The sequence below is a fragment of the Brevibacillus sp. AF8 genome (assembly GCF_021270385.1).
In the GTDB taxonomy this organism is placed as follows: domain Bacteria; phylum Bacillota; class Bacilli; order Brevibacillales; family Brevibacillaceae; genus Brevibacillus.
Window position 1 is genome coordinate 517,654 of sequence record NZ_JAGQDN010000002.1, and the last position, 101,790, is coordinate 619,443.

Annotated in this window: 85 protein-coding genes and 1 pseudogene (1 of these 86 only partly in view); 66 read left to right on the plus strand and 20 right to left on the minus strand. The window is 47.6% G+C overall.

The window, feature by feature from the left end; translation table 11 throughout:
• Together KB186_RS05745 and KB186_RS05750 are read left to right on the plus strand one after the other, a co-directional pair.
• Window positions 1–287: the 3' portion of a winged helix-turn-helix transcriptional regulator gene (locus tag KB186_RS05745; RefSeq protein WP_173609384.1), read on the plus strand. The gene continues 43 nt to the left of window position 1, outside the view; the window shows 287 of its 330 coding nt (coding positions 44–330); its start codon lies off the left edge, out of view; the stop codon is at window positions 285–287.
• A 14-nt stretch (window positions 288–301) separates the two neighbouring features.
• Window positions 302–1,255 carry an NADP-dependent oxidoreductase gene (locus KB186_RS05750; protein WP_232773216.1) on the plus strand — a complete coding sequence of 318 codons (954 nt, stop codon included), beginning with the start codon at window positions 302–304 and terminating at the stop codon, window positions 1,253–1,255.
• Between the two features lie 143 nt (window positions 1,256–1,398).
• Here KB186_RS05750 and KB186_RS05755 read toward each other — a convergent pair whose 3' ends face one another.
• The 3 genes from KB186_RS05755 to KB186_RS05765 form a co-directional block, all read right to left on the minus strand.
• On the minus strand, window positions 1,399–1,554 hold the full coding sequence (locus tag KB186_RS05755) for a hypothetical protein (protein ID WP_173609382.1): 156 nt from the start codon (window positions 1,552–1,554) through the stop codon (window positions 1,399–1,401).
• A 208-nt stretch (window positions 1,555–1,762) separates the two neighbouring features.
• The gene (locus KB186_RS05760; RefSeq protein ID WP_173609381.1) at window positions 1,763–2,992 is read right to left on the minus strand and encodes an MFS transporter; all 1,230 of its coding nucleotides are present in this window, start codon (window positions 2,990–2,992) and stop codon (window positions 1,763–1,765) included.
• Between the two features lie 249 nt (window positions 2,993–3,241).
• Entirely contained in the window at window positions 3,242–3,442 is a 201-nt protein-coding gene (locus KB186_RS05765) for an STAS domain-containing protein (RefSeq protein ID WP_229088048.1), read from the minus strand.
• Between KB186_RS05765 and KB186_RS05770 the strand changes: the two genes are divergently transcribed.
• From KB186_RS05770 to KB186_RS05790, 6 genes are all read left to right on the plus strand, one after another.
• Entirely contained in the window at window positions 3,441–3,842 is a 402-nt protein-coding gene (locus tag KB186_RS05770; RefSeq protein WP_232773217.1) for a S1 family peptidase, read from the plus strand. The two genes, KB186_RS05765 and KB186_RS05770, sit on opposite strands and share 2 nt — an antisense overlap.
• Window positions 3,839–4,066, plus strand: a complete 228-nt coding sequence (locus KB186_RS28410; protein WP_370646651.1) for a trypsin-like serine protease — start codon at window positions 3,839–3,841, stop codon at window positions 4,064–4,066. The genes KB186_RS05770 and KB186_RS28410 overlap by 4 nt, the downstream gene beginning before the upstream one ends.
• Before the next feature lie 54 nt (window positions 4,067–4,120).
• Entirely contained in the window at window positions 4,121–4,687 is a 567-nt protein-coding gene (locus KB186_RS05775) for a DUF3221 domain-containing protein (RefSeq protein WP_232773218.1), read from the plus strand.
• Window positions 4,688–5,185: 498 nt separating this feature from the next.
• Entirely contained in the window at window positions 5,186–6,931 is a 1,746-nt protein-coding gene (locus tag KB186_RS05780) for an ABC transporter ATP-binding protein (protein WP_232773219.1), read from the plus strand.
• Window positions 6,932–6,955: 24 nt separating this feature from the next.
• Window positions 6,956–7,738 carry a Fe-S oxidoreductase gene (locus KB186_RS05785; RefSeq protein ID WP_232773220.1) on the plus strand — a complete coding sequence of 261 codons (783 nt, stop codon included), beginning with the start codon at window positions 6,956–6,958 and terminating at the stop codon, window positions 7,736–7,738.
• 123 nt (window positions 7,739–7,861) lie between these two features.
• Entirely contained in the window at window positions 7,862–9,820 is a 1,959-nt protein-coding gene (locus KB186_RS05790; protein WP_232773221.1) for an EAL domain-containing protein, read from the plus strand.
• Between the two features lie 27 nt (window positions 9,821–9,847).
• On the opposite strand, the gene KB186_RS05795 is transcribed toward KB186_RS05790, so the two are convergent.
• The 3 genes from KB186_RS05795 to KB186_RS05805 are packed head-to-tail and all read right to left on the minus strand — an operon-like array spanning window position 9,848 to window position 14,452.
• Window positions 9,848–9,985, minus strand: a complete 138-nt coding sequence (locus KB186_RS05795; protein WP_173609375.1) for a hypothetical protein — start codon at window positions 9,983–9,985, stop codon at window positions 9,848–9,850.
• Between the two features lie 7 nt (window positions 9,986–9,992).
• A complete protein-coding gene (locus KB186_RS05800) occupies window positions 9,993–12,851 on the minus strand; it encodes a DEAD/DEAH box helicase (RefSeq protein WP_232773222.1) in 2,859 nt (952 codons plus the stop codon).
• Window positions 12,848–14,452, minus strand: a complete 1,605-nt coding sequence (locus tag KB186_RS05805; protein ID WP_173609373.1) for an SWIM zinc finger family protein — start codon at window positions 14,450–14,452, stop codon at window positions 12,848–12,850. The genes KB186_RS05800 and KB186_RS05805 overlap by 4 nt, the downstream gene beginning before the upstream one ends.
• Before the next feature lie 238 nt (window positions 14,453–14,690).
• Between KB186_RS05805 and KB186_RS05810 the strand changes: the two genes are divergently transcribed.
• From KB186_RS05810 to KB186_RS05840, 7 genes are all read left to right on the plus strand, one after another.
• Window positions 14,691–15,545, plus strand: coding sequence for a DMT family transporter (locus tag KB186_RS05810; protein WP_232773223.1), 855 nt, complete (start codon window positions 14,691–14,693; stop codon window positions 15,543–15,545).
• A gap of 100 nt (window positions 15,546–15,645) precedes the next feature.
• On the plus strand, window positions 15,646–16,530 hold the full coding sequence (locus tag KB186_RS05815; RefSeq protein WP_232773224.1) for a YitT family protein: 885 nt from the start codon (window positions 15,646–15,648) through the stop codon (window positions 16,528–16,530).
• A 152-nt stretch (window positions 16,531–16,682) separates the two neighbouring features.
• Window positions 16,683–17,465: an IclR family transcriptional regulator gene (locus KB186_RS05820; RefSeq protein WP_232773225.1), complete on the plus strand. Its 783-nt coding sequence runs from the start codon at window positions 16,683–16,685 to the stop codon at window positions 17,463–17,465.
• Window positions 17,466–17,477: 12 nt separating this feature from the next.
• On the plus strand, window positions 17,478–18,125 hold the full coding sequence (pcp, locus tag KB186_RS05825) for a pyroglutamyl-peptidase I (protein WP_232773226.1): 648 nt from the start codon (window positions 17,478–17,480) through the stop codon (window positions 18,123–18,125).
• Window positions 18,126–18,141: 16 nt separating this feature from the next.
• The gene (gene pxpB, locus KB186_RS05830) at window positions 18,142–18,858 is read left to right on the plus strand and encodes a 5-oxoprolinase subunit PxpB (protein ID WP_232773227.1); all 717 of its coding nucleotides are present in this window, start codon (window positions 18,142–18,144) and stop codon (window positions 18,856–18,858) included.
• Complete coding sequence (locus KB186_RS05835) at window positions 18,855–19,862, plus strand: 5-oxoprolinase subunit C family protein (protein ID WP_232773228.1); 1,008 nt, start codon at window positions 18,855–18,857, stop codon at window positions 19,860–19,862. The genes pxpB and KB186_RS05835 overlap by 4 nt, the downstream gene beginning before the upstream one ends.
• A gap of 3 nt (window positions 19,863–19,865) precedes the next feature.
• A complete protein-coding gene (locus tag KB186_RS05840; RefSeq protein WP_232773229.1) occupies window positions 19,866–20,630 on the plus strand; it encodes a LamB/YcsF family protein in 765 nt (254 codons plus the stop codon).
• 4 nt (window positions 20,631–20,634) lie between these two features.
• Here KB186_RS05840 and KB186_RS05845 read toward each other — a convergent pair whose 3' ends face one another.
• Genes KB186_RS05845 through KB186_RS05855 form a run of 3 tightly spaced genes read right to left on the minus strand, consistent with a single transcriptional unit; the run spans window position 20,635 to window position 24,359 of the window.
• Complete coding sequence (locus tag KB186_RS05845; protein ID WP_232773230.1) at window positions 20,635–21,768, minus strand: GerAB/ArcD/ProY family transporter; 1,134 nt, start codon at window positions 21,766–21,768, stop codon at window positions 20,635–20,637.
• A 21-nt stretch (window positions 21,769–21,789) separates the two neighbouring features.
• Window positions 21,790–22,833 carry a Ger(x)C family spore germination protein gene (locus KB186_RS05850; protein ID WP_232773231.1) on the minus strand — a complete coding sequence of 348 codons (1,044 nt, stop codon included), beginning with the start codon at window positions 22,831–22,833 and terminating at the stop codon, window positions 21,790–21,792.
• Window positions 22,834–22,883: 50 nt separating this feature from the next.
• Window positions 22,884–24,359 carry a spore germination protein gene (locus tag KB186_RS05855; RefSeq protein ID WP_173609363.1) on the minus strand — a complete coding sequence of 492 codons (1,476 nt, stop codon included), beginning with the start codon at window positions 24,357–24,359 and terminating at the stop codon, window positions 22,884–22,886.
• Window positions 24,360–24,514: 155 nt separating this feature from the next.
• Here KB186_RS05855 and cdaS point away from each other — a divergent pair, with 155 nt between their 5' ends.
• Window positions 24,515–25,129, plus strand: a complete 615-nt coding sequence (gene cdaS, locus KB186_RS05860; protein WP_173609362.1) for a sporulation-specific diadenylate cyclase CdaS — start codon at window positions 24,515–24,517, stop codon at window positions 25,127–25,129.
• Between the two features lie 100 nt (window positions 25,130–25,229).
• Here cdaS and KB186_RS05865 read toward each other — a convergent pair whose 3' ends face one another.
• Window positions 25,230–26,456, minus strand: coding sequence for an aminopeptidase (locus KB186_RS05865; protein ID WP_173609361.1), 1,227 nt, complete (start codon window positions 26,454–26,456; stop codon window positions 25,230–25,232).
• A 247-nt stretch (window positions 26,457–26,703) separates the two neighbouring features.
• On the opposite strand from KB186_RS05865, the gene pepF reads away from it, so the two are divergent.
• Complete coding sequence (gene pepF / locus KB186_RS05870) at window positions 26,704–28,503, plus strand: oligoendopeptidase F (protein ID WP_173609360.1); 1,800 nt, start codon at window positions 26,704–26,706, stop codon at window positions 28,501–28,503.
• 81 nt (window positions 28,504–28,584) lie between these two features.
• On the plus strand, window positions 28,585–28,914 hold the full coding sequence (locus KB186_RS05875; protein WP_173609359.1) for an MGMT family protein: 330 nt from the start codon (window positions 28,585–28,587) through the stop codon (window positions 28,912–28,914).
• Here the strand turns inward: KB186_RS05875 and KB186_RS05880 are convergent.
• The gene (locus KB186_RS05880; protein ID WP_173609358.1) at window positions 28,911–29,270 is read right to left on the minus strand and encodes a Lin0512 family protein; all 360 of its coding nucleotides are present in this window, start codon (window positions 29,268–29,270) and stop codon (window positions 28,911–28,913) included. The genes KB186_RS05875 and KB186_RS05880 overlap by 4 nt on opposite strands.
• A 167-nt stretch (window positions 29,271–29,437) precedes the next feature.
• Between KB186_RS05880 and KB186_RS05885 the strand changes: the two genes are divergently transcribed.
• Complete coding sequence (locus KB186_RS05885; protein WP_232773232.1) at window positions 29,438–31,402, plus strand: ATP-dependent DNA helicase; 1,965 nt, start codon at window positions 29,438–29,440, stop codon at window positions 31,400–31,402.
• Window positions 31,403–31,444: 42 nt separating this feature from the next.
• Here KB186_RS05885 and KB186_RS05890 read toward each other — a convergent pair whose 3' ends face one another.
• Window positions 31,445–33,061: a multicopper oxidase family protein gene (locus KB186_RS05890; RefSeq protein WP_232773233.1), complete on the minus strand. Its 1,617-nt coding sequence runs from the start codon at window positions 33,059–33,061 to the stop codon at window positions 31,445–31,447.
• A gap of 608 nt (window positions 33,062–33,669) precedes the next feature.
• Here KB186_RS05890 and KB186_RS05895 point away from each other — a divergent pair.
• From KB186_RS05895 to KB186_RS05905, 3 genes and pseudogenes are all read left to right on the plus strand, one after another.
• Window positions 33,670–33,771, plus strand: a pseudogene (locus tag KB186_RS05895) (DUF1697 domain-containing protein); the annotation flags it as partial.
• A 658-nt stretch (window positions 33,772–34,429) separates the two neighbouring features.
• Entirely contained in the window at window positions 34,430–36,499 is a 2,070-nt protein-coding gene (locus KB186_RS05900; RefSeq protein WP_173609355.1) for an acyltransferase family protein, read from the plus strand.
• A gap of 173 nt (window positions 36,500–36,672) precedes the next feature.
• Window positions 36,673–37,560 (plus strand): DMT family transporter, encoded by an 888-nt coding sequence (locus KB186_RS05905; RefSeq protein ID WP_232773234.1) that lies wholly within the window; start codon window positions 36,673–36,675, stop codon window positions 37,558–37,560.
• Window positions 37,561–37,632: 72 nt separating this feature from the next.
• On the opposite strand, the gene KB186_RS05910 is transcribed toward KB186_RS05905, so the two are convergent.
• Genes KB186_RS05910 through KB186_RS05920 form a run of 3 tightly spaced genes read right to left on the minus strand, consistent with a single transcriptional unit; the run spans window position 37,633 to window position 40,513 of the window.
• Complete coding sequence (locus KB186_RS05910) at window positions 37,633–38,160, minus strand: GNAT family N-acetyltransferase (RefSeq protein ID WP_173609353.1); 528 nt, start codon at window positions 38,158–38,160, stop codon at window positions 37,633–37,635.
• 47 nt (window positions 38,161–38,207) lie between these two features.
• Window positions 38,208–39,146, minus strand: a complete 939-nt coding sequence (locus KB186_RS05915) for an alpha/beta hydrolase (RefSeq protein ID WP_232773235.1) — start codon at window positions 39,144–39,146, stop codon at window positions 38,208–38,210.
• A gap of 56 nt (window positions 39,147–39,202) precedes the next feature.
• The gene (locus KB186_RS05920; RefSeq protein WP_173609351.1) at window positions 39,203–40,513 is read right to left on the minus strand and encodes a helix-turn-helix domain-containing protein; all 1,311 of its coding nucleotides are present in this window, start codon (window positions 40,511–40,513) and stop codon (window positions 39,203–39,205) included.
• Between the two features lie 397 nt (window positions 40,514–40,910).
• Between KB186_RS05920 and KB186_RS05925 the strand changes: the two genes are divergently transcribed.
• From KB186_RS05925 to KB186_RS06025, 21 genes are all read left to right on the plus strand, one after another.
• Entirely contained in the window at window positions 40,911–41,843 is a 933-nt protein-coding gene (locus KB186_RS05925) for an ABC transporter permease (RefSeq protein WP_173609350.1), read from the plus strand.
• A 3-nt stretch (window positions 41,844–41,846) separates the two neighbouring features.
• Window positions 41,847–42,791 carry an ABC transporter permease gene (locus KB186_RS05930; protein WP_173609349.1) on the plus strand — a complete coding sequence of 315 codons (945 nt, stop codon included), beginning with the start codon at window positions 41,847–41,849 and terminating at the stop codon, window positions 42,789–42,791.
• Window positions 42,792–42,819: 28 nt separating this feature from the next.
• Window positions 42,820–43,839: an ABC transporter ATP-binding protein gene (locus KB186_RS05935; protein WP_173609348.1), complete on the plus strand. Its 1,020-nt coding sequence runs from the start codon at window positions 42,820–42,822 to the stop codon at window positions 43,837–43,839.
• The gene (locus KB186_RS05940) at window positions 43,840–44,787 is read left to right on the plus strand and encodes an ABC transporter ATP-binding protein (RefSeq protein ID WP_173609347.1); all 948 of its coding nucleotides are present in this window, start codon (window positions 43,840–43,842) and stop codon (window positions 44,785–44,787) included.
• Window positions 44,788–44,823: 36 nt separating this feature from the next.
• The gene (locus KB186_RS05945; RefSeq protein WP_232773236.1) at window positions 44,824–46,452 is read left to right on the plus strand and encodes a peptide ABC transporter substrate-binding protein; all 1,629 of its coding nucleotides are present in this window, start codon (window positions 44,824–44,826) and stop codon (window positions 46,450–46,452) included.
• A gap of 80 nt (window positions 46,453–46,532) precedes the next feature.
• Window positions 46,533–48,335 carry a S9 family peptidase gene (locus KB186_RS05950; RefSeq protein WP_232773237.1) on the plus strand — a complete coding sequence of 601 codons (1,803 nt, stop codon included), beginning with the start codon at window positions 46,533–46,535 and terminating at the stop codon, window positions 48,333–48,335.
• Window positions 48,336–48,340: 5 nt separating this feature from the next.
• Entirely contained in the window at window positions 48,341–50,356 is a 2,016-nt protein-coding gene (locus KB186_RS05955) for a S9 family peptidase (RefSeq protein WP_232773238.1), read from the plus strand.
• A 31-nt stretch (window positions 50,357–50,387) separates the two neighbouring features.
• Window positions 50,388–51,767 carry a M20/M25/M40 family metallo-hydrolase gene (locus tag KB186_RS05960; protein WP_232773239.1) on the plus strand — a complete coding sequence of 460 codons (1,380 nt, stop codon included), beginning with the start codon at window positions 50,388–50,390 and terminating at the stop codon, window positions 51,765–51,767.
• A gap of 175 nt (window positions 51,768–51,942) precedes the next feature.
• Window positions 51,943–52,914, plus strand: a complete 972-nt coding sequence (msrA, locus tag KB186_RS05965) for a peptide-methionine (S)-S-oxide reductase MsrA (protein WP_173609342.1) — start codon at window positions 51,943–51,945, stop codon at window positions 52,912–52,914.
• Window positions 52,915–53,010: 96 nt separating this feature from the next.
• Window positions 53,011–54,588 (plus strand): glutathione ABC transporter substrate-binding protein, encoded by a 1,578-nt coding sequence (locus tag KB186_RS05970; RefSeq protein ID WP_221867040.1) that lies wholly within the window; start codon window positions 53,011–53,013, stop codon window positions 54,586–54,588.
• Between the two features lie 95 nt (window positions 54,589–54,683).
• Window positions 54,684–55,586 carry a M15 family metallopeptidase gene (locus KB186_RS05975; RefSeq protein ID WP_173609340.1) on the plus strand — a complete coding sequence of 301 codons (903 nt, stop codon included), beginning with the start codon at window positions 54,684–54,686 and terminating at the stop codon, window positions 55,584–55,586.
• Window positions 55,587–55,665: 79 nt separating this feature from the next.
• Entirely contained in the window at window positions 55,666–56,313 is a 648-nt protein-coding gene (locus KB186_RS05980) for a TetR/AcrR family transcriptional regulator (RefSeq protein ID WP_007726477.1), read from the plus strand.
• 240 nt (window positions 56,314–56,553) lie between these two features.
• Entirely contained in the window at window positions 56,554–57,069 is a 516-nt protein-coding gene (accB, locus tag KB186_RS05985) for an acetyl-CoA carboxylase biotin carboxyl carrier protein (protein ID WP_173609339.1), read from the plus strand.
• Between the two features lie 31 nt (window positions 57,070–57,100).
• Window positions 57,101–59,224, plus strand: a complete 2,124-nt coding sequence (locus KB186_RS05990) for a methylmalonyl-CoA mutase family protein (protein WP_173609338.1) — start codon at window positions 57,101–57,103, stop codon at window positions 59,222–59,224.
• Window positions 59,224–61,395 carry a methylmalonyl-CoA mutase gene (scpA, locus tag KB186_RS05995; protein WP_173609337.1) on the plus strand — a complete coding sequence of 724 codons (2,172 nt, stop codon included), beginning with the start codon at window positions 59,224–59,226 and terminating at the stop codon, window positions 61,393–61,395. Before KB186_RS05990 ends, scpA begins: the two co-directional genes overlap by 1 nt.
• Window positions 61,392–62,444 (plus strand): methylmalonyl Co-A mutase-associated GTPase MeaB, encoded by a 1,053-nt coding sequence (meaB, locus tag KB186_RS06000; protein ID WP_173609336.1) that lies wholly within the window; start codon window positions 61,392–61,394, stop codon window positions 62,442–62,444. Before scpA ends, meaB begins: the two co-directional genes overlap by 4 nt.
• Window positions 62,445–62,448: 4 nt before the next feature.
• Window positions 62,449–64,014 (plus strand): acyl-CoA carboxylase subunit beta, encoded by a 1,566-nt coding sequence (locus KB186_RS06005; protein WP_173609335.1) that lies wholly within the window; start codon window positions 62,449–62,451, stop codon window positions 64,012–64,014.
• 148 nt (window positions 64,015–64,162) lie between these two features.
• Window positions 64,163–64,615: an acetyl-CoA carboxylase biotin carboxyl carrier protein gene (locus KB186_RS06010; protein WP_173609334.1), complete on the plus strand. Its 453-nt coding sequence runs from the start codon at window positions 64,163–64,165 to the stop codon at window positions 64,613–64,615.
• Between the two features lie 14 nt (window positions 64,616–64,629).
• Window positions 64,630–65,976: an acetyl-CoA carboxylase biotin carboxylase subunit gene (accC, locus tag KB186_RS06015; RefSeq protein WP_232773240.1), complete on the plus strand. Its 1,347-nt coding sequence runs from the start codon at window positions 64,630–64,632 to the stop codon at window positions 65,974–65,976.
• Window positions 65,977–66,077: 101 nt separating this feature from the next.
• A complete protein-coding gene (locus tag KB186_RS06020; protein WP_173609332.1) occupies window positions 66,078–66,857 on the plus strand; it encodes a TrmB family transcriptional regulator in 780 nt (259 codons plus the stop codon).
• 82 nt (window positions 66,858–66,939) lie between these two features.
• Window positions 66,940–67,278 carry an MFS transporter gene (locus tag KB186_RS06025; protein WP_173609331.1) on the plus strand — a complete coding sequence of 113 codons (339 nt, stop codon included), beginning with the start codon at window positions 66,940–66,942 and terminating at the stop codon, window positions 67,276–67,278.
• Between the two features lie 285 nt (window positions 67,279–67,563).
• On the opposite strand, the gene KB186_RS06030 is transcribed toward KB186_RS06025, so the two are convergent.
• Window positions 67,564–68,379: an alpha/beta fold hydrolase gene (locus tag KB186_RS06030; protein WP_232773241.1), complete on the minus strand. Its 816-nt coding sequence runs from the start codon at window positions 68,377–68,379 to the stop codon at window positions 67,564–67,566.
• A gap of 114 nt (window positions 68,380–68,493) precedes the next feature.
• Here KB186_RS06030 and KB186_RS06035 point away from each other — a divergent pair, with 114 nt between their 5' ends.
• From KB186_RS06035 to KB186_RS06050, 4 genes are all read left to right on the plus strand, one after another.
• Complete coding sequence (locus tag KB186_RS06035; protein WP_221867031.1) at window positions 68,494–69,438, plus strand: helix-turn-helix transcriptional regulator; 945 nt, start codon at window positions 68,494–68,496, stop codon at window positions 69,436–69,438.
• A 73-nt stretch (window positions 69,439–69,511) separates the two neighbouring features.
• Window positions 69,512–70,210, plus strand: coding sequence for a DUF4274 domain-containing protein (locus KB186_RS06040; protein WP_173609328.1), 699 nt, complete (start codon window positions 69,512–69,514; stop codon window positions 70,208–70,210).
• A 17-nt stretch (window positions 70,211–70,227) separates the two neighbouring features.
• On the plus strand, window positions 70,228–70,602 hold the full coding sequence (locus tag KB186_RS06045; protein WP_173609327.1) for a hypothetical protein: 375 nt from the start codon (window positions 70,228–70,230) through the stop codon (window positions 70,600–70,602).
• Window positions 70,603–70,624: 22 nt separating this feature from the next.
• Window positions 70,625–71,821 carry an MFS transporter gene (locus KB186_RS06050; RefSeq protein ID WP_221867030.1) on the plus strand — a complete coding sequence of 399 codons (1,197 nt, stop codon included), beginning with the start codon at window positions 70,625–70,627 and terminating at the stop codon, window positions 71,819–71,821.
• Window positions 71,822–71,834: 13 nt separating this feature from the next.
• Here KB186_RS06050 and KB186_RS06055 read toward each other — a convergent pair whose 3' ends face one another.
• A complete protein-coding gene (locus KB186_RS06055) occupies window positions 71,835–72,434 on the minus strand; it encodes a TetR/AcrR family transcriptional regulator (protein ID WP_173609325.1) in 600 nt (199 codons plus the stop codon).
• A 180-nt stretch (window positions 72,435–72,614) separates the two neighbouring features.
• Between KB186_RS06055 and cyoE the strand changes: the two genes are divergently transcribed.
• From cyoE to KB186_RS06080, 5 genes are all read left to right on the plus strand, one after another.
• Window positions 72,615–73,532, plus strand: a complete 918-nt coding sequence (gene cyoE, locus KB186_RS06060; RefSeq protein WP_173609324.1) for a heme o synthase — start codon at window positions 72,615–72,617, stop codon at window positions 73,530–73,532.
• A 180-nt stretch (window positions 73,533–73,712) separates the two neighbouring features.
• Window positions 73,713–73,970 (plus strand): heterocycloanthracin/sonorensin family bacteriocin, encoded by a 258-nt coding sequence (locus KB186_RS06065; RefSeq protein ID WP_221867029.1) that lies wholly within the window; start codon window positions 73,713–73,715, stop codon window positions 73,968–73,970.
• A 151-nt stretch (window positions 73,971–74,121) separates the two neighbouring features.
• Window positions 74,122–76,071, plus strand: a complete 1,950-nt coding sequence (locus KB186_RS06070; RefSeq protein ID WP_232773243.1) for a putative thiazole-containing bacteriocin maturation protein — start codon at window positions 74,122–74,124, stop codon at window positions 76,069–76,071.
• The gene (locus KB186_RS06075; protein ID WP_232773244.1) at window positions 76,061–78,001 is read left to right on the plus strand and encodes a TOMM precursor leader peptide-binding protein; all 1,941 of its coding nucleotides are present in this window, start codon (window positions 76,061–76,063) and stop codon (window positions 77,999–78,001) included. The genes KB186_RS06070 and KB186_RS06075 overlap by 11 nt, the downstream gene beginning before the upstream one ends.
• Before the next feature lie 22 nt (window positions 78,002–78,023).
• The gene (locus KB186_RS06080; RefSeq protein WP_173609320.1) at window positions 78,024–79,634 is read left to right on the plus strand and encodes a SagB family peptide dehydrogenase; all 1,611 of its coding nucleotides are present in this window, start codon (window positions 78,024–78,026) and stop codon (window positions 79,632–79,634) included.
• A gap of 40 nt (window positions 79,635–79,674) precedes the next feature.
• Here the strand turns inward: KB186_RS06080 and KB186_RS06085 are convergent, their stop codons facing one another.
• Complete coding sequence (locus KB186_RS06085) at window positions 79,675–81,420, minus strand: cysteine desulfurase-like protein (protein ID WP_255688427.1); 1,746 nt, start codon at window positions 81,418–81,420, stop codon at window positions 79,675–79,677.
• Window positions 81,421–81,699: 279 nt separating this feature from the next.
• Here KB186_RS06085 and KB186_RS06095 point away from each other — a divergent pair, with 279 nt between their 5' ends.
• Entirely contained in the window at window positions 81,700–82,209 is a 510-nt protein-coding gene (locus KB186_RS06095; protein ID WP_232773245.1) for a GNAT family N-acetyltransferase, read from the plus strand.
• Between the two features lie 78 nt (window positions 82,210–82,287).
• Here the strand turns inward: KB186_RS06095 and KB186_RS06100 are convergent, their stop codons facing one another.
• Entirely contained in the window at window positions 82,288–83,115 is an 828-nt protein-coding gene (locus KB186_RS06100) for a hypothetical protein (RefSeq protein ID WP_221867023.1), read from the minus strand.
• A gap of 254 nt (window positions 83,116–83,369) precedes the next feature.
• On the opposite strand from KB186_RS06100, the gene KB186_RS06105 reads away from it, so the two are divergent.
• The 13 genes from KB186_RS06105 (at window position 83,370) to KB186_RS06165 (ending at window position 101,328) form a co-directional block, all read left to right on the plus strand.
• Entirely contained in the window at window positions 83,370–83,981 is a 612-nt protein-coding gene (locus tag KB186_RS06105) for a DedA family protein (RefSeq protein WP_173609316.1), read from the plus strand.
• 184 nt (window positions 83,982–84,165) lie between these two features.
• A complete protein-coding gene (locus KB186_RS06110) occupies window positions 84,166–85,650 on the plus strand; it encodes an amidohydrolase family protein (RefSeq protein ID WP_173609315.1) in 1,485 nt (494 codons plus the stop codon).
• Window positions 85,651–85,819: 169 nt separating this feature from the next.
• Window positions 85,820–86,662: an ABC transporter ATP-binding protein gene (locus tag KB186_RS06115; RefSeq protein ID WP_173609314.1), complete on the plus strand. Its 843-nt coding sequence runs from the start codon at window positions 85,820–85,822 to the stop codon at window positions 86,660–86,662.
• On the plus strand, window positions 86,595–87,350 hold the full coding sequence (locus KB186_RS06120; RefSeq protein ID WP_173609313.1) for an ABC transporter permease: 756 nt from the start codon (window positions 86,595–86,597) through the stop codon (window positions 87,348–87,350). Before KB186_RS06115 ends, KB186_RS06120 begins: the two co-directional genes overlap by 68 nt.
• A gap of 28 nt (window positions 87,351–87,378) precedes the next feature.
• Complete coding sequence (locus KB186_RS06125; protein ID WP_173609312.1) at window positions 87,379–88,374, plus strand: aliphatic sulfonate ABC transporter substrate-binding protein; 996 nt, start codon at window positions 87,379–87,381, stop codon at window positions 88,372–88,374.
• A gap of 80 nt (window positions 88,375–88,454) precedes the next feature.
• Window positions 88,455–89,315, plus strand: coding sequence for a tryptophan 2,3-dioxygenase (kynA, locus tag KB186_RS06130; protein ID WP_173609311.1), 861 nt, complete (start codon window positions 88,455–88,457; stop codon window positions 89,313–89,315).
• Window positions 89,316–89,515: 200 nt separating this feature from the next.
• Window positions 89,516–90,616, plus strand: coding sequence for an ATP-binding protein (locus KB186_RS06135; RefSeq protein ID WP_173609310.1), 1,101 nt, complete (start codon window positions 89,516–89,518; stop codon window positions 90,614–90,616).
• Complete coding sequence (locus tag KB186_RS06140; protein ID WP_232773246.1) at window positions 90,577–92,979, plus strand: DUF5682 family protein; 2,403 nt, start codon at window positions 90,577–90,579, stop codon at window positions 92,977–92,979. Before KB186_RS06135 ends, KB186_RS06140 begins: the two co-directional genes overlap by 40 nt.
• Complete coding sequence (locus KB186_RS06145) at window positions 92,964–94,103, plus strand: VWA domain-containing protein (protein WP_173609308.1); 1,140 nt, start codon at window positions 92,964–92,966, stop codon at window positions 94,101–94,103. Before KB186_RS06140 ends, KB186_RS06145 begins: the two co-directional genes overlap by 16 nt.
• A gap of 25 nt (window positions 94,104–94,128) precedes the next feature.
• On the plus strand, window positions 94,129–97,596 hold the full coding sequence (locus KB186_RS06150) for a DUF4132 domain-containing protein (protein ID WP_232773247.1): 3,468 nt from the start codon (window positions 94,129–94,131) through the stop codon (window positions 97,594–97,596).
• A 2-nt stretch (window positions 97,597–97,598) separates the two neighbouring features.
• Window positions 97,599–99,257: a hypothetical protein gene (locus tag KB186_RS06155; protein WP_232773248.1), complete on the plus strand. Its 1,659-nt coding sequence runs from the start codon at window positions 97,599–97,601 to the stop codon at window positions 99,255–99,257.
• Window positions 99,258–99,282: 25 nt separating this feature from the next.
• The gene (locus KB186_RS06160; protein ID WP_173609305.1) at window positions 99,283–99,573 is read left to right on the plus strand and encodes a hypothetical protein; all 291 of its coding nucleotides are present in this window, start codon (window positions 99,283–99,285) and stop codon (window positions 99,571–99,573) included.
• A 177-nt stretch (window positions 99,574–99,750) separates the two neighbouring features.
• On the plus strand, window positions 99,751–101,328 hold the full coding sequence (locus KB186_RS06165) for a glutathione ABC transporter substrate-binding protein (protein ID WP_232773249.1): 1,578 nt from the start codon (window positions 99,751–99,753) through the stop codon (window positions 101,326–101,328).
• A 138-nt stretch (window positions 101,329–101,466) separates the two neighbouring features.
• Here the strand turns inward: KB186_RS06165 and KB186_RS06170 are convergent, their stop codons facing one another.
• Window positions 101,467–101,715: a hypothetical protein gene (locus KB186_RS06170; RefSeq protein ID WP_232773250.1), complete on the minus strand. Its 249-nt coding sequence runs from the start codon at window positions 101,713–101,715 to the stop codon at window positions 101,467–101,469.
• Window positions 101,716–101,790: the final 75 nt, after the last annotated feature.

Below are 101,790 nucleotides of genomic sequence, written 5' to 3' on the forward strand. Positions count from 1 at the left end.
TTGGAGGGAAATGGAAAGTAGTAATCCTCTGCTTGTTGGCAAAAGGGACAAAGCGGACAAGCGAATTGAAACGCGCAATGCCTGCCATCACGCAAAAAATGTTAACGCAGCAACTGCGAGAATTGGAAGCGGACAACATCATTACCCGCAATGTGTATCAGCAGGTTCCCCCACGCGTCGAATATGAATTGACGGAGTACGGCAAGACACTTTCGAAGGTCTTAGATGTCATGTGCGAATGGGGAGAGAGTCACATCGAAAACCAATTGCAAAAAATAGCCGAATGAAAAGGGGAAGTTCGATGAGAGGAATTGGCATCAAGCAATACGGCGACATCCAACAGCTAACAGAAATTGAACTGCCAACAAAGCCGATCGGACCGGAGGATATGCTCATTTCAATAAAAGCGAGCGGGGTAAATCCTGTCGATTGGAAGGTGAGGGAAGGTCTGCTGCAAGCAGATTTTCCTTTTGAACTGCCACTTATTTTAGGGTGGGATGCGGCGGGCACGGTAAAGGCTGTTGGTACGAATGTGCAGGATTTTCAAATCGGGGATGATGTCTTCTTTCGTCCGGAGCTGGAAAGGGAAGGGACATACGCAGATGAAATGGTCGTTCCGGCGAATATCGTAGCCCCGATGCCACGTGGTTTGTCGTATGCAGAAGCGGCTTCACTTCCGCTGGTTGGACTAACGGTTTGGCAGGCATTGGTGGAGGTAGGGAAGGTACAAGCGGGAGAAAAAGTCCTTGTGTTGGGGGGGAGCGGCGGGATCGGTTCCATGGCGATCCAGCTAGCAAAAGCGCTAGGTGCCTATGTGGCAACAACAACGAGCTCCAAAAACAGCGATTATGTCCGTGAGCTGGGAGCAGATGAAGTCATCGTGTATGACCAGGGAGCACTTCATACCTCTGCGCAATTTACATTCATGCTGGACACGTTGGGTGGAGAAGCGTACGGAGAAGCTATAAGATTGATGAAGCAGCAAGGAAGAGTGGCCACCATTATCAGCGAGCGCGATGCCAAGAAACCTTCGTTCGCGGATGCGTTTGAGAAAGAACGAGAGCTGGATGTTACTTTTGTGTTTACGCGTCCAGATGGGACAAACATGAATCGTATTCGTGAGCTAGTGGAAGCCAAACATGTAAAGCCGTTTTTGACGAAGATATATCCAATGACGATTGAGGGGGTTCGCGATGCGCATCTCTTTAGTCAAACGGGTAGAGTGCGTGGGAAGATTGTGCTCGTCCGATCATGAAAGGGAGAAAGAGCACGAGTAGGTTGCGCGAATGGAACAGCGGCGGGCTAGGAGTATCGTTTTCAACCGAGCCCGCTGTTGTTTTCATGATAAAGCCAGCGTGACGGTCTAGTCTAAATCGCCTTCGCTGGTAATCGTCAGCTTCATCTCCTTCGAATCACGGCCCCCTGCAGGACAAAGGTAATCCCTAAAATTCCTGCGATGGCAAGCAGTCGAATGAAACCGTTGGACACAAACAGATTGATACAGATTAGCCCAATAATGATCAGAACAAGCAAAATCACCGTTTTCCCCGACATGTACGTGTTACCCCTTTCCTCAGACAAAATGAGTGGTTTCGTCAAATCGGAATATGCGGGTCGTTCCATGGCGTATGTAATTACTATTGTAGCGAATACAATCGTGGAAGGAAAGGCGGGATCACGTGAAAAAACTCCCTTCTGTCAACGCAAGGTGTTCACCTGTACGCATGAGAGGGAGTTTACGCTTGTGAATATGCTACACACGTTACTTCGTTGCTAGCTGGCGCTCCGTTGTCTGCTGCTTCAACGGCTGTCCGGCCAATTGTGATCGTTTGGATCGAATCATGATGGCAGTAATCAATAGCGCGATACCATTGATGATAAAAACAAAGCGAATCGGGATGAGTCCTCCGAGAACGCCGCCAATGATCGGTCCCATCATTGTTGCGAGCTGCGTCGAGGATTGGTTCAGGCTAAACGCTCTGCCGCGAAATTCTGGTTCTGTGACTTTTACAATCATGGCATTGATCGACGGATAAACAGCGGCAAAAAACAGTCCGTACGCGAAGCGCAAAATGCCAAATCCATACAGATTGGTGAAGAAAAATTGCAGTAAATTTCCGATCGCTCCACCCATTAAGCCGATGAACAAGATTTTGGAATAGCCAACCTTTGACCCGAGCTTTCCCCATTGTGGAGCTGCAATGACGGTTGCGATGCCCACCGCCGCAAAAATGATGCCGGAGCTGAGGGATGCGTCTTGTTGCGAAGCGCCCAATTGCATAACATACACGGTTAACAAAGGCTCAAGAAGCATAACGGAAATCGTGACCATCAGGCTCATACCTAATATGGACATCAAAGGCCGGTTTGCCATTGCAGCCCGCAAATCTTCTCGTACACTAGATCGACTGCCGGAGCGGTTGAAGTTCGTTTCCTTCACGAAGAAAGTAGCGATCAGCGCTGCTACGAGGACGACAAATCCTGAAAAAATAAAAGCTTCTGCGTTTCCCCATACGTGACTGACGACACCGCCAACCAACGGACCGATGATTCCTCCTGTTGCTCCCGAAGTCGCCATAATCCCCAGTGCATACCCGACGTTTTTTTCTGGTGTATTCGTCGCTACCAGCGCAATGGCGGCAGGTACGTAGCCGGCAAGCAAACCCTGGAAGATCCGTAACACAAGAAACAAATAAGGGTCCGTAATCAAATACGTCAAAAAATACAGCAAAGCGAGGCTAAATCCAGACCGAATCAACATTGGCTTTCGTCCATATTTGTCCGCAAGCGAGCCCCAAAATGGCGAAATAAGTGCACTTGCCAAAAATGTGATGCCAAACGAAATACCGGACCAGGCTTCCAGATGCTCATTGACCCCCAGTGAAGTATGGAGGAAGATGGGCAGGAAAGGGATCGAGATGGAGTAGGCGGTGCTACAGAAAAATACCCCAATCCATAACACAATCAAATTACGTTTCCAAGAAAATTCCATCTTTCTGTCACAACCTTTGCAGTTAAAAAGCAGGAATATTGTTATTGATCATTCTAGCACTGCAAAATGATGCTGACCAATTCGGAAATATGATCGGACTATTGCAAAAATGAAATAAGAGGAAAACTTGACTTCATTCGGACAAAAGAAAATCCCCTAACGACAAGAGATAAAGCTCTTGTATCCGTTAGGGGATTTCCATTTAAAACGGCAGGTTAATGTCCGGCAGGAGTACGAATACCCACACGATCAATCAACCGCTTGCTTTAACCGCTTGCTTTCATCATTAAGTCCGGTGATAAAGACGAATTTGTCCAACTGTCTGTATTTCTCTACGACTTTCGAGATAGCCGTGACAGCTGACAAATCCCAGACATGGGAACGAGAAAAGTCAATAATAATCTGCTGGGGATCATCCTGAAAGGAAAATTGGTCGACGAAGTGTGTCATGGTACCAAAGAACGAAGAAGCTCGCAAAGCTCAGGCTCAACCAAGCGACAAATTTAGACCAATTCAAGCTGGTTTAAGAATAAAAAATACTACAGAAGACCGAAATTGCACTTCTGCGTTTTCAGTGCAAAAGGATAACGATTTTTATGTTTTAACTGCTAGACACTGCACAGAAAATGTTGGGGATAGATTTCAGCAAGGAGGAGAAAGGTTTGGTAAAACCGCAGATTTTAATTTCGGTGGGAGTGTAGATGCAGCACTCATTGAACTAACAAACGGATCTGACGATGCTACTTACTATGTTTTTGGAAATTATAAATCAGAATACAATACTATTACAGAGGTTCAAAGAACAAGGGATGAAACCATTGGAGATACAGTTTGCAGTGTGGAACGTTGAAATCAACTAATTGGAGGGGGAGTATAGAAAGCCCAAATGGAGACAAGCAATACTTTACTAATATGAGACAAGTTAGTTATTCAGAAGTACCAGGGGATAGCGGAGGGCCTATATTTTACGGTGGAACAGCAATAGGAGTTCATAGCGCAGATACTGGAGTTTACACACATATTAGCGAAATAGAGGATTATTTTAACATTGATTCAATTTTTACTGGTAACTAGTTGAAATAAAGTTCCCCATGAGGGAAGGGTTTCTCATGGGGAATAAGAAAGGAAATGAGCACATTGAAAAAGGCTTTGATAGTAATCATTGCAGCATTACTTATAACTGGATGTGCAACTAATCACAAGAATGTTGAAAAGCAAGCATTAACAGGATACGTAACTGAAAAAGATTTTGAAAAAAAAGGTCTCTTAGTTATAGAAAATGATGAAACCAAGACGAGCGATGAGAATTTCTATGCAGCAGAGTGGTATTTCCCAAAAGAAGAAGCCGTATTCCTCGATAGCAAGGGGAATAGTATCTCGTTTGATGAAATCGAAGTTGGTCACACAGTTTCTACATGGTCAACGACACCATCAGCACAGTCTTATCCCAGTGGCGCAGAACTCAGTAAACTTGTAATTAATGAAGAAAGCAAAAATCCTATTAATCAGATGGATGAAAAAAGTGCGATTCAGCACGCAATCAATTACTTAAAGAGCACACATAATGATGGAATCATTATTAAAAGTGCAAGTGGACAGAAAGATCATTGGCTGATAAAGGCAACCGACTATGATCATAAAACAGATACTATTCTACAAATCAATGCTCAAACAGGAGAAGTAAAAGAGCTTTAAAATTTGTACCTTCTGCACCAAAAAAGGAGGTGATAAGTTTCTCATAAAAGTGTAGAGGTTAAATAAGCATGCACGATGCACTTTTTCAATACAAACAACCAAGCTGTACATACTTTAATAAGCACACCAAATGTACCTAGTATAAGCAGCTGTAAAGAAAGGGTTCAAAACATCATGAATTGTATAAAAGATGTTGATCTATTAAAGCACCCAATCTTAGCATCAAAGTAGGAGGGCTTGGAACAGCTTCGCGCCGTCTCCCAAAGGGGCGGGTGGGGTGCCCGCTTATCAAGATTTACGCTGAGTAATATTCAGGTTCGAGCCTCTGATTCCTTGATGGATAAGGAGATTCGAACCGTTTTTTTTTGCCAATGTGCTCCGCGAAGAAAAAAATTCCAATAAAACATCGATATAAAAGTCAAATCCATATATAATGAAAATGATTTTCAAAATCAAACACTTGATTGATGTTGTTCTTGAGAGAGGAGTGCTGCTTCAATGCTTCGCAGATTTTTTTCTTACTATCGGCCTTATCGTGGATTATTCATCCTCGACTTCACGTGTGCAGTTTTTGTTGCTTTGTTGGAGTTGGGATTTCCGCTTGCAGTGAACATGGTTGTCGATCAATTACTTCCAAGCAAGGATTGGAACATGATCGTATGGGCGTGCATTGGCCTTTTGGCTTTGTATGGTCTCAACGCCGGGATGAACTATGTCGTCACGTACTGGGGACATATGCTTGGAATTAACATCGAGACGGATATGCGTAAGAAGCTGTACGACCATATTCAAAAGCTCTCTTTCCGCTTTTTCGATAATACCAAGACGGGGCATCTGCTATCTCGCCTAACGAATGACTTGATGGAGATCGGGGAGGTCGCTCACCACGGTCCGGAAGATTTGTTTATCGCCGTGATGACGCTGATTGGTGCTTTTCTTTTGATGTTCAATATTAATGAAGAAATGGCGCTGCTTACGTTTTTGGTGATTCCGCTCTTGATATTCTTCGTTGTTCACTTCAACCGCAAGATGACGGGTGCGTTCCATCGTCTGTACGGCGACATGGCGGATTTCAACGCACGTGTTGAGGATAACGTAGGCGGAATGCGTGTGGTACAGGCTTTTGCCAATGAGAAATTTGAAAACAAAAGATTTGCAGAGAACAACCAGCGTTTCCGTATCACCAAGCTGTTGTCCTACAAAATCATGGCCCAAAATATTTCCGTCAGTTACGTGCTGATGCGCTTAGTCAATTTGTTCGTCTTGATTTGCGGCAGCTGGTTTGTTATTCAAGGTGAACTGACCTACGGTGAATTTGTCGCTTTCTTGCTGTTAACGAATGTATTTTTCCGTCCGTTGGAGAAAATTAATGCGATTATCGAGAGCTATCCAAAAGGGATTGCCGGTTTTAAGCGCTACATCGAAATCATGGACACAGCACCGGATATTGCGGATGCTCCGGATGCCATCCAGGTAGAGTCGTTGAAGGGCGATATCTCGTACAAGAATGTTTCGTTTAGCTACGACCAAGAGTCTTCTGTTTTGCAAAACATTGATTTGAACATCCGGGCGGGCGAGACCATTGCATTTGTAGGCCCTTCTGGAGCAGGAAAAACCACGCTGTGCAGCCTCTTGCCGAGATTTTATGAGATCGACGGAGGCAGCATCACCATCGATGGAATGGACATTCGCGAAATCACGTTAGCGTCATTGCGCAGCCAAATCGGGATCGTTCAGCAAGATGTGTTCCTCTTTTCAGGGACGATTCGCGAAAATATCGTGTACGGAAAACTAAATGCTTCAGAGGAGGAGATCTGGGAGGCAGCGCGTCTGGCTAAACTAGAAGAGTTTATCCGTTCTCAGCCCGCTGGTCTGGAGACGATCATTGGTGAACGCGGAGTCAAATTGTCCGGTGGTCAAAAACAAAGACTGGCGATTGCGCGCATGTTCTTGAAAAACCCGCCGATCCTGATTTTGGATGAAGCTACCTCTGCACTCGATACCGAAACGGAGGCGGCGATCCAGCAGTCCTTGCAGGAACTGTCCAAAGGACGTACGACATTGGTGATCGCGCACAGATTGGCTACCATTAAAAATGCAGATCGCATTATCGTTGTAACGGAACAAGGCATTACGGAGCAAGGAAGTCATGATCAGCTCTTGGCCCGTGAAGGCATCTATAGCAGACTGTATAAGGCGCAGTTCGGCACATACCTTGATCAGTCAAACAGCGTTTTTTCTTGATAAGGAATAGAGAGGGAGATCGTGATGCTAGAATGGGATGACGATTTTATTGCACAACGGTTTGATATTTCTTCAAAACCGAGACCCAATGCCTTATTTTCGATGAAGGCAAGAGATTTGGTAGACCTGAAACATATGAATGAGCTTGTACAAATCTATGCGCCGCTAATCAAGGCACATGAGCTGACTGCTGCTGGTACTTACATCAGCAGTTGGCTCACGAGCCCTTCACTCGGTCTTTTGTACATGATCTCTGTCTGGAACCGTGCACTTACAATGACGCTGGATAATATGACGATTGAATTGTTTTACGAGGATGACTATCCGCAATTCGTCTTTGTGATCCCGGCATATGAGATCGTAGAAGCGCCTACCAGCGAAGCAGAACGCGCAATCTGGCTCGAGGAATGCTATCGTGCGTATTTCCAAGACTTCCTGCATCCGTTGCTCACGACTCTTGCAAAGGTAACAGGAAACCCGGAAGCGATGCTTTGGGGACAGTTCCCAACCAAGTTCAATTACTATACAGATGTTTTTGTGGCGTTGGTAGAACAGGATAGCGTCAAGCAACAAGTGAAGGCTGATTACGATGTTCTCTGTAATCAGCTGGAAGGCGAGAGCTTTGGATTGCCAAAAAATCCGTTTCGCGTGAAAGTGCGCTGGATCGAGGATATGCGTGACCCCAAAGCGAAAGTGCGGATCAAGAATCAATGCTGTTTGTACTATAAGACGGGGGAGCAAAAGTATTGCTATACCTGTCCGCGGATAAAAGAAGAAGAGCGCGCTCTGATGAGAATTCATACGTAGCGGCCCCTCCCTTTGCGGAGGGTTTTTTCTATACATCGTCGACGTATGGACATGGGCTAGCCTCTTCCTATAAAGTAGAGTCAAGGATAAAGTTAGAAAAATCAGAATGATTTCCAGGAAGGCGTGGTTCGTATACAGAAAATGAACCAAAAGGAACTGGATCGCTACGTTCGTGATTTTCAGCAAGCAGTTGTCGAGCAGCAACTGAGCTTGTATTATCAGCCACTCTACCACCTGAGAACAGGCAAAATAATCGGAGCAGAAGCTCTGGTAAGATGGAACCATCATCAAAAAGGGCTGCTGCCCCCGGAATGGATATTGTTGTTAGCAGAAAAGAGCGGGTTGATTCTATTGGTAGAGGAATGGGTAATCAGAACGGCTTGCCAGCAGAACAAAGCTTGGCAGGACGCTGGACTACCACCGCTTGTGACATGTGTGAATCTATCATCCTCTACCTTGGAATCGGACCAGGTGGGTAGCAGGATTCAAGCGATCTTAGATGAAACAAACCTGCAGCCTCACTATTTGGAGCTGGAATTTACCGAGGATTCGACCAGAGATGGGGAGCGTACCATCGAGATTTTAGCAGAACTAAAAAGAATCGGTGTGAAAATTAGCCTGGATGATTTTGGGAAGGGCTATAGCAGCATTCAACATCTATCCCGCTTTGCCATGAACAAACTAAAAATCGATCAATCCTGTGTGAGGGAATGTATGAGCGATGTCACACAGGCGACCGTTATTAAAACTGTCATGGCGATGGCACGAAGTCTAGGCGTGCAAGTAACGGCAGAAGGTGTAGAGACGCAAGAGCAACTGGATTTTCTTTGGCAGCTTGGTTGTGATTCTGCTCAAGGATTTTGGTTTAGTGAGCCCATGCCTGCCGAAGATCTGGCTCGTGTGTTGAAGCGTGAGGAAAGGTTTAGGAACAGTGCTTTTCTATTACTCAATGGTGGACAGCACCGAGCTCTTGATCCATACGAAGTGGACCATAGTGAGCGAGGAGACGTTCTTCGCAAGCAACAACCTGTGACCGAATCACCCTATCGATTGATCGCAGAAAACTTGTCGGATATTATCGTGATCATCAACAGTCAGGGGATGATCACGTATATTTCGCCAGCCGTTCAATCTGTCATGGCAATTGCTCCTGATGAAGTCGTGAATCGACACCTGCTAGCTGTACTACCGCTGGAAACGGGCAGGCTTGTTATGCAAACGATTCGTCAGATCACGATGGAGAAGCAGCCTCGTCTCATTACATTTAGTTGCCCGGACCGGAATGGCAAAAAGATCACGCTGGAGGCAAAAGGCACCCCGGTTATTCGTGAAGGTCATGAGACGAACCAAGTCATCTTTATTATTCGAAATCACACGAAGCACGTGCAAACAGAAGAGTTTTTACAAAAGATAGACAAGCTATCCGTCATTGGGCAAATGGCTGCCGGGGTTGCGCACGAAATACGAAACCCGGTAACTTCCATCAAAGGCTTCGTCCAATTGCTTCGTCGAGACCAATGGAAGCGGGAATACTTTGATATTATGCAGGCTGAATTTCACCAATTAGAGAGTGTCCTGCGAGAATACGTCTTTTTATCAAGAGAGTGCACAGAACCGTACGAATCACAAAATCTAACGGATTTGCTGCGGCAAGTTACACGATTCATGCAAGCAAAGCTAGAGCGTCATCATTTGATGCTGGATGTCAAGGAAGTGGAAGGGACTAGGATTTGGTGCGATCAGAATCAAATTCAACAGCTTTTCATGAACCTTCTGTCGAACTCCGTTGAGTCGATGCAGGATGGTGGGACGATTCGCATCGTGGCAAGGCATAAAAAAAGTGAGCAAGTGATGATTAAAATTATTGATCAAGGCTGCGGTATGGCGGAAGAACGGTTGAAACGATTAGGGGAGCCTTTTTATAGCACAAAAGAAAAGGGGACCGGGCTAGGACTTATGATTTGTTATAAAATCATGCAAGCACACGACGGGTACATCCATTTTTCAAGTACCCCGAATAAAGGAACGACAGTGGAGATTTCCTTTCCACTTGGAAAATCAAACCCAAGGCTCGATCCATAACGTGATCAGGCCTTGGGTTTTTCTCACTTAGTCTTTCTTTGTTTGGTTATCGGAAAATTGTTGTTGAACGGCTTCCAAAAAACGCAGCCATGCCTCGGGCAGCTTAGGCTCTTCTGTAGGGCGGCGCATAGTGGAATTGCTATCGTTTTGATTCGCTCGCTCCATTCTCCATCTATCCTTTCGTGTCTAGCCAATCATGCCGCAGGGTGAACAAGTCCCGCAGTTCTTCCGTGGATAGCTCCGTGATCCAGCTTTCGCCCGTCCCGACAATTTGCTGGCTCAACGATAGCTTTCTCTCCATCATCTCATCAATACGTTCCTCAATTGTCCCGAGCGAGATGAATTTGTAGACGTGAACATTGCGCTGTTGTCCTATGCGATGAGCACGGTCAGTGGCCTGATTTTCTACCGCAGGATTCCACCAGCGATCTACGTGAATGACGTGGTTGGCTTCCGTCAAATTCAAGCCAGTTCCACCCGCACGCAAGGAAAGGATGAAGATGGCCCCGCGTTCCTCGTCCGGAAGTGTCGAGTCTTGAAAACGAGCGATCATCTCATCGCGTTTTTCTTTCTTTGTGGCTCCATTTAGGAAGTAGACAGGTCCATAGCCTTCTCGCGTCAGCACTCGTTGAAGCAAATTGCCCATTTCGATGTATTGGGTAAAAATCAGACAACGCTCTTTCTTTTGGCGAATATCCTCTACCAATTCCAACAGTCTTTCCAATTTGTGCGAGCGACTGGCTTCATCTGTTGTTGCGATTTCATTCAAAATGAGGGCAGGATGGTCACACAATTGTTTGAGACGTGTCAGTGTCGTCAGAATCAGACCGCGCCGTTCCATAGGTGAAGCTTTTTCCATACGATCAAACATATCTTGAATCGCGGTCTCATAAAGTGCGCCTTGCTCGGTAGTCAGCGGTACATATTCCTTGCTCTCATTCTTGTCTGGCAAATCGAGCTGAATGTTCGGATCGGTTTTCACCCGACGGAGCAGGAAAGGCTGAATGAGTCGTTGCACTTGATTGATGAGCTGCTGGTCTTGGTCTCGTTCGATGGGATGGACAAAACGCTGGGTAAATTCCCCGAGACTTCCCAGGTAGCCAGGATTCAAGAAGTCGAAAATGGACCAGAGCTCACTCAGGCGATTTTCGATCGGAGTGCCTGTGAGAGCGATCCTGTGCCATGCTTTCAAATCGCGCACAGCGGATGCTTGCTTTGTATAGGCGTTTTTAATATTTTGCGCCTCGTCGAGACATATCGTATCCCATGTAACCATTCCTAGCTCCTGCTCATCCAAATGGGACAGAGCGTAGGAGGTAATGACCAGATCCGCTCCCTTGATCGCTGGCAAAAACGCCTCCTTCTTTTGACGATCATTGCCATAGTGAATCATTACGTGAAGAGAAGGAGCGAAACGCTTCAGCTCTTTTTGCCAGTTTCCTATGACGGAGGTCGGGCAAATTAAGAGAGAAGGAGTACTGGCTGGGCCATGTTGTTTGACATGAAGCAAATACGTAATAAATTGAACCGTTTTCCCCAATCCCATGTCATCGGCCAGACAAGCTCCCAACCCAAAGCGGCGTAAAAAGAACAGCCACGAACTGCCCTCTAGCTGATAATTGCGCAACGTCCCGTGAAAAGTAGATGGCTGCTCCATAATCGGGATGCGCTTCGTTTCTTGCAATTGATTCAACAGCTCTCGCAAATGCTGGTTTAGCTGAACTTCAACCGTTAGGGAAGTATCGAAATCGTACTCATCCTCGGGTAGCTCCTCAACCTCTACAGTGGGGGCGAGGTGCATTCTCATGACATCGCGAAGGGACATGCCGTTTTTCGCTTGGTTTTTCTTGAGCGCTTCCTGCAGCTGCAAGAATAGATCGGGAGTCAATTGCACCCAATGCCCGCGAATTTTCAACAGGCGCTGCTTTTGTTTAATGAGTTCCTCAAATTCCTCTTCGCTGAGCTCTACAGGTCCCAAGGCGAGCTTCCATTCAAAATCCATGAGCTGGGAGACACCTAGGAACGACTGTCTGCTAGCCCCGACAGAGGTTGTAATCTTGGCTTTTAGCTTCGGTTTTACCCGACGCACTTGTTCCCACCATGCTGGCAAAAAGACGTGAATACCAGCTTGCACCAACTGCAAACTGCTCGATGTCAAAAAGATCCATGCTTGCTCGTTCGTCAGTCGGGTGAGAAAACGGCTTTGATTTTTCTGGGTGTCTTTTTGCCAAGGAAGAATCTCTTTGCATTTGGCTAGGTCCGTGAGAAAACGATTCCAGTGCTCACGCCAGTCAGCAGGGATGCGAGCGGTGGCTACTCCCTCAGCCGTCAACTGGTGTGGCTCAATGAGGAATAACTGATCGGGCTCTTCACGATTTTGCAAATACACTTGGAGTTGCCAGTCATTGGGGTGCTCCTCGGCCTCAACGATTTGCAAGCATGTGCGAAACGGTGTCGTATCTGGCAGCCAGCCTATCGATTGCAACCATTCCTGTTCCTGCAGGTGTGGAGAAAGCTCGGCGCCCATGACGTAAAGAGCCGGATATTGCGTCAATAGCTGCTCCCACATTCGTCCAATCTCGCCAGTACCTTGCAAGGATTCCTCCACGATGAACGAAAGCCACCTGTGTCCGTACTCTGGCAAATCGGCGGGAGTGTGCAGGGCTCTCCAGCCGATTTGCCCTTTTTTCCAAGAAGTAAAATCAGGGGCAATGGCGCCTTGTGCGAGTGTATCGCGGATCATTCCCGCAACATGCGCAAATTGTTCAAATGGCGTGCTGACTGAATAGGTCCGATGCAAAAGCCACTGAGGGGAGACAAAAAAGGAGAGGGCCTTGGCAGGGCTGAGCAATACGCCATGCTCGTTTTTATCCAGGAAGGTTCCGTAATAGGATGCCTCATCCCACGCAAAAAGTGTTCCTGCCAATTCTTCTGGATCGACCACTGTTCCTTGCGTGTCTTTACCAGTAATCAAGAATTGTCCGTCTGCCAAAAGCTCTCCGTCTAGAACCAATGTAGTGACGGTCTTCATAAGTTGAAATTTCCTCTCCTTAGCTCTTCTTGAAAAGCACGTAACCGATTATGTTTGGCAGATAATTGTTCCACGTATCGTTCCCAGCGCGCATCTTGGTTTGCTCTGTTGTAAATCGTCCTTACCCTTTTCATGAGCTTGATGGCTTCTTTGTAGGCCGTTCGGTTCCGTTCCGCAATCAGTCTGTTCACCTCACGCAAATAAAAAGGGAAGAGCAGTGTCGGCTCGGCTTCCTCGATTTCTTTTACCTGCATGATCGAGATATCTGCCATGGGGACTTGAAACGACATTTGCAAATCAATCCATTGCTGAAACTGTCGTTCTTCATATAAATAAGCGGCATATTCGTGATAACTGCTCGGCAAGAATTGCTTCAGCTTGGCGCCACACTCGGCTGATCGGCCCACTTGGTCCATTGCTTCCTGCCAAATGGCGATAACGAGTCGGTATTGTTGTGTCTCGGCTTGACCGATTAAGGTCGTCAACGAGGCAGTCCAATCGAGAAATCGCTGCCATTCTCCATTGCGAGCGAATGATTTCATATAGGACAAGTAGAAGGAGAGGTTCAAGCGGCTCATTCTTTTCCAGATTTGTAGAGCAGCTTCGTCCTCCTTTTCCATCACATGAAAGTGGGCACGGAGCAGCAGACCTTTTTCCTTTTCGGCGGCAGAACTGTTTTCATCGTTGATCAGCTGATCCAATACATGGATCTCCTCTTGCATCCACTCTGGCTTTTTCAATAGCATCCACCATAACATTTGATAGGCGAATACCCAGTAGAGGGAAGTAGCTTCGTTTTCTTTCAATTCCTTTGTCAGTTGAAGAGTATCTTCGATGGCATCCTGGTGGTCAACCAAAAGAGCAGGGATGTCTGCAAAGTACAATGTCCCTTCTAATTGATCCAATAACCGCTCGGCGGTCTGAACCAAATCGAGAAACCAGTATGATTGGCGGTACGTTTTGACGTATTGTGTAAGCTTCATGAGATGAAACAGATTGGCATGAATGACAAAGAGTTGCGCCCGATCCTTCGGCCATGAGGCAGCAACACTCAGCACATTTTGATAGCTCGATAATAACTCAGAGGAAGCCCGATACGATTCCATTGCCGCAAACAAGTTGCGTGTCCAGCTCTCAAAAAATGCCCACCATTCTTTGACGGAGCTGTTCGCGTTTAGCGGAGAGGAAACAGACGCTGTATCCTGTTGAGCAGGAGCGGTATGGCTGTATTTATAAGTAGGAATCAGCAGATGAGGAGAAAAAGTAGCTCGTCTTGGTTGTTGGGAGCGGGTCAAAAATGTACGAGGATTCTCGAACACACTGTACATCTGAAAAAATGTAGCAGCAATATGCTTGCAAATGCGCGAATAAGGGCAGGTGCAAGTACTGTTTTGAACCGTTTCCATATCGAGGCGAACATGATACACCTCGGAGCCTTGAACATCACTCGTCAAATATTGGCCTTGTTCTACGCGTGTATTGAAGACGACGCCATCTGAAAAGTACGTATAGCCCCGTTCAATGATGTGTCCTTCGACGGCAATTAGGATTTGCTCGCCTAGCTGTATCGCTTGTTCCCGAGTCAACTCTCTTTGCAACATGTAGTAAGATCCTCCGAACGAAGTGTCATCCCTCCATTATAACCCAAAATGCGGAGAATGGAAAAAGATGCGTGTGTTTGAGAGCATCAATAAATGGTTTTGGGCGATAAGCAGAAACAATACTTAATTTTTGCAAAGACTGGGTGTATACTGTACACGTCGAATGAAAAACAATTAAACGCAATGTGTTTTATTGTCTTTAGTTGTATTTGTACAACAACAGAGAGAAGGGGCATACATGCTATCGATTTCGATTCTGCTCGTACTATCGTCTGGCCTTGCGCACGCAGTCTGGAACCTTTTCACGAAAAAAAGTGAGAACAAAATGGCTTTTCTATGGTTGATTACATTGCCAACAACCGTGATCCTCTTACCTGTTCTCATTTGGGAATTGATACACGTACAACTGACATGGACTTTAGGTCTTTTTCTGTTTCTGTCCTTTTTCTTTCAAGGATGCTATACCTTATTGATTTCAAAGGCGTATACATACGGGGATATCTCACAGGTTTACCCCATCATGAGGGGGACGGGGACGCTTCTCATTCCGTTTTTTAGCGCGATTTTCTTTCAAGAGTATTTATCTGTACCGGGATGGCTGGGCGTCATTTGCATCGTGATCGGAGTCTTTGCCATCAGCGGGATGATTGGCACAGATCGTCAGGCACAACCAGTGAATCCGCTCGCCCTGCGATACGCTGTTGCTGTTGGACTATGCATTACAGGGTATACGTTGACCGACAAGCAAATCGTCCAACAATTATCTCCATTCGCTTTATTGGAAATAACGAACTTTGCCTGCCTGATTGTCGCAGGGGTCTTCGTTTGGAAGAAGGGACTCATTCGCCGTGAGTGGCAAAAAAACTGGCGAACGATTGTGCTGGGTGCTGTCCTGTCTCCAGGTTCGTATCTGCTGTTTTTGTTTGCCATGACATTGGCACCGCTGGCAGCCATTGCACCCATTCGTGAGGTAAGTACGGTTTTTGGTACGCTGCTCGGGGTCTTCTTGTTAAAGGAGCGACAACGCGTATGGCGTCTGTCCATGTCTTTGATGATCACGATAGGCATTATTTCCATTGCCCTTTGGGGGTAAAGGATGATAAAGAGTCGGCTGGGAGGAATTCTGGCTGGCTATTTTTTTTGCTACCAGGGAAAGATGAAGGGGTAAGTAAAAACGGCTAAGGATGATCAAAATGGATGCAAAAACGGTTGCACCGATCACTCATAAACGAACGAAAAAAAGAAGGATCGCACTGAGAGCTCTTGGAATCATCATTGGAGCTCTGTTGGTGGCAGTCGGACTGGAAATCTTTCTGGTTCCCAACAACATCATTGACGGTGGTGTAACCGGTGTTTCCATTATGGCATCAAAGCTGACAGGAGGATCACTCGGAATATTTTTATTCCTTTTTAACCTGCCCTTTTTACTTATTGGCTACAAGCAAATTGGCAAGACATTCGCCATCTCTACGCTGTTCGGTGTCGTCGTGATGTCCCTGGGGACGAGCTACCTTCATCATGTTCCCGGCTTGACGGACGATTTGCTTCTCTCTGCTGTTTTTGGGGGGATCATTATCGGAATCGGTGTGGGACTTGTCATTCGCGCGGGCGGTTCCTTGGATGGAACGGAAATTGTTGCGATCCTGATGACGAGGAAAAGTCCGTTTTCAGTCGGCGAAATGGTCATGTTTTTTAACATTTTTATTCTAGGCAGTGCCGGCTTCATATTTGGATGGGATCGGGCCATGTACTCGTTAATTGCTTATTACATCGCTTATAAAATGATCGATATTACGATGGTCGGACTCGAACAATCCAGATCAGTATGGATTATCAGTGATTATCCAGTCGAAATTGGCGATGCGTTAACGGCGAGACTGGGGAGGGGAATTACCTATTTGAATGGAGAAGGTGGCTACTCCGGGGACGTCAAAAAAGTCATTTTCTGTGTCATCACCCGATTGGAAGAAGCGAAGCTGAAATCCATCGTGGAGGAAATCGATTCCTCTGCATTTTTGGCAATCGGTCATATTCACGATGTTTCTGGTGGACGGTTTAAGAAAAAGAATATTCATTAGCCAACGAGTATGGCCCCCTTTTCCAATTAAGTGAACGGCGAGAAGGGGGTTAAAAATGTATTGACCGTAATGACAGAATTATTCTACGATTATCTTATACCAAAATACAAAATATCATTCCGTATTTTGGGACGATAAAGTGGTGATGAAAAATGGGAAAAACAGCAAACCGCAGTGTGTTGAAAACGCTGGAGTTTTTAGAGTATTTCATCGATAACAGCGAATTGAGTCTGGCGGAACTCGTGGAATTGTCTCAAATGCCGAAAAGCACGGTATTTCGGATCATCCAGACCCTTGAAATGCGCGGTTTCGTCGCCAAAACAACGAGCCATCAACCGCCCAAGTACCAATTGGGCTTGAAGCTACTCGAATTTGGAAACATCGTGGCACAGCGATTGGAGATCAGAAAACTCGCGCTTCCGTACATGCTGCAATTACGTGATAGCGTCGAGGAAGCAGTCAATTTGATTATTCGGGATCAAGATGAAGGAGTTTACATTGAAAAAGTGGATACACGTGGGTACGTGCGGGTTTATACCCAGGTAGGGCGAAGGGCGCCTCTGTATGCCGGAGCGTGCCCGCGCATTTTGTTATCGTTCATGCCAAATGAGGAAATTACCGCTTTCTTGAAGCGGGTTGAATGGAAAAAGATCGCTCCAGGTACCAATACGGATGAACACCTGTTGTGGAAATGGATACAAGATGCGCGTGAGAGGGGTTATACCGTGAGCTACGGTGAACTGGAGCCTGATTCAGCGGCCTTGGCAGTCCCCATTCGTGATTATACGGGACAAGTTATTGCTGGATTGAGCTTAGCTGGCGCTTCTTCGCGTTTTACGGAGGAGCGATTGGGATATTTGGTCCAGGAGACGAAAGCGGCGGCGAAAAGCATCATGGGTCAACTGGGATATACGGAATCGATCACAGATAAATAGGAGGAGTACGACATGAAGACGGTTTTGGTAACGGGATTTGATCCTTTTGGGGGGGAGTCCGTCAATCCAGCATGGGAGTCGGTAAAAGAGCTAGGAAAGATCGAGTCTGCACATTATCAAGTGGAAATACGTCAAATCGCTACTGTCTTTGATAAGTCGATCGAGCAGCTTTATGCAGCGATTGAGGAAACGAAGCCGGACATCGTGCTTTGCATTGGACAAGCAGGCGGACGGGTCGATATTGCTGTCGAGCGCGTTGCGATTAATGTGAACGATGCTCGTATTCCAGACAATGAAGGAAATCAGCCCATCGATACGCCGATTCGGGAAAATGGACCTGTTGCGTACTGGTCTACCTTGCCTATCAAGGCCATCGTCCATGAATTACGAAAACAAGGGGTACCCGCATCCGTTTCACAAACGGCCGGAACCTACGTGTGCAATCATCTTTTTTATGGTTTGATGCATTATCTAGCCGAATATCACGCATCAACTCGAGGGGGATTCATTCATATTCCTTATCTGCCTGAGCAGGCTGCAAGGCTGGCCGAACAGCCAAGCATGGCGCTGGAAACGATTGTGAAAGGGTTGCAAATCGCAATCGAGGCAACGATTTCGCATGAGCAGGATATGGTTGTGGGTGGCGGACAAATCAGCTGATCAAGAGGGGAAACGAATGAAGAACTACGAATTCTCTCCACTTGGTGATTCAGGTGTGATTGTCAAGCTTGGGGAAGTGATTGATCAAAGGACGCATGAGATTGTCGTGATGTTCACGGATTTTCTTCTGGAGAATCCTTTTCCGGGAATGCTGGAGATTGTCCCCGGTTTTACCACCATCACGGTTTATTATGATCCAATTATTCTCGCACAGCAGTTTCCACATGACCTGATGCCTTATGAGAGCGTCCTTTCTATCCTTGACAGAATGTTCCAGGAGCTCACTGTCACAGGCAAGGCTGAGCCTAGGCTTGTTGAGATTCCGGTTTGCTATGGCGGAAGCTTTGGGCCGGATTTGGACAACGTTGCTCAGCAGAACAGTCTCACGCGAGAGGAAGTCATTGCGATCCATTCATCTGCCGAATATTTGGTTTACATGATCGGATTTGCCCCCGGTTTTCCGTATCTTGGGGGAATGGACGAGCGTTTGGCGACCCCACGCCGCTCTTCACCTCGTCTCTCGATTCCAAAAGGCAGTGTAGGGATTGGCGGTGCGCAAACAGGTATTTACTCAATCGAGACGCCGGGAGGATGGCAAATAATCGGAAGAACACCACTCAGTCTATTCCAACCAACCGAGAGTCAGCCGAGTCTTTTGCGTGCCGGAGACAAAGTTCGTTTTCGTCCGATCTCCGAACAGGAGTATGAGGCTGGGAAGAAGGTGTTTCGATGAGCATAGAGGTTGTATCGCCAGGGCTTTGTACAACCGTGCAGGACTGGGGCAGGTACGGCTATCAGCGGCACGGTGTCAATGTAGGTGGTGCGATGGATGCACTTGCCGTACAGATGGCCAATATGCTGGTAGGCAATCATCGAGATGAGGCAGTTCTGGAGTTAACGATGAAGGGACCGACACTCTTGTTCCAAAAGGACATGCTGATTGCGATCTGTGGTGGCGATCTCAGTCCAACTATCAACAAAAAAACAGTCAAGTCCAATCGAGCAGTCTGGGTAAGAAGCGGAAGCATTTTGCAGTTCAGCCATGCGAAAAAAGGCTGTCGTGCTTATCTCGCTGTTGCTGGTGGTTGGGATGTGCCAATCGTGATGGGGAGCCGCAGCACGAATCTGCGAGCGGGATTTGGGGGATTGGCAGGCAGAATGCTGCAAGCAGGTGATAGACTCGAGCACAACCCGCAAAGCTCATTCAGTTTGTATCTAGCAAAGCAATTGGAACAAAAAGCAGGAGACGAAGCTTTTTCCGATACGGATTGGTTTATTCCTGCCAGTCATTTTGCACAATGTCAGGAAAGTATCGTTCGGGTCATGCGTGGGGATCAGTTCGACGATTTCACAGCAGAGAGCCGTCAGCGCTTTTTCGATCAGGCTTTTCAGGTATCTCCTCAATCAGATCGGATGGGGTATCGTTTGACGGGATCGACTCTTGCCCTTACGTCTCCACTAGAGTTGATATCTGCTGCTGTCACGATGGGAACGATTCAGGTTCCTCCAGACGGTCAGCCGATCATTCTCATGGCAGACAGACAAACAATCGGCGGATATCCCAAGATCGGGTATGTGGCGACTGTGGATTTGCCGATCATCGCTCAGTTGCGACCGGGAGAAACGATGCGTTTTCAAGAAATTTCTCTACAGGATGCGCAGCGGGCATTGTACGAACGAGAGCGGACCCTAAATGAGATCCAATTGGGAATCAAACTGACTGTAGGGTGGAGGTAATACATGAAGAGCGTAGATTTAAACTGTGATATGGGAGAAAGCTTTGGCGCTTACCGGATTGGGAATGACGAAGCGATTCTTCGCTATGTCAGCTCGGCAAATGTCGCTTGTGGTTTCCATGCAGGAGACCCTGGAACGATGAGAAAAACAGTGCAAATGGCTTTGGAGGCAGGTGTGGCAATTGGTGCCCATCCCGGATTCGCTGATTTGGTCGGCTTCGGTCGCCGCAGCATGGAGATTTCCCCCGAAGAGGCGTATGATCTAGTCGTGTACCAAATCGGCGCCCTGCAAGGCTTTGTGCGGGCTGAAGGGGGCGTCATGCATCATGTGAAGCCACATGGTGCCTTGTACAATATGGCAGCCACAAGACCCGCTCTGGCCGAGTCTATCGCGTTGGCCATCTACAAAGTAAATCCGGAACTGGTGTTGTATGGCTTGGCGGGAAGCGAATTGACGCGTGCTGGCGAAAAAATCGGACTAGCTACAGCGCACGAAGTGTTTGCCGACCGCACGTATCAGCAAGATGGCACGCTGACACCGCGCAATCAGCCGAATGCGATGATTACGGACCAACAGCAATCCCTCCAGCAAGTCATTCGTATGGTGAGGGACGGGCTCGTCCTAACCCAGCAAGGCGTGGACATCCCGATTCAGGCCGATACCATTTGTATTCATGGCGACGGTGCCCACGCGTTGGAATTCGCGCAGAGTATTCGAGAGGCATTGTTAGTAGCCGGTATTCCGATAGTAGCACGAGTTGCCCGATAGACATCTATCGGGCTTTTTCTGTTTCTGCACCGGGGGTCTGGTATTGTGTGGTACTTCGCTTTTTCCCCCAGAGAAGGAAGAGCAGGAACAATAGGGGGATATAGCCAAAAATAAAAACGATGCTCACTTTCCCATAAAAATGGAGTGCCATGAGCAAAGGAGTCGTACCTTCGAGCAGATAGGAACCCATTGCCAAAGATGCTAGGAGAAGCAAAAGGGCGCGGAATTGACTGATGCCAAATATCTGCTTCATTCCGCGGGTAACCCCCCATAGATTGAGACAGATGTTTGGCAAAATCACGAACAGCCAGAGAGAGATCACAATGAACTCCAATCGCTGCAAAATCGGAATTTCGACGATTTTAAGCATGGTCAAGGTCGGCCAAATAATCTTATCCAGCTCACCATGGCTAAACATGAGGAATGTTACAATAGCGACGGCTACATACAGGAGCGTGCTAAAAAGGACGCCAGCGTGTGCCCATTTTTGCGAGTGAGCTGCTCGCTTGATAAACGGGTAGTAGAAGAACAGTAGTTCAAAGCCCATATAATTGATAACAGCGTCTTTGGCAGACGCGAACAAGGCGGTAAAGCTATGCGAAAACATCGGGAACAAGTTAATCGGGCGAGCGTACTCGAAAGGGAATAGAAACAAAGGAAGCATCAATATCGCCGGAATCACCACACCAAAAAAGCAGACGCCCGTAACCGTACGAAAACCACCAGCAACAATGTACAAAATGAGGAGCAAAATAATCAGCGTCGTACTCCATGTATGCATGAGAGGGAAAATAAACTGCTTCACAATACTGACATAAGAACGCAAGATGAGAAAAGCAGCCATCCAGACGTAGATTAATACGACAAAGCTCATTAATTTTCCTAGCCATTTTCCAAAGCAGAGCTCGTGAAGGGAGAACAAATCATGGCCCCCCGCATTCAACATGAAATAGAGCATCCAAATAATGAGATGGATGCTTGCCCCGGCAAGTAGAAGGGAGATCCAGGCATCGTATCCGGCATGGGCTACGATTGTCCGTTGAAACCCTAGTATTCCGACCCCCACGATATTGGCGTGCACGAGAAAAAATACAAAAAAAGGTGAAACCATCGCGCTTTCCCGAATGGAAGTACTCACCTGATCCCTCCTGGTTATTCATTACTCACCTGTTTGCTCCAGCTTGATCGAAGCAGTCACTGCGATTTTCATTTGTGGATAAATCTTTTTGAAGTGGGAGTAGTTCCATGAAACGCTTCGACTGCGAACCAAATCACCAAATCCAACCGGATCAACTTCAAGTTTCTGCAAATGCTTCACAAAGCTCGTCGCCTCTTTTTGCAGGTACGCGGAAAGTTCTTTTTCCATTTGATGGAGGACTTGTGGATTGGATAATTGCAGCCACTTTGAATAATCTTTGATTTGTCCATTTACCGTGAGCTTTACCATGATGCTGGGAACAGGCTCTGTCGTATTGACATCGAAGGCGGCATGGGAATGCAGATTTTTCAAAAGTCCGGATTCTTTTCGATTGTTGATCGTCACCTCAAATGGAATCTGACCACTCTTGGCTTTTTCGACCATGATTTTGAGTAAAAAGCTTTCTTTTGAATGGATGCGATGCACGAATTTGTCATCTCGGAAAAGCGCGAGACCATCCAGCTTCACTCTGTCATTATGCATCACGAAATAGGGAAGGTAAGGATCGCGACCCTCACCATAAAAATTAAACAAGAAAATATGCAAGTTGGTCTTGGGCAAATTCAACGTTTTGATATTCTGAGCGACGCTATCGGAGATGAAAAAAGGAATTTGCATATGGCGAATGCCTTTCAAAATCGTCATTGCCTTTGGTTCTGCAACAGCGAGTTGAAGGCGAAAACCAATAGCTGGATCGCGGCAAAGCGTATGCACCAGCGTTTCCACTCCGTTTTCTGCATATTTCCTCCCAACTATAACGGAGCGCAATTGCCCAAGCTCCACTTGAGAAGGCGTGATGGCATTAAAATCAGGGAGGATCGTAAATAAATTCGAGCTTTTCGTTTCCAATAGCTCTATCTGAGTCTTTTCCTTTCCGTATATGTGAGTAATGGCTGCCCCTTTTATTTTTTGGTCTTCGAGATCGAGACCCAGTGAATGAATCAATTGTACTTCGCTGACAATTCGAGTCGAAGAGCAGCCAGCCAAGATCACTATCAATAGCACCACTGTCCATTTCCTTTTTGCAAGCATGGTTTCCTCGATGGCTCCTTCTTCTATTCATCAATGTCTCTTTTTTGAGTCGCCTTGTCAGGATCGTACCTCCATTGTGAGATGACGCGCATAACAGCAGACCTTTTGGCTGTGTGGCTGTAGGAAGAGCGAATGAAGCTGTCCGCGAAGCTGCGTCTGCGAAAAGGGTAAAGTGGAGCCAGATAAGGTGTTCCCAACGATTTGAGTTGAAGCAGATGAGTCAGCATGAACATTAAACCGATGGCAATTCCAAGCCCGCCCCAAATTCCAGCCAAAACAATGAGCGGGAAGCGCAGAAAACGGATCGTGTTTGACATTTTATAGATGGGGGTGGTAAAAGAGGCAAGTGCCGATAGAGCTACGATGATTAGCAAAATATTACTGGTCAAGGCTGCTTCTACTGATGCTTGTCCAATGACGATTCCACCTACGATGCCAAGAGTTTGTCCGACCTTTGTCGGGAGCCTTGCACCTGCTTCTCGCAAGAATTCGATCGTCAGCTCCAAGAAAAGCACTTCCAAGACGGGAGGAAAAGGGACGTACTTCCTCGATAAAATGATCGGAGCCAGCATGTCTTGCGGGATCATTTCCAAGTGAAAGGTGAGAACCGCCGTATAGGCAGGAGTCATCAAGATCGAAAAAAGCACTCCGAAAATGCGAATCAACCGAAATAAGGATGATAAGATCCACGGTAAATAATAATCCTCGGGAGAAATGAAGAAATCAAAGATGGTTGTTGGACCTGTAATGACATACGGGGAAGCGTCGGAAATAATCACGATTTGCCCGAGAGTTAACGCATAAATGACCCGGTCAATCCTTTCCGTAGACAGGAACAATGGAAAAGGCGTATTCGAATTGTCACTCATGATCTGATCGAGCTGTGATGAATCAAAAATAATATCGAAGTCGATGGAGTGCAGTCTTTGCTCAACGGTTTCAATGTGCTGAGGATTGGTAATGCCAGACAAATAGACAATGGCGATACGCGTATGAGAGAGTGTTCCTAAGGTCAGCTCTCGAACGATTAATTTGGGAGTGCTGATTTGTTGACGGATGAGATGCAGGTTGATATCGATATTTTCAACAAAGCCAACCTTTGGTCCAACGACACTAAACTCGTTTTCCGTGTCGTTGTCCGTTCTCAATCCTTCAGTCGGATTGGACAGATTGATCAAGGCGAAAAACTGCCAATTGTCTTTTGCCTGTATAGCAGCGTAGCCCGTCATGATTTTGGAGACGACCAGCTGTATGTCGTCTGTATAAATAATATCCTCCACATGGACGAAGCGGGAAAAATGGCGCAGTTCCGTGAGCGATTCATTTGCTTCTATGCGTTCTTGATAGGGACGCAAGAGATTTTTTTGCAGCAGCTCTGTTTTTATCAACGTTTGATAGTACGAAATGACAAAAGGACTTTCCTCGTTCAGTAGGGCGTAATGTTTAAAATCATTCGAGTCTTGTGCGATGGAAAGAAACTCATTCCATTCCGTTATCATGTCGGTTTCGCTCCATAAGCTGTTGATCATTTGTGTTTTACTATGTCCGGTTCACAGTGGAATTATTATCTAGGAAATAGAATGATTTCCTAGAGGGAGGGGAACAATCAATCAAAGAACGAAGTGTGAAGAGAAATGGAAATTGAGGGGTTCATATGCTGGAAGTTAACTGTGATACATCATCGCTGAAGGCGGAATTGCTGCAAGAGCTGAGGGGAATATCCGTTACGTTGGATGAGAGCATACATGCGCTAAAAAATGAAAACGAATGTGTACTCGGGACGTTTGACCAAATACGGACGAAGTTTAGCCGACTCGAAACAGTAGCAGCCTCCTTTTATTTGCAATGCTATCTCTCACCCTATACGGAAAAATATCTGGATTTATCCAAGGCCGTGCAGCACTTGGCCAAAAGGCGCCAAGGAGCATTGATTGTCGTTGAACGTGAGGACCCGCTAGATCTGCTGCTGCAAGCAGGCATACCGATTGGGGCCACGATGAGTCATTCCTTGCTGGAGTCGATTTTTTATCCTGGCAGCCCTTTGCATGATGGGGCCGTCCTGATTCGGGAAAATCATATCGTTTCCGCGGCCAATGTCCTGCCATTATCTCAAGTTGTGGTAGGGGAAAAAAAGCTGGGAACCAGACATCGTGCTGCGTTGGGCTTGAGTGAAAAAAGCGATGCACTGATCGTCGTTGTTTCCGAGGAAACGGGGAAAGCGTCCTTTGCCATGCAGGGACACATGTATCCGATTATCTCTCCTTCATGAAAGCGCTCCGCGAAAAGCCGTTGAATCCGAGAAAAAAAGAGGCTGGATTTGTCATGGTGATGATGAAATCCAGCCTCTCGCTATGTCATTCTCAGGAGAATCAAGCCCAATTTCCGTTGCGGAAGAGTGGTTCACGCTTGCCGTCAGCTGTTTCTCCATCAATGTTCATTTCGGCGGAGCCGATCATGAAATCGACGTGAGTGAGGCTGATATTGATACCGCGGCTAGCCAGTTCTTCATTACTCATGTCAGCGCCACCTTCGATATTCACACTATACGCGTTCCCGATCGCCAAGTGGTTGGACGCATTTTCATCAAAGAGCGTGTTATAGAAAATGATATTTGATTGCGAGATAGGGGAAAGATGAGGAACCAGCGCCACCTCGCCCAAATAATGCGAGCCTTCATCTGTTTCAATTAATTGTTTCAGGGACTCTTCTCCCTTTTCAGCAGTTGCCGAGACAATTCTGCCTTTTTCAAACGTCAGCGTAAAGTTCTCGATCAAATTCCCATGATAGCTCAAGGGCTTGGTGCTGCGAACGGTTCCGTTGACGCCTTCTTTTAATGGCGCGGTGAATACTTCTTCTGTCGGCATATTGGCCATGAAGGAGGCACCGTCTTTATTTACGCTCCCGCCGCCAATCCAGATGTGATTTTTAGGCAGCTCAATCGTCAAATTGGTGCCGGGAGCTTCGTAATGAAGATAGCGGTATTGTTTGGCGTTGAGGTGATCCACCTTGCTGTTCAATGTCGCATGATGGTCATGCCAAGCTTGGACAGGGTCATCCATATCTGCGCGAGTGGCGCGGAAGATTGCCTCCCATAGGGCAGGCTCCTGTTCCTCTTGTGGCAAATGCGGGAAGACCATTGCCGCCCATGCAGGTGATGGAACTGCTAGCACGCACCAGCTCACTTTATCAGACATGGTATAGCTGCGGAACTTGTGGAGGGCTTGACCAGCCGTTTTGTTGGCAGTAGAAATGCGTTCAAGATTTACACCCTTCAGCAAATCGGGATTCGCTGCAGAGATGTAGAGAAACGCCGCGCCATTTTCCGCCATTTCCTCCAATCCTTGTACCTTCCATTGCGGGTATTCACGAAACGCTTCGTCAGGAGCCAAATCATATTTCATCCGTGTGAGTTCATCGTCGGTCCAATCAATATGTACATGCTTGGCACCCGCTTCGTACGCTTTTTTTGCTACTTTTCTTACAAAAGGAGCAGTAGATAGCGGAGCTGTTACTACTAACGTTTGCATAGGCTGCACGTTGACGCCGACTTTTACAGCGAGATCAGCGTAACGGTCAAACAAGGTTTCAAAAGACATCGTTCATTTCCTCCTTTTTAGAACAAAAGGCTTACTTGCATTCTATCTATTTTACCTTCCCCTCCGAAATCACCTGCTTATGATTTGAAAGAATTTCCTAGGAAAGCGCAGAAAAAGACAGACTACCGCCTAATTCGAGCAAGTTATCCACTTGTTTATTTTGGTTAATTGTAGGAAAATTCAAATGAAAAGGCAAATTTATTACATAAAAAATATTTTATTGGCAGAATTAAAGGAGGCAGTCAGAGTGAAGACAAGACAGACACGTGATCAAGTCGCTGTCGAGTATACGTGGAACCTGAACGATCTGTTTGAGAGCCAGGAAGCGTGGGAGCAAGAATTAGCAGAAATTATACAGCATCTGCCTGTTGTCACAGCATTCAAAGGTCAACTGCATAAGAGTGGAGAGACGTTGTTGGCATGTTTGGAGGCAAACGAAGCGATCAATGTTCGGGCGAATATCGCAGCGACATATGCCAGACTGCGGTCTTCTGAAGACGGGACGAATCCACAAAACCAAGCGAACTCTGCACGGGTAGGGGATGTCGTATCTCAGCTTAACGCTGCGCTTTCTTTTATCCCTTCCGAAATTTTGGCGTTGCCAGAAGGAAAAATCGAGAGCTTCTTGGAGGAAGAACCAGGACTCGAAATATTCCGCAAAAGCTTGAAAGATTTGCTGGAAACAAAGCCGTACCGACTGTCGGCTGAGACTGAGGAAGCGTTTGCGGCGATGGGCGAGGTTTTCGGTGCACCATACAACATTTACTTGCGTGGAAAGTTGTCGGACATGTCATTTGCACCCGTCCTTGATGGCGAGGGAAAAGAGCGTCCCGTATCTTTCGCGCTGTTTGAGACAGATTATGAGATGTCTTCCGATACGGTGCTCCGCCGTGCTTCGTACGAATCCTTTTCGAAGACGCTCGCTTCTTACCAAAACTCCTTCGCTGCGGTATACGCGTCAGAGGTGAAAAGACAAACCGTCATGTCTCGCCTGCGCGGTTATGAAACCGTAACGGACATGCTGCTTAAGCCGCAGCAAGTTACACTGGATATGTACCACAACATCCTGGATATCATCGGGAATGAACTCGCTCCGCACATGCGACGCTATGCGAAGCTGAAAGCAAAAGAGCTTGGCCTCGAAAAACTTGCCTTTTGTGATTTGAAGACGCCGCTTGACTCAGAATTCAGCCCGCCGATTACGATTGAAGAAGCTGGGAAAAAGATTCTGGCATCCTTGCAAGTAATGGGGCCAGAGTACACGGCGATTATGGAAAAAGCACTGAATGAACGCTGGATCGACTACGTAGACAACGTGGGCAAATCGACAGGTGCGTTCTGCTCAACGACATACAGCAAGCACTCTTACATTCTCATAACGTGGTCGGGAAATATGCGCAGTGCTTTCACGCTGGCTCATGAGTTGGGGCATTGCGGACATTTTATGCTGGCGACAAGAGAGCAAAGCTTTACGAACTCTCGTCCTTCGCTGTACTTTATCGAAGCGCCTTCTACACTCAATGAGCTCTTGCTCGCGCAGCATATCGTGGAGCAATCCGACGATCCTCGTCTGAAGCGTTGGGTCATTTTGCAATTGATGAATACGTATTACCACAACTTTGTCACGCATCTTCTCGAAGCGAGAATGCAACGAAAAGTGTACGAAGGAGCGCAAAAAGACGTACCTTTGACTGCCAAACAGCTCTCCGAATGGAAAGGGCAAGTGCTCGCAGACTTCTGGGGTGATGCAGTTGATCTGGACGATGCAGCGAGCCTTACATGGATGCGCCAACCGCACTATTACATGGGGCTGTATCCGTACACGTACGCAGCTGGTTTGACTGCTTCTACCGCAATGGCGGCGAGCATCAAGCAAGAGGGACAGCCTGCCGTTGACCGTTGGATCGAGGTGCTCAAAGCCGGGGGAACACTAACGCCGCTGGAACTGATGAAAAAAGCTGGCGTGGATATGTCAGATCCGCAACCAATCCGCGAGGCTGTCGCTTACGTCGGAAGTCTGGTTGACGAGCTGGAAAGACTGTTTTAACCTGAAATAAGAAGAAAAGGCTTGTGATCTTCGAGGAGTCACAAGCCTTTTGATTTGATCAAGCAAGAAGGAGTAGTCATCATGACCGAATTTACGCAGCGCGCACTAAAAATTATTGCCGGGATTCCAACGGGCCATGTCATGACGTACGGGCAAATTGCTGCGTTGGCCGGAAGTCCGAGAGCTGCCAGACAAATCGTTCGCATCCTTCATTCCTTGTCCAAAAAGCACAAGCTTCCTTGGCATCGGGTCATCAACGCCCAAGGAAAGATCGGATTGCAAGATTTGGATTCGTTCACGCTACAAAAAATGGCCTTGGAAAGCGAAGGGGTAGTCGTGTCAGCAGCAGGAGAAATAGCGTTGGAGCGTTATCAGTTTCACCCACAGGTAGTGGATGAGCCGGTATTCTAGTATCCGACCTCTACCGAAGCGATGACGATATAGGCAAGGTCGTTTTTGTCCTCTTTTTCAGCGATCACGACCCCACTGCTCGTCAGCATGCCGCCATCGACGATTTCGAAGGAAACTTCCCCGTAAGGCAGTGCTTTACGAACCGTTTCCAGGTCGAGCTCGTCCTTGTCAGCAGGAACGGCCAGTCTCACATTTACTTTCATGTTATGGATATCGTTTCCTGGCAGGACAGAGCGCAGTCCAGGCATCGAATTATGATGGATGGCATTTTGAACAGCACGGACTGCGGCTTTGGTGACGTTTTGTCCATGCATGTCGATGCCCATTCCTATTTCAATAAACATTACTTTTTCCATTGGCTTGTTCACTCCTATTTCATTCTACTTTTCTACCATCTTTATCTTACCACGAAAAGGAATGGTTTTTTCTCTTATCTGTATTGTGTTTATCGTCAAGACATGTCATCATAACATGTTAGCATCTATGCTTGACGATTCTTTTCATTATTGGAGGCAGGTCACAATTGGAACGTTATCCTTTTGCCTACGATCCGTCCCAGCCGTTCATCTCGCAGGTGAGTGATTGGGTAGCGGACGTTTTTTATGAAGTATTGCCTGAGGCTGGATTCGAGGTGCGTGATGAGCAAATCTACATGGCCTTTCAGCTTGAACGGGCTTTTATAGAAAAGCAAACGATTTTTGCAGAGGCGGGAGTAGGCACGGGAAAAACATTGGCTTACTTGCTGTACGCCATCTGCTATGCACGGTATACCAGAAAGCCCGCTATCATTGCCTGTGCGAATGAGTCTCTGATTGAGCAGCTCGTAAAACCGGAAGGCGATATTGCGAAACTGGCTCGCCATCTCAACCTGACGATTGACGCGAGACTCGGAAAATCTCCGGACCAATATGTCTGTTTGCGCAAGCTGGATGAGGCGAGATTCCAGCCTGAGACAGGCGAAGCTTTCCAGCATATTTATCAAGAGCTGCCTTCATTTGTTCATACACATGAAGCCTTGCAGTCCTTTTATCCGTATGGGGATCGCAGCACATATCCTGAACTGGATGATCAAGAATGGGCGCAGATGAACTGGGATACTTTTCAGGATTGCTTTGTGTGCGACAGACAGCACCGTTGTGGGCAGACCCTTTCCAGAAATCATTATCGACAGTCAGCAGATTTGATCATTTGCTCCCATGACTTTTATATGGAGCATGTGTGGACTTATGAGATCCGCAAGCGCGGAGGTCAGCTACCGTTGCTGCCGCCGCATAGCTCGGTCATTTTTGATGAAGGTCATCTGTTGGAGCCTGCTGCCCAAAAAGCATTGACGTACAAGCTGAATCACTCCGTCTTCGAAGAAACGATTACGCGTGTGTTGAAGGGAGAGATCAGGGAAGAGCTCGCCATTGCCATTGAGGAAGCCATTGCCCAGAGTGAGGAGATGTTCTCGCGATTGAACGAAGAGAGCAAGGCTGTGATGGGCTCCAACCGAAAAGAAATCCATTTTCATCAGGAACTCATTGCAACCATCCACCGCTTTACGAGTCTCGTCAGTTGGATTGAAGAAGAGCTGGCGCTAGAGGGCGGTTTGTATACGTTGGACGAGTTCCAGCTGCGAATTGTCGAGGAGCATTTGGAAATGATGCAGTTGGCACTAGGACTTTTCCAGGACCCGGATCACGTCATTTCCTGGATGAGTGAAGAGATTACGGGGCCAACCTTGGTCGTCATGCCAAAAAAGGTGCAGGAAGTACTGGAAGAGCGCGTCTTCTCACAAAAGATGCCAATTGTCTTTTCGTCGGCGACTCTATCTGTTGACGGATCGTTCAAGTATGTGGCGGACAGCTTGGGCATTGATCAATACCTGTCTTTCTCGGTGGCTTCTCCATATGAGTACGACAAACAAATGGAAGTATACGTACCGACACTTTCCGTGACCGATTCATTTGCGGAAAAAATGAGACAGGCTACCCAATTACTGCAAAAATCAGCAGGTAGTGCGCTGTTGTTATTTTCCTCCATGGAGGAATTACAGCAATTCAAGGCTGCCATCAAAAACGAGCCTGCCTGTACGGATCTGCGATTCTTGTTTGAAGGAGATGCGGAAATCAGCCATCTGATCTCTCAGTTCCAAAACGACGAGAAAAGCAGCCTCTGTGCGGTGAGCCTGTGGGAAGGGCTAGACGTTCCGGGGCCTTCGCTGTCCAATGTGATCATTTGGTCACTGCCATTCCCGCCGAATGATCCGGTGTTTACAGCAAAACGAAAAAGTGCAGCGAATCCTTTCGACGAGGTAGATTTGCCTTACATGCTGCTGAGACTGCGTCAAGGCATCGGGCGTTTGATCCGTTCAAGAGAAGATAGCGGTCTGGTATCGATCTTGAGTCCGCAATTGAGCCAAGATGACAAGCTGAGACAGCAAGTGCAGGATGTATTTCCGAGTGGGGTAGAGTGGAAAACGTCTTTGGACGGTGTATTGGCGTAAAGAAAAAGCAGGAAGCCATGAAGGCTCCTGCTTTTTCTGTGGCTATTCCGGCATGTTGCCGACAGTAGGGTCGACGACGAAATCTGGCTTGAAGCCTTCATATTTTACTTCGGATACCATTCCTTGCGCAGCATGGCCCAGATCGTGGCAGTGGAACATCCAATCTCCTGGATTGTCAGCTTCGAAGGCGACTACATATGATTCACCCGGCAAAATGTTCAGCGTATCTTTGACCAGAGGGGAGCCTGTGATAGGCTGTCCGTTTTTGCTTAATACTTGGAAGAAATGTCCGTGCAAATGCATCGGGTGGATATCTTTTGGGGACTTGTTCACCAGCGTGACTTTGACCAGATTTCCTTTTTTGACGTTGAGAGGAGGGACATTCGGGAACGTTTTACCATTGATGGTAAAGGCCATTTTTCCATTTGCCGTTTCCGTGTTTAGATCCATTTGATACGTAATGTCATACTTCTGCTCCAGCGTAAAGCTGCTTTTTGCTGCTTCGCCGTATTTGGTGATGTCTATCGTCGGCATGTCGCCAGTTTCTGATTTGGCCGTTTTTGTTTCCGAGCCTTCGTAGACGATGGGCACGACAAGGGACTTGGCGCCTGGATTTGTGCTGCGCTCCTCTAGTAACCATTTGCCCGGATTGTTTGCGACAAATTCGAGATCATATCGTTCTCCTGGTCCGATATTGAGGAGCTGGCCTCCTACGAGGGGCGGATTATTGATAGGTTGCCCGTCCGTTGCTACGATTTTAAATTCATGACCTTGCAGGTTCAGCTTGTGGTTCAAGTATCCGGCATTGATCAGGCGAATTCTGACCTTCTCACCTTCTTTAACAGGTAGCGGCTGGATTGCCGGGCCTGTTTTTCCGTTCACGGAAAAAATCGTATACATCAACGGCATCATCTCAGCGTCACTCATGGGCATCTCCATACCGGTCATGTTGTGACCACCAGAGGAAGAGCTATCGGAAGAAGGGGAACTCGTGCCGTGGCTCATGCCACTTCCGTGCATTTCCGCCATGCTATCGTCCTGCATCCATTCATCCAGAACGAGGGTAAAATCCTTATCAGCTGGCTCTGGCGTAGCCGGTTCCACCACAAGTGAACCGTACAAGCCTTTGTCTACCTGCTTGGCGCTGTTTTGATGCGAGTGGTACCAGTATGTCCCGGCAACGTCCACCTTGAATTTGTAGGTGAAGCTTTCGTTTGGTCTTACGGCATTTTGGGTCACGCCAGGGATTCCATCCATGTTATTCGGGACGGGTAAGCCATGCCAGTGAATGGTGACGGGCTCGGGCAATTCGTTTTTCAACGTCACGCTGATGGTTTCCCCTTGTTTGACACGAAGCTGTGGACCTGGAACGGTTCCATTGTACGTCCATGCGGTTTTCATGGTCTTGTCATCGAGGTGGAGCATGTTTTCTTTTGCCGTGAGGGTAAACGTATTGCCTGTAAGCACCTCCATAGACGAGTCACTGGATGAGGACATCTGTTGTGGTTGAGCTTGTGCGGATGTTTCGGGTGAAGAATTCATGTTGTGTCCATTATGATCCATCGTGGTATTGTCAGTGGCAGTCGAGCATGCGGATAACAGCAAAACGCCACCTAGAACCAGGGGATAAGCCCATCGGCGTATTTTCCGTTTGTTCATGTGTTCCTTTTCCTCCTTTGCGCTGTTGGAAAAAGCGTACCAAACGATTGTGTAGAAAACATGAAGGTAGGATGTATGACACTTCTGTTACGCATTTTGCAAAAATGGGAAAGTAAGCGTGAACAAATGCTATAATGGAGTATCGTACATACGAGTAATCAGTAGAATCGGACAGGGATGGTGTTCACGTTTGGGTAACGTAGATTTTGCGAGCTTGCCTTGGAACGTTTTTTGGGTTGGAGTCGCTTATTTTTTGGTCACAGGAGTCTTTTTCTGTCTTGGGTTTATGCGATTGCTTTCCGAACGGGTGAAAAGTGGCATTGTATGCATGGTGATTGCGGTTGTCAGCGGTGGTTTTTTCTTAAATTATTTGTTTACTCATCATATTTAAATTGGAAGAATCAAGCGAAAATCCTCGTCGGTGCTGGTAATCGATGGGGATTTTATTTTTGTCTTGTATTTCCTGTTTCAATTGGCGAAAATGGTAGTGATAGGGGAACAACCGTGGTTGATGTCGCTTTCCTTCGGGGGATGCCGATTCACAAGCAATGATTCCTCACGGATTGGAAGACGCTATACATACTCGTTTTTGGATTCTGCCTTACATCATGCTGAAACTTATTGGCTCAAAGGTTTATCAACAAATGACAATCAGGAATGTCAATACAACTCGCAAAATTTACGAACGGATGCAGGCTGTTGATCCGTAAAACTTTTGTGACAAGTAAACACGTTGCATTTTGCATCTGACAGTGGTGGTCTGCGATGATCTACAATTGTGAAGCTGATGGGGGAAAGTATACCAGCAGCTTCTTTTTTGTTCCGCGTTTTGACCGGGAAAAAAACATGGTCAGAATGTAAACAGTTTGTAACGAGTTATCCCCCGAAACCGTCATATAATCAGGTTACAAACAACTATTCAGCAAGAGACTCACGTAAGACAAGGACCGGGTAATTTCCTTGTGAGACGATCCACTATAAGGAAGGTGTGATGCATATATAAGGGAGTACGCCAACCAAAAACAACGAGATAGTGAGTAGTTCATCACATCCTGAATACGGGCAACGATGATGGGAGAATTCATTTTCCATAAAGATAATGAACGAGATCAACCCCCGTTTTCGCACGATTCTAAAAAACAGGGGTTTTTGCATTCATAGAGCACGCAATTCCCGATGTGTAATGACTGCCCCCAACAACAAAGGACAATAACAGAACGGAAGGTAAAAGGGGAGAATGCAAAATGTTTTGCATGGCGAGCACGAAGAATCACCATAAAAATATGAAAAGGACGATGGGTACGAAAAGAATCAATAATCAGAACGAATTAATCACTCGCCAACATGCAACGACAGGAGGCCACCAGCATGCCTGAACCGATCAAAGGCTCCAGCAGTCGATACATGGCTGGGATCGACGGGCTTCGTGCGCTGGCGGTACTCGCAGTCATTATTTATCACTTGAATTACGACTGGGCACCCGGGGGATTGCTGGGTGTCGGGATTTTCTTCGTTTTATCGGGATATTTGATTACAGACCTATTAATTGCAGAATGGAATCGTAATGGCAGACTCGACATGAAAGACTTTTGGTTGCGCCGTGCCAGAAGATTGCTGCCAGCGCTTTTCCTCATGCTGTTTGTGGTGATGGCAGGCGTAGCCATCTTTTCGCCAGACCAGTTGAAAACCATCCGCGGAGATGTAGGGGCAGCTGTTCTGTACGTAAGTAACTGGTGGCTGGTCTTTCATGACGTATCTTATTTTGAAAAATTCGGTCCGCCTTCACCATTAGGCCATCTGTGGTCATTGGCAGTAGAAGAACAGTTTTATGTCATTTGGCCGCTGGTACTCGCTCTGGGACTCCGCTTCCTGAAGCGCAGGGGGCCAATCATGATTATTACTTTGGTGCTGGCTGCAATATCCGCCATTTCCATGGCCGTTTTGTATGAGCCAGGTCTTGATCCGAGTCGTGTATATTACGGAACGGACACACGGGTATTCGGGTTATTGATCGGTGCCGCACTCGCCATGATGTGGCCGAGTCGCTTGCTAACGACGAACATTTCACAAAAAGCGCGAATTACGCTCGATCTAAGCGGTCTTATGAGCTTAGGGATTCTTTTGTACAGCATTTGGAACACGAATCAATATGATGATTATTTGTACGAGGGCGGGCTCGTCCTTCTGTCTGTCGTCAGTGCCGTGCTGGTCGCCGTACTCGCACATCCGGCAAGCAGCTTGGCGAAATGGATGGGCTGCAAGCCATTGCGTTGGATCGGCGTTCGATCTTACGGGATTTATTTGTGGCATTACCCTGTGATCGTTTGGACGAATCCGTTCCTAGCGGACAGAGAGTGGATGGCGGTACCTGGAGCGGTTTTGCAGCTCCTCGCAAGCATTTTGCTGGCATCGGTGTCATTTAAATATCTCGAGGAGCCTATTCGTTACGGTGCATTAGGCAGAATCTGGCAGCGCTCCAATAAGGCGGGTCAGAAAACCAAACGTTTAAACCGTGTATTGGCAACCGGTTGCGCGATTGCTCTTTGTGTCACGTATTATGGGATTGCTTCACTCACGTCAGATGCGACCGCTGGAAATGTGACACAGCCAACTCAAACTGTCACCGAGACAAAGGTCCCCGACAAGCCTCATGGTCCTGAGGTGCCAATCGTAGAGAAGAAGCCGGAAACGGTTCAAAAACCGGCAACTCCCCCGACAAAACCGAAAAACGAACAGAAGCTAAATAACAACGGACAAAAGCAGAAGCCTGTGGAGAAGCAGAAAGATTCGAATGCTTCCAAACAGCCTGACCAAAAACAGGAACCGATCAAAGCGATAGGCTCTGGTAAAGGGATCACTGTGATTGGTGACTCTGTCATGCTCGATGTGGCTCCTTACCTGGAGAAACTACTGCCAGGGCTCGTCGTGGATGCCAAAATCGGAAGGCAAATGGCGCAAGCTCCTGACGTAATTGCGCAGCTCAAGGCAAAAGGCCAATTGGGAAATCGCGTCGTGATTGAATTAGGCTCGAACGGCGCATTTAGTAAAGGGCAGCTCGACAAGCTGCTGCAATCACTGGATGGCGTAGAGCAGATCATTCTCGTCAATGCTCGCGTACCTAAACCATGGGAAAGCGTCGTGAATAAGATGCTGGCGGAAACGGCTGCAGCCCAACCACATGTCGTTCTTGTGGATTGGTATACGGCAAGTGAAGGGCAAAGCTCTTACTTTTACAAAGACGGTGTTCACCCGAATAAGGAAGGCTCACAAAAATACGCGGCACTCGTGGCGAGTGCAATCGCACCGACGGAGCCGGAGAAGAAGCCGGAAGTGAAAGAGGAAGAGAAAGCGAAAGAGTCGGCAGTCGAAGAGGCCGGGCAGATGGAAGGGGCTCTGGAAGCAACTGAGGAGACCCCTATGGAAGAAATGGTACAATAAAGCAAGGGAAGACCAGTGAACTAACTCGTTCGCTGGTCTTTTGTATGTGACAGTGCCTACAACCAAACATAATTTCCTTCAAACAATAGCAGATCAGCTCATGGACTTTTTTCGCACTCTCCTGTACGATAGCTAACGGAAGAATAATGCATCGGGTGAAAGAAGGAACAATCATGATTCGGTCGTACTTGCTGTTGCTTTTTTGTGTAACGCTGTGGGGAAGTAATTTTGTTTTCGGAAGCATGCTGGTCAAAGAGTTTCCTCCGCTGTTTTTGGCAGATGTACGCTTGCTTTTCACATCTATGTTTCTGATCATTTACGCGTGGCTGACCAAAAAATTCGTAAAAATCACCGCTCGTGAGCTAGGACTTCTTGCATTGCTTGGCTTGATCGGGACGCTGGCAAATCAAACGGCGTATTTCAACGGGCTATTGACGACAGACGCGACAACAGCAGCGTTGATTCTTTCCTTGTCGCCGATCGTCACTGCAGTGCTTGCCTCTTTGTTTTTGAAGGAGCAGTTTACCCTGCGCATGAAGGTTGGCTCCGGCTTAGCTCTCCTGGGAACATTCTTTGTAGTCGGTGTTGGAGCAGGATTATCCATTTCCAAGGGAGTCTTACTCATTGTGATTGCCATGGTCACATTCTCTTCTTCCATGATCATCATTCGCAAACTGACACAAACCATCCAGCCGTTTATTGCCACCGTGTACTCGACGACGGTTGGGACTTTGTTTTTGACTCCTGCGGCGCTGTTGACGATCGAGCCAGGGGCGCAGATCAGCCACGAAGCATGGGCATGGGCGATGCTCATTTTGACTGCGATCCTCATGCAAGGAATATGTGGAATCGTCTGGAATCAGCAATTAAAAGTGGTAGGGACGGGCAAAGCAGCTATTTTTCTTAACTTGCAGCCTTTTGTAGCGATGCTGGTCGGGTTTTTACTGCTTGGTTCGCAGGTGACGTCGATTCAAGTGGGGGGCTCCTTGTTGATCGTCGTGGGTGTGATTGTTGCCAGTGTTCAAAAGAAACAATCTGTTCAGCCATCGAAATCGGTATAGGGCTTACTTGCTCATAAGAAAAGGACCTGATGGGAAGGTCCTTTTTTTGCATGGAAGGAAAACGAATGGACGCTATACGAATTTGTACATCAGGACATCATCTGCGTATTCATTCTCAGCCAGCTTGAATTCTTTTACTTTTCGTCCTTCTTCCACAAAGCCAAGGCTTTTGTATAAAGCAATCGCTCTCAGATTGTTGGAGAACACCCCTAAGCTCACTTTTTCAATGAGCGGATGCTGCTTTGCCCAAGCTAACAACTCCATCAATAAAACCTTGCCGATGCCCTTATTTCTGTGAGCTTTCTGGATCATCATCGTGATCGAACCTGTATGAGACAAACGCTTGCGAGCCGGAGATACGAGCACGATCATGCCAGCCAATTCACCGTTTATTTCCGCTACCAACATGGTTTCCCTGTCATTGTCAATAATGTTTTGGATCCACTCAAGCTGCTGTTCCATGGTTTTGTTGAACTCTTCGGAAACAGAAATAAAAAATTCCCCTTCACCAACCACATCACGCTGCAAAGATAAAATGGCCGCTGCATCCTCGATATGAGCGAAGCGAATGGTCACTTTGTCGTCTGTATGTCTAGTCAATGATTTCACCCCGTTCGCAGGCTTACGCTTTGTTTAACCAATACAACTTACATTTTGAAAGCTTTCCGTAATTGCGCCGACATCTCATCCAATGATTCTTGCGCTTGCTTGATCGTAGTATGGAATCCGATAAAGGAATGGATCAAGCCTTGTTCATTCCGATAGACGACCTCGACACCGCTATCGCGTAGCTTGTCTGCATACGATTTTCCGCCATCTCGCAAAGGATCGTATTCGGCTGTAATCACCATGGCGGGGGGCAGACCAGTGAGATCGGCTCCGTTGATCGGATCAAGATATGGATTTTGGAGATCGGCAGGCGGCAGATAATGAGAGAGGAACCAATTCAGCAATTCCACATCCATCAAATAGCCACTCGCATTTTCCTGCATGGATGGATAGGGAGCAGTGTCCACTATTCCTACGGCTGGATAGATTAATAATTGAAATACGATAGGAGGGCCCTGCCGTTCTTTAGCCATGAGACTCACGACTGTGGCAAAATTACCTCCGGCGCTATCTCCCCCTACCGCTATCCGCGACGGATCAATGCCAAACTGATCGGCATGGTCTGAAATAAATAGGAGAGAATCATAGGCATCTTCCAACCCTGCCGGAAAAGGATGTTCAGGAGCGAGCCGATAATCGATAGAAATGACGACGCATTTTGCGTTATTTGCGAAGTTGCGACATACCGAGTCTACCGTTTCGAGATTGCCGATCACAAATCCGCCTCCATGATAGTACACGAGGGCAGGAAAGGGGGCGTGACCTTCTGGTGTGTATATGCGGATCGGAATGGAACGACCTTCCAAGGGAAGCGATAGATTCTCTACCTTTTTTACCTGTTCACGTTCCACGCTTGAATCTCGATTTTGATCAGTCGCCATTCGCATAATCTGTGGGGTCAATTGGTTAAAATCGACATCATGACGTGAGCGGTTGAAGACGTCTAAAATTTGTTGAATCTGTGGATGAACGGGCATATGACAACCTCCTTTTTGGTCGTTGGATATTTTCCGCCTTTCTCATGGAGAAACAATTAAATGGTTTGTGGGGAGGGGAGTATCCGATAAATTTTCCGTGGGCGCCCCCGGTTCGTTGGCGTCTCTTCCCCAATGAGCTCGATAATGTTGTGCTCTGCCAAGTCACTCAAGATTCTTCGCGCATTGCGAGGGGTCATCCCCATCCATTCCGCGATCATCGAAGCGCTGATATATTTTTGCCCAAGCGCTTTTTGGACGGAAATGATTTTGTTAAACGTCGTAATACTAACACCGGCTTTTTTCAGATTTTCGCTGATTTCTTTGTCCTGTGTCCAATATTCGTAGCTGATGCTGTTCGGCTGACGCAGCGGTCCTTCAATCGAACCGTCATGGTCAACGAGGATCACGGCATCCTTATGGTTTTTGGCCTGACCGAGTGCAAGCTGAGCATTGCGCTCTGCAGACAGTGCTGTGACACCAAAGCCGATTCCCATATTTGCGTGCGAATGGGTGAGCAGCTTGATTTTTTCCAAAAGGAGCGTGGGGTGAAAATCCGGATTGTCTTCATACGATCCGCGGGTGGAAAAAATAATGAACTTGGAATTGCCGACCGCGACGAAGCTACCGGAAATCGACTCTGTGTAATCGAGGACGAGCTCTTGGAGCTTCAAGTCGAGGCGGCGCAGCTCGTACGCGTTGGCAGGTTCATTTACGAGCTTTTCCATGTCGGATACCTCAATCAATTGAACAGCAATTTGGGAGCGCTTGAAGTGGAGCGTTTCTCCCTCTTGCAGAATTCGCTTGAAAATCTCTCGGAATATGAAGCGTGTGAAGCCCATTCGATACACTCTGATTCCTAGTCGCTTTAATTCTTCGGTGACAAAAAGCGTTCCCGTGACACAAGCGTCTACCTTGCCTTCCTGGATAAGGCGGGTGTGATAGGCTACCAATTCAGATCTCTTTCTGAATTCTTTATATGGCTTTAGGTATGGATTCTCACAGTGCAGGCCCAATTCCTCTAAAGTCTCACGAAAATGAGCTTCCGAAATGGTATCAAAGCTCACACGATCCAAAGACAAACCATCGCGGTAGACCAATTCGAGCAATACTTTGGTCAGGACACTTGAATTGACTTGGGGATAAAAGGCTTTTTTCTTGCCAATATGCGCTTTTGCCATCGAGTAGGGAGCGACTCCAGAGAAGAACCAGATGTCTGTTTCCATATCATTTTCGGCTACATAGGCTGGTACTTGTTCCACTCCTTGATAAATAAAGGAGGTGAGCAGGATCTGATCGGAAAACTCACGTCCGACAGCTACCATTGCATCTACTGAATCTTTTGGACCGACTATGCCAACTTTTATCATCAAAATGTCCTCCAAAAAAGTTAAACTACGGGATAAACAATTCGTCAGGAAGGAGATCCATCCTTTTTTCGGCATTCTAGTATGCCAGTCTTTCTTATATAGATTAAATATAACCCATCAGATGGGCATGCGAGATGTAGCGAACACGAAATTTTAAATAGGGATGTTTTAGGGAAAATTTCCGTATTAATTGTTTTATATTTGACAACTTTCAGCAAATTCCTTTATAAATCGATGTAAAAAATAAAAAAATCAGAATTGACATTAAATAATCACGGCACTATATTGTTGAATTAAGGAATGTTTTAGGTCAATTTCCGTTAAAGGTTTTTCAAAAGGAGGGTGCGTTTAATTTTCTTAATCTTTTTGCAAGTCTGGACTAGGGGGCTCTTATAAGATGTCACGTTATTTACTTAAAAGAATTCTGATGATGGTACTCACCTTGTGGATTATTGTAACGTTGACCTTTAGCCTGATGCATATGATCCCTGGTGATCCATTCGCGTCGGAGTCAGATCAGTTGCCCGAGCAAATTTTGATGAATCTGCGTGCCAAATACAATTTGGATGAACCGCTGCCGATGCAGTATTTGCTTTATCTAAAAAGTTTGGTCATGCTCGATTTAGGACCTTCTATTAAGTCGGAGACACGCGGTGTCAATGATATGATCAAAGATGGCTTCGGAGCATCTGCAATGATCGGTTTGCAGGCGATAGCGGTTGCCCTTTTTTTCGGACTTTTATTCGGAACAATTGCGGCATTAAACCGAAATACCTGGATTGATTATGCGGCAATGGTCATGGCGGTATTAGGAATTGCTGTACCCAGCTTTATCATGGCGCCATTGCTCATTAATTACTTGGCAATCAAATGGCCGTTATTCCCAGTAGCGACGCTTACCAGTTGGAAACATTCGGTTCTGCCTTCACTCGCACTTGCTTTTGGTCCTTTAGCGATCATTACACGCTATATGCGGACGAGCATGATCGACGTGATGAACCAGAATTACATACGGACCGCTGAGGCAAAAGGAATTCCGACTTTTCTGATAGTGGTCAAGCATGGAATCCGCAACGCGATTTTGCCGATCGTCACGTTTATGGGACCGCTCATCGCGGGGCTGTTAACCGGAACGTTCGTCGTCGAAAAGATCTTTGCAGTACCAGGGATCGGCAAATACTTCGTCGATGGCATTTTCAATCGAGATTATCCCGTTATTCTGGGAACAACAGTATTCTACAGTGCCATCTTGGTGCTCATTATCTTCTTGATTGATCTGGCCTATATGTTCATCGATCCACGAATCAAACTATCGAGCAGGGGGAGGTAGCCAATGGCGGTAGATCAATCAGTAAATGAGTTGTTTCGACCTAGAGCTCAAAAAGCAGATGGACAGATCGCCCAGATGCGACCGAGCCTGACTCATTTTCAACAAGTAACGAGAAAGCTCGTCAGAAACAAGCTGGCCATGGTGGGTTTGACTCTGATTGTTTTATTGATTGCCATGGCGATTATTGGACCACATCTCGTTCCGTACAGTTATTCCGACCAGAGCCTTTTAAATGCAAATCAGGAAATTTCGAGCGAGCATTGGTTCGGAACAGATGAGCTGGGGCGCGACATGTTTTCACGTACATGGTACGGAGCGCAGATTTCACTGATTATCGGAATATCGGCAGCATTAATTGACTTGATCATCGGAGTGACGGTCGGCGGTATTGCCGGATACATGGCTGGTCGAGGCAAAAAGGGAGACCGGATCGATACCATCATCATGCGGTTGATCGAGGTCTTGTACGGATTGCCATACCTGCTCGTGGTGATCATGCTGATGGTTGTCATGGAGCCTGGCATTGTTACCATCATCATCGCATTGTCCGCAACCGGTTGGGTAGGAATGGCTCGTCTCGTTCGGGGACAAATCCTGCAATTGAAAAACCAGGAGTTCATCATGGCTGCGCAAGTGCTGGGTGCCAAATTCCCGCGCATTCTGTTACGCCACCTGATTCCGAATACCATCGGAGTCATCATCGTGAACTTGACGTTTACCATTCCGTCGGCGATATTTGCAGAATCTTTCCTCAGCTTTTTAGGACTGGGTGTGCAGGCGCCAATCGCAAGCTGGGGGACGATGACTAACGATGCACTCGGCGTCATTTTGACAGGGGATTGGTGGAGACTTTTCTTCCCGGCCTTGATGATTTCATTGACGATGTTTGCCTTCAACGTTTTCGGTGATGGCTTGCAGGATGCATTGGACCCAAGAATTCGCGAGTAACCTCGCCACGAAGATAGGAGGATCAGACATGGCGGATCATTTGCTGCAAGTAGAAAACCTCCGCGTACATTTCAAAACGTACGGTGGAGAGGTACAGGCTGTACGGGGAGTTACCTTTCATGTTGATCGTGGCGAGACGCTTGCGGTAGTAGGGGAGAGCGGTTGTGGAAAGAGTGTAACCGCCCAAGCGATCATGGGCTTGATCCCGAACCCGCCGGGAAGAATCGTGGATGGTCAGATTCGTTTTGACGGAAAAGTCATCACGGGGATGAGTAAGAAGGAATTGCTATCGGTTCGTGGAGCTGAGATCGGGATGGTCTTTCAGGACCCGATGACGGCACTGAATCCGACGATGAAGGTCGGCGCCCAAATCGTCGAGGGATTTGTTCGTACCCAGCAGGTCAGCAAAGAAGAGGCGCGTAAAAAAGCGATGGAGATGCTTCGGTTGGTCGGTATCCCCGATCCGGAAAAACGAGTGGATCAATACCCGCATGAGTTTTCCGGGGGAATGCGGCAACGTGTCGTCATCGCCATTGCTCTCGCCAATGATCCAAAGCTCGTCATTGCAGATGAACCGACGACAGCATTGGATGTAACGATTCAAGCACAAATCCTGGACTTGCTCCGGGAATTGCAGGAAAAGCAGCAGCTCTCCATCGTGATGATTACACATGACCTGGGTGTCGTTGCCGAAATCGCGCATCGGGCCGTGGTTATGTACGCAGGAATTGTGGTGGAAACGGGCAAGGTAGAGGATATTTTCGCAAATCCGAAGCATCCGTACACATGGGGCTTAATGCGCTCTCTGCCGCGGATCGATGGTGTGGAAAAGGAACGCCTGGTACCGATTGAGGGAACGCCGCCAGATTTATTCCACCCGCCAAAAGGTTGTCCGTTCGCTCCGCGTTGTCAGTTTGCGATGGAAATATGCGAGCAGCAAATGCCGGATGCTTCCACATTCACCGAGGGTCACGAAGCTGCATGCTGGCTACATGATCCACGCGCACCGAAGCTGGAAGAACTGGTGGCAGCAGGGAGGCAGACGTAGATGAGCCAAGCGTTGGTTGAAGTCAAAAATCTAAAAAAGCATTTTGAGATCGGCAATGGGATTACGCTAAAAGCAGTCGACGGCGTGACCTTCACCATTCATCGCGGCGAGACGCTCGGACTTGTTGGAGAGAGCGGCTGCGGGAAGTCGACGTTGGGCAGAACGATGATTCGCCTCTATGAAAATACAGATGGAGAAGTTTTGTTCAAAGGCAAAAATGCACATCGCTTAAAAGGAAAAGAGGCAGAGCAATTCCACCGCGACGTCCAAATGATTTTTCAAGACCCGCAAGCAAGTCTGAATCCGCGCATGACCGTCATGGACATTATTGCGGAGGGCCTGGATATTCACGGCTTGTCCCGTGGTGCAAGAGCGGATCGCGTCAAAGAATTGCTTGAGCTAGTTGGTCTTTCTAAGGAACATGCGAACCGATTTCCCCATGAATTCAGCGGAGGCCAAAGACAGCGGATCGGGATTGCCCGGGCACTTGCGGTCGAGCCGGAATTTATCATCGCGGATGAACCGATTTCGGCGCTTGATGTGTCGATTCAAGCGCAGGTCGTGAATCTATTGGAAGACTTGCAGCAGGACAGGGGACTGACTTACTTGTTTATCGCCCACGATCTGTCCATGGTGAAACATATTTCCACTCGAATCGGTGTGATGTACCTCGGCAAAATGGTAGAAATGGCAAACAGCTTCGAGTTGTACGCAAAGCCACTTCATCCATATACACAAGCGTTGCTGTCCTCGATTCCGATTCCTGATCCGACAATCAAGCGGGAGCGCATCATTTTGCAGGGCGATTTGCCGAGTCCTGCCAATGCTCCGAGCGGTTGTGTTTTCCGAACAAGATGCCCTAAGGCCATGGAGCAATGCGCGGCACAGGTTCCTGAATGGCAGGAAGCCGCACCGAACCATTGGGTTGCTTGTCATCTCTATCAGTAGTTCGATTTTCTATCTTAATATATAGGGGGAAACAACGTGAAGAAATTAGCTGCCTTTGCCCTGTCGCTCTCGCTCGTCATCCCGGCTTTAGCTGGTTGCGGCGGTAGTGGCGAGTCAGCATCGACTGGAGGTACCACTACCCCAGGCGCTGCTGCCAAACAAGAAGTCGTGTTCAATGCCAAGTCTGAGCCGCCAGACTTGAACCCGCTCACCTCGACGGATACCACGTCCTTCTGGATCATGGATCACTTGGGGGAAGGCTTGTACACCAAGGATAAGGACGGCAATCCGATCCTGGGACAAGCCAAGGAAGTGAAGCTGTCCGATGACAAGCTGAAGTACACGTTCATTTTGCGCGATGATGTGAAATGGACAAACGGCGAGCCAGTGACAGCCGAGGATTTTGCTTTCACGTATATGAAGCATCTTGATCCAGCCACTGCTTCGACTACGGCTTACCTGCTCTATTACATTAAAGGAGCAGAAGCATACAACAAGGGCACAGGAAAAGCCGAGGATGTAGGTATCAAGGCCGTGGATGCAAAAACGCTCGAAATCGAGCTGGTCGCACCTACATCGTACTTTGACAAAATGCTGGCTACCCGTTACTGGCACCCAATTAACAAGAAGCAGGCAGAAGCCAATCCAAAATGGGCAGCAAATGCGGATACCTACATCTCCAACGGTGCTTACAAGCTCGTATCCTGGAAACATGACTCCGAGCTCGTTATTGAAAAGAACGAGCATTATTGGAACAAAGCGGACGTAAAAATGGAAAAGATCACCTGGAAAATGGTGAATGACGCCACGACTGCTTATCAGATGTACAAGAGCGGTGAGCTCGACTTCAACAAAGAGATGCCATCTGACATCCTCGCGCAAGAAAAATCGAGCCCAGACTTTAAATCCGTTCCTTACTATGGTACGTACATGTACATGTTTAACGTAACGAAAGAACCATTTACGAATAAAAAAGTTCGCAAAGCATTCGCCATGTCACTCGACCGTAAAGCACTGTCCGAAATGGTGAGCCAAGGTGGGGAGACACCAGCTTACTCCATGGTTCCGCGTGGAGCGATGCAACCAAACGGAAAAGACTTCCGTGAAGAGGGTGGAGACTACTTCAAAGAAGATTACGAAGCAGCGAAGAAGTTGCTGGCGGAAGGTATGCAAGAAGAAGGCTGGTCCACATTTCCAGAAGTAACACTCATGTACAACACCGATGAAAGCCACAAGAAAATAGCACAAGCGATCCAAGAAATGCTCAAGAAAAACTTGGGCGTAGAAGTGAAAATGACAAACCAAGAGTGGAAAGTGTATCTGGACACAACGAAACAAAAGAACTATCAAATGGGCCGTATGGGCTGGGTAGGTCAAATCAACGACCCTGCGTTTAACCTGGACTACTATTTGGGTGAAAGCCCGAACAACCGTACTGGTTGGGTGAACAAAGAGTATGATCAGTTGAATATGGCGGCAAAAGTTGAGCAAGACCCGAACAAGCGTATGGAACTGCTTCATCAGGCAGAAGCCGTTTTGATGGATGAAATGCCGTTTATTCCAGTCTACCACTATCAGCAAAACTATTTGGTGAAACCGAATCTGGAAGGTCTCACTTTCCCAGTCAACGCGTTCCCAAGCGCTCGCTGGGCAACGAAAAAATAGAAAAAAAGAGGAGCTTCTCCTCTTTTTTCTCTTTACATACTCCAACGTGCATCTAGCCAAAGAGGAAAGGATGATTTCTCGTGATTTTGGACTATCTGCAAGTGAAATCCGCGTATCAATTGAAGGTGGTACCGCAGCGTAGAGAGATTACCTTTTTAACGAAGTTGACAGGTATTGCGCAGTTGTGGCGCTGGAATGAAGCGTCCAATTGCTCGGAGCAAGTGACCTTCTTGCCTGATCGTGTGGTAGAGGTTGACCATTCCCCATGCGGAACGAAAACGATCGTCGGTATGGACAACAAGGGAGACGAGCGGCAGCAGTTCTTTTTGCTGACCGACAATGGTGCAGTTGTAAAGCCGCTTACGGACGCTCCCGATTACTTTCACTATTTGGGAGGCTGGTCACCGTGTGGGCAAAAAATCGCGTGGTCCAGCAATCGTCGCAATCCGCGCAGCTTTGATATTTTTATACAGGATGTCGAGAGTGGTGCGTATGAGGAAGTCTTTCGCTATGATGGGCGCACAGATCCAATCGGCTGGCTGCCAGACGGGACAGGACTCATTTTCAGCGTGCAGGAGACCAACATTGACAATTGCCTGTATTTGTTGAATCTGCAAACGAAGGAAGCACAAAAGCTCTCTATCTGCAGTAAACATGCGCGCTACCATTCCTTGGTACTGTCTAATGAAGGCAAAACGGGATATCTCGTAACCAACCGTGATGAAAACACGAAAGCATTGTGCCGCTTCTCCCTGCATTCAGGAGAGCTGGACAAACTGGTGCACGACCCGAAATGGGACATTGAGGAGGCCCAATTATCTCCCGACGAGACACTTCTTGCCTTCACGATCAATGAAGGAGGCTACTCCGTTCTTGCTCTCTATTCCTTGACAGAGCAAAGCTGGGAGCGGGTAGAGGAAGCACCACGAGGAGTGATCTCTTCCTTGGCGTGGGTGAGTGATGATCAGCTCGCCTATACACTGAAAAGCCCTACACTTCCGGGCGACATCTGGACGTACACCATTTCGGAGAAAACCAGCAGACGTGTGACGAACATTGGTCAATCTGATGCTCTGGAAGATAAACTCATCGAGCCGGAATTGTGCACCTTTTACTCATTCGATGGCTTGGAAGTGCCGTATTTCCTCTATGCCAAAGATACATCTGAACATGCAGAGAAAAAACCAGTCGTCGTCTATGTCCATGGCGGGCCAGAGAGCCAAATTCGCCCGGAGTATCATCCCGTTTTTCAATTTTTGGCGAACGAAGGCTTTACGGTGGTAGCACCGAATGTTCGCGGTAGCATGGGCTATGGTCGGGAATATGTTCAGCTCGATGATCGTCGCAAGCGAATGGATTCTGTAGCAGATTTGGCTTGGCTGGTCAAAGATTTAGGCAACCGCCCAAGCGTAGACCCGAATGCGATCGGAATCATGGGTCGCAGTTACGGAGGCTTCATGACACTGGCTGCGCTTACGCATTACCCTGACCTGTGGGCTGCGGGTGTTGATATTGTGGGAATTTCCCACTTCAAAACCTTTTTGGAGAACACCGGGGAATGGAGAAGGAGATTGCGTGAGGTGGAGTACGGGTTCCTCGGCGAAGACGATGACTTTTTTGAAGAAATTGCTCCGTTGAATCACTCCCATAAGATCACGGCTCCGCTTCTCGTATTCCATGGACGCAATGATACGCGCGTTCCTGTCAGCGAAGCGGAACAGCTCGTAGCAGACATGAGAGGCAGGGGACAAGAAGTCGATTTGCACATTTTTGAGGATGAAGGCCACTTTACCGAAAAGCTGGACAATCACATCACGTTGAATCAAAAGATTTCCCAGTTCTTTTTGGAGCAACTTGCATCCACCCATAAAATCGAGGAGTGATTAGGATGACGCAAGCAAAAAGAGGTATAACGGCTGAAGATTTGTATCAAATGCGGTACGCGAGCGATCCACAGCTATCACCAGACGGAAAAACGCTTGCCTATGTGGAAAATCAAATCGATGAGTCCCACTCATACCAAAATCACTTGTTCTTACGCAAATTGGATGCGAATGAACCACAGCCTCTGACGTCTGGCTCCCGCGACACCTTTCCGCGCTGGTCGCCGGATGGTTCAAAGATTAGCTTTGTCTCGAATCGATCTGGAAAACCACAGATTTGGCTGATCGATGCAACCGGAGGAGAAGCAAGGCAGCTCACACATTGCAAAAACGGCGTCAGCAATCCGACTTGGTCACCTGACGGCGAATACATTGTCTTTTCGTCTCTCTTGGATGAGGGTGAAACATTCACAGACCTCGAGGGAACAGAGGAAAAAGGAAGGGCCAAAGCCATTCATGTCGGAAGATTGAAGTACAAATCCGATGATCTCGGGTTCATTTACGAGAAAAACAAGCAACTGGCCATTGTTCATGTCGAAACAGGCGAGGTTACACCACTCAGCGATGGCCCATACAATCATACGATTGGCTCCTGGTCGCCGGACGGAAAATGGCTTGCCATTACGGCAAACCGAGCAGAAGACCCTGATTTTCAGCATAGTGTTGACGTTTTTCTCATCCCTTTTGAAGGGGGAGAATGGAAAAAGCTGACCAACAGCAAAGGTATTTTTGCCTATCCAACCTGGTCACACGACGGTAAGAAGTTAGCGTATATCGGAAGTGAATTGGACACGCATTTGTACGCAGCACAGAAGCGCATCTGGGTATATGATTTTGAAAAGGGCGATTATACTTGCCTCACAGCGGATTGGGATGTACAGGTTGGCGATTCTACCATCGGAGACATGCGCTCGCCTGGTCACCCAAATCCAGGCGCTGTATGGACAGCGGACGGAAACGGTATGTATTTTATCGCAAGCGAACGAGGAAATTCCGGCATTTATCACGTAACACTCGACGGACAGGTCACGAATGTCGTAACGGGCAACCGGAATATTTACGGCTTTTCGCTGCATGAAAACGAACAAACGGTGGTTGCTGCTATCAGTGACCCGTTTACGCCGGGCGACTTGTATCAAATAAGTCTGAAGGACGGAGAAGAAAAACGTTTAACAGCGCTGAACGAAGAGCTATTTGCGGGCATTGAGCTTGCTGTTCCAGAAGAAATGGAGTTTGTCGCAAAGGATGGCTGGAGGCTGCACGGTTGGATGCTCAAGCCTGTCGGTTTTGAAGAAGGGAAAAAATACCCGATGGTTCTGCAAATTCATGGCGGGCCTCACTCCATGTACGGAAATACGTTTTTCCACGAGTTCCAGTTGCTGGCTGCAAAAGGCTACGCCGTACTCTATACGAATCCGAGGGGGAGCTTTGGCTACGGAGAGCGTTTTGTTCAGGCGTGCTGCGGAGACTATGGAGGAAACGATTACCGCGATTTGATGACGGCGGTGCAATTTGCATGCGATCATTTCGATTTTGTCGATGAGGATCGCTTAGGTGTCGCAGGCGGCAGCTACGGTGGCTTCATGACGAACTGGATCGTCGGTAAAACCAATCGATTCAAAGCGGGCGTAACCGATCGGAGTATTTGCAACTGGGTTAGCTTTTACGGGGTCAGTGATATCGGTTACTTTTTCACTGCCGAAGAAATTCAGGCAAATCCATTCACGAATCCGGAAAAAATGTGGCAGCATTCACCGATTCGCTTGGTAGAGAACGTCGAGACGCCTCTATTGATCATGCATGGCGAACATGACTATCGTTGCCCGATCGAACAGGCCGAGCAGCTTTATGTAACATTGAAGCATCAAGGCAAGGCTCCGGTGTCGTTTGTCCGCTTCCCGGGTGCCAGTCATGAGCTTTCCCGCAGTGGTGATCCCGAGCAACGTGTATTGAGACTGCAATATACGACGGATTGGTTTGACAGCTATTTGGTCGCACACCAGAAAGAGAAAGTCGAATAAGCAGGTAAATGTCAATAGGAGGTGCCCGATCGTGAACAAAGAACAAGTCTTAGGTATCGTACAAGAAAAGTTACCGCATGCAATCGAGAACTTGAAGCAATATTTGCGTTTTCCTACTGTATCCGCGCAGCATCAGGCCATTCCTGAGACAGTTGAATACGTGGTCAAGATGATTCATGAGCTTGGCGGAGAGACAAAGGTACTCGACAATCTTGGCGGCAATCCAGTCGTGTATGGGTTTTTTGCAGCAGGCAGTGAAGGAGACGATAGCAAAACGATCCTCTTTTACGATCACTACGATGTTCAACCACCTGAACCGTTTCATGAGTGGAACACGGAACCGTTCGATCCTACGATCATCGATGGAAAGCTATATGCGCGTGGTGCTGCCGACAATAAAGGCGATCTCGTTGCCCGTCTGACGGCGATTCAGATTTTGCAGCAGCAAGCGGGTGGTTTGCCTTGCAACATCAAGTTTCTGATCGAAGGAGAAGAAGAGATTGGCAGCCCGAATCTGGAGCCATATCTTCGAGCGTACAAGGAGCTTTTCCAGGCGGATGCCTGCATTTGGGAATTCGGTGGAAAAGACGAGAATGAGCGAATCAGCATGGTTGCCGGGATCAAAGGCATGGCGTACCTGGAACTGACATGCGTTGGAGCAGATATCGACATGCACTCCTCTGTCGGTGCGTATGTAGACAATGCAGCATGGCGCCTCGTACAGGCATTGGCGACGATGAAAAATCAGCAAAACGAGATTTTGGTCGAAGGCTTTTTCGACGGGATCGTGGAACCGACAGCAGATGAAAAGAAAGTCGTTTCTGAATTGCCGTTCAGTGAAGAGGCGACAGCAGCGCTATACGGTTTGAAACGCCCACTGATTACCGCGGCAAACAACGTGGACCCACGAGAAGCTATGGTGTTCCACCCGACCATGACCATTTGCGGTCTGGAGAGCGGCTATACAGGAGAGGGCTCGAAGACAGTGCTGCCGAAAAGCGCGAAGGCCAAGCTGGATTGCCGCCTTGTCCCAGGACAAGATCCACAGCACATCATGAATTGCATCGAAAATCATTTGGAGAAGCATGGTTTTACGGATATTACCGTCACCATGATCAACGGGCAAAGAGCGTATCGCTCCGATTTCCACCATCCATTTGTTGCTCACGTACTGGATTCGGCCCGCGTCATTTACGATCAGGAGCCAGTACTTTCGCCAAACGCGGCAGGCACAGGTCCGATGTATATTTTCGGGGAACAGTTAAAGCTTCCGGTTGTCAGTACAGGGGTAGGCTGGGTTGGCTGCAAAGTTCATGCGCCGAATGAATCTATCCGTTTGAAAGACTTCCAGGAAGGTATTGCCCATATGGTTGTCATGCTCTCTGGATTTGCCAAAGCGTTGTCAGAGTAGCAACATCCAAAGGGAATGATCATACAATCCGATAGCGAAAAGGGGACCTTTCGTGTAAAAAGGTCTCCTTTTCGATTTGGAACCCCCTCATAGCACTTCCAGAGTGGACTTTGCTTTTGCAAACCATGTACAATCGTAAATGATAATGTACATACATCTACAGGAGGCGAAATGCGTGAACAGCGATACACATCCATTCGAAATCGCAACCTTTGCAGGCGGATGCTTCTGGTGCATGGTCAGTCCGTTTGACAAGATGCCAGGCATTCAAAAAGTCGTCTCCGGCTATACAGGCGGTCATGTCGAAAACCCTACCTATGAACAGGTATGCTCTGATACGACGGGACACTATGAAGCCGTCCAAATCACCTATGATCCGTCGCTCATCTCCTATGAGGAATTGCTGCAAATGTTTTGGAGGCAAATCGACCCGACTGACGCTGGTGGTCAATTCGGCGATCGAGGTCAATCGTATGCGCCAGCGATCTTCTATCATAATGAAGAGCAAGAAAGGCTTGCGCAAAAATCCAAGCAAGAGCTGGATGCGAGCGGTCGTTTCCCGAAGGCCATTGCAACGCTGATTTTGCCAGCCAAGCCGTTCTATCCGGCGGAGGAATATCATCAGGACTACTATAAAAAAAATCCGGTCCGCTACCAATACTACCGTGCGGCATCAGGCAGAGCGAAATTCACCAAGGAAGCGTGGCGCGACCGATCGAAGCAAGAAGAGTTGAAAAAGATCTTGACTCCGCTTCAGTACGAAGTGACGCAAAATAACGGGACAGAACGTCCTTTTACGAATGAATTCTGGGATCACAAGGAAGAGGGCATCTACGTAGACATCGTCTCCAACGAGCCTTTGTTCAGTTCCTTGGACAAATTCGATTCTGGCTGCGGATGGCCATCCTTTACCAAGCCCTTGCAAGAGGAAAACGTAACCGAGCATGTGGATTTGACCCATAATATGATTCGTACAGAGGTTCGCAGCAAAGAGGCAGATTCTCATCTCGGCCACGTTTTCGAGGACGGTCCTGGGGAAAATGGTTTGCGCTACTGCATCAATTCAGCTGCATTGCGCTTCATTCCGAAGGATCGTTTGGAGGAAGAAGGGTTCGGGGAGTATAAGCGATTATTTGAAAAAGAATAGAGTGTAGACCGCTACTCTCTGGGAAACATGGGAGAAGGGCGGTCTTTTTGCTAAACATACAACTAGGTAGACATAAGAGCATGCAGGGAGGGTCCAATGAACACACAGACATTCTTACACAGAAGAATTGGACTGTTACTCGCAGCAATCATGGTTATGGCAGGCTGTTCTTTCGGTCAGGAGTCGCCTCACAACAATCAAATCGTACCGACACCCCAAAATGTTGTCGAGGGTGGGACGTTAATCATTGCACGAATGTCAGATGCGGCAAATCTCGATCCTCATTTTATTTTGACAATCAATGAGGCGAGTGTCGTCCAAGGAAAAGTGTATGAAGGGCTCGTCAAACGAGATCGGAACATGAACATTCAGCCACAGCTGGCAACGGCATGGGAACAAATCGACGATCTTACTTGGGAGTTTACTCTCCGACAAGGGGTTGTTTTTCACGATGGGACGCCCTTTCATGCAGAGGCAGTCAAGAAAACATTTGATCGCGTATTAGACCCGGCAGTGGCTTCTCCCCGAGCAGCCATGTTCGATAAAATAAAGCAGGTAAGAGTCATCAATCCGTACAAAGTGCAATTTATTCTTCACAAGCCATTTGCGCCATTGCTTTCTATTTTGGCCAGTCACGAGGGGAGCATCATTAGCCCTACGGCAATCGATAAATACGGGCGGGAATTATCGCAGCACCCGGTTGGTACTGGCCCTTATCGGTTCCAATCATGGGAGCATGGCAGTCAAATCACGTTGAGCAAAAACCAGTCCTACTGGGGCGAGGCAGCCACGCTTGATCATGTCATTTTCAAGGTTGTTCCCGATGATGCGGCTCGCATTGCGATGGTCGAGAATGGAGAAGCACATGTGGCAGAGTCGATCCCTGTCATGGAGCTGGATCGAATTCAAGCATCCAACCAGATGCGTGTCTACCGCAGTGATGCGCTTGGGACGGAGTTTATCGGGTTTAATGTATCACGGCCACCACTGAATGATCTCCGTGTGAGGAAAGCCATCAGTATGGCGATCGAGACGGGAGCGATCATTAAAGGGGTGTATAACAATGTGGGAACAAAGGCGAATTCACCGATTGGACCGCATGTGTTCGGTTACAGTCCAACTGTGAAAAGCTACCCGTACGACATCAACCAAGCGCGTCGGTTGCTCGCAGAGGCGGGCTATCCAAATGGTTTTCCCATTCAAATGATTACCTACAACAGACGGGATCGAATTTTGGTTGCCCAAGTGATACGGTCGCAGTTAAAAGGAATCGGCATCGACGCGGAGCTAAAAGTCGTCAGCTACGATGAATTTGTCCGAACGATTGAGCAAACGAAGGGTCATGAGATTTTTGTCAGTGGCTGGGCAAATGCAACCGGAGATGCCGACTATAATCAGTACAATTTGTTCCATACATCAGGCGGTGGGGCAGGCAACAGCTTTCAATACAGCAATCCCGGGCTGGATCGTCTCATCGAGGCTGGTCGTAGCGAAACAGATCCTGGAAAAAGACTCGCTATCTACGCAAAAGCACAAGAAGTGGAGCTGCAAGATGCTTTGGTTGTTCCGATTCGCAATTTGGAGAATTTGGCTGTGATTAGCAACCATATTCAGGGCTTCTCCATCAGTCCGGCAGGTTATCTGAATCTCGATCAGGTCGTGATTTCTCAATAAAACATGTAACGAAAAGCCGGTCAATTATGTCATAATAGGTACGTACTTTTTTACCTACATAATTGGATCAGCTCCCAAACGAAAGGAACGTTACAATGAGAAGTTTTCGACACCGACTTTTGCATCCGCTTGTACTCGTAACGGCATTGACATTTGTATTGTCTGGATGCAGCAGTAGTGCTGCTCCACAAGAACCACAGACACCACCATCCGTGGAGACGCCAACTCCTCCAAAGAAAGAAGAAGCGAAGCCAAAGGAGGAGACAACGCCTCTACCTGCTGAAACACCAAAGCAAGAACAACCGGAGCAACCCCAGAAGGCGAAGCCAACGGAGACGAAACCGGCAGAAAAGCCACCAGCGGGTCAGCCGCCTGAGCTATCGTTCCCAGACATCGAGGTTGTTGGTGAGCCTGAGAGTGTTGCTGTGCTGGTGAACAAACAACGCAAGCTTCCGGAAAATTATCAGCCAAATGATTTAGTGTTTCCAAACGTTCCTTACCTGCTCCCTGAAAAGAGCGAGAAACGCAAAATGCGCAAAGAAGCAGCGGGTGCGCTTGAGCAGTTATTTGCGGCAGCCCAGGCTGACGGTGTCCAATTGGCTGGCGTATCAGCCTATCGCTCCCACGCCTACCAGAAAGCGCTGTTTAATCGCTACGTAAAAAAAGACGGCGTAGAGAAGGCACGGACTTACAGTGCCGTTCCTGGGACGAGTGAGCATGAGACAGGACTCGCGATTGACGTCTCTGGGAAGGATGGAAAATGTGCTGCAACGAGCTGCTTTGCCGGAACCAAGGAAGCGAAGTGGCTGGATGAAAACGTCGAGAAGTTTGGATTTATTATTCGCTACCCAGAGGGAAAAGACGCGATTACGGGCTATATTTATGAGCCATGGCATTTGCGGTATGTAGGTACCGAGATTGCGCAAGAAATCGGAGAAAAAGGGATTACGCTTGAAGAGTATTCAGGTGCGGTGCCTGTTTCCACACCAACGAATTAAAGAAACAACGCCGATCGCTCACCGAAGAGATCGGCGTTTTTGCTAGGTAGTTATGCTATAATGTTCACGGGTGAAGATAATGGTCGAAAAATCAATCAGAGAACGTATTATTGAAACATCCATGCGCTTGTTTGAAGCAAATGGCTACCACAAAGTGACTGTGGATCAAATTGTGAAAGAAAGCGGCACGTCAAAGGGAGGATTTTATCACAACTTCAAATCAAAAGATGAACTCCTCTACATCATTCATGATCAATTTATTACGTATGTGCTGGAGAAAGCAGAGGAAGCTTACGAGAAGTGGGATACCCCGACAGAAAGACTACAAGCCATCGTAAAATCCTTCGTTATGATGATTGATCTGTATCGCTCTCAGGTTACGATTTTTTATCAGGAAAGCTTGTTTTTAGCTCCGGAGTACTACACGGATATTGAAACGAAACGGGATCGTTATAAAAAAATTATGTTCACCGTCATTTCGGACGGGATCGAATCGGGTGAGTTCCGTCCCGAGCTGCCTGTGCCGATTGTGTCCATGGCTATTTTTGGCATGGTGAACTGGATTTACAAATGGTATCAAAAGTCAGGGACGTACTCGATCGAGCAAATCGCGGATATTTATGCAGATATGGTTCTTCATTCCGTTTTGAAATCAGAATCGATGGAAAACCCGGCCTTTCAACGTTTTTTCCTGCAATCACAAGAAAATCCCTTCAAGCCATTGTAGGGATGCTAACAAGGATCATGCGGCTACACTCAAGCTTTTCGATAGGAGACAGGGGCATAGTCGCTTGATGGTCCCTTATAAAATCCTTCGATCAGACCAACTAGTTGGTCTGTACTAGTATTCTGACATTTGTTATAATATCAAAAAGACCAACTGGTCGGTCTTGCGCAATCATCACGGACCAACTAGTCGGTTCGTGAAATTATGCCAGTCAGATTCGGAAATAGGGGAGGAATAGTCGTGCTTACCATTTACGAATTACGAGAACTTGTGAAGCTATTGGAGCAGACGGACATAGAATCTTTTGAGGTAAATGACGAGGATTCTTCTTTGCGTATCAAACGAAGAAATGGGAACCAAGTCACAGCTGTACATCAGCCCCCCGTACAAACGAAAAGCGCGCCAATCGTGACGGCGGCACCCGCTGTTCTTTTGCCTAAAAAAGAAACGATTGAGCGCCCGGTCGCAACAGTACATGTGGAAGCTCCCCAGAAATCGGCGGAAGTGACGGAAAACTTGCATAAAATCACTTCACCTATGGTCGGAACCTTCTATGCAGCACCAGCCGTTGACGCAGCACCATACGTATCCGTAAATGATCGGGTAGAGCCAACTACCATTGTCTGTATTGTCGAGGCCATGAAGCTGTTTAACGAGATTGAAGCAGAAGTAAAAGGAGAGATTGTCCAAGTCTTGGTGGAAAACGGTCAGTTGGTCGAGCACGGACAGCCGTTATTCCTGGTGAAGCAGGCGTAATGGAGCAGCTTTTAAGGGGAGGACTGGAAGAGTGAGCAAACATACATGGTTCAAGGAATTCTCTGTTCCCACTTACGAGCAATGGCGGGAAGCAGCAGAGAAATCGCTAAAGGGTGCATCTTTTGATGCCAAGCTACTGACGCATTCGTACGAGGGAATTGTTCGCCAGCCAATCTATCGGTACGAAGATGTCAAAACATTGCCGCATCTGGAAGCGCTACCAGGAGAGGCGCCTTTTCATAGAGGGAATCAGCGGCCTGGCGGGCAAAAGGAACAGAAATGGGAAGTCTGTCAGGAAATCAACGCAACGAGTGCCAAGGCATTTAATCAGGCAGCCGTAGAAGACTTGGCGCGCGGACAAACGATGCTGCATCTGATAGTGGATCATGCGACATTGGCTGGACTTGACCCTGACGAAGCATTGCCGGATACGATTGGTCACAAAGGCGTATCTGTTTTTTGCCGAGAGGATATCGAACAGGCATTTGAAGGGGTGAAGCTTTCAGAGATCCCTCTTTACGTGAACACGGGGGCGCTTGGCTTGCCTATACTTTCACTCCTTTTGGCACATGTTGAAGCGACAGGCCAACAAGTCACCGAGCTTCGCGGATGTATCGGGCAAGATCCTGTAGCGGTTCTGCTAACAGAGGGCAAGCTCCCTTGTTCCTTGCAGATAGCTTATAACGCTATGGCAAGAATGACAAAATGGGCAAAAGATCATGCGCCCGCGCTGAAAACGATCCTGGTTCAAAGCAATCCTTATCAGGACGGCGGCGGAAATGCAGTAACCGAACTGGCTTTTTCACTGGCCACAGGCGTCGACTATTTGCAAGCGATGCTTGAACGGGGGCTTTCCATAGAGGATATCGCAGCACGGATGCAGTTCTCATTCTCGATTGGTTCTGATGTCTTCATGGAAATCGCGAAGCTGCGTGCGGCAAGAATGCTCTGGTCAAACATCGTGGCGGCCTACGGCGGATCAACGGAAGCCCAAAAGATGACGATTCACGCCAGAACCTCGGCCTGGACGAAGACAATCTACGATCCGTATGTCAATATGCTTCGCTCCACGACAGAAGCGTTTTCAGCCATCATTGGCGGAGCAGACAGTCTGCATGTATCCGCATTTGACGAAGCGATCCGCCCCGCCAATGAGTTTTCGAGAAGAATCGCCAGAAATACGCAAATCATTTTGCAAGAAGAAGCACATTTGGCAAAAGTGATCGACCCTGCGGGAGGTTCTTGGTACGTAGAATGGCTCACAGATGCATTAGCGAAAAAAGCATGGGAGCTGTTCCAGCAGGTAGAAGCGCAGGGTGGCATGCTGAGCGCCTTAGAAGCAGGCTTCCCACAAGGCTTGATCTCCCAGATCGCGGATCAAAAAGCAGTGAGCATCGATACGCGTAAAAAACGTTTGGTTGGAACCAATATGTATGCCAATACTGCTGAGCAGCCACTCAAGGCCGAGAGTCTTCCGAGCATTTACGAAGAGCGAGCAGAGAAAGCACGATCCCTTCGGCAGAAACAGGACACGACTCTTCTTTCAGCAGAGCTAGATGCGTTGTCAAAACATACCGATGAGCTTGTGGCACAAGCAGTAAAAGCAGTGCTTCATGGAGCGACTGTGGGCGATATCGCCAAAGCCATGAAACGTGAAGATTCAGTGGAGACAACCATTCAGCCACTCCGTATTCACCGGGCATCCGAACGCTTTGAAGCCTTGCGGATGCAAGCGGATGATTTCTTGAAAACAACAGGCAAAAGACCGACCGTGTTCTTGGCGACGATGGGGCCAGTGGCAAAGCATAAGGCCCGGGCAGACTTTGCAGCAGAATTTTTTGCAGTTGGCGGCTTTGACGTTTTGCGCAAGCAAGCATTCTCTACCACTGAAGAGGCGGCCGAAGCTGCGGTGGCATCCGGTGCGATGATCTTGGTCGTTTGTTCAGACGATGCGAGTTATCCGGAGCAGGTTCCACCGTTGGCTCATGCAATCAAGCAACGTGTACCTCAGATGACGGTTCTGTTGGCAGGCTTGCCTGATGCGGAGCAGCTGGCTACTTATAAGGCGGCCGGTGTAGATGATTGCATCCACATGCGTTCCAATTGCTACGAGATGCTGAGAGAACTTCAGGAGCGGATAGGAGTGAGCTCATAATGAAGCGACCTGATTTTTCAAAAATGGCTTATCAGTCCAAACGAGATGTGTCTGATTTGTTTCCCCAACTGGGTTCAAACTCACAAGGAATGGAGCAAATGTGGCACACGCTTGAGCAGATCCCTGTAAAACCTCTGTACACAATGGAAGATGTGGAGGGCATGGATCACCTCGGCTACATGCCTGGTTTGCCACCATATACGCGCGGTCCGTATCCGACGATGTACGTGACTCAGCCATGGACGGTTCGCCAATATGCCGGCTTTTCTACGGCGGAAGAGAGTAACGCTTTTTATCGACGGAATTTGGCTGCTGGACAAAAAGGGCTGTCGATTGCCTTTGACCTTGCTACACATCGCGGCTATGACTCCGATCATCCCCGGGTAGTTGGTGATGTCGGGAAAGCGGGCGTGGCAGTTGACTCCATTCTCGATATGAAAATCTTGTTCGACGGCATCCCCCTCGATAAAATGTCCGTCTCCATGACGATGAACGGCGCGGTTTTGCCCATTATGGCGTTTTATATTGTGGCAGCTGAAGAGCAAGGGGTATCGCAGGCGGAGCTTACCGGAACGATCCAAAATGACATTTTGAAGGAATACATGGTTCGGAATACTTACATTTATCCGCCAGAAGCGTCGATGAAGATCATTTCCGATATTTTTGCCTACACCTCCAAGCACATGCCCAAATTCAACAGCATCAGTATTTCAGGCTACCACCTGCAAGAAGCGGGTGCGACCGCGGATATTGAATTGGCTTACACACTGGCAGATGGCTTGGAATACGTTCGCACGGGACTTGCAGCAGGCATTGACATCGATGCGTTTGCGCCGCGGCTGTCGTTTTTCTGGGCGATTGGCATGAACTACTTCATGGAAGTGGCGAAAATGCGTGCAGGCCGCCTGATTTGGGCCAATCTGATCAAACAGTTCCATCCGAAAAACGAAAAATCGATGGCACTGCGGACACACTCACAAACGTCCGGATGGAGTTTGACGGAGCAGGACCCGTATAACAACGTAGTGCGGACGTGCATCGAGGCCATGGCAGCGGCTCTGGGGCATACCCAATCTCTGCACACGAACGCTTTGGATGAAGCGATTGCGTTGCCGACAGACTTTTCGGCCCGGATCGCGCGAAATACGCAGTTGTTTTTGCAGGACGAAACAGAGATAACCAAGGTCGTCGATCCGTGGGCAGGCTCCTATTACGTCGAGTCCTTGACAGCCCAGCTCGTGGAAAAAGCGTGGGCGCACATCGAAGAAATCGAAGCACTTGGTGGTATGGCGAAAGCAATTGAGACGGGATTGCCGAAAATGAAGATCGAGGAAGCGGCTGCACGCCGTCAGGCACATATCGATTCGGCGAAGGAAGCCATAATTGGCGTGAACAAATACCGTCTGGACAAAGAAGATCCGCTGGAAATTCTCGAAGTCGACAATACAGCGGTTCGAGAAGCGCAAATCAGACGTTTGCAGGAGCTGCGCAGTAACCGTGACGAGGCGAGAGTGCAAGCAACACTACAGGCCATCACGGAATGCGCGAAAACGGGCGAAGGCAATCTGTTGGAGCTGGCCATTGAAGCGGCGCGAGCAAGAGCTTCTTTGGGCGAAATATCGGATGCCTATGAAAAGGTCGTCGGGAGACACAAGGCGGTCATTCGCTCCATCAGCGGCGTCTACAGTTCCGAATACGCTGATGCCGAAGAGGTAGCGGCTGTGCGCAAGATGGCAGATGAATTCGAGCAGTGGGAAGGCAGACGTCCCCGCATTATGATCGCGAAAATGGGTCAGGACGGACATGACAGGGGCGCGAAAGTGATTGCCACCGCTTTTGCCGATTTGGGCTTTGACGTCGATATCGGTCCGTTGTTCCAGACACCTGAGGAAACAGCGAAGCAGGCGATAGAAAATGACGTACACGTGATCGGCTTCAGCTCGCTTGCGGCAGGACATAAAACATTGCTGCCACAACTGGTGGAGGAGCTCAAAAAGCTGGGACGCGAAGATATTGTCGTCGTTATAGGTGGTGTGATACCAGCGCAGGATTACGCCTTTTTGCGAGAGCATGGTGCCGCAGCTATCTTCGGACCGGGAACAGTCATTCCTGTTGCAGCTCAGCATGTTCTGCAAGAGGTAGTGTATCGCTTGGAGGCTGCAGGACAATGACCGGGGGCAAGGCTGACAAGAATTTCTTGAACGTTTCCTCCAAGGCACGCCTCCCACGCTTATCCGTGGACCAATACGTCACGGGCGTACGAGAGAATAACCGATCGGTTTTGGCACAGGCAATTACACTGGCTGAGAGCAATGCTCCCGCTCATATGGATATGGCCCAAGAGGTGATCAAGCAGCTGCTTCCTCATACAGGTCGCTCCATACGCATAGGTATATCCGGTGTACCAGGGGCGGGCAAGAGCACGTTCATTGAAGCATTTGGCAGTATGCTCTGCGAAAAAGGTCATCGTGTCGCTGTTTTGGCCGTTGATCCGAGTAGTACGGTTACACGCGGGAGCATTCTCGGCGACAAGACGCGGATGGAGCTCTTGTCACGCAATCCACAGGCGTTCATCCGACCGTCTGCCACGGGCGGCACGCTGGGAGGAGTCAATCGGAAGACGCGGGAAACAATGCTGATCTGTGAGGCAGCAGGCTATGATGTGATTTTGGTCGAAACGGTCGGGGTCGGACAAAGCGAGACGACAGTCAGGTCTATGGTCGATTTCTTTTTACTCTTGATGCTGACAGGGGCGGGCGATGAACTGCAAGGAATTAAAAAAGGCATTATGGAAATTGCGGATGCGCTGCTGATCAATAAAGCCGATGGGGAAAACCGCACGCGTGCCTTGATCGCCAAAGGGGAATACAATCGTGTTCTGCATTACTTGCAGCCGGCAACCACTGGCTGGGAGACGAAGGCATACATGTGTTCTTCGCTGACAGGGGAAGGCATTGAAGATATTTGGAAGGTCATCGGTCAATTTCGTGAAACCACTATCCAATCAGGTGGCTTCGAAGCAAGACGCAAAGCGCAGCTACTCGATTGGATGCACAGTATGGCTGAGGACTACTTGCGCGCGACCTTTTTCGGCAACCAGCAAGTAGCCGAGCTGCTTCCCTCCATTGAAGGAGCCGTTGCGAGTGGCGAGATTTCACCGACGAGCGCCGTACAGCAATTAGTGGCGATCTATGAGAATGCGATCATGAAAAAGGAATAGAGAGATGGTGGCCCATATGAGCAGCAATATGTACGAAAAAATTGATGAATTGATGGAACGCAAATATAAAATCCAGCTTGGCGGCGGAGATGCTCGCATCGATGCCCAGCATAACCGCGGCAAGTTGACCGCACGTGAGCGGATCGAGCTTCTGCTTGACCCAGACACCTTTATGGAGCTGAACCCGTTTGTTGAGCATCGCGCTACGCATTTTGGCCTCGACCAGATGGAGGCACCAGGCGAGGGCGTCGTGACGGGTTACGGAAAAATCAACGGTCGCCCTGTCTATTTGTTCGCGCAGGATTTCACGGTGTTTGGCGGTGCTCTGGGAGAGATGCACGCCATGAAAATCGCCAAGGTAATGGACTTGGCAGCGAAAAACGGCGCTCCCTTTATCGGTCTGAACGATTCCGGCGGCGCACGTATTCAAGAAGGGGTAAGCTCACTGGATGGCTACGGCACGATTTTTTACCGCAATGCCATTTACTCCGGCGTGATTCCGCAAATCTCTGTCATCCTCGGTCCGTGTGCGGGAGGAGCCGTTTACTCGCCAGCGATTACGGATTTCGTGTTCATGGTAGAGAAGACGAGTCAAATGTTCATCACAGGACCAAAAGTGATCGAAACCGTTACAGGTGAAAAAATATCCGCAGAGGACCTAGGCGGAGCCAAAGTCCATTCGACGGTGAGCGGCAATGCCCATTTTACGGCAGAAACCGAACAGGAAGTACTGGAAGGCGTGCGCAGGCTGCTCAGCTTCCTTCCGCAAAACAATCGTGATCGCGCGCCTGTGATAAAAGCAGAGGAGAATAATGGTTGGCAGGAGGAGCTTTTGGAGCTGGTACCTGCTGAAAGCACGAAAGTATACGATGTGCGCAAGGTCATCGAAAAAATCGTGGATCACGGTGATTTCATGGAAGTACAGCCAAACTTTGCCCGCAATATCGTGATCGGTCTGGCGCGTATCGATGGACACAGTGTCGGCATTATCGCGAACCAGCCGAAGGTCATGGCAGGTGGGCTGGACATTCATTCATCGGATAAGCTGGCACGGTTCATCCGGTTCTGCGACTGCTTCAACATTCCACTGCTGACCTTTGAAGATGTCTCTGGCTTTTTCCCGGGAATCAATCAGGAGCATGGAGGGATTATCCGTCACGGGGCGAAAATCTTGTATGCATACTCAGAAGCAACGGTTCCCAAAATCACCGTGATTCTGCGCAAAGCTTACGGAGGCGCTTATGTGGCGCTCAACTCCAAATCGATTGGGGCAGATGTCGTGTATGCATGGCCGAATGCAGAGATTGCCGTCATGGGTCCCGAGGGGGCAGCCAACGTCATTTTTGCAAAGGAAATCGAACAAAGTGAGGACCCGGCAGCGACTCGCGCAGAGAAAATAGCCCTCTATCGTGAAAAGTTCGCCAATCCATATGTCGCGGCAAGTCTCGGGATGGTGGACGACGTCATCGATCCGCGTGAAACCCGCCAAAAAGTCGCGCAAGCCCTGGAAATGCTAAGAAACAAGCAGGAAGACCGTCCGTACAAAAAGCACGGCAATATCCCATTGTAAAAAAACTATTTTCGAGGTCTTTTCATGGATGAGCGACCGCGTTTTAGCGGAAAGTTTTTATCCGCTCCAGAAAGCTTAAGCAAAGTCGCTTTGACATGTTGTACTTAAGCTTTCTTACACGAAAAAAGAAAGGAGCTCTGATCGTGCTATGAAGCTGCATGAACTGCGTGAATTCATCAAGCTGGTGAATCAGTCTTCCATTGAGGAGTTGGAATGGGAGAAGGGGAAGACCCGCATCGTGATCAAGAAAAGCGCACCAGTCGAAGTCGTGGCTGTCAATACACCTGTACAGGTGGACGAAGTGGAGCATGGCTATCAGGAGGCAGCCGCCACTGCTGAGTCTGTCAATGTTGTTACTGAGGCACCTGAGGAAGAAGTGACACAACAAGTCATGTCACCGGGAGTAGGACTGTTCTATGCGGAAGTGACAGTAGGGCAGACCGTTCAAGCAGGCGAAAAGGTTGGACGCTGCACGGCCGATGCTCTTCAGCTATCTGCGGATATTACGACCCCCGTTAGCGGAATCATCACGGAAATTCTCGTCATGGATGGTCAGTTTGTCGATTATGGAAAAGCTTTGCTTGTTGTCAAAACTCAGTAGGAAGGAGAGGGCCTATGTTTACGAAAGTATTAATTGCCAATCGCGGCGAAATCGCTGTCCGCATTATCCGCGCTTGTCAGGAATTAGGGATACGTACAGTCGCTGTCTTTTCTGAGGCGGACCGGGAAGCATTGCACGTAGAATTGGCGGATGAAGCGTATTGCATCGGACCTACGGCGTCCAAGGACAGCTATTTGAACATGGCACGGATTATGACGGTTGCTCTACACACGAAGGCAGACGCTATCCATCCGGGCTATGGCTTCTTGGCGGAAAACGCTTCGTTTGCCCAGCTTTGCCAAGATTGCTCCATTACCTTTATCGGTCCAGATCCGGAAGCAATCACCAAAATGGGTGACAAAGCCGTAGCAAAAGCAACGATGAGTCAAGCAAATGTTCCATTAGTTCCCGGCACCGACGGCTTGATTGAAGACATCGATGAGGCATTGCAGGTGGCGGAGAAAATCGGCTATCCTGTCATCGTAAAAGCAACAGCTGGAGGCGGCGGAAGAGGCATGCGTGTCGCTTTTGACGCCGAAGAGTTGTCCAAGGCGATTCGGCAAGCCCAGAAAGAAGCGGAGACGGCATTCGGCAACGCTGGCGTGTACTTGGAAAAATATGTAGAAGAGCCGCGGCATGTAGAGATTCAAATCATGGGTGATAAGCATGGCAACGTGGTGTACTTGGGAGAGCGGGATTGCTCCATCCAACGTCGTCACCAAAAGCTGGTAGAAGAAGCACCATCTCCTGCGCTGGACCAAGCTCTCCGCGAGCAAATGGGGCAAGCTGCGGTGGTGGCAGCCAAAGCGGTTTCGTACCACGGAGCTGGTACCGTTGAATTTTTGCTCGACAAGCACGGCCAATTTTACTTCATGGAAATGAATACACGCATTCAGGTAGAGCATCCCGTGACAGAGATGATCACAGGGATCGACTTGATCAAAGAACAAATATCTGTCGCAGCAGGCAATCCGTTATCCTTCTCACAAGAAGACGTGAAAATCAACGGATGGGCCATCGAGTGCAGAATCAACGCGGAGAATCCTGCGAAGAACTTTATGCCATCACCAGGGAAGGTCATCAATTACTTGCCGCCTGGCGGTTACGGTGTACGCGTGGACAGTGCCGTTTATCCTGGCTACGAAATCTCCCCCTTCTATGACTCAATGGTGGCCAAGCTGATCGTTTGGGGAACCGATCGCAACGAAGCATTGGCTCGTATGAAGCGGGCGCTAGGTGAGTTTGTCATCGAAGGCGTACATACGACGGTTCCCTTCCATGAGAAGCTACTGGAGCACCCTGACTTTGTCGCAGGGAATTTCGCTACGAATTTTCTGGAAAAAAATACACTGAATTTGTAACGAGCATGAAAGAACTGTGACAGAAATGCCTCTCTGTTACAGTTCTTTTTTCATTTATAGCAGTATTCATTTATACTACTAAAAAGAAAGGAGGTAACACCTTGATTGATGAGCTTCGAAAAATCGGATTGTCAGACCTGGAAGCCAGATGTTATTTGGTGCTTCACGAGGAACCCAAAATATCTGGATATGAAGTTGCCAAGAAAGTTTCCGTCTCTCGGACAAATGTATACGCTGCCCTTCGAGCATTGACGGAAAAGGGCATGTGCCGCATGATCGAATCGGAGCCTGTTCTTTATGATGCGGTACCAATCGAGCAACTGATTCGTTTGTTACAATCGGAATTTGATCAAACAACCCGTGTCCTTCAAGAACAGTTAAAATCCACCCCCAGAACGTCTCCTTCCTTTTATAATTGGCAAGGTGACAAAGCGATTGAAACAGCCATCAAACGTATCGTCTCAAATGCAAACAAAAGCATTGTTGTCGATATTTGGTCTGAAGATGTTCATTGGGTAGAAGAACCGCTGGTAGAAGCAGAAAAACAAGGGGTTGCTGTCACGCTAATATCCATTGGCGAATGCCATGCAAAGCTAAAAAATATTGTCGTACATAAAAGAAGTGCGGAATGGAATCAAGTGCAATCCAGGAAGTTCTCTATTCTTTGCGATGCACATTCGGCATTGCTGGGTAGCTTTGGGCGAGGGATCAAGCCCACTATACTGGAGACCGACCACCCGTCTCTCATTGAGTTACTGCAAAATGCTTTCTACCATGACATCATCATGGGTCAGATCGAGAAGGATTTCGGCCAAGTGCTGGAAGAGAAATATGGGAGTGACTATGTAAGCATTATCACACCTTACAGGGAATACTTATAACGAGTATTTCCTCTTTTTTCGACTGATTTATAGTCGTGTTTATAAATACCTCTAATAATCGTTGACAGGAAGTGACTCTTGTATGAACTACACCCATTCTGAAAAGACAAGGACGCTGGACACTAAACGATGGTGGGCACTGTTTGTTTTACTACTCGGAACGATTATGGTTATCTTGGATTCTTTTATTGTGAATGTTGCCATTCCAACGATACAGGAACAACTTCATGCAAGTACAACACATATACAATTCATAGTGGCATCTTACGTTCTGTCTTATGCTGTATTATTAATTGCCGGAGCTCGTTTAGGAGATTGGCAAGGAAGAAAAAGAATGTTCCTTGTAGGCATGGGGATATTTATTGTGGCCTCGGCGTTGTGTAGGTTTTCATTGAGCGCGGGCAGACAGCCAATGCACTAGGGATTGCAGCCATTGGAACCGTATTTTTTGCTGTCCTGTCCCAGTCAGCTACATACACGGGTACATCAGCGCTTCAACTACAATTGCACGCTTTTATTGTAGCGTTAGCATGCAGTGCCATTCTAGGGGTGGTGACCTTTATTCTCATCCTATGTTTACAAAAAAAGAAGTCAGTGGCTTCAAGTTCGAAGGCGACTCTCGTTATCAACCAAAAAGGGAATGAAACACAAAAAGCAGCCAATCCTTAAAGGGTTGGCTGTTGATTATGGAGGAGCCTCTATTCTATTATTTCAACTCATCAAGAAAGCTACTTACTGCCTGAAAGTATCCATCAGGGTCAGTAGAATGAATATCATGCCCGCACTCAGCAAAACTTGCAAGCCTTGTGTTTGGCCTTTGGGTAACCATGCGCTCGGCTTGACTTTCATCCAGTACAAAGCTTTTTTTGCCATGAATCAGCAAGATCGGGCAAGAAGACGCCAGCCATTCGTTCCACCATTCCCCGTTAATGTGTCGTTGAGAGATAGGCATGCCTTTTAAATCAGAACGGAATCCCCAGCCTTGTTCATCCTCAAATACGCTTTCCGAAAAATAATCGACTGCCCGAACCCCGGCTTCTTCGAGGGATTTCCTAAGATCGTGTAAAGAAGGGGAGCGATGTGGGAGTTTTTCTGCAAAGGATAAGTCGGCCTTAATTTCTACGCCGATATCTTCCACGATGACTGCGTTCACAAGCTCGGGATAACGGGCAGCAAATTGATAAGCGTTGACTCCTCCTAAAGAATGCCCGACGATCGTAACAGGAGCTCCATCCAACACGGTCTGAACAAAGGCGAGAATGTCGTTGAGATAGCCTTCACGTGAATAATCCGTATCTGGGGCATGCTCGCTCCAACCGTGACCTCGTTGATCCAATCCAATCACGCGCCAATCTGTGAATCTGGAAGCAAACGCTGAAAAAGTTCGTGAATCATTCATATGACCATGCAGCAGGAGCAAAACTCTTTGACTGCCCCCGCCAAAATCGAGGTAAGATAGTTTTACATTGCCTGATTGGAAAAATTTCCTTGTTATCGTCCTTTTTTCTTGTGGCTGAAGCATATAGTAATTCCTCCTTATTTATCATCAGCGTCATGTCCAACTCGACTTCTCTTACACAATAACAGATAATAGTGACAGGAATTGTCATAATAAAAACATTTGGAGAGTTATGCCATGCCAAAATCAAAAAGACTGCTGGAAATGATGATGACTGTCAACCGGAAGCGCAAGTTTACTGTGAGTGAGCTTGCTAACGAATTTGGCGTTTCAGGGCGAACCATACTCCGGGACCTGCAAGAGCTGAGTGAGTTAGGCGTGCCTTTGTACTCTGAGGTGGGACCGCATGGCGGATATCATGTTTTGAAGGAAAGGATTTTGCCGCCTATTGCATTCTCAGAGGAGGAAGCGGTCGCAATCTTTTTCGCGATCCATGCACTTCGACACCATACCTCTCTGCCATTTGAGACAGAATCCTCCTCGGCGCTGAACAAATTTTATCAGTTCATGCCGCCGGATATTCGCGATCGCATAGATCAGATGAAACGACGTGTTGATTTCGTAACACCGAAGCGGCAAGCAAGCTCCCCACATTTATCGGCGTTACTGGATGCCGCCATCCAACAAAAAGTATTCCTTATCACTTATGAAACACGCGGACAACAATCTAAGCGGGAGATGCAGCCGATTGGAATTTATACAAAAAACGGTTTATGGTACTGCCCGGCATATTGTTATCAACATCAAGATATTCGTGTGTTTCGTTGTGACCGTATCCATTCGGCCGAACAATCGGCATCGAAGCCGTTGGATCTTCGAGACATTCACTTGGAAAATCGGCGGATCAAAACAGTGGAGGATCAGGACACGGTCCACTTATTTGCGGAGCTGACGATTGAAGGTGTGCAGGCTTGTGAGGCTGAACTTTGGCTTGCATCCATGCTGCATGTGCGGCAGGATGGAAGTGGTTGGTTGGAAGGAAATGTAGCGCGAAGTGACATCTTATTTTTTTCAAAGTTCTTGATTGGGTTGGGGAAAGAAGTGACTGTACAGCATTCACCAGAAATAGTGGACGGCATAAAAACGCATTTGGCAGAACTGATGAACATTTATTCGCAATGAGGAGGTAGCCAAGGGGATACATAGCAATACCGGAAAGGGAGTTGTCTAATAGAAGCAGAGGAGAAGAAGTCGGATGGAATGGGCATACGTCAGCAAGACAAAGGATCTTGAGATCGTGCGAGCAGCAGTAGATCAATTAGATATTAACGAACGGGATCAACGCGGGCGAACACCGCTGATGCTTTTTATCACAAACCGAATGCCGCCAGAAGCAATTCAGATGCTATTGGATAAAGGCGCAGAGCTGGAAGCGGAAGATAAGCTGGGCGATACCGCGTTGAAAAAAGCCGTCAAATTCAAGCAGGTCGATGCCGTAAAACGACTGCTGCAACAGGGAGCCGAGCTTGACTCTAAGCATGGCATTTTGGCTACTGCTTGGAATGTGGCTAGGAACGACAAAGCGATTGCAGACCTGCTGCTCGAAACGAAAGGCGCAGTACGTCTAATACTGTCTTCTGAGGAAGAGGAAACGGTGGACGATATTTTATATGAGGAATCTGAGCACAAGCGGTGCAAGAAAATCAGTCTGCTTGATTCATCTGTTCTCCTTCATGCTGTAGTGAATGGCTACAACTGGGATGACGGACCGGAGGCGATGATTGCGGCTTTTGAGAATCCTGCCTGTGCAACGATCACTCTTTTGGATATGTATGAATGGATGGATGCCGACTACTGGCTGGAAATGGACGAGGAGGAAATCGCGGAATCGGAGGAACGAAAACGCTGGAGAATGCTCGCCATCCAATTAAAAGAGAAACTTGCAGATAAATAAGATAGGGGTTGATCATCATGTGTCGATATGGGATGTATGGTCCGTATAAACAAATATACGCCTGTTTCCCTTGCCGAAAAGTGTTCAAGCAAACCTCCAAGTATGAGATGACGGAGGAAGAATGGAACAAGATCAAGCATAGCTGTCCGCAATGTGGTGAGGGAATGAAGGAGATGGGGCATGATTTCAAGGCTCCGAAGCAAACGGATGTGAAGCAGTGGAAAAAGGTTGAAATCCTCTATCAGCATGGGTTTACCTATCATTCTTGTGGCTGTGGTGGTCCAGGCTACCGGCCAGCCCAATTACATGAAGTGAACGAATTTCTTGAAAGGAACAAGCGATTCAAAACAGAGGGAGAGAAATTGCTGAACAGACTCACTGTAAGAATGTAAAACGAGCAGGGGGCGGGGGATCGTGGCAACATTCTTTTTGATCATGATTTACTTGTCGTTTGTCAGCTTGGGCCTTCCCGATTCATTACTGGGGGCAGCTTGGCCGGTCATGCAAGCAGAATATGGGGCGGCATTTGGTATGGCTGGTGTGATTAACATTGTGATTGCGTCTGGAACGATCGTATCTAGCTTGATGAGCGGTGCATTATTAAAACGATTGGGAACAGGACGGATCACGCTGATCAGTTGTTTGATGACGGCAGCAGCCTTGCTCGGATTTTCTTTTGCCCCTTCGATTTTATGGTTGATGGTATTGGCATTGCCGATGGGACTCGGTGCCGGCTCTGTGGATGCTGCCTTGAATCATTATGTCGCCACGCATTATCAAGCGCATCATATGAGCTGGCTGCATTGTTTCTGGGGTGTGGGTGCTACACTTGGCCCTATTATCATGTCTGGATTTATGCGCGATTATGGTTTATGGCGGAATGGATACTTGACTGTTTCGCTCATACAATTTGCGTTAGTCGTGCTTCTAGCGTTTACGCTTCCTTTGTGGAAACGGATGGAAAACATACAGAATCATGCTGCCAAAGAGCCACATGTTCAGCAGTCTCATGGGCTGAGCGAGCAACCTTTACGGATAAAAGGCGTCAAGCTGACTTTGCTAACCTTTCTGTTCTACTGTGGGGCTGAAGCATCTGTAGGATTATGGGGGAGTAGCTTTTTGGTAAATGTAAAAGAGCTACCTGCGGCTGCGGCAGCGGTGTGGGTAGCCATGTATTACGGTGGCATTACTGTGGGGCGATTTATCACGGGCTTTGTTACCTTCAAAGTGAGCAACCGCGTCCTGATTCGCAGTGGACTTCTCATATCATTCGCTGGGGCAGCGCTGTTGATGTTGCCATTACCAATCTTCTGTTCGGTAATCGGTTTTCTGTTGCTCGGGTTAGGCTTCGCTCCGATTTATCCCTGTATGCTGCATGATACCCCAGAACGCTTTGGGAAAGAGCAAACGCAAAAGCTGATGGGCTATCAGATGGCAGTTGCGTACACGGGGGCCACGTTTCTACCTCCGTTGCTAGGTTGGCTTGCTGCACAGACGACCGTTTCGATTTTACCGTTTTTTATAGCCTTCTACATTGCGTTCATGCTATATGGTTCTGAGAGAGTCAATCGAATCATGAAACAACGGACTGTCCAGTCAGAAACAATCTAGCATGAGGCACTCGCTATTTTGTCGATAGCATGTTTTGCAAAGCTTTTCCGTATAAAGACAGGGGCATCTGGTCGCTGTTCATGTAATAAAAGATAGCCATGCCATTTTCTAAAGCAAGAATCGTCCATGCCATTTCATCCGCGGATAGAGTAGAGTCATTTTCTTTTGGCATCAATGTCTGAATGGCTTGGGAAAGATGCTGTACCGACTCGATGATCATGTTCGACCATCGCTTTCGAACAGACTCTTCGCGCATGGCATAAAGCAAAAATTCCAGGTTCAGCATGTTCCATGTACGATTTTGTTGCTGAACGGACATAAAATAGGCGTCCATGGCTTCTATAAAATGCGATAATGATGGCTGGTGATGAATTACGTGATGGATATTCGACACATGTAATTGCATCTGACCTTCCAAAATAGCGAGAAAGAGATCTTCTTTGGACTGAAAATGAGCATAAACAGCTCCTTTGGTAAAGCCAGCATGGTCTGCGATTTTATCAACGGAAGCCCCGTGGAAGCCTAACTGAGCAAAGGTCTCGATAGCTGCGTCAATGAGCAATTGCCGTGTTTCCTGTTTACGCTCTGCTTGGGTTAATCTGCGTCTGTTCATTCGTCCTCCTCCTTCTCTTGACAAGCATACCATATAGAATTAACATTCCATATAGTATTTAAATCCTTATTGGTATGTAAGATGCAAATGGCAGTTTTGTAGGATTTAACCGTCTACTATGTCATGCTATTTTGGAGTACGATAGAGATAGATCATCTAGTAAGAGGGGACAGTGTACGAATGCAGAGGGAAGAAAACGTTGCAACGCGGAATCGGCCTATGTCCAATATTTTGGCGCAAACGGTTAAGACGGGAATTATCAAATCGAATCTGATTCCGATGTTTGCCGGATTAACATTGGCTTTATATACGTATCACTTCAGTCTAATTGACAAGCTGCCAGAAATCTTATTTGCTACAATCGGCTCTATTTTAATCATGGGCGCAGCGGGTGCATTTAATAACGTATATGATCGCGATATCGATTCTGTCATGGAGCGGACGAAGAACAGACCTACGGTAACAGGCGATATATCAACGAAGACCGTTTTATGGCTAGCATCCCTGATGACGATTTTTGGCTTGGTGGCTCTCGTCTTGGCATCACCGTTGGCTGCTATCATGGGTTTTCTCGGACTGTTTTTTTATGTCGTGCCTTATACGATGTGGACCAAAAGAAGAACGGTTTATAACACGGAGGTAGGGAGTATTTCTGGCGCAATGCCCCCGCTCATCGGTTGGGCTGCCATTCACCCGGATATTACGCATCCTGCTATCCTTGGTCTCTTTATCATCATGGTCATTTGGCAAATGCCTCACTTCTATGCGATCGCGATTCGCAAGCATGATGAATACAAGGCGGCTGGGGTTCCAATGTTGCCCGTGGTCAAAGGTGCAAGACGTACCTACATTCAAACCAATGTTTATTTGGTTATTTTAATTGCTAGTAGTTTTCTATTTTGGTCATTAAGCGTTGGTCTTACGTTTATGGCGCTGCTCCTGAATATTTTATGGCTGGTTCTGAGTGTTTTTGGATACCGGAAAATGGATTCACAAAAATGGTCGAAAACGATGTTTATTTATTCGCTGATTCATATGACGGTGCTGTTCTCGACGGTGATTATTTATTCACTGATGGGCATTATCTTCAAACTGTAAATCAGTGATCATCCAAGCTGCCTTCACTTAGAGGGCGGCTTCTTTTTTTGTCTGGGAATCTTGTGGCATAGCTGGATCTTCTCAAGTTAAACCAAAAATGGGCGCATGATCATGGAACGAATACCTAATGTCACTTCATAAATCTAGAGTAGCTCCATGAAGTGGCGGAGGTGAAGATGAATGGATGATTTCAAAAAAGAGCTAAAAAAACTAAAGGCTTCCGAAATAAAATCGGATCACGTACAGCGTTGGGATAAACAAAAAATGAATGAAGCGACGCTTGTTCGTGGCCGATGTGGATGTGGTAGATGCGGTTGTGGCCGCTGCGGGCGTTGTAGTTGTAGTTGTAGTTGCAGTTGTTCCTGCTTCTGCTCCTGTAGCTGTTCCTGCTTCTGCACATGCACCTGCACTTGCTTCTTCCCATGCTTTATCGTATAACGATAAACCGAATGAAGCGCCCTGCCAGGATGACGTTCTTGGCAGGGGTTTTGTTTTTCTAGCTGGCATGTGAGACAACGTGTTCTACATAAAATGACGATGACACATCATGTCGCAAAAGGACTGATCTCGCATAAAAAGGGGGAGGAGAATGGTTAGGCTGAATCCTTCAATGCGCATAAAAGTGAAGCGGGATACGGTTTATCTGCCTGATTCAGATGGGAGTGTATACTTTCGGAACAACATCGGAACATTTCGAATGAAGGGGGATATGATTGATCGATGGGTTGACCAGCTCATGCCGATGTTTAATGGGGAGTACACGCTGGCCCAATTGACTGACGATTTGCCGGAAGAATACCAGCAACAAATATACCAAGTGGCAGACACGCTTTTACAAAATGGATTTCTTCAAGACATCAGTCGAGAGAAGCCACATGAACTATCGCCTGAAATCATGACGGCCTATGCAGAACAGATTGAATTTTTGGACCAGTTTGGCGGATCGGGTGGATATCTATTTCAAAAATATCGAACGGAAAAGGTACTAATCATTGGGGCAGGTTCCTTTCTCCTTTCTGTTGCCCACGCCTTGCTAGAATCAGGCTGCGTTCAATTCCATTACGTCATCACGAACGAAGCTCCTACGAATCGCGGGCGATTAGACGCCATCATCGAGCATGCTCGCAGGAAAGACGCGCAAGTCAAGCTGGAGGAGCTGAAACCAGCGTCGTGGGGCATTGCAGAGTGGTCGGAGGCTATTGAGCCTTTCGCTGCTGTTTTGTACACCTCAGCGCAAGTAAGCAAGGATGAAATGAGCGTCATTCATTCCGCATGCAGAGAGAGGCAGAAAGTATTTGTTCCTGCCGTTTGTCTGATGCAAAAAGGAATAGCTGGACCGCTGATTAATCCCGAATCAGCCGCTTGCCTAGAATCGGCTTGGCGTCGTTTGCACCGACAGACTTTATGTGCGGATCCCGATCAACATCCATTTTCAATGACGGCAGCAGGGATACTGGCGAATATTGCAGTGTTCGAATGGTTTAAACATGTGACTGGTGTCAATGAAGCGCAGAATGAAAACAAGGTGTATGTTCTGAATTTGGAGACATTGGAAGGAAGCTGGGGATCATTCCTGCCCCATCCGATGGTGAATAAAGAGATGTGCCTGGAGATATTGGATAGAAAAGAGCTTGAATCTCGACTAGCCGATAAGACAGAACCAAAGGAAGGACTACAGTCTGTGTTTCAGTCGTGGACCTCATCGGATACAGGAATTTTTCACAACTGGGATGAGGGTGAGCTCACGCAATTACCGCTCACACAGTGTATGGTTACAGCTGTCGATCCTGTCTCAGAAGGCCCGGCGGAGCTGATGTCGCCAGTTATCTGCCCTGGTTATACCCATGAAGAGGCACGTAGAGAAGCGGGGCTTCTTGGGGTAGAAATGTATGTTGGAAGATTGGTGAACCACCTTGCAACCACAGACGCTGCTTTCCGAGCTGTAGGAAATGGCAATATCGGAGTCGGCGCAGGGGAAACGCCAGCAGAAGGACTTAATCGTGCACTTCGACATTGCTTGACGATCATGTATACATCAGAAATGAAAGGGAGACAACCAACAGGACGACCAGTACGCGTTGACACGATTGCTGATGAACCATGCCAATTTTATGTCCGGTCACTTACTACGTTGGGTGAAAAACCAATAATTGCAAAGGGGTATGAGGTGTCCGGATTTCCGGTGTATTGGGTGGGAACGCTCGCGGGTTGGTACGGGAGTATTGGCTTGCAGGAGCGAGATGCATTGCGATCAGCGCTGATGTTTGCCTTGCAACAGGTTCAGACTCCATCCAACCAAGTCTCTAAGTATGTCCTGACAGCGCAATCTGTTGGATTAACGGGTGAAGCCATCGAGCTTGCACTAAACAGCGTTCAGGAAGAATCGGAAAGAGCAGTATGGATACAAGCTCTCGAGGTGCTGGCCCTTCATCACCTTACTCCGCTAGTCATGAATGCCGCGATAGAGCCTTTCCTGGAAGAAGACCTTGGCGGTGTATTCGCCCTGCAGCTTTCGAGGGAGGTGCCCAATGACATCTGATATTCTGCTTATCGGAGACGGAGTACTGGCAGAGCTGGTTTCGGAACGTTTGAGAAAGGACTATCGTGTGTGGCACAGTGAAACCATGGAGTCGGCGACAAGTCGAGCTGATTTGGCTCTCCTGTTACACGATACGTACCATCCTGCCTTGCATTTGCAGGCAGAAAAACATTTTCGGCAAACAAATATCCCATGGCTACGCGGCTTTGTTTCATTCGGGGAGGCCATCGTAGGCCCGTTGGTTCGTCCAGGTCAAACAGGCTGCTCCCAGTGTGCAGATATGCGGCGACTGATGGCGGGACGCGATCGCAAAGAGATGTGGAAGGTACAACACATGCTGAGTGAAAAAGGTGGCATACCCCGTGACCCGTGGGCATCCCGTTCAGGATTGTTACAGGTGGCATACCATGTAAGCGCGGAAGTTGATCGTATAGGAGGCGGCAGGCAAGCCCAGTTTTCAGGGCATATCCAGTTCATTGATTTGCAAACATTGACAAGCACGCGCCACTTCTTTTTGCCGAATCCGTTATGTCCGGTATGCAGTCAGTTACCTGAGGATTCCGAAGAGCAGGCGAGGATACGTTTGAAGCCTATCGTAAAACAAAGCCCGGACAGCTATCGGACCAAACCCATTGCCGAGTTGAAACAAGCACTTTCCACCGAATATTTGGATTCCCGTACTGGGTTTTTGAATGGGAAAATGCGTGATCTTGTCTCTGTGTTCGCAGATGTTAGTGTCAATCTGCCGTTATTTTCGCATGACGAGGGTACGGCAGGTAGATCTGTTTCATACGCGGATAGTGAGATAACGGCGATTCTGGAAGGAATGGAAAGATATTGCGGGCTGATGCCGCGTGGCAAGCGGACGATGGTACGCGACTGCTACGCAAACCTTGCACCGAATGCCCTTGACCCGACGACGGCGGGAACCCATTCAGAAGAGCAGTATGCCCTGCCTGATTTTCCGTTTCAGCCGTTTGATCCCAAGCGGGAAATGAACTGGGTATGGGGGTATTCTTTTAAAGAAGAGCGACCCATTCTTGTACCAGAACTCATGGCCTACTATAGTATGGGATTCGGGGAGGGAGTTGTATTTGAGACCTCCAATGGCTGTGCATTAGGTGGCAGTTTGGAGGAGGCGATCTTTTACGGCATCCTCGAAGTGGTGGAGCGAGATGCTTTTTTGTTGACCTGGTATGCCAAATTGCCATTGCCGCGACTCGATCCCGCTACGGTCAATGATCGGGAATTGCTTCTGTTGATCGATCGGATGCAGACCGTTACCAATTACGATTTGTACTTGTTCGATGCGACCATGGAAAATGGAATTCCTGCTGTATGGACGATTGCGAAAAACCGTGGAGTGGAAGGCCTGCACCTCATTTGTGCAGCAGGAGCGCATCCAGACCCGATCCGCGCGGTAAAAAGCTCCATTTTCGAAACGGCTGCCATGCTCATGACCTTGACAGACAAGTACGAAGCAAACCGAGACAAATACTTGCGCATGCTCCATGATTCATCCTTGGTGAAAAAGATGGACGATCATGCGATGCTTTACAGCTTGCCGGAAGCAGCGGAGCGCTTATCCTTTCTTATAGATGATTCACGTCCGATGGTGTCATTCGCTGAACGCTTTCCTAGAAGAAACCAAAATCGTGATCTAACAGACGATTTGCGGGAGTTGCTCGGTGTGTTCCAAAAGGTAGATCTCGATGTCATTGTGGTGGATCAAACGACACCAGAGGTAGGGCGCCACGGCTTATCTTGCGTGCGTGTATTGATTCCTGGCATGCTTCCGATGACTTTTGGCCATCATCTCACGCGAGTAACGGGATTGAAAAGAGTATTGGAGGTCCCTGTGAAATTGGGTTACGCGAAACAACCACTGCGTGTAGACGAGTTGAATCCTTTTCCGCATCCGTTTCCATAACATGCATCTGGGAGTGAGCCGGATGAGCCTCGAAAATTTCTTGTACCGCCTTCATTTTGATACAGAAAACGCCAGGTCAAGTGATAGTGAAGTGGATTGGGGGGATGCGCCACTTACATACAAAGTGTACAGGGGGCTACCTGTCATTCCATTGCCAGAAGATATTCCTTTTTCACTTGTAGATCAAACGGTTTCACAAGAAATGTCTCTTCCTCAATTGGGCGCTTGGTTATGGTATAGCTACGGACTGATCCAAATCAGCCAATCGTTGGTAACCACGACTTCGGCAGATGCAGAATCTGAGTCGTTTTGGCCGCTTGTAACGAATCGAAGACCTGTTCCATCTGGGGGAGGGCTCTATCCGAGTGAGCTGTACGTGTATGTGAAGCTATCGAGTATTCCTCCAGGTCTATACCACTACGATGTGGCTCATCACAGACTCGTACAGTTGCGCGAAGGGAATTTTGATCACGTCCTTAGCCGAGCGCTTGGTGGCAGTTGTCCGGTACATGCATGCTTTGGAGTTGCTTTCGTATCCATCTATTTTTGGAAGAACTTTTTTAAGTATGATGAGTTTTCCTATCGATTGCAGGGCCTCGATGCTGGTGTACTGCTTGGGCAATTGCAGGAAATGGCAAGCCAGCTCGGCGTGACGACTTCGGTACACTACCAGTTCCTGGATAGAGCGTTGAATACACTGCTAGGATTGTCTGCCGATCAAGAGAGTGTCTACGCGGTAGTCCCCTTATCGCTTCAAACAGAAGGGGGAAGGTATTCGCACTCACCGGCACAATGGACAGAACGAGAAGAGGAAGAGACAGCAAGCGAGCTAATCAGAGAACTGCCTGAGCAAAAGCATGTGCACGTGATGCGATCAAAAAGAATGAGGCAATATCCTGCACTTCTGCAAATGAATGAAGCTGCCATGCAGGCATCTACCTATGCATTTAGACGATATTCGGATCAGTTGGAAAGCAAGTGGCCTCGTCATTTTGATGAGCGAATCCTTCTCCCGCGTTTGCAGAAACCAAGCTATGATCTGGCGCAATATTGCCGGGAGCGTTTTTCACCGGAAATGGACTTTGTCAAGAGGAAAACAGACCTGAATCAGGTAGCGCGTATCATGGAAATGACGATGAGTGCTCTATCGTATGGCAATGATTTGGGAAATAATCAGGAAGCAGCTTGTAGAAGGCTATCTCTCTATGTAAGCATTCATCAGGTCGAAGGGATGCAAGATGGGGCATATGCATACGAACCACGGGAGCACGCGCTTTATCCGATTGTATATGGAGATTTACGAGCACGCCTTCAAGACGGGATGACTCTGGACAACGTAAATTTGTATCAAGTGCCGCTCTGCTTTCATGTGGCGGGGAAACGTGATCATCTGATCAATGAGTTGGGTTATCGAGGGTATCGCATTCAGCAGATGGAGGCGGGAATCGTCGTGCATCACTTGCTTTTGGCAGCGTTCACGTGTGGAATGGGTGGTCATCCGCTACTCGGATTTGACGTGGAGAATTGCGATGATCTTTACAAGCTAGAGACCGAAGAGAAAACCTGCTTGATTCAAATTCCGGTCGGGCACTATCGCCCCCGCGCCAGATTTCAGACCGGGCTTCATGGATAAAAACGTGGAAGACCCGAGTCTCGTTGACCCGGGTCTTGTATTATGCTCGTATAATGGCTTTGATACCTTGAATGAAACGGTCCATTTCCTCGTGGGTATTATACGGTGCCAGCCCCGCTCGTATCCAGCCGCCACTTTCATTGATTCCCAAACAATTGGCGAGTGTTGTCGCATAAAAGTCCCCATTCGCAACGAATATGCTATGCTCCTCACACAATCGCTCACATACTTCTTGCGGAGAAATCCCTTCGATCCGAAAAGCGATCGTCGGTGTTTTCGGTACATCTTCACCTGCTTGATAAATGGTGACATCCTTCATTGCGCCAAGTTCTTTTCGGAGCTTTTCTGCCAGCTGATTTTCATAAGCTTCGATTCCCTCGTAACCTGAGCGGATTTTTTCTGGGAAGCTATCACCGAGACCAAGTGATGCAACAAATTCGATAGCGGGTCTGATTCCTGCGATCCCTTCATGATTTTGTGTTCCGGTCTCCAGTTTATCTGGATAAGAAGAAGGAGCGGGAACCAATTTGTAAACATCGAGTGCTTCAAAAATTTCTTTGCGGATGACAGCGATTCCGACATGTGGACCAAAAAATTTGTAAGCGGAACAGAGCAGGATATCGGCTCCAATCTCGTCACGATGGATGGAGAAGTGAGGGGCCGCATGCACGGCGTCGACAGCAACAACGACTCCTTTTGCGCGTGCTTTTTGGGAAATGGCAGCGAGATCATGGATCGTTCCGACAGCATTGGAAGCAAGCCCGACTGCCAAAAGTCTGGTTCTGGAAGTAAGGAGGGTATCGAGTTCATCTAGTTGTAACGTAAGTGTCTCTTTGTTCACCTTCAACCACCGAACGATCATTCCGCGATCAGCGGCAACAGTCAGCCACGGGTCTACATTGGCGCGGTGATCCATCTCGGAGACGATGATCTCATCCCCTTCTTTCCAATGCCGACCTAATGCACGAGCAATGGCAAAGGTCAGGGTGGTCATATTCGCACCGAAGGCAACCTCTAGCGGCCTTACGTGGAAGAGATCGGCTACGGCTTGCTTGGCATCTGCCAGAATGGCTTCTGTCTCCTTGCTCGTTGGAAAGGAGCCATGTAAATTCGCTCCACCGTTCGCCATATAGTGATAGATCGCGTCCATGGAGGATTTTACGACTTGCGAGCCGCCTGGACCATCCAGATAAACAACTGGCTTGCCTTTGTACGTTCGTTGAAGTGCGGGGAATTGCTCTCGGACTTTTTCAATGGGGAAATGTCCTGATGTAACTTCTAATCGCCAATCATTCGAGCGCATAAAACTTCCAGGAGGGTATTCAAAGGTGCATTCTGATTGCAGAGTGAAACCGAGCTTTCGGCAAATGGCATTCGAGGCAGGATTGTCCACGGAGGGGAAGGCATGAATAAACTTGTGTCTCTGTTCTTGGTTGATGTGTGCGATGAGTGAGGCTAAAGCCGCTGAGGCTATCCCTTTCCCTTGATAAGGAGGCAGGACGCTCCAGCCTACTTCGTATACGTTTTCTCCTTGCCAGATGCGGTCCCAATAGCCGATGCTTCCGACAGTGGTGTGATCTGGAAGCAGAACGATACTGAACATCTTGCTGGTAAGCTGTCCGTCTTTATTGACGTATCGTTCGTGCCGAGCAAGGAGCTGTTCCTCCGTCTCTGGGCCTCCAAGATGCTCCATCATGGCTGGCGCATTCAAAAGACGCAGCAAGGAAAGATCGTGATCCGCCCAGGGCTGAATGCGGACAAGCGCAGTGTTTAGCGTTGTAGACATTTTTTCACTCCTTATCGACTGGATGTCCGTTGTGTCTATCATCATTCGTTATCTCTCATTATTCGAAAAAAATTCCAATTAATCAATCTTCTATTCGTTCTCAGAAAGAGTGTTGGAAAATCATGCTATAATGGTGATGCCCGAGCGATTCTTATTATCGGAGTATGGAAAGAGAAGCTGAGGTGTAGGAATAGACCCTTTCTGAAAAGACATATGTCGAGTAAATCCAACGTAAATATTTTCACCGATAATAAAGGAAAGAGGAAGGGGTACCTGTCCATGAATGAAAAAAGCATTCATACACAACGGCTCAAATTGATTCCATTTACACATAGAATAGCGACGAATATTTTGCATGAAAATTACGAAGAGTTATTGGCTATGGGGCTTACATTAGGCGAAGGCTGGCCTGATGCGGATGCGATGGAAAGCATACCCAAAATCATCAAGGCACTCGAACGCACAGGGGAACCAACTGGATTTGAATCGTGGATGATCATTACAAAAGATGGCAGGAAGATCATCGGTGATGTAGGATTCAAAGGAGTCCCGAATCCCGAAGGAGAAGTGGACATCGGCTATGGAATTGTTGAAGCCGAGCGAAAAAAAGGCTACGCGTACGAGGCGGCTGAAGGCTTGACGGATTGGGCGCTGTTGCAGCCAGATGTGAAAAAGATTACGGCAAGGTGCTTGCTAGCTAACATAGATTCCGCAAAATTATTAGTCAAGCTGGGCTTTTCAGAAATTAAGAGGGACGAAGCAATGATTTACTGGTATAGGCAGAAATAATAGCACTCCTGAACAGAATCAGAGTTTCACACGAAAAAAAGGACGCACACATGGCAGTCCTTTTTTTCGTGGAGAACATCAGTTGCTGGAATTTTCTATGGGAACGTTGTAGATATGTTTCGTGCCATCTTTATACGTTACTTCGAGTATTCCTGATTGAAGGGACGGGCCTTTTGCTTTTACTTTTTTCTTCGTGGAGAACTCTCCTGACTTCGAGTCGATTCGCAACGTAATGACCGTATTGAAGACTTGAATGGTTACGCGCTTGATTTCTTTATTCGAGACTTTCCCTGTCACTTCGATTTGGTAATACGATTTAGGGAGCTCACTTGATTCAGCATGGAGCTCAATCTCATCTGGATGGAGAGCCAGCTCTGGAAGAAATTTCGTCTGCATCTTTACAATTTCCTCTTTGCGTTCCTTATCTTCAGGTCCTATGAGGATGTGTACGTAAGAGTTTAACTGAAAATAGTCTGGCGTTAGATCACTCGGCAGTTCGTCTGTTCGGAAATATTCATCTTGCTCCAATGTTCTCCCGGGCTTTAAGGTTTTTTCCTTGATGTCCGGTGTACAGGCAGGTTCGTCTTCAGGGTAGGGAAGCTCCCAAGAGTCTCCAGAGGCAAACGCTTCAAGTTGATTTGTTACACCATAGCAATGACCAGTCGTGTAGGTAATTGGCTTCCGCGAAATATTCGTGACAATCGTATTTACGTGGTACATTGGTGAGTCGTATTTAGGATTGTCGATTTCGGTAACGGTTACTTGAAACCGAAGTCCTTCTTTCTTAAATGGTTTGTCAATGAAAAACATGCCGGTTGCTTTTGGTACGGCCGCGTTTACATTAACGGCGCCAGCAGTCATAACCAGCAAAAAACATACGAGTGAATAGACAATCTTGCGAAACACACAGTTCACCTCCTCACGATTCGTTTTTGAAAAATGTGCATGGAGGCACCTTTTTAATATTCCATATATTACCTCTCTTTGCAATGTTTTTTGCTCAGGAATATTTTAAATGAAAATTTTCAAAGGAAAGGTAACCCAAGACTTCCTTCTTTCGTATTGAAATAAAGGAAAAGATTATCGCTTTTCATTGAACTATGCAACGCGTCTCTCTATACTGGAGAGATAAGCATTGGTAAATAATTGTGAGGGATAGCATGCAGAACTGGATGACCCAAATTATTGAACAATATAGTTACTTCGGTATCTTGCTCATGATGGCACTGGAAAACATATTTCCGCCCATACCTTCTGAGGTGATCTTGACGTTCGGTGGATTTATGACGACGCAATCATCCTTAACGGTTTTTGGCGTAATCTTGTCAGCTACAATCGGTTCTGTGATCGGGGCAATCATACTCTATGGAATCGGTTATTACCTGGATGTCAAGAAAATAGAGAAGATCGTAGAGAGATGGGGACATATTCTGCGCATTAAACCGGCAGATATCCATAAAGCAAATGAATGGTTCGACCGATACGGGTACTGGACGATCTTTTTTTGCCGCATGGTCCCATTGATCAGAAGCCTGATTTCCATTCCTGCTGGTATGACCAAAATGAACTTCCCTCTGTTTTTGTTGTTTACAACACTTGGTACGTTTATTTGGAACATCGTCCTTGTGGTGGCAGGTCACTTATTGGGGGAATCATGGGAAGACATTCTGTACTATTTCGATCTCTACTCCAATGTTGTTTATGTTGTTCTCGCATTCGCGGGGATAGCGTTCCTCATTGTTTTCCTCCGCAAACGAAAAGTGGATGCCTAGAACCTTCCAACCATCTTTCCTTCAAGGGAAGGTGGTTTTTCCATTTGGAACCAAGAGGTAAACATATTATAAAAAGTCGTAATTTTCTTGCAAATACAAAGCGCCTTAATTGCGTTAAGGTGAGAGAAGGTGGAGCAGGTGACATGGGCACCGCCCTTATTCTTGAGGCTGGAGGAGATGCAACTTGATCGATTTGTTACTCGTAAACGGCGTAGTCATTACCATGGACAAAGACCGTCGGGTATTACAGGACGGGGCAGTCGCCATTGATAAAGGAAGAATTGTAGAGGTGGGCGACACTCCACTTCTAATAGACAAGTATCCCGCGCAAAAGGTAATCGACTGCGCGCATCATTGTATACTCCCAGGCTTCGTTGACGCACATGGTCATGGCGGACATTCGTTGTTCAAAACGATTGCGACGGACAATATCAACGACTGGATGCCAATCATGACCAACACGTATAAGCACTACGTGACAGACGATTTTTGGTACTACGAGGGCAAGTTGTCGGCACTGGAGAGGCTTAAAGCTGGGATTACGACAGGTGTTAGCGTACTCGGCTCGATGCCGCGCTCGGATGATCCGATTTTTGCCTTGAATCACGCCAAAGCGTACAACGAGGTGGGTGTTCGCGAAATCGTAGCGACAGGTCCATGCAACCCACCGTGGCCGCATCCTTTCAGCCGCTGGATCGATGGACAAAAAGTAACGAAGGAAGTCACCTATGAGCAGGTTCTCGCTGGAGCAGAAGCAGTGATCGAAGCCCTGAATCATACGAACAACGATAAAACGAGAGCATACATAACTCCCTTTGTCATCGTGACCTCTGTCAATCCGTCTTATCCGACACCAGCTGACCAATTGTTTGGCTTAACCGATTTCGACCGGTACCAAGCGCGGAAAATCAGGGAGATTGCGAAAAAGTACGACACGCGCATCCATTCCGATGCTTTTGGAGGCATGATTCACCTCGCGATTCAAGACAAAGAGTACGCGCTCTTAGGTCCAGATGTACACTTGCAGCATTGTCGGGGAATTTCTTTTGACGAGGCGAAAATTTTGGCCGAAACAGGAACGAATGTGAGTGCTTCTCCTGGTTTTGGTCAAATCAATGCACGCACCCCGATTACGGAATTGCTGGAGATGGGAGCCACTGTTGCGATCACAACAGACGGCACCTCGCCGATGACTCCTTTTGACATGTTCCAGGCCATGCGCAGAATGCAACTGTTGCAACAAGCGGCGTTGCGCGATTATTACTACCTCCCGCCGGGCAAGCTGCTGGAAATGGTCACGATTGACGCGGCGCGCTGTGTGGGCTGGGACGATGAGCTGGGGTCGCTGGAAGCTGGTAAAAAAGCGGACGTCATTACAGTAAATATGCATCAGGCCCACTTGAATCCCGAAAACATGCATGTCCATCGTGTTGTCTATCAGGCAGTCGGTGGAGATGTGAACCATGTCATTGTCGACGGTGAACTGATTATGGACGAACGCCGTGTGTTGACTGTGGATGAAAAGCAAATTCTCAAGGAAGCGAATGAAGAGGCGAATCGCACAATCGAGCGGGCAGGCCTGGAAGTCTACATGCAGCCAAGCAAGTATTTCTGGGGGCATGCGCGAGCTTATTTGGATGAGAGAAGATTTGACCCGACGAAATTGTAGTTTGGAGAATGTTAATGCTGCACCTAAAGTGTTGCCCTTGCATTGAATAGGAGAAGGTGCCCGCCGCCTTCCCTTTTTTTATTGGATTATAGTTGACAAAAACGATAGGATTAATCATTATTTATTCATAATCCCCATCGACTAAGTTGGAATAAAAAGAGGTGCAGTCATGTATCTGACTATTGATAATGTTACGAAACATTTTGTGGATGAACAGAAACAAAAAGTAAAGGTGCTCGATGATATCAATCTGGAAGTGGAAAAGGGCAGCTTCGTTTCCATTGTCGGCCCCTCTGGCTGTGGAAAATCGACGCTGCTCTACTTGATAGCGGGATTGGATCAACCGGACAGCGGTGACATACACGTTGCTGGCAACAAAGTGAATAAGCCCGGCCCCGACAGAGTCGTCGTTTTTCAAGAAGCAGGGTTATTTCCATGGCTGACCGTTTTGGAAAATGTTACATACGGACTCAAGTTAAAGAAAATGTCTGCAGCGAAAGCCAACGAAAAGGCGCTGGAAGTGCTCAAAATGGTCCATTTGAGCAAGTATGTTCATTCCTATCCCCATCAGCTCTCAGGCGGGATGAAGCAACGCGTAGCCATAGCTCGGGCACTTGTCATGGAACCCGACATTTTACTGATGGATGAACCTTTCTCGGCGCTGGATGAACAGACGCGAATGGTTCTTCATAAGGAGTTGCTTGAGATTTGGCGGACGACCAAGGTCACGATTTTTTTCGTTACCCATAATATCCGGGAGGCCGTTTTGCTTGCGGAGAGGATCGTCGTTTTTGCCACACGCCCCGGAAAAATCAAGGAGATCATTGCGGTTCCTGCTATGCGCGATGGAGTCATGCCGGACAGTGTGACAGTCAACACGGAGCAGAAGGTGCTGTCGATCCTGCAAGAAGAGATAGAAAAGGTGCTGAAGGAGGAAATGGGCAATGACTACAGCTTTAAGACGGGTCATCTTCATCGCTATGATAGCGGCGATATGGGAAGTCACATCTAAATTATCCGGGTTGCCATCGTTCATGTTTCCTAGCTTGACCCAGATTTTTGAAACACTCGTAAATGGCTTGATAAGCGGGCAAATTACCGCCGCGATTGGAAAAAGCATGGGACGAATCCTGTTGGGCTTTCTCATTGCCATTATCGTCGGACTAATATTGGGTTACTTCATTTGGAGATACAAACTCGTAGAAGATACGCTTGGGTTTGTCGTGACGGCGCTTCAATCTATTCCGAGCATTGTCTGGTTCCCGCTTGCGATTATCTGGTTTGGCTTAAATGACTTCTCCATTCTGTTCATCGTGACGATTGGGGCGACCTGGACGATGACGGTCAACGCGACCAGCGGTTTTAAAAATGTCCCGCCGCTATATCAGCGGGTAGCCAAAACTTACGGTTCGACTGGCTTTCACTTTGTACGAACAGTCATTCTTCCTGCATCCGTACCACAGATCATCTCAGGGCTTCGAATCGCTTGGGCATTTTCCTGGCGGGCACTCATGGCTGGTGAGCTGCTCGGGGGTGGCGGTGGTCTCGGTCAACTGCTCGAGATGGGACGTTCCCTTGGACAAATGGATTTGGTGATATCTGTCATGATCATTATTGCGATCATCGGTACCGTCGTCGATAATGTTGTCTTTTCACGGATCGAACGCAACGTTCAGATGAAGTGGGGAGTCCATTCATAAAAGAAAAATAGCGAAGGAGTGTCGTCACATGCTTAAAAAAGTGATCAGTACCGTTGTCGCATCCCTATTATTGATGGGGATTGCGAGCGGGTGCTCTACGGGCGGAGCAGAATCCTCTGAAAAGGAAGTAAAGATCGGATATTTCCCGAATCTTACCCATAGCGCAACGATCATTGCACTGGAGAAAGGCTATTTCAAGGAAGCTTTCGGTGCGGATGTAAAAATTCAAACCAAAACGGTCGCCAATGGCGGATTATTTATGGAAGCAATGGCAACAAAAGCAATTGATGTAGGGACAGTCGGACCTGGACCGTTGTTGAACTTTTATGTCAAGCATCCCGGTTATCGTTTGATTTCAGGAGCGGTCAATGGCGGAGCTGTTCTCGTCATGAATGGTTCAACCAACATTACCGAACTAAAAGATGTAAAAGGCAAAAAAATCGCGATTCCGGTAATCGGCAGCACACAGGATGTCATGCTCAGAAAAGCATTGGATGAGGTTGGCCTCAAACCGACGACGAATGGTGGGGATGTGGAACTGTATGCGGCGGCTCCGGCAGATACGGCAGCATTATTCGTACAAAAATCCGTTGACGGTGCGGCAACCCAGGAGCCGTGGGGATATGTACTGGAAAATAAGGCGGGAGGAAAATTACTTTTGGACTGGGATCAATTCGCTTGGGGGAAAGAATCAACGAATACAGTAGTAGCAGCCAGCGATGAATTTTTGAAACGAGAAGGATTGGCAACCGCTTACCTGCAAGCTCATAAAAAGGCAGTCAAATTCATTCAAGAAAATCCCGAAGAAAGCCAAGACCTGATCATCAAGCATCTGAAAAATCTGACTGGCAAAGAGTTGAGCAAAAAAGAAGTGCAGGCAGCCTTTTCCCGTTTGGAAGTAACAACAGCGGTTAATGAAAAAGTTATTCAGGAAATGGCAGATATCAGCCAGGAAGCGGGCTATATTCCGAGTAATAAAATCGATGGTCTGATAGATTTGAAATATTTGGAATCAGCGAAATAAAATCGGGTGAGAAGGAGGGTGATTCAGCAGGAGGTTCGAGGGGTGGAAAGGAATTAGATGAGAAAGGAGGTCATACCACGATGAGACCACATGAACAAGGAAGTAATCAACCAAACGACAGCTCATTGGAGACACAGATTCATACTGATTTTCAAAAAGAAATGACGTACGGCGATTACTTACAGCTCGATCAAATCTTGTCGAGTCAACAGCGTCAATCCACCCATCATGATGAAATGCTGTTTATTATCATTCATCAGGTGAGTGAGCTTTGGATGAAACAAATTTTGCACGAACTGTCAGCAGCAAACGAATGCATCTGCAATCACGATCTGGAGCCAGCTTTCAAAATGTTCGCGCGAGTCTCGCGTATCCAGCAGCAATTGATTAAATCGTGGGATGTCCTTTCTACATTGACGCCAGCCGATTACCTCCAGTTCCGTGACACGCTGGGTCATTCGTCCGGTTTTCAATCTTACCAAAACAGACTCATCGAATTTACATTAGGATACAAGAACCAGCATGTCCTAGCGGTGTATACGCATCAACCAGAGCTTCACGCCAAAATGAGTGCGGCCTTGCAGCAGCCAAGCATTTACGATGCGGCGATCAGGGAGATGGCTGTTCGGGGCTTGCCGATTGATCCGGAATGTTTGAATCGCGATTGGTCACAGCCATATCAACCAAATCAGAGTGTCGAGCAAGCCTGGCTGACTGTGTATCGAAATGTGAACCAATATTGGGATCTGTACGAGTTGGCAGAAAAGCTGGTGGACATCGCCAGCCAGCAACAACAATGGCGTTTTAACCATATGACGACAGTCGAACGCATCATAGGCCAAAAGCCGGGAACCGGAGGGTCATCGGGCGTCATGTACTTACGCAGAGCGCTCGATCACCGTTTTTTCCCGGAGCTATGGAGCTTGCGGACGTTGTTGTAAAAAACTCTTCAAAAAAAGCGAAAAAAGCGTCTTGGGGACCCAAGGCGCTTTTTTCGATTGTAGTACTCCTTTCACATTTTTTCACATATCTTACCTAATATTGGGTACAAATACCCTTCTTTTCCTGACAAACATATGTTTTCATTTTTAATAGTGTACCTATTTTTTCAAGAACAACCAGAAATGGAGTGGGCATTTGGATGGAAACAATGAAGCCACCTATGGAAGTGTTATATGACAAACAGCTGAATGCGCTGCGATCCCATGATAAAGGGGCAAAACCTCCCAATTGGCTGATGTCGCCCAGAGCTGTGCGCGACTTTATTTTAGGAACGGATGAACCTCTCTCTTATGAGGGTGAAAGTATACCGATTACGAAAAAGTTTTATGGAGACGATGTGCTTATTGAGCGCGCGATCGTCACGTTGGCAGGCAATCGCGGTTTGATGCTAGTCGGTGAACCTGGAACGGCAAAAACGATGCTGTCTGAGCTGCTGTCTGCGGCCATCTCCGGTACAAGCACGAATACGATCCAAGGCACCGCGGGAACGACGGAGGATATGATCAAATACTCCTGGAACTACGCGATGCTGCTGGACAAAGGTCCTTCTCTGCAAGCGTTGGTTCCCTCCCCGCTGTACACCGGAATGAGTAAAGGAATCATTACCCGTTTTGAAGAGATTACCCGTTGTCCTTTTGAGGTTCAAGACGTGTTGATTAGTATTTTGAGTGACAAGGTGATGAACATTCCCGAGCTGTCAGACGGGATCCTGTTTGCGAAGCCCGGTTTTAATATCATTGCAACAGCGAACCTGCGGGACAAAGGCGTCAATGAAATGAGCAGCGCGCTCAAACGCCGTTTTAACTTTGAGACAATCGCGCCGATTAATCATGTGAAAATGGAAGCCCAAATTATCGAATCCCAAGCAAAAGTGATCCTGGAACAAAGTGGCGTAAACATCGAAATCGATCGCGATGTGGTTGAGATATTGGCGACGACCTTCATGGAGCTGCGCATGGGCGAGACGAAGGAAGGATTCAAAATCGACTCCCCTCAATCCGTGATGAGTACAGCCGAAGCCGTATCCGTCTATGTCCAGAGTGCAATGACATCCCATTACTATGATGGCAGGCCAATTTCCATGGATCGACTGGTACAGAATATGCTTGGGGCCGTCGTCAAGGAAAACCAAAAGGACGCAAATATCCTGAAAACCTACTTTACCAAAGTGGTCAAAGAACGGGCAAAGGAAGAGGGTCTATGGGGAACTTATTACAACGAGAAGAAATGGATCAAATAAAGGATCAGGACCGCTTCATAAAATCATTTGTCGAAGAAGAGGTTTACAATCTCAGCAAACAGGTCGTCTATTTCCCGGTTCGTCATCATAGTCCTGCCTGCTCGTTTCATTTGAAAAAAACGATCGAAGAGTATCAACCGGAAATCATTCTGATTGAAGGCCCGGACCATAGCAATCATATTATTCCGATTTTGACGGATGAACGGACGAAGCCTCCTGTGAGCATTTATTATGCGTACGCCTCAGGGGAGCAAAAATACGTCTGTTACTTTCCGTTTCTTCTGTATTCGCCGGAGTATGTGGCCTTGGTCGAAGCAAAACGCCGGCAGATTCCTGCTGCTTTCATTGATCTCAGCTACGGAAGCCGCCTCGAAAGCTTGGAAGACGGCCATGATTTGAAAAAGAAGAATGAAAAGCTGTCCTATCACGATGAGCGCATGCTGGCAGGCTCGCAATTTATACAGCGATTGTGCCAGACGATGAAATGCAGGAACTTCGATGAGCTGTGGGAAAAGGTTTTTGAGATTGACGGGATTCGCAAAAAGACGCAGGATTTCGTCAAGGATGTCTTTGCCTACTGCTACTTGTCGCGAAAATGCTATGATGACGCTACTTTGGAAGCGGAAGGCGATTTGATTCGCGAGGCGCATATGCGTCAAAAAATTGCAGAGGCAAAGCAAAAGCACGCGAGAATTCTCGTGATTACCGGGGGCTTTCATACATACGGACTCATCGAGGAGCGCAAGACTTCCTACAAGATACAAAAGGTCCAGGAAGAGAAAATATATCCAATGGTGTACACGTACCAGGAAGCAGATCAGTTGAATGGATACGCAAGCGGGATGCCGTACGTCCATTATTACGAGAGTGTGTGGAAGGCCCTGGAGAAGAAGGAACGTGCTCCTTTCTCGAAAAGCGCCTTGATATACCTCCCGCAATTGCTCAAAAAACTGCGCGACAAAGGAGAACCGACGTCTACTGCGGATGCGATCGAAGCGTATAGCCTCATGAACGGCTTGGCAGTTATGCGGGAAAAGGCTGAGGGCGGTGCCTATGAGTTGATCGATTCCGTTCTCTCTGCTTTTACAAAAGGAGAACGGTCGATTGCGACTTCCCAGCCGATCGAGACATTGCGAGAGCTGTTGACCGGAGATGGAATCGGTGAAGTGGCCCCAAATTCACTGGATGTGCCTATCGTTCGAGATTGCAAAGACAGATGCAAATCGCTAAAGCTCGCGATCACGACAACAGGGCGCAATCAGAAGGTGCTGGAGCTGTATGCCAAGAAGTCGCATCGCGAAGCCAGCCAGTTTTTTCACTGCATGCAGTTCTTGGGCACAGAATTTTGCGCCAAAGAAGCTGGACCCGACTGGATGAACAACCGAAATGTCAATCTCGTCCGAGAAACATGGCGCTACAGCTATTCCTCGTTCGTCGAAGCCCGTCTGATCGAGAGCTCGGTCTACGGTGGGACAGTGAAGGAAGCAGCTGCCCATAAGCTAGCCGATATGGTAAAAGAACTGCCGCAGCACCAGAGCCATGAACTGGCAAAATGGCTTTTGATGGCGGTTGTCATGGGATTGGAAGAGCTGTCAGAACGACTCTTTAAATCTGTACAAGAGTCGGTTAAGCAAGATGGACATTTTCTCTCTCTTTGCAAAACGTTGAAAACACTCACGATTCTTTTGGAGCAAAAACGGTTATTCGGTTTGATCGAGTCAGAACGGCTGGAGAAGCTGGTGGAAGAAGTATATTACCAGGCTGTGACCAAAATCGTCGAGCAGGGAAACCCGAACCCCAACGAACTGGATGAGTTGGCCGATCAGCTCAAATTCCTCTACATGCTGAGTGAGAAAAGACAGGCGGATGATTCTATAGAGATATTCAGTGATCAACTGCTGGAATTGCTGCGTAACGACAAGCTCCCTGCGAAACTGGAGGGGGTAGTGGTTGCGATCTTGTGCAATCTCGAAGTGGTCGAACGCGCAGAAATCTCCAGACGTGCGCGTGCCTATATGTTCGGCTCGCCTGAGCAAATGCTTCATACTGCCGCGTATTTACATGGCGTTTTTATCGTGGCTCGTGACTACCTCTTTTATCAAGAGGAAATCTTGCGCGATCTGCATCAAATGATTACATCCTTGGCCTACGACGACTTTTTGCAGGTGGTGCCTGAACTGCGATTGGCGTTTACATATTTTAGCCCAATGGAAATTAGTATGCTCTCGGAAAAAGTGGCAGCTCTCTTCCAAACGACGGTGGAGCAAGTCACGAATCCAGTCATCGATGAGCGTACTTTGCGTGATGCCCGCATGCTCGATCAAGCGATCAAGGAGGAGTTTGCCAAATGGAACCTGATTTGAGCCGCGAAGCCTTGAATCGCTGGCGGTTATTATTGGGCTCTCATGCCGAGGAATCTTTGGAAGGCAGCGGGGTCTATCAATCATCCGAGTTTTCCTATCAGGAACTGGACTCGATTCTTGAATTTTTATACAACCGTGAATACGGAGAAGAGCAAGGCTATCGAAAAGAAGGCGGCCGAGGAGATTCGGCATTGACGGTTCCCGTCTGGCTGAATAAAATCCGCAAGCTGTTTCCCAAAAAGACGGTGGAAATCCTCGAGCGGCAAGCTCTGGACCGCTATAACATGACAGAGCTCTTGACAGACAAAAAAGTGTTGGAAAGCATGGAACCCAACATGACCCTCTTGAAAAACATCCTCCAATTCAAAGGCAGGATGAAAGGAGAGGTCGTAAAAAGTGCAAAGGAAATTGTACGCAAGGTCGTAGACGATCTGCGGCGTCAGCTTGAGAATGAAGTGCAGACCAGTATCGTCGGCAAACGCAATCGCCACAAACGCGGTTATACAAAGTCGATGAAAAATCTGGATGTGCATAAAACGATTCGGAAAAATTTGAAGAACTACGATCACAAAAAAAGCCGTTTTATCATTGATGACCTGTATTTCCACAGCAATATTCAGCATCACAACAAATGGAACATCGTCATTGTCGTGGACGAGAGCGGAAGTATGATGGACTCTGTGATTTACAGCTCCGTTATGGCAAGTATTTTTTACAAGCTTGCTGCCTTGAAAACGCATTTGGTTATTTTTGATACGAAGGTCGTTGATTTGAGCGATAGACTGGATGATCCGGTCGATGTGCTGATGAGTGTGCAACTTGGTGGGGGGACTCATATTGCCCAGGCGCTCAAATACGGAAGATCACTACTCGAAAATCCATCCAAGACGATATTTATCCTCGTCAGCGATTTGGAGGAAGGCTATCCGATCAAGGAAATGTATCGCCAAAGCAAGGAAATTATTGATGCGGGCTGCAAGTTCTTAGTGCTGACGGCTTTGGATTTCAATGGCAACGCTACGTACAACCAGCATGCTGCACGGGTTTTGAGTGATATGGGAGCAAATGTTGCTGCGATCACGCCTGATGAGCTCGCGCAATGGATAGGTAAGGTTATCAAATAGAGATAGAAAGAAGGAGGAGTAAGGAATGGTTTTACGAAAGACAGATCTGAATCCGGTTACGAAGAAATTTGTGGAGGAGTTTATCAGTGCAAGTGATCGAAACAAGCATTTGTACGATCAAATCAATGATTACATTGCAGGCGACACAGACGAATGCCCGGCAATCGTAGAGGACCCGAGGTTTTACAGCTATACGGTTCGATCCGAATTTGACAAGCTGAAAAAACGCGGCGAGGAGCTGGCTTTCTATCGAGCAGCTGTACTGATTTACAAGGCAAGCAACCGTTTTTACGATAAGAAAAATGTGATGGATGAGTGCTTCCTGGATCAGATCGAACTTCAAGGTATGAAGGACATCAGTGATGCTGATATCCGGGCAAAAGATCAGAAAGCATTGGAAGCCATGAGAAAAACGATCGAGCATTTCGGATATGCGTTGTTTGCCGAATTTATGTTAAAAGCCGCGGAGGATTATCGCGTAAGCATCAGCCGTGATTACTCCTCGACATTTGATCGGGCCGAATTTTTGCTATTCATTTCGTATGCGTACTCGATTTCTCCGAGCTTATTGGAGGAAGCAAAAGAAAAGCTAATGCCGAGCTACTATTACCTAGTTACGGGTGATACGCGTGAATATATAAAAGAACTGCATACCATTGCCAAAGAAATCGTGACCATGCAGTTTTCGAGTAACAATTTGCTGACCAACGAGTCGTTGTACCCTTCGTACGTCAAAGAGAAAAAGGCTGCGTTGCGAGAAAAGTATTACCCAGGAGAGCAAGTAAAGGAAGGCTCCCTTTTGAATCAGAAACATTTGAAGCGTTATATGGAGCTAGTCATCAGCTTGCTGTATTTCCGCATTCACGTAAAAGGCGGGACCAGTGCATTCCTGAAGAAGGAAGAGGAGATCGATCGGGAGCTGCACGACACCTTGCAAATCCTTTTTGACATGTTCCCGCTCGATATCTTGGCCGAAGATAAGAGACTGTCTAACCTCGTACACATGGATGAGCCTTACGATCTACTGCTGGGACTTCGCGAGCATTTGCTATCCCCTCCGACCAATTGGGAGCAAGTGAAGCAGCTGGTGCAGGAAGACGTAACGAAATCAAGACGAGCACTGGAGCTTGCTTCGATCCCGATGGTCAAAGGATTTTTATACAAAACGCTGGCGGCAGAAGGCGTGGATCTCTCCAATTTCCAGCCATCTCTGGAAGCGATTATTCAAGACGCGTTGCGTCGTGCAAAGGGATCGACAAAGCTGGCGAACTATCTGGATGACAAAGCAGTACTCGAGGATGTGCTCGAGCATGTGCATCTGGAGGACGTACAACTTGTAAGACAGCAAATGATCCTGCTGAGCTTCTTGCCTGTGGATCATCCGTTTATTGCGCGTCTGATTCCGTTCATGTGCCAATACAAAGACAAGTCCAACCGCAGAGTAGGCCATATGTGCTTCGCTCATGCGTTCCAGGAGCGATTGACCGGTATCATCGATCATTACCGGAAGGACGAAGCTGTAGATATCCAGACGCTGTTCTATCAGATTTTGTCGATCAAGGAGAATCATTATTATTACACAGACGTCAAAGAAGAGGTGTATCGTTCGTTGGTCGTAGCGAATCCGGAAATGAGTCTGGCTCAATTTGATAAGCTGGATACGGAGCTTCGCGTGTTTGTGATGCAAACCCTATTAGCGGCAAAGGAGACGCTGTCAGAAGAATTGCGCAACCAAGCGATTCTGCTCGGGTTGGGTGACAGCTCGAAGAAAGTGAGCGGCCTTGCTGGTGCGGCGTTTCTTCAGGCCAAAGACAAGGAGCTTTATTTGCACGTTTATCAAACCGAGAAAAAAGCAAAGGTTAAAGAAATGGCGCTGGATGCGATTCGCTCCCTGGACAATAACAAGGTCATTTTCCAAGAGCTACTGACAAATGAAAAGAGCAGCAAATTTAAAACGCTGCTGCAAACATTTATCGACGCCGAGGAACAAGGGCCAGATGCGAGCTTGACTCATTTAGGCAACCTGACCGACAAGCGCAAGCTCACACGGATTAAATGGATGCCTCTGGAGCGCATGCCAGTCCTTCGCGACCAAGACGGCAACGAGCTAGGTCAGGAAGTAATGGAGTACATGCTCACCGCCTCAATCGATTTCCCGACAGCGCCAAACCAGTTGGTACTTGACTTGAAACCGTCTCTGCAAGCGGCATCTGTTGCTGACTTTACCACGGAAGTTTTGCGCAGTTGGGTCGATAATGGAGCAGTAGCCAAAGAAAAATGGGTCATGCCGCTTTGCGTTGCTTTTGGAGATCGTCGTATAGTCGATACGCTTGGTCAGTTGATTAAGGAGTGGACAGATCACTCTCGCGGAGCTTTGGCTGCGGATGGCGTACGTGCTCTGTCTTTCTCGAATGATTTGACTGCGCTGCGTCTAATCGACCAGATTAAACGTACGATCAAAAACAGGCAAGTCAAATCAGCCGCAGAAGAGGCGCTGTCTATGGCGGCTGCGAATCAGAACATTTCCGCGATGGAACTGGAAGACCGATTGGTCACGACGCTTGGCTTCGCTGCGTCTGGCAAGCAAGTCTTTGACTACGGCGACCGCACCTTCACGGTCAAAGTTAGCAACGAGCTGGAGCTGGAAGTTACGAACGACAGCACAGGAAAAGCGGTTAAAAATCTGCCTGCACCGTCTGCGAAAGACGATCAGGAGAAGGCAGAACAAGCGCGATTGACTTTTGCCCAATTGAAAAAAGACCTGAAAAATATGGTGAAAGTGCAATCTCTTCGTCTGGAGGAGTCCCTTTCCAAATCACGTTATTGGTCAACGGAAGCGTGGAAACGTCTATTTGTGGAGAACGTGTTGATGCAAAAATTCGCAATCGGGCTCATCTGGGGTGTATACGAGGATGGAAAACTCGTAGATACGTTCCGCTATATGGACGATGGGACATTTAACACCGTGGACGAGGATGAGTATGAGTTGGCAGATGAGCAGCTTATTGGCTTGATTCACCCACTGGAGCTGGACGAAGAGACGTTGAACGGCTGGCGTACTCAGCTGGAAGATTACGAAATTACGCAACCGTTCGAGCAGTTGAGCCGTGAAGCGTTCCTGCCAACGGAAGAAGAAATAAAAGCCAATGAATTGCTCCGCCTGCCTGTTGAATCGTATTCACCTACTGCTTTTGCGAAAATGATGGAGAAATTCGGCTGGGTTAAAGGAACCCCGCTCGATGCCGGTTATTATTACGAGTTTTACAAACTGTATGACGGTATGGTGGCTGAGCTGAAAATCAGCGGGGCGAGCATTTCGTACTGGGAAGGAATGGAGGATGTGAAGCTGGAAACGTTGGCTTTCTTTCCAAACAAAGATGCCGAGTACAAGCATTTTTACTTCAAACCAGTGGATCGACTGAAGCTCACTGATATTCCAACACGCATTTTCAGCGAAACCGTCTATGATGTCATGCGAGCAGCAGGAAAATAACGATGGCGGATTTCACATCAGAATTTCATCGGTTTATCGCGCTGTGCAACGAAGAGTATCTGATCAAATACGCGAACAAAGGCATTTACAATCGTTCCATCAAGGAAATGGAAAAAGGAATGTCCGTTTCCTACGAGTTCGGGGACGATTACGTCGAGTGTGCGCTGTCAGATGACAGCGTATGCCGACTTCATGCAGATATTGATCGCTTTTCCTGCTCATGTCCATCAGACAAGATTTGCAAGCATGTTATCATCGCCATCGTCTACTATGCCAAAAACCACTTGCAAGCAGGAGCAGAGACCGGGGAAGAGCTGGAGATTTACAAGCCTGACTTTAGCTGGCTCTTGCAATTGCAGCCGTCTCACATTAGCAAGGCTTTTACCCCAGCACAGCTGGAAGAAGTGCTGTTTCGCCTCGACTATTTCGAGGAGATGGAGGTCGTTGAAACATCCTTCTTAACCATGACATTACGTACCCAAGATATTTCCGTATCTTTTGACAGTGAATCGGAGATCGGGAAGAGCATGTGTACCTGCAAGGCGAAAGGCAATTGCTTGCACAAGCTGGAGGTCATTTTACGCTATCGGGCCATGCATCAGCTACAGGATCGGGAGCAGTTACAAGCATCTGTAACCGATGTCAGCTACGAAACCGATGTCGTAGCGGAAGCCAAATCGATAATCGCAGAGATTCTTGGCATCGGCTTGGCGAAGCTATCCCAAACGATTTGTACACGGCTGGAGCTGCTTGCTATTGCTGCGCATAACGGCAATCTTCCCCGCGTGGAAAAAGACATACGCGGCATTCATGGGGAGCTGAACTTATTTTTTCAGCGTCATGTCAAGTTTTCGACGGAAGCGCTGCTCGACCGACTTTCCCGGGTGTATCTCAGTTTGCTTGCCATAGAGAAGACCGATCACATCGAAGCGAAAAAGCAGCTGCTCGGCAGCTTCAAAAGCAAGTACCATATGGTTCCACAGTTAAGTCTGTATGCATTGGGAGCAAATCCATGGGAGACACGGTCAGGGTACAAGGGGATTACGTATTACTTTTATTCGCTTTCTGATCAGCGCATTTACACGTATACAGAAGCGCGCCCCGTGTATTATGAGGGCATATCGTTTTCCTTTAAGGACAGCTATAAAGGCAAGGTCCCATGGGGCGGGTTGATCTCCATGGAGGAGCTCTCTCATTCACAGGTCATCCTGACACAGGCAAAGACGAATCGGGAGCAGCGCTTGTCTTCCAGTGAAGAGACGCGGCTAACCATCGTTCCCAGGGACAACATTGAAGAGCTGGATCTCGGCAAGGTGCTCGTTTGCGACTGGTCAAGTGACTGGAAGGACGCGGCAGGCGATATGTTTGAAACTGCTTTGGACTCGGTTTTTTTATTGAAAGCGAACAAGTTCAATCAAGTCGATTTTGATCAGAAGTCGCAACAGTTGATTTTGACGATCGAAGACGAGCAAGGTTATTCCCTCCCATTGAGCATCTCCTATCAGGGGGATTTCGCCCGCAATATACGTCATCTGGAGCAAAACAAACGGTTGCTGGAGTTGCGCGATGTGTATTTGCTTGTGCAAAAAATAGGGGATGGGCTTTATCCCATCAGCATCATGCAGGGAAAATCGCTGACGAGCTTCAAGTTAGACCTATAAACGGTGAGGGAGTGGACATAAAATCATGGAGGAGTTATATTCCTTTACCGAAAAGCTAACTGATTGGCAGGAACGCTTGTTACTCAAAGGAATCCATAAACTTGATAAGCAAGATTTGCAGGAATTGAAAAAACTGCAAGAGCTCGCAACCGAATACGATATGAGCTTTCTGGGCTCATTGATAGAAGATCTGCATGTGGAGGGCAATCGCTATTTGCAGGAAGTAAAAGCAGATGCCGAGTTGCTAACGCAGCAGTATTTGTATGTGGTGCAGTACATCAATATGATGAAAAAGCCTTTGACTCGATCATCGTAATAGAGTCCAGTGAAGAAAGAGAGATTCTTGAGGAGTCTCTCTTTTTTGTTTATTTATCAAGTTGTAAAGAAACTGAAAATAAAGGTAAACAAAGTGAAAATACAATGACTGAATATTGTCTAAAATAAAACATGTTTGAATGCTAAAACATTTGCAACAAGAATTGGGGGAACACAGATGAAAAAGAAGAGCTTTTATCACACGCTGATTGCCATGACAATCGCGGTATCTGCGGCATTGGCTGGGTGTTCGTCGGGGCAGGATGCGTCGACTAGCGCCGGACAAGCAGGAGGTACTGCGGAAGCTGGCAAAACAGGGGGAACCCTCGTCATCGCTCGTCTGTCCGATGCGAACAACCTCGATCCACATTTCCTGTCTCAAATCCCTTCTGCAGCAATCGTTCATCACAAAGTATATGAAGGGCTTGTCCGCATGGATAAAGAAAGCAAATACGTCCCATCCCTGGCAAGTGAATGGAAGCAGCTCGATGACTTGACGTGGGAGTTCAAGCTTCGTCAAGGTGTGACGTTCCATGATGGGGTACCTTTCAATGCGGAAGCGGTAAAAGCAACGATCGCTCGTGTTCAAGACCCTGCCGTTGGCTCCAGTCGGATTAACATGTTTGAAGCAATCAAAGAAGTGAAAGTAGTAGATGAGTACACGGTACAATTTCTACTGAATTACCCGTACTCACCACTCTTGTCTGTTTTGGCGAGTGCAGAGGGAAGCATTATCAGCCCGAAAGCCATTGAACAATATGGAAAAGATTTGAGCAAGCATCCAACCGGTACAGGACCGTACAAATTCGAAAAATGGACGCCGGGTCAAGAAGTGGTTCTGGTGAGAAACGATAGCTACTATGGCGGTACACCGAATTTGGATAAAGTCGTTTTCAAAACCGTACCGGAAGACACAACTCGCCTTGCCATGGTTGAGACAGGAGAAGTTCAAGTGGCAGAAAACTTGCCTGTGAGTGACATCGATCGCGTACAAAATTCTCCATCCATGCAATTGGGTCGATACCCTGGGTTCTCTGTCGACCACATCGGATTGAATACAAAGAAAAAGCCGTTTGATGATGTGCGTGTCCGCCAAGCCATTGCCCACGCCATCGACAAGAAAACCATTATTGAAGGCGTTTACAACAGTGTGGGAACACCAGCTCACTCCTCGATTACACCAGCGATGGTTGGGTACAGCCCGAATGTAAAAGACATTCCGTATGACGTCGAGAAAGCGAAGCAATTGCTCGCAGAGGCTGGTTATCCAAATGGCTTCAAAGCAAAAATCGCGTTGAATGATAACAAAGCACGAATTAGCGTAGCCGAGGTTTTGCAACAACAACTGAAGCCAATCGGTATTGATCTGCAACTGGATGTGATGGAATTCGGGGCGTATATCGAAGCAGCATCCAAAGGGGAGACAGACCTGTTCATGAGTGGATGGGGAAATGCTACAGGCGATGCCGACTACAATCAATCGAACCTGTATCATTCGAAAGCACATGGCGCACCTGGTAACCATTCGTTCTACAACAATCCGGAAGTAGACAAGCTGATTGACGAAGGACGCAGAGAAACAGACGCAGAAAAACGAAAGCAACTCTATGAAAAGGCACAACAAATCGAAATGACTGAAGCACCGCTCATTCCGTTCCGATTCTCCGAGAACCTAGCGGCGATTCAAAAAAATGTACAGGGTGTATGGATTAGCCCTGCAGGCCATATCGAGATTGACGAAGTAACGATTCAATAATACAAGGCGCCGCTGACATGATTGTGTCAGTGGCGTCTCCATATGTTGGAATTAAGATGAAAATCCAGATTTGGTTCAAAAAAGTTGGGTTTAACAGTTAAATCGGAGGGTGATGGAGGTGGTTTCTTATTTATTATCTTATGTGCAACACATTGCATATTTATATTGGTCATCTTCATGTATCCAAACAGAACCATCATTTTCGATAACATAACGAAAATTGTGGTCTGAAAGCTCCTTAATAATCTCAGCATTATTAGATTCAAAAATCTTAACATATTCATCTTCCAGTGAAGAATTGCTAAGTAGAAAAAAAACGAAAATAACAACACTTAATAAAAGAAAAATTGAAATTATAGTTCGATGTTTACTTAGCTTTGGTACCATATGTTTACCTCCGAGAACAAGGATTTTCGAATAGTATAGATAGGCGTCAGTCGTCATATAATTATGACACAGCTG

Excerpts from the sequence above, each read along its gene's own strand:
- KB186_RS05750 (WP_232773216.1), top strand. The coding sequence starts at position 302 with ATGAGAGGAATTGGCATCAAGCAATACGGCGACATCCAACAGCTAACA.
- KB186_RS05755 (WP_173609382.1), bottom strand. The coding sequence starts at position 1,554 with ATGTCGGGGAAAACGGTGATTTTGCTTGTTCTGATCATTATTGGGCTA.
- KB186_RS05760 (WP_173609381.1), bottom strand. The coding sequence starts at position 2,992 with ATGGAATTTTCTTGGAAACGTAATTTGATTGTGTTATGGATTGGGGTA.
- KB186_RS05770 (WP_232773217.1), top strand. The coding sequence starts at position 3,441 with ATGGTACCAAAGAACGAAGAAGCTCGCAAAGCTCAGGCTCAACCAAGC.
- KB186_RS05765 (WP_229088048.1), bottom strand. The coding sequence starts at position 3,442 with ATGACACACTTCGTCGACCAATTTTCCTTTCAGGATGATCCCCAGCAG.
- KB186_RS05775 (WP_232773218.1), top strand. The coding sequence starts at position 4,121 with ATGAGCACATTGAAAAAGGCTTTGATAGTAATCATTGCAGCATTACTT.
- KB186_RS05780 (WP_232773219.1), top strand. The coding sequence starts at position 5,186 with ATGCTTCGCAGATTTTTTTCTTACTATCGGCCTTATCGTGGATTATTC.
- KB186_RS05785 (WP_232773220.1), top strand. The coding sequence starts at position 6,956 with ATGCTAGAATGGGATGACGATTTTATTGCACAACGGTTTGATATTTCT.
- KB186_RS05795 (WP_173609375.1), bottom strand. The coding sequence starts at position 9,985 with ATGGAGCGAGCGAATCAAAACGATAGCAATTCCACTATGCGCCGCCCT.
- KB186_RS05800 (WP_232773222.1), bottom strand. The coding sequence starts at position 12,851 with ATGAAGACCGTCACTACATTGGTTCTAGACGGAGAGCTTTTGGCAGAC.
- KB186_RS05805 (WP_173609373.1), bottom strand. The coding sequence starts at position 14,452 with ATGTTGCAAAGAGAGTTGACTCGGGAACAAGCGATACAGCTAGGCGAG.
- KB186_RS05810 (WP_232773223.1), top strand. The coding sequence starts at position 14,691 with ATGCTATCGATTTCGATTCTGCTCGTACTATCGTCTGGCCTTGCGCAC.
- KB186_RS05815 (WP_232773224.1), top strand. The coding sequence starts at position 15,646 with ATGGATGCAAAAACGGTTGCACCGATCACTCATAAACGAACGAAAAAA.
- KB186_RS05820 (WP_232773225.1), top strand. The coding sequence starts at position 16,683 with ATGGGAAAAACAGCAAACCGCAGTGTGTTGAAAACGCTGGAGTTTTTA.
- pcp (WP_232773226.1), top strand. The coding sequence starts at position 17,478 with ATGAAGACGGTTTTGGTAACGGGATTTGATCCTTTTGGGGGGGAGTCC.
- pxpB (WP_232773227.1), top strand. The coding sequence starts at position 18,142 with ATGAAGAACTACGAATTCTCTCCACTTGGTGATTCAGGTGTGATTGTC.
- KB186_RS05835 (WP_232773228.1), top strand. The coding sequence starts at position 18,855 with ATGAGCATAGAGGTTGTATCGCCAGGGCTTTGTACAACCGTGCAGGAC.
- KB186_RS05840 (WP_232773229.1), top strand. The coding sequence starts at position 19,866 with ATGAAGAGCGTAGATTTAAACTGTGATATGGGAGAAAGCTTTGGCGCT.
- KB186_RS05855 (WP_173609363.1), bottom strand. The coding sequence starts at position 24,359 with ATGATAACGGAATGGAATGAGTTTCTTTCCATCGCACAAGACTCGAAT.
- cdaS (WP_173609362.1), top strand. The coding sequence starts at position 24,515 with ATGCTGGAAGTTAACTGTGATACATCATCGCTGAAGGCGGAATTGCTG.
- KB186_RS05865 (WP_173609361.1), bottom strand. The coding sequence starts at position 26,456 with ATGTCTTTTGAAACCTTGTTTGACCGTTACGCTGATCTCGCTGTAAAA.
- KB186_RS05875 (WP_173609359.1), top strand. The coding sequence starts at position 28,585 with ATGACCGAATTTACGCAGCGCGCACTAAAAATTATTGCCGGGATTCCA.
- KB186_RS05880 (WP_173609358.1), bottom strand. The coding sequence starts at position 29,270 with ATGGAAAAAGTAATGTTTATTGAAATAGGAATGGGCATCGACATGCAT.
- KB186_RS05890 (WP_232773233.1), bottom strand. The coding sequence starts at position 33,061 with ATGAACAAACGGAAAATACGCCGATGGGCTTATCCCCTGGTTCTAGGT.
- KB186_RS05900 (WP_173609355.1), top strand. The coding sequence starts at position 34,430 with ATGCCTGAACCGATCAAAGGCTCCAGCAGTCGATACATGGCTGGGATC.
- KB186_RS05905 (WP_232773234.1), top strand. The coding sequence starts at position 36,673 with ATGATTCGGTCGTACTTGCTGTTGCTTTTTTGTGTAACGCTGTGGGGA.
- KB186_RS05915 (WP_232773235.1), bottom strand. The coding sequence starts at position 39,146 with ATGCCCGTTCATCCACAGATTCAACAAATTTTAGACGTCTTCAACCGC.
- KB186_RS05920 (WP_173609351.1), bottom strand. The coding sequence starts at position 40,513 with ATGATAAAAGTTGGCATAGTCGGTCCAAAAGATTCAGTAGATGCAATG.
- KB186_RS05925 (WP_173609350.1), top strand. The coding sequence starts at position 40,911 with ATGTCACGTTATTTACTTAAAAGAATTCTGATGATGGTACTCACCTTG.
- KB186_RS05930 (WP_173609349.1), top strand. The coding sequence starts at position 41,847 with ATGGCGGTAGATCAATCAGTAAATGAGTTGTTTCGACCTAGAGCTCAA.
- KB186_RS05935 (WP_173609348.1), top strand. The coding sequence starts at position 42,820 with ATGGCGGATCATTTGCTGCAAGTAGAAAACCTCCGCGTACATTTCAAA.
- KB186_RS05940 (WP_173609347.1), top strand. The coding sequence starts at position 43,840 with ATGAGCCAAGCGTTGGTTGAAGTCAAAAATCTAAAAAAGCATTTTGAG.
- KB186_RS05955 (WP_232773238.1), top strand. The coding sequence starts at position 48,341 with ATGACGCAAGCAAAAAGAGGTATAACGGCTGAAGATTTGTATCAAATG.
- KB186_RS05970 (WP_221867040.1), top strand. The coding sequence starts at position 53,011 with ATGAACACACAGACATTCTTACACAGAAGAATTGGACTGTTACTCGCA.
- KB186_RS05975 (WP_173609340.1), top strand. The coding sequence starts at position 54,684 with ATGAGAAGTTTTCGACACCGACTTTTGCATCCGCTTGTACTCGTAACG.
- KB186_RS05980 (WP_007726477.1), top strand. The coding sequence starts at position 55,666 with ATGGTCGAAAAATCAATCAGAGAACGTATTATTGAAACATCCATGCGC.
- scpA (WP_173609337.1), top strand. The coding sequence starts at position 59,224 with ATGAAGCGACCTGATTTTTCAAAAATGGCTTATCAGTCCAAACGAGAT.
- meaB (WP_173609336.1), top strand. The coding sequence starts at position 61,392 with ATGACCGGGGGCAAGGCTGACAAGAATTTCTTGAACGTTTCCTCCAAG.
- KB186_RS06005 (WP_173609335.1), top strand. The coding sequence starts at position 62,449 with ATGGTGGCCCATATGAGCAGCAATATGTACGAAAAAATTGATGAATTG.
- KB186_RS06010 (WP_173609334.1), top strand. The coding sequence starts at position 64,163 with ATGAAGCTGCATGAACTGCGTGAATTCATCAAGCTGGTGAATCAGTCT.
- accC (WP_232773240.1), top strand. The coding sequence starts at position 64,630 with ATGTTTACGAAAGTATTAATTGCCAATCGCGGCGAAATCGCTGTCCGC.
- KB186_RS06025 (WP_173609331.1), top strand. The coding sequence starts at position 66,940 with ATGAACTACACCCATTCTGAAAAGACAAGGACGCTGGACACTAAACGA.
- KB186_RS06030 (WP_232773241.1), bottom strand. The coding sequence starts at position 68,379 with ATGCTTCAGCCACAAGAAAAAAGGACGATAACAAGGAAATTTTTCCAA.
- KB186_RS06035 (WP_221867031.1), top strand. The coding sequence starts at position 68,494 with ATGCCAAAATCAAAAAGACTGCTGGAAATGATGATGACTGTCAACCGG.
- KB186_RS06040 (WP_173609328.1), top strand. The coding sequence starts at position 69,512 with ATGGAATGGGCATACGTCAGCAAGACAAAGGATCTTGAGATCGTGCGA.
- KB186_RS06045 (WP_173609327.1), top strand. The coding sequence starts at position 70,228 with ATGTGTCGATATGGGATGTATGGTCCGTATAAACAAATATACGCCTGT.
- KB186_RS06055 (WP_173609325.1), bottom strand. The coding sequence starts at position 72,434 with ATGAACAGACGCAGATTAACCCAAGCAGAGCGTAAACAGGAAACACGG.
- cyoE (WP_173609324.1), top strand. The coding sequence starts at position 72,615 with ATGCAGAGGGAAGAAAACGTTGCAACGCGGAATCGGCCTATGTCCAAT.
- KB186_RS06065 (WP_221867029.1), top strand. The coding sequence starts at position 73,713 with ATGGATGATTTCAAAAAAGAGCTAAAAAAACTAAAGGCTTCCGAAATA.
- KB186_RS06070 (WP_232773243.1), top strand. The coding sequence starts at position 74,122 with ATGGTTAGGCTGAATCCTTCAATGCGCATAAAAGTGAAGCGGGATACG.
- KB186_RS06075 (WP_232773244.1), top strand. The coding sequence starts at position 76,061 with ATGACATCTGATATTCTGCTTATCGGAGACGGAGTACTGGCAGAGCTG.
- KB186_RS06080 (WP_173609320.1), top strand. The coding sequence starts at position 78,024 with ATGAGCCTCGAAAATTTCTTGTACCGCCTTCATTTTGATACAGAAAAC.
- KB186_RS06085 (WP_255688427.1), bottom strand. The coding sequence starts at position 81,420 with ATGTCTACAACGCTAAACACTGCGCTTGTCCGCATTCAGCCCTGGGCG.
- KB186_RS06095 (WP_232773245.1), top strand. The coding sequence starts at position 81,700 with ATGAATGAAAAAAGCATTCATACACAACGGCTCAAATTGATTCCATTT.
- KB186_RS06105 (WP_173609316.1), top strand. The coding sequence starts at position 83,370 with ATGCAGAACTGGATGACCCAAATTATTGAACAATATAGTTACTTCGGT.
- KB186_RS06115 (WP_173609314.1), top strand. The coding sequence starts at position 85,820 with ATGTATCTGACTATTGATAATGTTACGAAACATTTTGTGGATGAACAG.
- KB186_RS06120 (WP_173609313.1), top strand. The coding sequence starts at position 86,595 with ATGACTACAGCTTTAAGACGGGTCATCTTCATCGCTATGATAGCGGCG.
- KB186_RS06125 (WP_173609312.1), top strand. The coding sequence starts at position 87,379 with ATGCTTAAAAAAGTGATCAGTACCGTTGTCGCATCCCTATTATTGATG.
- kynA (WP_173609311.1), top strand. The coding sequence starts at position 88,455 with ATGAGACCACATGAACAAGGAAGTAATCAACCAAACGACAGCTCATTG.
- KB186_RS06135 (WP_173609310.1), top strand. The coding sequence starts at position 89,516 with ATGGAAACAATGAAGCCACCTATGGAAGTGTTATATGACAAACAGCTG.
- KB186_RS06140 (WP_232773246.1), top strand. The coding sequence starts at position 90,577 with ATGGGGAACTTATTACAACGAGAAGAAATGGATCAAATAAAGGATCAG.
- KB186_RS06145 (WP_173609308.1), top strand. The coding sequence starts at position 92,964 with ATGGAACCTGATTTGAGCCGCGAAGCCTTGAATCGCTGGCGGTTATTA.
- KB186_RS06150 (WP_232773247.1), top strand. The coding sequence starts at position 94,129 with ATGGTTTTACGAAAGACAGATCTGAATCCGGTTACGAAGAAATTTGTG.
- KB186_RS06155 (WP_232773248.1), top strand. The coding sequence starts at position 97,599 with ATGGCGGATTTCACATCAGAATTTCATCGGTTTATCGCGCTGTGCAAC.
- KB186_RS06160 (WP_173609305.1), top strand. The coding sequence starts at position 99,283 with ATGGAGGAGTTATATTCCTTTACCGAAAAGCTAACTGATTGGCAGGAA.
- KB186_RS06165 (WP_232773249.1), top strand. The coding sequence starts at position 99,751 with ATGAAAAAGAAGAGCTTTTATCACACGCTGATTGCCATGACAATCGCG.
- KB186_RS06170 (WP_232773250.1), bottom strand. The coding sequence starts at position 101,715 with ATGGTACCAAAGCTAAGTAAACATCGAACTATAATTTCAATTTTTCTT.